Here is a 112,683-nt window from a genome sequence, read left to right on the forward strand (position 1 = left end):
CTGCTTGCCGTTGATGGTCAGGGCCTGAAGCCCGAGAACCACAGGGGACAGGAACTGTGCCGCTGCGGCGGCGACCGTCGGGTCACTGGCGGTGGTGGAGATGGTCTGTGCCTTGCTCATGTTTCTTCCTCCAGAACGGCGATTTCGAACCTGATGCAGACAACGCTACTCAGCCAGAAACATTCCGCAAGCAAGCTGAGGCTCGGCTTATCGTGCCCGAAAGCCGCGGAATCACGCGGAAGTGAGGATAGTCTCGCCTCATGAGCATCTCGTCGTCTGCATCCGTCCTCGCCCTCCAGAACAAGATTCCGCGGATCGCTGACGATGCCTTCATCGCCGACGGCGCACGAATCGTCGGTGCGGTCACCATCGAGCCCGGCGCGAGCGTCTGGTACAACGCGGTGCTGCGCGCGGACTCGGCCGAGATCACGGTCGGTACGGGCAGTAATGTGCAGGACAACGTCTCAGTGCACGTCGACAGCGGACATCCCGTCGTCATCGGTGAGAACGTGTCGATCGGGCACAACGCGGTCGTCCACGGCTGCACGATCGGAGACGGGTCGCTGATCGGCATGGGATCGGTGGTCCTCAGCGGCGCGGTGATCGGCAAGGGCTGCCTGATCGCCGGTGGGGCGGTCATCCTCGGCGGCACGGAGATCCCGGATGGGTCGCTCGTGGCCGGGGTCCCTGCGAAGGTGCGTCGCGAACTCAGCGAGGACGAACGTTCGGGGCTCATCGCGAACGCCGAGATCTACCACTCGCATCTGGAGACGCACCGGGGCGCCACGGCGCTCTGACACCGAGGAGCACCGCTAGGCTGTTAACCCTGCGGGGCGGTGGCCAAGTTGGTTAAGGCAGCGGGCTCATAACCCGACGATTCGTGGGTTCAAGTCCCACCCGCCCTACTCCCAGGACGACGGCGAGCGTGTGGCGAGGGCACGTGAGCAACGCGTAAATTGGCCCCATGAGTGAGAGCGCCCCGATTTCCGACTCCACACCGCTGTCCGACTGGCTTGCGGAGCTCGCACAGCCGACCGCAGCACCCGGTGGCGGCGCTGCATCGAGCGTGATGCTGGCGACCGCGGCGGCATTGCTGCGCATGGTCGCCGAGTACACCCCCGATGATCCGCAGGCGTCTGGATGCGCCGCGAGGCTCGTCAGCGGGCGAACAGAAGCGCTCGATGTCGCGAAGACCGACGGCCTCAGATCAGCGGATCTCGGGGCTGCGCTCAGCCTGTCTGCTGACGATCCGCAACGCGACGGCCGCGTGCGCGAGGCCGCGATCGCTGCCGCTCGTTCGTCCGCGTCGATCGGCGAAGTGGGTCGCAGTCTGATCCCTGAGCTGGAATTGCTCATTCAGATCTCGAATCCCCATCTCGTGGCAGACCTTGCGGTCGCCGCAACCGCACTGCACGCCGGCATGGCCGGCGCCTCCATCAACCTGCGTGCGAACCTGCAGATGGCGAGCAAGCATGGTGCGCCTCGAGCGGTGCTGACAGGATTACACGCCGAAGTGCGCCGTCTGAGCGTGGATCAGGCTGCCGTCGCGGATATCGCCGAGCAGGTTTCCGCGACCTTCGATCGCTGACGACGCCGTGATCGGTGTCACAGCGGACGCGCGGTGATCGCTTCGTTCCCGAGGTCCTTACGCGCAGTGCGAAGGCACTTCGTGCACAGCAGCTCCACGGTGCGCGGATGGTTCTCACCGCACGTGCAGTCGATCGTCACACGCCACTTGGCGCGGCGACCGCACGGGGCATATGCCTCTTCATCGCCGTGATCGCACTCGCACTCCAGCGGCACATCCTGGTCCCAGCCGAGCGAGATGTCCTCGAACACCTGGTCGAACGGGTCTGCAGCGGTCGGCGCGGCCGGCGCGTCTGTATGAGTCTTGTGTCGCATCACATCACGTTCCCGATGTAGGAGTATTTCACGAACACCTCGGCCGCGATACCCGATTCTTCCAGCACGCCCTGGAGTGCGCTCATCATGTAATTCGAGTCCCAGCCCATGTAGAGGAAGTTCTCTTCGTCCAGGGCGTCCCAGTGGCCCTTCCAGGCCATCTCGTCGTAGATGGGGCCGCCGTGCGACGCGCTGTACGCGATCGCTGACGGGCGAGCATCCGTCCATGCACGGCGGAACACCCGGTTGAAGAGCGCGCGGACGTCCTTCACCTCCCAATGCTCGCCCCGGTACTCGACGTAGTCGAACTCCCGGTCCCACCCCGCCGGCCAACCGCGCCGGCGTACCGCGTCCAGGACGGGGGTGAGTGCGTCGTCGTCGATCTCCGGCAGCGCAGGGCGAGCCCAGATGCGCATCAGTTCCGCGGTCAGGCGAACCGTGCGCTGCGAGATGGCGGCCGTACCCCACGACGGGGTCTCCACGAGCGCACGCGTCTCCGCGACGGCGCTGCGGGCGTACGCTTCCGTCCGTTTGTCTTCGTACGACGCGCCGAAGACCCGCTCGGTGAGCGACTGCTCCAGCAACGTCAGATTGCCGAGTGTCGGCGCGAGGGCCCTGTGGCTGTTGCGCTCGTCCTCCGAATAGTCGATCCACGGCCGAGTGCCGTCGCCGGACCACGCGTCGCTGGGCACGAGGGGGACGATGTGCTCGACATCGAAGTCCGCGATGTCATCGACCTGTTCGATGCGTCCGAGCACATACGCCGCATGGGGGAGCTCTGCGTACTTCAGCACCGCGCTGACTCGTTCGTCCGACGGTGTGATGCGCGCGAACGCCCTCATCAGCGCGTCGCGGCCTTCAGCGCGTGCGCGGCACAAGCGGGCGATCAGCCGCTCGGCCGGCAGCCCGACGAGTGCGCGGCGCAGATAGAGCGTCTGTATCCATTCGAGCGTCTCGATCAATTCCTCGCGTGCGATGAGGCCGCGAGAATGGTCGCTGTATGCGCTCATCGCGAGGGGATAGGCCGCTCGTCCGAACGTGTTCACGTACTCGAGTTGCCGGCGGATCTCTGCGTCCTCTTCCGCTGACGGGTCGAGCAGCAGTCCGTAGATCTCGGCGTAGTGGCGCCAGACGTCTGCGTCCGCCTGCAGGTGCTCCACGTCGACGCGGGGGAACGAATGCCGGAACGCGCTGTAGACGCCGTGCTCGCCGTTCGCGGCGATCTCCCGCCCCGTGGTCATGACCAGGTAATGGCGCCAGAACGCGCCGATGGTCTCACCTGTGTGGCGCTCGATCGGCAGCCAGTAGCGCTCCTCGACGTCGAGCTGCTCAGAATGGGTGAGACCCATCAGGATGTAGTTGTGGATGAGCTCGTGGTCACGCAGCGGCTCGCCCGTGGAGTTCAGGCTCTCGAAGATCTGCTGGGCATTCGCCGCGGGCCCCAGAGTGATCGAGACGTGTTCGATCCTCTGCAACCCGCGCCAGATGAGCGGTGCCTCATCCGCGTGCACCTGGCTGCGGAAGAATGCGTAGTTGTCGTCGAATCGCGATTCACGGTCGGCGTCATCGCGTCGATCGAGCACGACCGATTCATAGAGCTCCGCCCACGCGTGATGGGGTCGCAGCTTGGTGCGGGAGTGGTCATCAGCGCGAACGAGCACACGCTCGAGTTCAGCGGCCATGGCGGGGTCGGAATCGCGAACAGCGTGGTGCAGAGCGGCGACGAGAAGCATGAGAGTGGTGATGCGCTGCTGACCGTCGATGAGGATCAGATCGATCTCGGAAGCATCCTGCGCGGAGAGGATGGAGCCGATGAAGTGGCGGTGCGTCTCGCCCTCGCGGGCGACGGCGCGGATGTCGGAGAGCAGACGCTCGCATCCGCCGATGTCCCAGCGGTACTGGCGCTGATACACCGGCACGACGATCGTCGTGTCCGGAGCAGAGAGCCACTCGATCGTGTTGACGGCGGTCGCTTCGACATTCGTGGCGGTTGCCATGTTCTTCGCTGTTGCTCCTCACGGCGGCGAAATCCCACGCTCCGCCGTCAAAGAGTCTAGCCGCCGTCGATTCAGCGTCGGCGGGCCACGCTGGCGCCGCAGAACCCACTGTTAGGCTTGCCTTATCAGGGCCTGTTAAAACGTGCTGGCCCCCGATGAAAGGACATGACCTGAATCATGGGATACATCAAATCCGCTGCACTCGAGGAAAAGGGCTTCGTCGTTCTCGACAGCTACAACCAGGATCTCGATCCGAAGGAGTGGCTGGACATCGAGTACAACGACTGGAAGTCCTCGGGCGACACCCGCTTCGCTCCGCTCGCGAGCGCGTTCGGTGACATCGAGTGCAACGGCTTCTGGAACCACAAGCCGCCGCGCACGGACAAGGACGGCGTGTGGATCGATTCGCAGGTCGCCAAGGCTCCGAACCTCACGCGTCGCGCGCAGGAGCCGGGAGCCAACGTCGGTCGCTGCCGCGTGATCGAGTTGCAGCCGACGCCGTACGGCGACTGCCTGTACAACCTTCACCAGGACGACAACAACCGTCTGAACCCTGACGGCACCGGCTGGGTGGTGCGCGGGTTCTTCAACCTCACCGATGACAAGGACAGCTTCTTCGTCCTGCGCGAGAACCGCACGGACCCGGCGGGTGAGGTGCGGATCTCGCTCCCGGCCGGCGCGCAGCTCATCATCGACACGCAGCGTCTGTGGCACGCCGCGACCCACGTCGGCTCCGAGCCCCGCTACAACCTCATCACGTCGTGGACGTCAGGCCCGGAGCTCGACGCCTACATCGAGAAGTACCACGGCACGGACCAGGTCGAGAACCACCCCGTCCCGCAGGACGTGTTGGAGGCCGGCTACGCAGAGCAGGCACGTAAGGACGCTGCTCGCGCTGCCTACTACGCGGCCAAGGGGCAGCAGGTCAAGCAGGCGATGAGCGAGGCGTGACGCTCGTACATCGCTGACAACGGAAGCCCCGGTCGACAGGCCGGGGCTTCCGCCATAATGACACGCTTGTGATTTCGCTGAGTCTGGGCGATAATCAGCGTATAACCGCATATTCTCGCCACACTTCGTTGGCCCAGGTCGTTGGGGAAGACGCACCTGAAGAAACGGAGAGATCATGGCGACGGCTTACGCACGCGGAGTGGTGTACATCCATTCCGCACCTCGCGCGCTTTGCCCGCACCTGGAATGGGCGGTCGGACGCGCTATCGGTCGTGCAGTGAACTTCGAGTGGGCTGAACAGCCTGTGCTCGAAGGATCTCGCCGTGCCGAGTTCTACTGGGACGGCCCTGTCGGTACCGGCGCTGCTCTCGCGACCGCGATCCGCGGCTGGGAGCACCTCCGCTTCGAGGTGACAGAGGATCCGACGCCGCGCAGCGACGGCGGTCGTTGGCTGCACACTCCCGACCTCGGCATCCACTATGCGCAGACCGATGCCGCCGGGAACATCGTCATCGGCGAGGATCGGATCCGCTACGCCATGGAGATCGCTGCCGGAAGCGCTGTCGAACTGCAGCGTGAACTCGACGTCGCTCTGGGCTCGGCCTGGGATGAAGAGCTCGAGGCGTTCCGGCACGCCAGCGACGATGCCACCGTCGTGTGGCTTCACAAGGTCGGTTAGCGGCGGCGAAGGACCTGGAGTGCGGGAGGCCGAGTACCGGATGCCGGTGGTTCAACCTGGTCGCTGAGAAACGTATCCTCGCTCCATTTGACGAGACCCTCCTCTGATCGCAGAGGAGGGTTTCGTCGTCCAGAGCCGGTTCGTGTCATGCAAAAAGGTGATGTCAGATCACTGCGGAGTGCGCCGACTGGACAGTGCGGGTGGACGCACCGTCGCGCACGTCGTCCCATGCGAGCCGTAGTCGCTTCATCGCGTCGGCCGTGCGCTGCTGCGGGTGGGTGATGGGGATGCGGATGTAGCGCTCGAGCACCCCACCGGTGGAGAACCGCGGACCGGGTGGTGCGACCAACTGTCGATCGCGAGCTGCGAGGGAAAGGCGCGTCGAGTTCGGAGCGCCGAGGTCGATCCAGGCGGACAGGCCGCCAGGCGTGTGCGGCATCTGCAGGCCGCCGATCATCTCGAGGCCGTCGGCGACAGCCGCGCGCCCGGCATGCAGGCGGGAGCGCACATGAGCGGTGAGCGCCGGCATCTCCTCGAGGAGCTCGACCGCGATGCACTGCTCGAGCAGAGCGGTGCCGAGCTCGAACGACGGTCGCGCGGCGAGCAGCCGTGCCACGAGTGAGCGCCCTGCTCTGATCCATCCCAGCCGTAGCCCGCCCCATGCGATCTTGGACATCGAGCCGATGGTGATGACCTCGGGGCTGAAGGCGGCCATCGGTCGCGGCGACCACCCTCGATCGATATCGAGTTCGGTGGTCGTCTCATCGATGATCAGATGCGTGTTCGAGTTGCGCGCGGTGGTGGCGACTCGAGTGCGCTCCGCATCCGTCATGGTCGCACCCGTCGGGTTGTGGAAGTCGGGGATCAGGTAGGCGACGTGCGGGCGACTGCTCAGCATCAGATCGGTCAGGTGACGTACATCCCATCCGCCGACTGCGACAGGCGTCGGCATCGGTCGGTAGCCGTTTCGTTGCAGAGCATCGAGGGCGTGAGGAAAGGTCGGCTGTTCGACGACAGCGCGCTCACCACGTCGACCGATCGTCGCGAGGATGAGGTTGAGCGCGCTCATCGCGCCAGAGGTGATGATGATCTCATCGGCGACGGTCGCGACCCCGCGCTGAGTGAAGCGCTCGGCGACCGCATCGCGCAACTCGGGAAGACCTCGCAGCGAATATCCGCTCGTGCTGCGCAGCGCAGCAAGGCGAGGGAGTGAGCGCACCGTTGCGTCATAGAGCCCCGGCGTCGAGTCCATCGACGCTATCGAGAAGTCGATCGCGGAATCGTCTGCTGAGTCTCGCGGGAGGTGCCCGGCATGGGGGAGGGCGACGCGGGTGCTGCCACCATGCAGACGTGCGACGTAACCGTCGTGCTCCAGCAGGTTGTACATCCGAGTCATGGTGGAACGCGACCGACGCAGCTCCAGCGCGAGCGCACGTTCGCTTGGCAGACGCTCTCCGACTGTCAGACGGCCGTCGAGGATCAGTGCGCGGATCTGTCCGGCGAGCAGCGCGGCAGTGCATCCGGCCACATTCTTCGCGCCGAGCTGTTCAACCAGTCGAGAGGTCATTCGTCCAGCATGCCGCAAAGTGGACTCAGATATTCAGGCCACTTTTCGGAGAGTGGCCTCGATCTCCCTCTTCGGGCGGCCCCCACGATGGAATCATGCAGCTCCGCTCTGTTCTCCTCCCTCTCCCGGCCACGAGCCGACGCGACCTCATCGAGCGTCTCGTCCAGTTGCTCGTCGGGCTCGTCCTCTACGGCGTCGCGCTCGGCCTGATGGTGCGTGGTGGCATCGGGGTCTCTCCCTGGGACATGCTCGCGGTCGGTGTGTCAGGGCGTTCGGGTCTCGGATACGGGACGGTCACCAACCTCGTCGCCGTCGCCGTCCTGCTGCTCTGGATTCCGCTCCGGCAGCGTGTCGGTATCGGCACGCTGCTGAACGCACTGCTGGTCGGGCCCAGTGCTGATGCGACGCTCGCTCTGATCCCTGCGCCACCCTCGATCTGGGTCGGTGCGCCGATGTTCGTCGTCGGACTTGTTCTGCTGTCGTTCGCCACCGGCCTGTACATCGCGGCGAACTTCGGTCCCGGCCCGCGCGACGGCCTGATGACGGGTCTCGTGCGAGTCACAGGCTGGAAGGTGTGGATGGTCCGCACGCTGATCGAAGGCAGCGTGCTCGTGATCGGGTTCCTGCTGGGAGGTCCGCTCGGGGTGGGCACAGTGCTCTTCGCACTGGGGGTCGGCCCGCTCATCGGATGGTTCCTGCCGCGCATCACTCGAAGACGTGAGGAGCGCTCGCGCCGACTCGCCGATGTCGCGCGCTGACTCCGCAGCGCCAGCTCAGACTCGTCGTGTCGGGGTCGCAGTCTCCGCCTCATCCGACGTCTGAACGGCGGAAACTGCGCCCCGAACCGCGCTCAGTCTTCGTACGACGCGAACGCTGCGACGGCGTTGTGCCCGCCGAAGCCGAACGAGTTGCTGATCGCCAGCTGCGGTCCGTCGCCCAGGGGCTGTGCGTCGCCGGAGACGAGCAACGGGATCTCCGGGTCCTGCGTGGTGAGGTTGATGGTCGGAGGAGCGACGCGGTTCTGGATGGCGAGGATCGTGAAGATCGCCTCGAGTGCGCCGGTGCCGCCGAGCAGGTGGCCGGTGGATGCCTTGGTCGCCGACACCGGGATATCGTGCACACGGTCGCCGATGACACTCTTCAACGCGGCGTACTCGTTGGGATCTCCCACCGGGGTCGACGTCGCGTGCGCGTTGACGTGGGTGATCTCATCCGGTGTACGGCCGGCGGCTTCCAGCGCGAGCGTGACCGCACGCGCCGCACCCTCTGGCGCGTTGGCGGTGATGTGATAGGCGTCTGCCGTGACGCCGCCGCCGACGAGCTCGGCATAGATCTTGGCGCCACGAGCTTTGGCGTGCTCCTCGGTCTCGAGGATGAGCACAGCCGCTCCTTCGCCCATGACGAAGCCGTCGCGATCCTCCGAGTACGGGCGGGAGGCCGTGGCAGGGTCGTCGTTGCGACGCGACAGCGCCTGCATCGATGCGAACGACGCGATCGTGATCGGGTGGATGGCCGACTCGGTGCCGCCGGCGATGACGACATCCGCGAGCCCCGACTGCAGGTGCTCGTAGGCGTTCACGAGAGACTCTGTGCTCGACGCGCAGGCAGAGGCGACGGTTCGAGCGAAGGCCCGTGCGGTGAAGTGGAGGGAGAGGTTGCCGGCCGCCGAGTTCGGCATGAGCATCGGCACCGTCATCGGCATGACGCGGCGCGGACCCTTCTCGCGGAGGGTGTCCCAGGCGTCCAGCAGTGTCCACACGCCTCCGATGCCGGTGGCGAAATCGACGCCGAGGCGCTCAGGATCGACATCCGGAGAGCCGGCGTCCTCCCATGCCTCCATGGCAGCGATCAGGGCGAACTGGGAGGAAGGATCCAGACGTTTGGCGACCGGCCGAGCGAGAACCTCTTCAGGACGCACGATCGCTTCTGCGGCGAACGTGACCGGAAGCTCGAGTTCGGCGACCCACTCGTGTTCGAGGGTGCGTCCTCCGGACATGCCGGCCAGCAGGTTGGTCCAGTTCTCCGGAGCCGTGCCGCCGATGGCGGAGGTGGCACCGATACCGGTGACGACGATGCGCTTGGTCATTGGGTGTGGTTCCTGTCGAAAGGGACGAGAGCGGTCTCTGGAGAGGGAAGGCAGAGGATGCCACGCCCCGCGGAATGCGAGGGTGGCATCCGTCAGGTCTTACGCCTGGCCGGCGACGATGAAGTTCACTGCGTCGCCGACGGTCTTGAGGTTCTTGACCTCGTCGTCGGGGATGGTGACGCCGAACTTCTCCTCGGCGTTGACGACGATCGTCATCATCGAGATCGAGTCGATGTCGAGGTCGTCGGTGAAGGACTTCTCGAGCGCGACCTCTGAGCCGTCGATGCCGGTCTCGTCGGTGATCAGCTCGGAGAGGCCGGCGAGGACCTCATCGTTGGTGAAAGCCATGTGGTTTTCCTCTTTCTTGCGGGTTGTTTTCGGAACCGATGAACAGTTTAGGCAATCGGCGGACGTGATCAGGGGAGGACGACGACCTGCGCGGCGAACACGAGACCGGCGCCGAAGCCGATCTGCAGGGCGAGTCCGCCGGACAGCTCAGGATGCTCGGCCATCAGACGGTGGCTCGCGAGCGGGATCGATGCCGCCGAGGTGTTGCCCGTGGTCTCGATGTCTCGCGCGATCACGGTGGTCTCCGGCAGCTTCAGCTGCTTCGCGAATTCGTCGATGATGCGCATGTTGGCCTGGTGCGGGATGAAGGCGGCGAGGTCCGCCGCTTCGATTCCTGCGACTTCGAGGGCTTCGCGCGCGACCTTGGCCATCTCCCAGACCGCCCAGCGGAAGACCGTCGGTCCTTCCTGGCGGAGCGTCGGCCACGGCACCTCGCCGTCGCGGAACTGGGTGAGCGTGCCGTTGATGGCGACGACTTCGGACTTCGAACCGTCAGAGCCCCACACGGCCGGCGCGATGCCAGGAGTCTCGCTCGGCCCGACCACGGCGGCGCCTGCGCCGTCGCCGAGCAGGAACGAGATGCTGCGGTCTGTGGGGTCGATGACGTCGGACAGCTTCTCCGCACCGATCACGAGTGCGTAGTGCGCGGCGCCCGACCGGATCAGTGCGTCGGCCTGCGCGATCGCGTAGGAGTAGCCGGCGCACGCGGCGTTCATGTCGTATGCCGCTGCGGGATTGGCGCCGACGCGGTCGGCGACGATCGCCGAGACGGAAGGGGACTGCCGGGGGTTGCTGATTGTCGCGACGATGACCAGATCGATATCGGACGCCGGGATGCCCGACTTCTCGATCGCCTCGGCGCCGGCGATGGAGGCGAGATCGACAGCGTCGGTCTCCTTGTTCGCGCGCACCCGTGTGATGATCCCGGTGCGCTGGCGGATCCACTCGTCGCTGGAGTCGATCGGCCCGATGAGGTCGTCGTTCGGAACCGCGTTCTCGCCACGCGCGGCGCCGAACGACAGGATGCGGGTGTACTGCGGGCCGGTGGCCTGCTTCAGCGTGGCGGTCATGCGGCTGCTCCGTTCAGCAGCTCAACCGCTGCGTCGAGGTCTTCTGGTGTCTTGACGGCGACGACAGGCGTGCCGCGCAGGCCGCGCTTGGCGAGACCGGCGAGGGCCCCGGCGGGTGCGAGTTCGATGAGGCCGGTGATGCCGTTCTCGGCGAATGACGTCATGCAGAGGTCCCAGCGCACCGGCGAGGAGACCTGGTCGACGATCAGGTCGAGCGCCGTGGCCCCAGAGGTGACGATCGAACCGTCGCGGTTGGTCCAGAGTGTGATCTGCGGGACGCGGGGAACCACCTCTGCGATCGCGGCACGCAGCGCCTCGACCGCCGATGCCATGTATGAGGTGTGAAACGCGCCGGCGACCTGCAGCGGGATCACTCGCGTTCCCTTGAGCGGCTCTTCGGCGAGCGCGGCCAGGGCGGGAAGGGCGCCCGCGACCACGATCTGTCCGCCGCCGTTGTAGTTCGCCGGCGACAGTTCGAGCTCGGCCACGCGAGCGAGCACGGCCTGCTCGTCACCGCCGATCACCGCGCTCATCCCGGTCGGGGTCTGTGCCGCGGCATCCGCCATCGCGCGTCCTCGTACGCCGACGAGACGCATCGCCTGCTCTGCGGAGACGACACCGGCGCCGACCAGCGCGGCGAGTTCTCCCACGGAGTGCCCCGCGGTGCCGTCCGGAGCGCGCCCCGCGCGTTCAGCGAGCGCGGCAGACGCGATCAGCGAGGCCGCGACGATGAGCGGCTGCGCGATGCGCGTGTCACGGATCGTGTCTGCATCGGACTTCGTGCCATGAAGGATCAGATCGACTTCTGCCGCCTCGGAGTAGGCCGCGAGGCTGTCGGCGACGCCATCCAGTTCGAGCCAAGGGGAAAGGAAGCCGGGGGTCTGGGAGCCCTGTCCAGGGCAGGCGACGACAATCACCTACTCAGTCTGCCAACCTTCGCACCAGAACGGTGGATGAACCCTCACAAGATTCCGAGATTCCCTTGTGTGTGGCGCACAGCGTGCGCCGATGAGTCAGCGTGTGCGGCGGTTGCCTGGGCGGCGACGCACCGGATCGGTGGCGCCGATGGAGCCGATGATCAGTGCAGTCTGCAGAATGAGCGCCTCGCGCGGGCCGGTGGCATCCCACCCGATGACCTCACTGACGCGTTTGAGGCGGTAGCGGACGGTGTTCGGATGCACGAACAACTCTCGCGCCGTCGCCTCGAGGGAACGGCCGTTGTCGAGGTAGCTCCACAGCGTCGTGACCAGGTCTGTCGAGTGGGCCTGCAACGGGCGGTAGATCCGCTCGATGAGGGTCTGCTTCGCGAGTGGGTCGCCGGCGAGCGCGCGCTCCGGCAGCAGGTCATCGGCTTCGACGGGCCGTGGAGCGGTGCGCCAGGCGCGCGCGACGGCGAATCCCGCGAGCGCTGCGCGTGCGCTCTGTCCGGCATCGACGAGCGCAGCCACCGGCGGACCGAGTACGACATAACCGGGGCCGAACGACGGCTCGAGTCGTGCAGCGATGTCTTCGAAGGCGAGTTCATCGGCGACCTCTTCACGCCCGGCGACGCGCGCGCGGCCGAGCACCAGGACGAGCCGCGAGCCCTGGACTCCGATGAGCACATCGACGGAGAGCTTGCGCGCGGTGCGGCGCACATGATCGACATCGAACTGCGGGGGAGTCGTGCCCACGAGCACGCACACCTCGCCGTGACCGTGCCAGCCGAGGGCGGCGATGCGGCTGGGCAGCTCCTCGTCCGCCTCACCGGTGAGGATCGAGTCGACCACGAGGGCTTCGAGTCTCGCATCCCACAGTCCGCGTGCCTCGGCTGCGCGTGCGTACACGTCAGCGGCAGCGAAGGCGACCTCACGGGAGTAGAGGAGGATGGCTTCGCGGAGAGCCTCGCCCTTGCCCGCGACCCGCTCTTCTGTGACTTCGACGGTCACCCGGATGAGCTGCAGCGTCTGGGTGAGGCTGACACTGCGCAGAAGTTCTCGGGGAGCGGCGGCGAAGATGTCCGCCGCTATCCACGGAGTGGAGGTGGGATCGTCGAACCACTGGATGAACGAGGTGATTCCCGCCTGGGCCACCAGCCCGACCGCAGAGCGGCGGGCCGGTGGCATGTCGGCGTACCAGGGCAGCGTGTCGTCCAGGCGCTGGATGGTCGCCGTGGCGAGATCACCCGAAATTCTGCGCAACCAGGCGAGTGTCGCCTGCTTGTCCATCGATGCGGGAGACGATCCGGTCACACCGCGCTCAGCTCTCGCCGCCGGCGTTTCCGCTCGTGCCGGCGTTGACGTTGTGCAGGTCGTACTTCGAGATCGCCTGCGCGATCACCGAGCGCTCGACCTGCCCCTTGTCCGCGAGGCCCTGGAGTGCACGGACCACCATCGAAGGACCGTCGATCTTGAAGAAACGACGTGCCGCTGCGCGGGTGTCCGCGAAACCGAAGCCGTCGGCACCGAGCGTGTAGTAGTCGCCCGGAACCCACTGGCGGATCTGGTCCTGAACCGCGTGCATGTAGTCGCTGGTGGCGACGAACGGGCCTTCGGCCCCCTGCAGCTTCTGCGTGATGTACGCGACCTGCGGCGCTTCTTCCGGGTGCAGGAAGTTGTGCTCGTCGGCGGCGAGGCCGTCGCGGCGCAGCTCGGTCCAGCTGGTCACCGACCACACATCGGCGATGACGCCCCAGTCCTTGGCCAGCAGCTCCTGCGCCTCGAGCGCCCATGGCACACCGACGCCGGAGGCGAGCAGCTGGACGCGGGGGCCCTCGCCCTCGCCTTCGGAGACGCGGTGCAGACCCTTGAGGATGCCCTCGACGTCGACGTTCTCCGGCTCAGCGGGCTGCTTGAACGGCTCGTTGTACACGGTCAGGTAGTACATGACGTCGGGGTCGGGGTGCGATCCGCCGTACATGCGCTCGATACCGGCCTGAACGATGTGCGCGACCTCGTACCCGTAAGCGGGGTCGTACGTGACCGTCGCCGGGTTGGTCGACGCGAGCAGCGGGGAGTGGCCGTCAGCGTGCTGCGTGCCCTCTCCGGTCAGCGTCGTGCGGCCGGCCGTCGCACCGATCACGAAGCCGCGAGCCATCTGGTCGGCGGCCGCCCAGAACGCATCGCCGGTGCGCTGGTATCCGAACATCGAGTAGAAGATGTAGATCGGGATCAGCGGTTCGCCGTGCGTCGAGTACGACGTGCCGGTGGCGGTGAAGGCCGCCGTCGCGCCGGCCTCGTTGATGCCCACGTGCATGATCTGACCCTGCGGGCTCTCCTTGTACGCAAGGAGCAGTTCGCGATCGACCGCGGTGTAGTTCTGGCCGTTCGGGTTGTAGATCTTCGCCGTCGGGAAGTACGCGTCCATTCCGAACGTGCGAGCCTCGTCCGGGATGATCGGGACGACGCGCTCACCGAAGCCCTTGACCTTCATGAGGTCCTTGAGCATACGAACGAACGCCATCGTCGTGGCGACCTCCTGGTTGCCTGAGCCCTTCTTCGGGAACGCGTAGTCCTTGTCCTCCGGGAGTGTCAGTCCGACGTGGGTCGTGCGACGCTCCGGCAGGAATCCGCCGAGATCGTGACGGCGGTCCAGCATGTACTGGATCGTCTCGTCCTGCGCTCCGGGGTGGAAGTACGGCGGACGGTACGGGTCTTCCTCGAGCTGCGCATCCGTGATCGGGATCTGCATGGTGTCGCGGAAGAGCTTGAGGTCTTCCAGCGTCATCTTCTTCATCTGATGCGTCGCGTTGCGACCCTCGAAGTGCGGGCCGAGGCCATAGCCCTTGACCGTCTTCGCGAGGATGACCGTTGGCTGGCCCTTGTGCTCCGTCGCGGCCTTGTACGCGGCATACACCTTGCGGTAGTCGTGGCCACCGCGACGCAGCTTCCAGATCTGGTCGTCGGTGTAGTCCTTCACCAGCGCGGCGGTGCGCTCATCGCGACCGAAGAAGTTCTCGCGCACGAAGGCGCCGTTCTCGGCCTTGTAGGTCTGGTAATCACCATCGGGGGTGACGTTCATGAGGTTGAGCAGCGCGCCCTCGGTGTCGCGGGCGAGCAGTTCATCCCACTCGCGGCCCCAGACGACCTTGATGACGTTCCAGCCGGCGCCGCGGAAGTACGACTCCAGCTCCTGGATGATCTTGCCGTTGCCGCGCACCGGGCCATCGAGCCGCTGCAGGTTGCAGTTGATCACGAAAGTCAGATTGTCGAGGCCTTCGTTGGCAGCGACCTGGAGCTGGCCACGCGACTCGACCTCATCCATCTCGCCGTCACCGAGGAACGCCCACACGTGGGAGTCGGCGACGCTCTTGATGCCGCGGTTCTCGAGGTACTTGTTCGCCATCGCCTGGTAGACCGCGTTGATCGGGCCGAGACCCATCGAGACGGTCGGGAACTGCCAGAAGTCCCGCATCATGCGCGGGTGCGGGTACGACGGGATGCCGTTCGGTGCGCCGGACTTCTCCTGGCGGAAAGCATCGAGCTGCGACTCGCTCAGACGCCCTTCGAGGAAGCCGCGGGCGTACATCCCGGGGGAGGCGTGACCCTGGTAGAAGATCTGGTCTCCGCCGGACGAGTCGTCCTGACCGCGGAAGAAGTGGTTGTGGCCGACCTCATAGAGCGAGGCCGCCGAGGCGTAGGTCGAGATGTGCCCGCCGACGCCGATGCCGGGACGCTGCGCGCGGTGCACCGTGATCGCGGCATTCCAGCGGATCCAGTGCCGGTAGCGCCGCTCGAGCTCTTCGTCGCCGGGGAAGTCGGGCTCATTCTCGGAGGCGATGGTGTTGATGTAGTCCGTCGTCGGGACCATCGGCACGTTGAGGTGCAGCTCCTTCGAGCGCTTGAGCATGCTGAGCATGATCTCTCGGCCACGCCCCGGACCCTTGGCATCGACGAGTCCGTCAAGGGACTCCTGCCATTCGCCGGTCTCCTCCGGATCGCTGTCGAGGGGGCCCTGGGAGTACGGATCCTGGTCGTGAACGGTCACTAGGAGCCTTTCGTCAAGCTGGCAGGTCTTGCCAAGGAAACGGGAAGCGACGCGGGGAGCCTTGTCGGCTCGGCACAACGCGCGCCGCATTCAGCCTAGCCCTCTTAACAGACTGCGTCGCGCATCCGCGACATGGATAGACTGAACACACCAGGGCCTTTAGCTCAGCTGGTAGAGCGCCACGTTTACACCGTGGATGTCGTCGGTTCGATCCCGGCAGGGCCCACCGAGAAGGCAGTGCTGGCGCACGATCATGGTGTTCTGCCAGGATCGGCACGTGAGCGTCATCGTGAATTCCGACAACTTCGTCCGTGCCGAGAACGACCGCATGTTCCATGACCTGCAGCGCGACGCCGGAGGCATCAACACCTTCTTGCACAACCGCCAACCGGCAGCGATCGACAGACAGACCGTGATCCGTCTCAACCGCGATACGCTCTACAGCTTCGCGATCGTCGACATCTCCGAGGGCGCTTCGTTCACGATTCCCGACTACGGCGACCGCTACCTCTCGGCGATGATCGTCAACGCAGACCACTACATCAACCGGATCTTCCACGCGCCGGGCGAGCACCATCTGACAGTCGAAGAATTCGGATCCCCCTACGTCGCCGTCGCGATACGCATCCTCGTCGACTCCGCCGACCCGGACGACGTCGCGGCGGTCGGCAGACTGCAGGATCAGATTCAGATCCACAGCAACTCCGCTGTGGCTTTCCGAATGCCCGATTACGAACCGACGTCGTTCGACGACACCCGCAATGCGCTCCTCGCGCTCGCACGCAACCTCAGCGGGTTCGACCGCATGTTCGGCTCGATCGACGATGTCGACCCCGTACGGCATGTCATCGGTACCGCGGCTGGTTGGGGAGGTCTCCCCAGCAGCGAAGCCTCATACATCGGCGTCAACCCCAAGCTGTCCCACGGCAACCACGAACTGACCGTGAAAGATGTTCCCGTCGACGGATTCTGGTCGATCTCCGTCTACAACGCCGCAGGCTACTTCGAACCCAACGACGCTGACGCTTACACCGTCAACGACATCACCGCCGAGAAGAACGACGACGGCTCCGTCACCGTTCGCTTCGGCGACTACCCGGCCGGCACTCCGAACGCGATCCCGACGCCCGAGGGATGGAACTACCTCGTCCGCCTCTACCGGCCACGAACCGAGATCCTTGACGGCACCTGGCAGTTTCCCACCCTTGTGGACTGAGAGTCGAATAGCCGCCGCTCCGACACCTGTGAATGCGGTCCTGAGCACGGCCCCCGAGCTGCCTCCAGGTGCGCACTACGCTGTGAGGCGTGACGAACATGCGCGATATGGTCCGCATCCCTGCGGGAACGTTCCTGATGGGATCCGAAGACTTCTATCCCGATGAGCGGCCCGTCCATGAGCGGGAGGTCGCGTCGTTCTTCATCGACCGCTACGAGGTGACGAATGAGCAGTACGGCGAATTCGTCGATGCCACCGGGTATGTGACGGTCGCCGAGCGCCCGCTCGACAGCGCCGCCTTCGCCGGTGCCGACCCGGCCGACCTCGTCCCCGGATCAATGGTGTTCACCCCGACATCGGGGCCGACAGACCTGCGCAACTGGCGTAGTTGGTGGCGCTGGCAGCCGGGAGCATTCTGGCGTCGGCCATTCGGGCCCGATTCCTCGATCGAGGATCGGATGCAGCATCCCGTCGTGCACATCGCGTTCGAGGATGCGGTCGCGTACGCCGACTGGGTGGGGATGCGGCTGCCCACTGAGGCCGAGCACGAGTACGCCGCTCGCGGCGGGGTGGATGGCGCTCCCTACGCCTGGGGGGACGAGACCTATCCGGGCGGTGTCGCCCAGGCGAACTCGTGGCTGGGGCGCTTCCCGTACGACAACCAGGGAGTCGGTGGTACCGCGCCCGTCGGCTCATACCCGCCGAATGGATACGGCCTGTACGACATGATCGCCAACGTATGGGAGTGGACGACCGACTTCTACACCCCTCGACATCTGAGGTTGTCGGACACACCGGTCGATGCGGGCAAGAGGACGAACCTCTTGGCAGCCGCCAGCGCCCAGGAGGGCTTCCCCGACCTCCCGCGTCGCGTCCTCAAGGGCGGGTCGCACCTGTGCTCACCTGACTACTGCCTGCGGTTCCGGCCGGCCGCGCGGTCGCCACAGGCGGAGGACACCGGCATGTCGCACATCGGATTCCGGCTCACCCGCTCCGAATGAGTGACCCTGCGCTCAGGCGCAGACTCCTGCGTGGATCCCCAACGAAGGCAACCGTCGCATTTCGCTGGTCGACCCAAGGAGCATCATGGCTGGCAAGCCCAACATCGACCGGAAGCTCTTCAGTCGTCCTCCGCGACTCGGATGAGTACCTTTCCTATCGTCCCCTGCTGCACGGCGTCATGCGCGGCGGCCGTCTCCTCGAGGGGAAACCAGGTCAGAGGAAGTCCGGCTGCCTCCCCGACGGGAAGCGCATCGTCCTTCAGCGCGGCCGTGATGTCTTCGACGGCTGCAGCGAGAGCATCCTCGCCGACTGTGTACAGCAGTAACCCCTGCCAACGCGCGTTCTTCGCGAAGCTGGCGATGATGGGGACGGTGATCGTGTCGCCCTTGTCGTTCGCGTAGAACGCGATCGAGCCGTGATTGGCCACCACAGCGACATCCAGGGCGGCGTTCATCGCGGGTGAGACCTCGACGATGTGGTCGACGCCCGACGGTGCGACCTCGAGAATGCGTTCGGCCAGCCGGTCATCGGGATAGCGGAACACATGGTGCGCGCCCGCGGCGCGGGCGAGATGCTCCTTCTCGTCGCTGCTGACCGTGGTGAGGACCCGTGCGCCCGCCCACACGGCGAGCTGGATGGCCGCGTGGCCCACGGCGCCGGCGCCACCCTGAACGAGGACGGTCCGATCCGACAGTGCGCCGGGCGCGAGCCGTGACGGACCGTGTTCGTGCACGGTCAGCGCGCGATGCGCCGTCATGGCGGGCACACCGAGACTCGCAGCGACGTCGAAAGCGACCCCATCCGGAAGCCGGACGGCGCGCACGGCGGGCACGATCGTGACATCCTGGGCGGTTCCGGTCGGACGTTGGTGGGCCGCGAGGTACACCCACACACGATCTCCGACCTGCAGGTCGGAGACGCCGTCGCCGACCGCATCCACGATTCCGGCGCCGTCCTGGTTCGGGACGACCTGATCGAACGGCATCGGTGTCCCGGAGGAGGCGCGAGCCTTCCAGTCGGTGGGATTCACTCCCGATGCGTGGATGCGCACGCGCACCTCACCGGAGCCCGGCTGTCCCGTCTCCCGTTCGATCAACGTGAGCGTCTCGGAGCCGCCCTTGCCTGTGTACACGATTGCTCTCATGTCGGATGCAAGGCGCACGCGCGCGCGGGTATTCCGTGTGCGGGTCCTATGTGACGAGGCACGTCGTCAGCCAGTCGTCGGTGTCCCTGGTCGCCATCCGGCTTCTTCCCGAATGGCGCCGAGGATTCGTCGGCTGATCTCCTTCAGCTGCTTCATCTGTGATGCCGTGAGCGGGTCGATGACCAGCCGTCGGACGGTGCTCACATGCCCGGGGCCCGCCTGTTCGACCTTCGCCAGCCCGGCATCCGTGATGATCGCGAGCGTGAAACGACCGTCGGCGGGGTCGGGCGTTCGATGCATCAATCCACGTTTCTCCATGCGCGCGGCGGCACGAGACAACCTGGACAGTGAGCTGTTCGCGTAGCCGGCGAGCACGCTCATACGCAGCCGCGCCTCCGGTGCGGTGGCGAGGGCGTAGAGGACCCCGTACTCGAAATGCGTCAACTCCGAGTCGCTCAGCAGCTGTGCGTCCAGCGCGGCAGGAAGCCATTCCAGAACGGTGGCCAGTGACGACCAGGTCTCCAGGTCATCGCCATCGAGAGCGGGGGGAACAGAGAGATCGTTCATGCGAGCAGACTACGCGAACGACTTGCTCAGTCAAGTCAAGTGATACACTATGACTTGACTGAGCAAGTGAATGGAGCATGGTGGAACTGAATCTGAGTGGCAGAAGAGCATTCGTGAGCGGGTCTACGCAGGGGATCGGCTTCGCGATCGCGAGGGGTCTCGTTGCTGAGGGTGCCGCTGTGGTCCTCAACGGTCGAAGCCAGGACAAGGTCGACCGTGCGGTGAGCGGGTTGAAGGAGAGATATCCTGACGCGATCGTCTCGGGTATCGTCGCGGATTTCGAAGACCCAGGGCAGACCGCACAGTTGATCGACGCGCTCGGCGACATCGACATCCTGATCAACAACGTCGGACGCTTCGAGCTCAGCGCGTTCGGGGACATCGATGACGACGACTGGCAGCGCTACTTCGATGTCAATGTGATGAGCGGCGTGCGCTTGTCGCGGCACGCGTTGCCGGCGATGCTCGAGCGCGGCTGGGGACGCATCCTCTTCATCAGCAGCGAGTCGGGGGTGAACATCCCCGCAGACATGGTGCACTACGGGGTGACGAAGGCCGCGATGCTGGCTCTGGGCAACGGTCTCGCCAAACTCACTCGCGGCACCGAGGTGACAGTGAACACGATCCTCGGTGGTCCGACGTACTCGACCGGGGTCGCGGATACCGTGGGCGCGCTGTCTCACGCGCAGGACATCCCGACGGATGCGTTGAAAGCGGCCATCATCGGCGGGAACACGACCACTCTGCTTCAGCGGTTCATCGAACCTGAGGAGATCGCGAACCTCGCCGTCTATCTGGCGGGCCCGCTCTCCTCTGCGACGAACGGCGCGGCGCTGCGTGCGGACGGCGGCGTACTGACGACGATCCTCTGATCGTCCGGCGGTCCGGCTCAGGATTCCTCGTGCGTCCTCGGGTCGGCATCGAAAAGGCGACCGTCGGGGCGTCCCAGTGCGGTGATCGCCGCGACCTCGGCGTCGTCGAGAACGACGGATGCTGCTGCGAGGTTGGCGCGCTGGTGCTCCAGCGACGACGCCTTCGGGATCGCGACGCTTTCACGTGCGACATGCCACGCGAGAACTGCCTGCGCGGGTGAGATCTCGTGGGCCGCCGCGACCTCGACGATGACCGGCTCCTCCAGCAGCGCCTTCGCCCGGCCGATGGGGCTCCACGCCTCGGTGATGATGCCGTGCTCGCGGTGGTACGCGAGCTGCTCCTCCTGCGGGAAGTACGGATGCAGCTCGATCTGGTTCACGACCGGGCGCACACCCGTCTCGTGCTCCAGACGCTCGAGGTGCTCAGGCAGGAAGTTAGACACGCCGATCTGCCGCACCACACCGCGCCGCTGGGCATCGACGAGTTCTGCCCAGGCCTGCACGTATTCGTCCTGACTCGGATTCGGCCAGTGGATGAGGTGCAGATCGGTGGCATCGAGCCCGAGCCGGAATCGGCTCTCCTCGATGCTCGTGCGCGCTTTGTCCGCGGGGTGGTGACGGCCGGGCAGCTTCGTGGTGACGATGACCTCGGCACGATCCGTCGAGGCATCCGCCACCCCGCGTCCCACGGTTCCTTCGTTCTCGTAGTTGAACGCGGAATCGATCAGGCGATAGCCCGCATCGATGCCGGCCGCGATCGCGGCTGCACCCTCGGCGCCGTTGAGACGGTACGTCCCCAGGCCGATCGCGGGGAGAGTGAAGCCGTTGTGGGCGGTACGAGTGGGCTGAGCAGTCATCATGGTCTCCTTCGAGGTCTGGATTCAGGGTACGCGGCACAATGGACACATGCGATGTCCTTGTCTGTCCGGCGACACATACGACGCGTGCTGCGGTCCACTGCTCGCGGGAGACTCGTCAGCGCCGACGGCCGAGCGTCTCATGCGCTCGCGATTCACGGCGTTCGCGGTCGGAGATGCGGATCACCTGCTGCGTTCGTGGCATCCGTCGACCAGACCGAGCCATCTCGAACTCGATGACGCGGTCCGATGGACCAGGCTCGAGATATTCGAGACCGAGGCGGGTGGACCGTTCGACACGATCGGATTCGTGTCGTTCGAGGCGTTCTATCGTGAGGAGGGCACGCAGTCTTCCGTGAAGGAACGCAGCCGCTTCGTCCGCGAGGACAGAGTGTGGTCATACGTTGATGGCGCGCCCGAGCTGCCGAGCCGATAGTCGGTTGTCCGCGACCGCGGGTAGGTTGGAGTTGTGAACGCCAGCCCCGAGCATCAGCGCCTCCTTCTCGACGTCGCCGACCTGGATCGCCGCATCCAGCAGGCCGAGCGCGCGCGCACCACGCCGGCGCAGGGCCCGCGCATCAATGAGCTGGCCAAAGAGCGCCAGGAGCAGCTTCGCGAGCTGACCGCTCTCACCGGTGCTCGAGACGACGCTCGCACAGAGCTCGCACGTCTGGAATCAGATGTGAAGCTCGTCGAACAGCGTCGCACGCGCGATACAGAACGACTTGCCGCCAGTACCAACTCGAAGGATGCTCAGGCCTTCGAGCATGAGCTCGCCAGCCTCGCCAAGCGGGTCAGCGACCTGGAAGACATGGAACTCGAGGTCATGTCCCGGGTGGAGGACGCTGAGGCCGCGGTCGCGGCGCAGCAGGCTCTCATCGATGTGACCACGGCAGAGGGAACCGAGCTCACCACTCAGGCGAAGGCTGCGGTTGCAGCCGCGACGACCGAGGCCGAGCACCTGAAACGGGATCGCGCCGCGATCACCGCAGACATCCCCGCCGAGCTGCTCACCGACTACGAGCGCCGTGCATCCCGCGGCATCGGCGTCGGCCTGCTGCGTCGCGGCACCTGCGAGGGATGCCGCATGATGCTGTCTGGAACGCACCTGAACGAGGTCCGCCAGGCCGCACCCGACGCCGTGCTGTCCTGCCCCGAGTGCGGCGCCATCCTGGTGCGCACCGACGAATCAGGCCTGTGAAGCCGGCGTCCGCATCGGACGCGAGAATCCTGCTGGCCTCCGCCGGCAGCGGTGACTTCCTCGCCATCGAGCTCGACGCCGATGGCGCAGAACAGGACCGCACCCAGCTCGCAGACGCCGCCCTCGTCGACTGGGTGCGCGACGTCGAGCAGACAAGATCGCCGCGTTGGGTGATCCGCAGTGCGCGAGAACTCTACCCGCGGCTGCTGGCCGCCGGGGTGCTCATCACCCGCGCGCATGACCTTCTGCTGTGCCATGCGATCCTTCGAGACACAGACCGTGTGGCCCGTCCGCTCGCGCCTTCGGCGGACTGGCTACCACGCGAGCCGGACGCCGGGGCGCCGGCGCTGTTCGACCTGCTCGCCCGGCCGTCGGGCGACTCGGCCGACGATCTTCTCGAGCAGTACCGGGAGCAATGTCGTGTGATCGCCTCCGATCAGAAGGGGCGACTCGCGCTGCTGTGCGCTGCGGAGTCGGCCGGTGGTCTGATCGCTGAGGAGATGCGAGCTGCAGGCGTGCCCTGGGATGCCGAGGCGCACGACCGCATCCTCGTCGACGTACTCGGGGCGCGACCGGCCGGCGGAGGCGCGCCAGCCCGCATGGCGGAGCTTGCCGAGAGCGTGCGCTTCCACCTCGGCGACCCGCAGCTCCATCTGGACAGCCACGTGAAGCTGCTCCGTGCGCTGCACCGCGTCGGGGTGAACGTCGAATCGACGAGCCAGTGGGAGCTGAGCGAAGTCGCGCATCCGGTGATCGAACCGCTCCTGGCGTACAAGAAGCTCTCGCGTCTGCTGAGCGCGAACGGCTGGGCCTGGTTGTCCGAGTGGGTGCACGATGGTCGTTTCCGCCCGGTCTACATCCCGGGCGGTGTCGTCACGGGCCGTTGGGCGTCGTCAGGCGGGGGAGCCCTGCAGATCCCGCGCATCCTCCGCCCCGCGGTGCAGGCGGATGAGGGCTGGATGCTGATCGTCGCGGATGTCGCGCAGCTCGAGCCGCGCATGCTGGCGGCGATGGCGGCTGACAAGGCGATGGCAGAGGCTGCGCGCGGCCGTGATCTGTACGCCGGCGTCGTCGCATCCGGCGCAGTAGCCACCCGCGAAGAGGCGAAATATGCCGTCCTCGGAGCGATGTACGGGGCCACGACAGGCGACAGTGGGCGTCTGGTCCCACGGCTGCGCAAGGTGTATCCGCGTGCCATGCGTCTCGTCGACGATGCGGCGCGCACGGGGGAGGACGGCGGAGTCGTGTCGACGAACCTCGGCCGCTCCTCACCCCGCCCCGACACCGCGTGGCAAGCGCATCAGAGCGATGCGAGCGGCGCCGACGCCGACCCGGTCGACGTGAAACGTGCGCGGCAGAGTGCGCGCGAGCGCGGCAGGTTCACTCGCAATTTCGTGGTGCAGGGCACCGCCGCCGAATGGGCGTTGATCTGGTTGGCTGAGATCAGACACCGGCTGCGGGGGCTTCCGGAGGCCGTGACGCCGGCCGCGGCATCCGGTCCTTTCGCACGCAGTGCGCATCTCGCCTTCTTCCTCCACGATGAGGTGATCCTGCATGTGCCGGCTGAGTCGGCGGATGCCGCGGCGGAGGCGGTACGACAAGCGGCCGCGGTAGCGACCCGTCGTCTGTTCGGCGGCTTCCCGATCGATGTGCCGCTTGACCTGCGAATCGTGCAGACCGCGGAGAAGTAGACTGAGGACGCGAATGGGTCGGCTGGACGGCCGCGTTGCGGGAGACCGCACCGAGGAACGTCCGGGCTCCACAGGGCAGGATGGTGGGTAACACCCACCCGGAGCAATCCGCGAGAAAGTGCCACAGAGAGCAGACCGCCGGGGCTTGCCCCGGTAAGGGTGAAAGGGTGGTGTAAGAGACCACCGGGGGTCATGGTGACATGACCTGCCAGGTAAACCTCGTCCGGAGCAAGGTCAGACAGAGGATGTTGACGCGGCTCGCCGAGTCCTCGGGTAGACCGCTGGAGCGGCACGGCAACGTGTCGCCGAGAGAGATGGCCGTCGAAGGGATTCCTCGAGAGAGGCCCCGGAACAGAACCCGGCGTACAGGCCGGCCCATTCCACCACGTCGAAGGGCCCGGCGACCGTGACAGGTCGCCGGGCCCTTCGTGGGTTCAGAGGGTGGGATCAGTCGGCTGCCAGGGACGCGGCGCCGATGATTCCGGAAGAGTTCCGGTGAATAGCGGGAATGATCGGCGTGTTCAGCTCGAGCAGCGGGATGAACTTCTCGGGGTGCTTCGAGACGCCGCCGCCGACGACGAACAGATCGGGGCTGAACAGGAACTCGACGTGCGAGAAGAAGACCTGGAGGCGCGCCGACCACTCCTCCCACGAGAGCTTCTCGCGCTCCATCGCCGAGTACGCCGTCCACTTCTCTATGGATGCGTCCCCCACGGTCGTGCCGTTGTAGAGCAGATGGCCGAGTTCCGTGTTCGGCAGCAGCACTCCGTCGTAGAGGAACGCCGAGCCGATGCCGGTGCCGAGCGTCGCCAGGATCGTCAGGCCATCGACGTCACGGGCGGCTCCATGGCGCACCTCGGCGACGCCGGCGGCATCCGCATCGTTCACGAAGGTGATGTGACGACCGAGGCCGTCTTCGAAGAACTTCTCGGCCTCGAAACCGATCCAGGCCTCGGAGACGTTCGCCGCAGAGAGCGTCCTGCCGTTCTTCACGATCGCGGGGAATGCCACGCCGAGAGGCAGGGCCGACTCGCGGACTTCGAGCGTGTCGAGAACCTCGTTGACGGCCTTGAGGACGTCTTCAGGCGATGCGCCCTTGGGTGTGTCTACCCGGACGCGATCCGAATCGAGTGCGCCCTTCTTGAGGTCGACGATGCCTGCCTTGATGCCTGTGCCGCCGATGTCGACGCCGATCGCTAGTGCCATGAGCAATAGCCTAGCGAGCGCCCGAGACGACAGTAGGATCGTGACAGAAGCTTACGAAGGGAGCTGCCATGTCTGACGGCGAGAACAAGTACTGGTACAACACCACCACCAGCCAGGTGGAGTTCGGCTACGCGTCGCCATCCGTCGACAGGGTCGGCCCCTTCGACACCGAAGAAGCGGCCGCGAACGCCCTCAACACTCTTCGCGAGCGTTCGGAAGCGTGGGCGGCAGAGGAAGCCGTCGACGACGACTGGCGCAAGTCGACCGACGCTGACGGGAAGTAGCAGGCATATGGGAATGGACAAGCAGCGAGACTTCGTGCTGCGCACGATCGAGGAACGCGGCGTGAAGTTCGTCCGCCTCTGGTTCACCGACGTGATCGGCACGCTGAAATCCGTGGCCATCGCGCCGGCCGAGGTCGAGGGAGCCTTCGCCGAGGGCATCGGGTTCGACGGCTCTGCGATCGAGGGACTCACGCGCACGTACGAGTCGGACCTGCTCGCGCAGCCCGACCCGACGACATTCCAGACGCTCCCATGGCGGGGTGAGGTCGACCCGACCGCGCGCATGTTCTGCGATCTGACCACTCCTGACGGGCAGCCGGCCGTCGCCGATCCGCGGCACGTGCTCAAGCGCACGCTCGCAAAGGCCGCTGACGCCGGTTTCACCTTCTACACGCATCCGGAGATCGAGTTCTACCTGCTCAAGTCTTCCTTGATCGGGCCGGACGGTCCCGTCCCCGTCGATTCGGCAGGATACTTCGACAACGTCCCGGGCGGGACGGCACATGATTTCCGTCGACGCTCGGTGCGGATGCTGGAAGACCTCGGCATCTCGGTCGAGTACAGCCACCACGAGGGCGGCCCAGGTCAGAACGAGATCGACCTGCGCTACGCGGACGCGCTCACCATGGCCGACAACATCATGACGTTCCGCACGGTCGTCAAGGAGGTCGCGATCGAGCAGGGCGTGTACGCGACGTTCATGCCGAAGCCGATGAGCGACCAGCCGGGAAGCGGCATGCACACGCACATGTCGTTGTTCGAAGGCGACCAGAACGCGTTCTGGGAGGAGGGCGCCCAGTACCAGCTCTCCAAGACAGGGCGTCACTTCATCGCCGGTCTCCTCAAGCACGCCAACGAGATCGCGGCCGTCACGAATCAGTTCGTGAACTCGTACAAGCGGCTGTGGGGCGGTGACGAAGCGCCCAGTTTCGTCACATGGGGTCACACGAACCGCTCTGCTCTCATCCGCGTGCCGATGTACAAGCCGCACAAGAGCCAGTCCTCGCGCGTCGAGTATCGCGGTCTCGACTCGGCTGCCAACCCCTATCTCGCCTATGCGCTTCTGCTCGCGGCGGGTCTCAAGGGCATCGAGAACGAGTACGAGCTTCCCCCTGAGGCCGAGAACAACGTGTGGTCGTTGAGCGATGCGGAGCGCCGTGCGCTCGGATACTCCTCACTGCCCGCCAGCCTCGACCACGCTCTGGAGCACATGGAGTCATCTGAGCTCGTCGCCGAGACGCTCGGTGAGCAGGTCTTCAACTACGTGCTGCTCAACAAGCGCAAGGAGTGGGAGGCCTACCGTGGTCAGGTCACACCGTTCGAGCTGAAGAGCAACCTCGAGCTTCTCTGAGCCGATGGCTCGATCGGACGCGACCTTCTCACTGTCTTCGCTGGCGCGACTGGGCTTCACCGAGCTGAGTGACGGCGCGGACGCGCTGGACGAGCTGTCGACGCTGGTGGGGATCGATCGCTCGACACTCGTGGACGGCGCGGTCGCCGCGGACCCCGATGGGGCAGCCGCCGGCATGCTCCGGGTGGCGCGCCGCGACCCGATCGCGTTGCAGCGGGTGCTCCTCGATGAGGATGCGCGTCGCATCTGCTGGCGCGTGTTCGGAGCGTCGATGGGTCTGGCCGACTTCTTCCTCCGTCACCCGGACCAGCTCTCCGTGCTCACCGAGGTCGGTCCGCTGGTGCCGAGTGCGGCGACCCTGCGACAGCGCCTGCTCGATTCCGTCGGCGCGAAGGACGGATTCGCCGAGGTCGCCGACCATTCCGCCTCTGTCGCGCTGCGGATCGCATATCGTCGCTCGCTCGCGGAGATCGCGGCGGTCGACCTCTCGGCCCCTGAACCAGCGCTACGGATCGCGGCAGTGTCGGCTGCACTCGCGGACGCTGCCGGCGCAGCCCTTGAAGCATCGCTCGCTGTGGCCCGCACCAGGGTCGCCGGAACGCGTCCGCGCGACGAGGTCGCCCTCACCCAGCTGGCGATCATCGGGATGGGCAAGGCCGGTGCTCGCGAGCTCAACTACGTCAGCGACGTCGACGTGATCTTCGTCGGCGGCACCGCCGACGAAGAACGCCTCGAAGAGTCCCGCTCGATCGACATCGCCACGAAGCTCGCGATCGAGACGATGCGGGGGCTGTCCGGGATAGAGGTCGAACCTCCGCTCTGGGAGGTCGATGCGAATCTTCGCCCAGAAGGCAAACAGGGGGCGCTCGTGCGCTCTCTCGGATCGCACCTGGCGTATTACGACAGATGGGCGAAGAGCTGGGAGTTCCAGGCGCTGCTCAAAGCGTGCCCGCTCGCAGGAGACGCGGCGCTGGGCGAGGCGTACATCGAGGCGGTGCAGCCGAAGATCTGGTCGAGCGCCGCTCGCGAGAACTTCGTGGACAGCGTGCAGCGGATGCGCGAGCGCGTCACAGAGCACATCGACCCTGAGGATGCCGCGCACCAGATCAAGTTGGGCTCCGGCGGACTGCGCGATATCGAGTTCACCGTTCAGCTGCTGCAACTGGTGCATGGTCTCACTGATCCGAGTCTGCGCACGAAAGGGACTCTGGAGAGCCTGGATGCGCTCGTCGCAGGCGGCTACATCGGACGAGAGGATGCCGCGACGTTCGCATCCGACTACCGGACCCTCAGACTGCTGGAGCACCGCCTGCAACTGCGGGAGCTGTCCCGCACCCATCTCATGCCCAGGACTCCTGACGGACTGCGAGTGCTGGCAAGGGCCACGGGGCTGGCGGAGACCGGCGAGGGGATCTGGGGTCTCTGGGACAGCGTGCGCCGTGAAGTGCGCGACATCCACACCCGACTGTTCTATCGACCGCTGCTGAGCGCCGTAGCCGCGCTCCCGGAAGAGGAACGCACGCTCTCGACGGCACAGGCACACGACCGCCTCGCCGCCATCGGCTTCCGCGACGCTGCGGGCGCCCTGCGTCATATCGGCGCGCTCACCACCGGTATCAGCCGCAAGGTCACGATCCAACGTCACCTCATGCCGATCATGGTGCGCTGGTTCGCCGACGGCAGCGACCCCGATTACGCCCTCCTCGCCTTCCGGAGGATCAGCGAGCGGCTGGGGGACACCTCGTGGTTCCTCCGGATGCTGCGCGACTCATCCGGGGCTGCCGAGAGCCTCACACGTCTGCTGTCGGCGTCGCGCTACATCGGCGAGCTCATGGAGTGGATCCCGGAGTCGGTGGCATGGTTGGACAGCCCGGAACGGCTTCGTCCTCGCGCCGCGTCGCAGCTGTACGAGGAGGCGCGCGCGATCCAGACGCGCCACAAGTCTGTCGGGCCCGCGCTCAAGGCCGTCCGTGCGTTGAGACGACGCGAGCTGCTCCGCACAGCGATGGGCGCTGTGCTCGACGTGCTGACGATCGAAGAGATCGCGACATCTCTCACCGCGATCACCGACGCGACCATTCAAGCCGGGCTGCGCGCCGTGCGTCGCGAGGTGGTACCCGCAGAGGATGACGCCCTCGACTTCGCTGTGATCGGCATGGGTCGCTTCGGCGGGGCAGAGCTGGGCTTCGGATCGGATGCCGACATCCTGTACGTCTACGACGCCAACGGAATCGATCCGCAGCGCGCTCAAGCTCTCTCGACGCAGCTGGTCGCCGGACTCCGCGAGCACCTGACCGACCACCGTGTGCCGCTCGACCTCGACGCAGACCTGCGCCCTGAGGGCCGCCAGGGTCCGGTCGTGCGGTCCATCGCGGCGTACACGGAGTATTACCGGCGCTGGTCGGTGTCGTGGGAGGCGCAGGCGTTGCTGCGTGCGCGTGGCGTCGCCGGCAGCTCGCGGTTGATCGCGAAGTTCATCGAGCTGGCAGACAGCATCCGCTACCCGGAGCAGGTCGACGAGCAGGGGCTCCGGGAGATCAAGCGCATCAAAGCCCGGGTGGAGGGCGAACGGCTGCCTCAGGGGGCGGATCCGCGCCGACACCTCAAACTGGGACCAGGATCGCTCAGCGACGTCGAATGGTTGATCCAGCTCGTGCAGCTGCAGCACGCCCACGCCGTGCCGGCGCTGCGGACCACGTCGACGTTGGACGCATTGCAGGCGGCGGTGGACGCTGAGTTGGTACCGGCCGATGATGCGGAGAAGCTGCGGGAGGCGTGGCTGCTCGCCAGCAGGCTGCGTTCGGCGATCACGCTGCGCACCGGGCACACTGCCGACATGCTCCCTGCCGATCGTCGTGAACTCGATGCGCTCGGTCACCTGCTGGGCTACCCCGACCGATCGGCCACCGCGGTCGAAGAGGATTATCTCGGTGTCACCCGGCGCGCCCGTCGGGCATTCGAGAACCTGTTCTACGGCTGAGTTGCGCAATCGCGATCACTGGCTCAGGCTGAGCACATGACAGCGACGAAGATCGGCATCATCTGGAACCCCTCGAAGATCGAGGAGGACGTTCTACGCCCGGCAGTCGCTGAGGCGGTGCACGGTGAGGTGCAGTGGTGGGAGACGAGCGAAGACGATCCAGGGCTCGGCATGGCGAAAGAGGCCATTGCGGCCGGCTGCGGGACCGTGATCGCCGTCGGCGGCGACGGCACGGTGCGTGCGGTGGCTGAAGCGTTGGCCGGAACGGACGTCGTGCTCGGCATCGTGCCCCAAGGCACCGGAAATCTACTCGCCCGCAACCTCGAAGTGCCGTTGGATGACATCCCTGCGGCGCTGGCGCGGATCAGCGCAGAAGAGCCGCGGACCATCGACCTCGGTTGGGTGAGCGTGAACGGCGAGGAGCGAGCCTTCACGGTGATGGTCGGTTTCGGTATCGACGCGCAGATGCTGGTGGAGACTGACGATGATCTGAAGGATCGTGCCGGCTGGCTCGCTTACGTCGAGGCGATGGGGCGTGCCATGGCCGGCACAGAGATGACGGGCATCTCACTTGCTCTGGATGGGGGAGAAGCGCAGGAGGTGCGCGGTCACACCCTGCTGATCGGGAACTGCGGCATGGTCCAAGGTGGCGTGCGCCTGCTGCCGGACGCGAAACTCGACGACGGACTGCTCGACCTGCTGCTGGTGAGCGCCGACGGCGCACTGCAGTGGCTCGACACCGTGCGCTCAGTGGTCTGGGACAACGGCATCCGTCGTCTGCTGATGCGCGACGAGACAGCGGTGAGCACCGAGTCCACACGTCACCTGACTGCTGAGCGCATCAGCATCGAGCTCGAGCAGCCGCTGGCTTTCGAGGTCGACGGTGAGGAGCTCGGCGAGGTGTCATCGTTCGAGGTCCGCGTGCAGGCGGGCGCTCTGCGGGTGCACTGAACGATCGCTGTCAGGCGATCTCGACGCGAATGAGATCCTCGAGCAGCAGCTCGCCTGTGGCATTGGTCGCCTGCATCATCTCTTCCAACCGCTTCGCGTTGATCGAATGCGCGTCGGCGCTGTCGAACATGAAGACCAAAGGGACTGCGGGGTGGATCCAGGCACTCATTCGCCCGTTCGAACCGCCGTCGACAGGCAGCCACGTCATCATGAAGCTCTCCTGGCGGCGGAGCTTCGTCGCCACGACCACTTTCAGGTGCGCGAGTGTCTCGTCCTCGATGCCGATGGCCTCAGCGGTGTGGTCGTACTTGAGTCTGCCCATACTGCACCTTAACCTGCACCACCGGGTTCAGAAAGATGCCATTCCGCGAAGGGTGGAGCGGCGTGGTGCGAGAGAACCCGCCCCAGCGCGACGCTGAGGCGGGTTCTCGGAGCTGGCGGTGTCAGACCCCGTAGTAGAGCTCGAACTCGAACGGGTGCGGGCGCTGCGCCATCGGCAGGATCTCGTTCTCGATCTTGTAGGAGATCCAGGTCTCGATGAGCTCAGGCGTGAAGACGCCGCCCTCAAGCAGGAACTGGTGGTCGTCGCGGAGAGCGTCGAGCGAGTCCAGCAGGGAGTTCGGCACCTGCGGGATGTTCTTGGCCTCCTCGGGAGGAAGCTCGTAGAGGTCCTTGTCGACCGGCTCGTGCGGCTCGATGCGGTTCTTGATGCCGTCGAGGCCGGCCATCAGCTGCGCAGCGAACGCGAGGTACGGGTTGCCGGAAGCATCCGGAGCGCGGAACTCGATGCGCTTCGCCTTCGGGTTGGAGCCGGTGATCGGGATGCGGATGGCAGCCGAACGGTTTCCGGCCGAGTAGACCAGGTTGACCGGAGCCTCGAAGCCCTTGACCAGACGGTGGTAGCTGTTCAGCGTCGGGTTCGTGAAGGCGAGCAGTGCCGGTGCGTGCGCCAGGATGCCGCCGATGTACCAGCGTGCGATGTCGCTGAGCTGGCCATAGCCGGCCTCGTCGTAGAACAGCGGCTTGCCCTCGCTCCACAGCGACTGGTGCGTGTGCATGCCCGAGCCGTTGTCGCCGTAGAGCGGCTTCGGCATGAAGGTCGCCGACTTGCCCCACTCTTCCGCCGTGTTCTTGACGATGTACTTGAACTTGAGGATGTCGTCCGCCGCGTGCACCATCGTGTCGAAGCGGTAGTTGATCTCCTGCTGACCACCGGTGCCGACCTCGTGGTGCGAACGCTCCAGGATGAAACCCGCCTCGATGAGCTTGAGGGTGATGTCATCGCGGAGGTCGGCCGTCTTGTCGACGGGGCTGACGGGGAAGTAGCCGCCCTTGTACGGCGTCTTGTTGCCGAGGTTGCCGCCCTCTTCGTCGCGGCCGGTGTTCCACGCGCCCTCTTCGGAGTCGACGCTGTAGAAGCTCGAGTTCGCGGTCACGGAGTAGCGGACATCGTCGAAGATGTAGAACTCTGCCTCCGGGGCGAAGAATGCCGTGTCGGCGATGCCGGTGGAGACGAGGTACTTCTCCGCCTTCTTGGCGACCTGACGCGGATCCTTCGAGTAGATCTCGCCGGTGCGCGGGTTGTAGATGTCGAAGAGCATGACGAGGGTGCTCGCCTCGCGGAACGGGTCGACGTAGGCGGTCGTGACGTCCGGGATGAGCTGCATGTCGGACTCGTGGATGCTGGCGAATCCGCGGATGGACGAGCCGTCGAACAGCTGACCGTCGGTGAAGAACGCCTCGTCGACCGTCGACGCAGGGATGTTGAAGTGCTGCTGGACACCGGGCAGATCAGTGAAACGGATGTCAAGGAATTTGACGTCGTTCTCCTTGATATAGCTCAGAACCTCGGACGAATCGGTGAACATTTATCACTCCAGATGATGCGGATCGGGGCCGTGAAGGCTGCAAGCAGGTTATGGCCGGAGGGTTACCCGGCCATGTCCTCTATGTTTCCGCCATGTTACAGACCCTCGGTAGACTGGACGGGTGACGGATGCTGAGTACACGTACCCCGGTGAACGTCTCGGGCTTCCTGCAAGCGGACCGCGGAGCATCGCGAGGGTCGGCCGGCGCATCGGCGCTCTCGCCATCGACTGGGCCGCAGCCGTGGTCATCTCCATCGCGTTCTTCCAGTACGACTCGATCGCCACGCTGCTGATCTTCGCCGTCGTGCAGATCGTCTTCATTCCGACGATCGGCGGTAGTCCTGGGCATCGCATCCTCGGCATGCGTCTGGTCATGCTCGGCGGCGGGTGGGTAGGACTCTGGCGACCGATCGTGCGCACGCTGCTGCTGGTCGTGGTGATTCCTGCCGTGATCTGGGATCCCGATCAGCGTGGCCTGCATGACAAGCTCGTCGGCACCGTGCTGATCCGCGCCTGAGGATCGGTCCCTGAGCTGATCTCTCGAGCTCTGAGCCTGTCGAAGGGTCAGTCCCGCCCGCGATTTCGGCGACGCGTCTCCTTCGGCGCGCGACCGCCCAGGAACGAGCGTGCAGGGTCGACGATGAACCCGCGTCGCAGAGCCTCCCGACCGATCAGCATCCGAAAGCCCATCTCGTCACGATTGCTGAGCGTGACCTCCGATACGACCAGCTGATCGACGATTCGGATCGCCAGGAGAACGACGAGCCGTTGCTGGGCATGGCCGGACGAGCTGCGCACGGCACGCCTGTCATGGACGGGGCACTCCACGATCGTGGCATCCGCATTGGTGTGCTGCCAGGGATTCACGCGGAACCGCACCCAGGCCTCACCCTCGCGCTCGAACTCCTCGACGTCGAATGCGTGCAATGACGAGGTGCGTGCGCCGGTGTCGACCTTGGCTTTGATCCAGTCCACGCCGGCATCGGGCAGGCTCACCCATTCACGCCACCCCGTAAGAGTGTTTGAATGAGATGTCTTCGTCACTCGATACATCTTGGCAGGAAACATACGTGAAGCTCGCAGTTCTCTCCCGCGCTCCGCAGGCGTACTCGACCCAACGCCTCCGCGCGGCTGCTCTCCAGCGCGGACACAACGTCAAGGTGCTGAACACGCTGAAGTTCGCGATCGACCTGACTGCGGACGAGCCCGACCTGCATTACCGGGGTCGCCCGCTGAGCGACTATGACGCGATCCTGCCCCGTATCGGCAGCTCGATCACCTACTTCGGCACCGCCGTGGTGCGTCAGTTCGAGCAGATGGACGTCTACACGCCCAACACGGCGAACGGCATCTCCAGCGCCAGAGACAAGCTCCGCGCGAACCAGATCCTCTCGCGCCACAACATCGCCATGCCTGCGACGGCGTTCGTACGCAACCGCGCGGATGTACGGCCCGCCATCGAGCGCGTCGGAGGAGCACCGGTGGTCATCAAGCTGTTGGAGGGAACGCAGGGCATCGGCGTGATCCTCGCCCCACAAGTGAAGGTCGCCGAGGCGATCATCGAGACACTGCACTCCACGAAGCAGAACGTGCTGATTCAGAAGTTCATCGCCGAGAGCAGGGGGCGCGACATCCGAGCGCTCGTCGTGGGCGACCGTGTCGTCGCCGCCATGCGGCGCGTCGCTGCCGGCGACGAGTTCCGCTCCAACGTGCACCGTGGCGGCAGCGTCGAGCGGGTGCAGCTGGACCCTGCCTACGAGCAGGTTGCGGTACGGTCTGCGCAGATCATGGGTCTGCGGGTCGCTGGCGTCGACATGCTCGAGGGCGACGAGGGCCCACTGGTGATGGAGGTCAACTCCTCACCCGGGCTTCAGGGGATCGAGCAGGCGACGAATCTCGATGTGGCCGGAGCGATCATCGACCACATCGCGGGACAGGTGGCGTTCCCCGAGATCGACGTGCGCCAGCGTCTGACCGTGTCGACGGGCTACGGCGTGGCGGAGCTGCTCGTGCACAACGCCGCGGAGCTCGTCGGCAAGACCTTGGGCGAGTCCGGTCTGTGGGAGCGCGACATCACCGTTCTGACGCTGCACCGTGGCGTGAGTGTGATCCCCAACCCGCGCAAGCACGTCGTGCTCGAGGCAGACGATCGCCTCTTGTGCTTCGGCAAGCTCGAGGAGATGCGCGGAATGATCCCCGAGCGCCGTCGTCGCAGGGCGAAGGTGCGGCGTCTGCCGAAGGAACCGCTGAGCTGAGCCGCAGCTCGCTCCCGGAGCCTGTTGGATCCGATTCCTGAGCCTGTCGAAGGGTGAGGGCTCAGCGCGGGCGCTGCGCGCGGACCTTCGTCGGGTCGATGCCCTTCGGGATCGGAAGCGACGAGACCGACTGCGACACGGAGTCGATGCGGCGGATGACCGCGGCCATCGTCGTCTTGTTGATCGTCTTCGGCAGTTTCTTGATCGTCTTCGAGAGGTCGGCGATCGCGACTTCGTCGTCACCGTGGCCGACGTAGAACACGTTCACGGGCACACCGTTCGCGACGCGCTGCGCCTTGCTGCGCTCCTCGTTGACGAGCCGCGTGAGCCGGCCGCGGGCGCCTTCGCCGACGACGACGATGCCGCCTCGTCCGACCGCGCGGTACACGGCCTCCTGCGTCTTGGGGTTGATGCCGACAGGAGTGTCCGAGGCCTGCCAGTGACGGCCGAGGCTCGTGCTCAGCACGTGTCCTGAGGCGCCGGGCATGCCGTCGATCTTGGCGTACATCGCGTTGGTCGACAGACGAGTCATCAGGAACAGCGACCCGAGCACGCCGAGCATGAGGCCTGTGATCGCCCAGAGGACAAGGGTCCACACCTGGAACGGCGGGATGAGGTAGCCGACGAGAAGGCCGAGCAGGACACCGCCGACGAGGATGGCGATCTGCGCCCAGGGGAGCCAGCCGTAGACCTCACGCGTGAACCGGAACAGGGACTTGATCTGGGAGATGAACCCCGGACGCTTCTCGGGTTCTGGAGCACGCTTAGCCATGCATACAAGACTACCGAGTCCGTGGGCGCTCCACGTGCGCGTTCGCGGGCGGCGCACTCGCTCTGCACATGTGAGCAATTCGCGAATCCGTCCACATTCGACTGTCGACGGCGCCGTGCGCAGCCACGTTGCGCTGTGATGGATCGATGAATGAGACGGACGCCGCAGCCGATCGTGCCTCGCTGGTGCCGGGAGTGCACCGCCTGATCCGTGCGATCGACGGCAAGGACGGGCCCTTCTCCGGCACTCTGGTCGCATTCGACGAGACCGTCGCGGTCTGCGTCGACGCAGAGCAACTCGGAGGATGGGCTGGGTGGGCGTTCTCGGGCTCAGAGCACGTGTGCGGTGTGCTCGACATCAGGCGCCGTGCCGACGGACACGACGCACTGCTGCCGTGGTGCACTCAACACGTCGAAACTTTCCTCGGCCGACGAGATGCCTCTGATTCGCCTCTCGCACCGGGGGAGCTGGGGACGCTGGTCGCCAGTCTGCTGCGTGGAGTGCGTGAACTGGGCCCGGATGCCGACGTAGTCGGGGACTGGTGGCTGACGGGCGATGGGCGACCGATGTTCGTGCATGGCGAGGGCGGGAGCGCCAGTGCACGCACGGCAGCCCTCATCGAGCGTCTGGCGCGGCGGCAGGCCGATCGGGCAACGGTGCGCGTTCTCGAAGAGGCGTCCGCTGCGCTGCGCCAGCCACGCCATCCTGTCGGAGACGATCGACGGTGGGAGGAGCATCTGTTCGCACGCGCGGCTCCGCGCGCGCTGCAACTGGATGTGTTCGCACCTGAGCGCGCGAGTGACATCACTCCGCGACTTGTCGCGGCCGATGTGTCAGCGCAGGAATCCGAGAGCGGGCGACGTCGTCGTCGGGCAGGAGAGAACCGGACGACCGCGTTGAAGGGAACAGCATGGAGGAGTGACCGCGACCGCAGCCGGAGCAGGCGGCGGCAAGAGCGGACGCAGCAGGAGGAACGATCGAATCGGCGACGGATGCTCGACGGTCTGCGCAGACGCGAGCGCTCCGTGCCCGACACATCTGGCGTGCTGCGTGCTCTGGCAGATCGCGCACGTACGCGCCTGGAACGGCTTCGCGAAGGACCAGTCGTGCGTCGGCGGCCCGAGCACGACGCAGCGCGCGCGCAGCCGCCGAGACCGTCGCGTCGTCGATCGGTTCTGGTGGCGGGGTCGCTCGGAGCCGCTGTGCTGATCGGTGGACTGCTCTGGCCCAGCGATCCTGGTGAGACGCCGGCCGAGGCGTCGTCTCAGAAGGTGCAGGAACCCGATGGATCCGATGGCGGGGCGGCGAGCGGTGAGGATGCTGAGGTGCCACCGACATCGAATCCTGATCCCGTACCGTCAGAACCGCAATCCGAAAGCGGTGCAGCGCTGGATGCACTGCCTGCCTTGCTCGAGGCGGTCAGCGTGTGCGCCCGGGACGCCGTGGAGCATTGTGCGGATGCGGTCGCAGAAGGTGCGAGGACTCCGTCCGACGGCGTCGCGGTGCTCGGACCGTCTGGCAGCACCGCGACACTCGTGGACGACTATGGTGACGTCGCGGTGATCCGTCTGACGCCCATCGCTTCCGAGATCACCTACCCTTTGTTGGGCCGCGCGGGCCTAAACTAAATCGGGCGGGGGCGCGAGGTGTATGACGTCGCGCACCAGCCAGATGAGGTCGATCCGTGATCAGACTCCGAGGTTGCCCGCGAAGTTCGCTGCTTCGAGACGCGCCTTGATCGCTCCGAGGAAGCGTGCCGCGTCTGCACCGTCGATGATGCGGTGGTCGTACGACAGCGCGAGGTACACGTACGAACGCACGGCGATCGCGTCGACGCCGTCGACCTTGACCAGACCCGGGCGCTTGACGACCGTGCCGGTGCCGAGGATCGCGGACTGCGGCAGGAACACCACCGGGGTGTCGAAGAGCGCGCCGCGCGAGCCGGTGTTGGTCAGCGTGAACGTGCCGCCTGCGAGCTCGTCGGGCTTCAGCTTGTTGTCTCGCGTCCGCGCTGCCAGATCGGCGATCTCATGCGCGAACTGGGCGAGATTCTTCGACGCCGCGTCACGCAGCACCGGAGTCAGCAGACCGCGCTCGGTGTCAACGGCGATCGACACGTTCTCAGTGGCCGGGTAGACGATGTTCTCGCCGTCGACGGTGGAGTTGACGATCGGGAAAGCCTGCAACGCCTCAGCGGTCGCGAGAGCGAAGAACGGCAGGAAGGAGAGCTTGTCACCCGTCTTCTGCAGGAACTCAGCCTTGACGCTGTCACGGTAGTTCGCCACGCTCGTCACGTCGACCTCGACCACGGTGGTCAGCTGTGCAGTCTGCTGCATCGACTCGACGGCGCGCTTGGCGAGAACCTTGCGCAGTCGAGACATCGGCTGAGTCGTTCCACGCAGCGGCGAGACCTCGAGCGGCGCCGGTGCGGCGGTCGGGGCAGCAGCCGCCGCGGGTGCGGCTGTCTTGGATTCGGCTGCCTTGAGGACGTCCTCCTTGCGGATGCGTCCCCCTACGCCCGAGCCCTTGACCGTGGCCAGGTCGACGCCCTGCTGCGACGCGAGACGCCGCACGAGCGGTGTGACGTAGACGTTGTCGCCGTCGGTCGCTGCCGGAGCCGATTCAGCGGCCGCTGGAGCCGAACTGGGCTGCGCGGCGGCAGGTGCAGGTGCTGCGGCGGGAGCCGCGGCCTCTGCAGGCGCAGCTGCCGGTGCCGGTGCCGGTGCGGCTTCTGCGGGTGCGGCCGGAGCTTCAGCGGCTGGTGCCGCAGCTTCCGGTGCGGGAGCGGCCGGAGCCTCAGCGGCCGGAGCCGCGGCGGCTGCCGGAGCGCCGGAGCCGACGCGTGCGAGCACACTGCCGACCGCGATCGTCTCGTCTTCAGCGGCGAGGATCTCCTGCAGGACACCCGCGACAGGAGACGGAATCTCGGTGTCGACCTTGTCGGTGGAGATCTCCAGCAGCGGCTCGTCGACGGCGATGTCGTCGCCGACCTGCTTCAGCCAGCGCGTGACGGTGCCTTCTGTGACGCTCTCGCCGAGCTCGGGGAGCACGACGTCGGTGGCGTCGCCCGACGGAGCGGCGGCGGGTGCAGCCTCAGGCGCCGGTGCGGATTCGGCTGGCGCTGCCTCTGCAGCGGGTGCGGCTTCAGCGGCTGGTGCCGCCTCAGCGGCTGGTGCCGCTTCTGCAGCTGGTGCCGCCTCTGCCTCAGGCTCGGCGGCTGCCGGAGCATCCGCGGCGGGCGCCGAAGCGCTGCCGTCGCCGATCCTGGCGAGCAGAGCGCCCACCTCGACGGTCTCGTCCTCGGCGACCAGGATCTCCTCGATCACGCCGGCGACCGGCGAGGGGATCTCGGTGTCGACCTTGTCGGTCGAGATCTCGAGCAGGCCTTCATCCGCCTGGACGGTGTCTCCCACCTGCTTCAGCCAGCGGGTGACCGTACCCTCTGTGACGCTCTCACCGAGAGCGGGGAGGACCACGGATGTGCTCATGACGGAGTCTCCTTCAAGAATGTTTGTGACATGTTCAGCTTAGTGACCCTGACACCGGTTGGTGTTCAGAGGGCGTGCAGTGGTTTTCCGGCAAGTGCGAGGAAGGCCTCACCCAGAGCCTCGCTCTGCGTCGGGTGCGCGTGGATGAGCGGTGCGATGTCTTCGGGATGGGCTTCCCACGCGACGGCGAGCTGACCCTCTGTGATGAGTTCGCCGACTCGATCGCCGAGAAGGTGCACTCCCACCACCGGGCCGTCCTTCAGACGCACGACCTTGACGAGCCCGGATGTGCCGATGATCTCGCTCTTTCCGTTGCCGGCGAGGTTGTACTCGTAAGAGACGACAGCATCCGCGCCGTGTGCATCGATTGCGGTCTGCTCCGTCACGCCGACGGATGCGACCTCAGGGTTGCAGTACGTGATCTTCGGTATCTGCGACTCAGGGATCGGCGCGGGCGAGAGACCCGCGATCCGCTCTGCGACCGCGATGCCCTGCATGAACCCGCGGTGGGCCAGCTGCAGGCCAGGCACGATGTCGCCCACCGCCCAGAGCCCGGCGACGCCGGTGCGGAGCTCTTCATCGACCGACACGAATCCGCGGTCCAGTGTGACACCGGCCTCTTCGAACCCGAGATCTGCGGTGACGGGCCCTCGTCCGACGGCGACCAGCAGATAGTCGCCGGTGAAGGTCTTGCCGTCCTCCAGCGTGACGGTCACCCCCGAATCATCCTGCGTCGCCGTCTGGAACCGGGTCCCGAGCGAATACGCGATGCCTCGACGACGGAACGCGCGCTCAAGGCCCTTGCCGAGGGCGATGTCCTCGTTGGGGACCAGGTGCTCCAGTGCCTCGATGATCGTCACCTCCGCGCCGAACGAGCGCCACACGCTTGCGAACTCCACGCCGATGACTCCACCGCCGAGCACCAGCACACGCTCAGGGACGACATCGAGTGCGAGGGCCTGCTCGCTGGTGATGATGCGCCCGCCGATCTCGAGCCCGGGCAGCGAGCGGCTGTAGGAGCCTGTGGCGAGCACGACATCCGCACCGACGTAGACGTCGTCGCCTACGCTCACGCTGCGGTCGGCGTTCAGGCGTCCGTGGCCGGAGACCGAGGTGATGCCCCTTGCCTTGATGAGTCCTTCGAGACCCTTGTACTTCTTCGCGACGATGTTCTCGCGGTAGGTGCGCACCCCGGTGGGGTCGATGCCGTCGAACGACGCGGACACGCCCACCGAGGCCGCATCACGGACATGCTCTGCGACTTCGGCGGCATGCAGCAGCGCCTTGGTCGGGATGCAGCCACGGTGCAGGCAGGTTCCACCCACCTTGTCCTTCTCGATCAGTGCGACCGTCTTTCCCAGTTCAGCTGCGCGGAGCGCCGCGGCATAGCCGCCGCTGCCGCCACCGAGTACGACGATGTCGAACGTGTGCGTGGTCATCATGCCTCCTGTGCGCGAGCCTCGGCGAACGCGACGAGCGAACGTACCGTCGCGCCCGTCGGGCCCTTGTCTGTGAATCCGTACGGTGAACTGCCGTGCTCGGCCGAGCCGGCGACATCGAGATGCACCCAGGGGATGCGGGGCGCGTCTTCTGCGTCGCTCGTCCGCCCGATGAAACGCTGCAGGAAGAGTCCGGCGAACATCGTGCCGCCGGCGCGGTCACCCATGTTGGCGTTGACCATGTCGGCGATGGGGGAGTCCAGCGAATCCTGCATGTACTCCGGCAGCGGCAGCGGCCAGGCGAGCTCTCCCACCTGCTCCGACACGGTCAGATATTCGGCCACGGCCTCATCGTCGCCCATCACGCCGGTGTGGCGGTGTCCGAGAGCGACGAGCACGGCTCCCGTGAGAGTCGCCACGTCGAAGATCACGTCAGGGTGCTCGCGGCTCGCGGCGACAAGACCGTCAGCGAGAACGAGGCGCCCCTCGGCGTCCGTGTTCAGCACCTCGACGGTCGTGCCATCCAGCATCCGAAGAACATCTCCCGGGCGCGTCGCCTTGCCCGACGGCATGTTGTCGGTGATGCACATCCATGCCGTGACGCGCACCGACAGCTTCAGCGACGCGATCGCGCGCAGCGCGGCGAGCACCGTGGCAGATCCGGCCATGTCGAACTTCATCCCGACCATGCTCGCTGCGGGCTTCAGCGAGAGGCCGCCGGTGTCGAAGGTGATGCCCTTGCCGACGAGGGCGATGTGACCGTTGGCGTCGGCCGGAGCGTAGTCGAGGCGCACGACACGCGGTGGCCGATCAGAGCCCTGAGCGACGCCGAGCACTCCGCCGAAGCCCTGCTCTGAGAGGGCGGTCTCGTCGAGCACCTCGGCAGTGACGTCGAGATCGGCGACGGCATCGACCGCGCTCTGCGCGAGCTCGGCCGGGCTCTGCCACTCCGCGGGGACGGAGACGAGATCCTTCACGAGGGCGAGAGCGTCGCCGAGGATTCGGGCACGCGCGACATCGTCATCCGAGAGCGCCTCGCTGTGCACGGTCACTTCGTCCGCACGCGACTTGCCCGGCTTGGCGCGATATCCCTCGAAGCGGTATCCGCCGAAGACGGCACCCTCGGCCGCCGCCGACGCGAACTGGTCGAGGTCGCCTGCGAGTCCGATCGCGATGTGTTCGAACCCGGTCATGGTGCGCATCGCAGCGCCGGCCGCATCGCGCACCGCCGCCTCATCCGGTTTGCTTCCGGCGCCGACCACGGCGAGCGGCAGGGGGGTGAGCGCGGGAACGTGAATGCGAGCGAAAGCAGAGGCGGAACCGGTGAATCCGATGCCCGCGAGGACCTCAGCGAGCCCTGGATACTCCTCCAGTGCCTCCGGGAACGCCTCGGTGTCCGGGACTACGAGCACTGCTGCGTCGGCAGCGCTCCCGGGGAATCGGCTGGCGGTGTGCGAGAGCGCAGGAAGCGTCATGCTTCCATCCTAGGCTCGTCACGACCGTCGCTCCTCAGTTCTGTTCGCTGTGAGCATGACGCGGCCGCCCCTGCCGGCATCGGCTGCTCGTAGCATGGAAGCATGCCCGTCTCCGGAGAGCTGTACGAACGCGTCGCCAACGCCCCCGCCATCCCGCAAGGGCTGCCTCTCGTGATCCTCCTCACTGGATTCACGGATGCCGGAAACGCCGTGTCCGGTCTCATCGATCACCTTCGAGACGTGTCCGATCCGCAGCCCGTCATCGTGTTCGACAACGATCTGCTCCTCGACTACCGGGCTCGTCGACCGATCGTCGTCTTCGAGCAGGACCATCTCACAGAGTTCCGGCCGGCCCGTCTCGAGCTGTCGCTCGCGCACGACACCCTCGGCCAGCAGTTCCTTCTGCTCGCAGGGTACGAACCCGACTTCGCGTGGAATGCGTTCAGTGAGAAGGTGCTCGCCCTGGCCGAGGAATTCGCAGTGTCGGGCGTGAGCTGGGTCCACTCGATCGCGATGCCGGTGCCGCACACACGCCCGATAAGCACGACAGTCAGCGGCAATCGCAAAGAGATCACAGCGAGCCTCTCGGTCTGGCGTCCTCGCACGCAGGTTCCGGCGACAGCCGGCCATCTGCTCGAGTACCGCTTCGCCGAACGCGGCGACCGGATCGTCGGATTCGTGCTGCTCGTTCCCCATTACCTCGCCGAGACCGAGTATCCGGATGCGGTGATCGCCGCAGCCGACCGGGTGATGGGTTCGACGGGTATCGTGCTCGCGCTCGATGACCTGCGGGAGAGCCGCGAGGATTACCTCGCGAAGGTGAATGAGCAGGTCGCCGGCAACGATGAGCTCCGTCAGATGGTGCAGACGCTCGAGAACCGGTACGACGCGTATATGGCCGGTCGCGATCCTGAAGACCTGGATCGCTTCGACGAAGGCGGCTTCGACGAACGGGATCTGCCCAGCGCGGACGAGCTCGCGGCAGAGCTCGAGCGCTATCTCGCCACCCGTCCGCCAGGCGACGAGGACAAGCGCCCGCGAGCCTGAGCGGACGGCCTTCGGCCGGAGGGCACGGACAGATGGTGGTCAGGGTTGCGCGATGCGCTCGCATCCCCAATCGTGTGCGATACTGGTAATCCGACCCGTTGTCAATCGTCGGCCGCAAGGCTGCTGACTTGACAAGGGTCTTACTAGTGTCCGAAATGTCCCGGGGCGGGCGCGCTGCCCCGTGAAAGGCGAAACGTGACTCCTGCCGCGACCAAGAACTCCCGGACGACGAAGACCGCAGCCGAGGCTGCCTCGACCGACGACGTCGAGCCGGAAACGACCGCTGCCGCAAAGAAGCCGGCATCCAAGAAGGCTCCCGCCGCCAAGAAGGCACCGGCCGCCAAGAAGGCGCCGGTGCGGCGCAAGAAGGCCGACGACGTCGTCGAAGAGGACGCTCCCGATGGGGAAGCCGTCGCCGACGATGCTGAGGACGACGACAAGAAGCCTGCTTTCACAGAGCCGCTCCCGACGGGCGCGATCGTCCTGACGTCCAAGGACGAAGACGACGTCCCGGTCTACTCGACCCAGATCACCGGTGCCACCGCCGACCCCGTCAAGGACTACCTGAAGCAGATCGGAAAGGTCGCTCTGCTGAACGCGGCCGAAGAGGTCGAGCTCGCGATGCGCATCGAAGCCGGCCTGTTCGCCGAGGAGAAGCTGTCGAACATGACGGCTGCCGAGAAGACCAGCCAGCTCGGTCTCGACCTGCAGTGGGTGGCCCGTGACGGTCACCGCGCGAAGAGCCACCTGCTCGGCGCGAACCTGCGCCTGGTCGTCTCGCTCGCCAAGCGCTACACCGGCCGTGGCATGCAGTTCCTGGATCTCATCCAGGAGGGCAACCTCGGTCTCATCCGCGCGGTCGAGAAGTTCGACTACACCAAGGGCTTCAAGTTCTCCACGTACGCCACCTGGTGGATCCGTCAGGCGATCACCCGTGCGATGGCCGACCAGGCCCGCACGATTCGCATCCCGGTGCACATGGTCGAAGTCATCAACAAGCTCGCCCGCGTGCAGCGCCAGATGCTGCAGGATCTCGGTCGCGAGCCCACTCCGGAAGAGCTCAGCCGCGAGCTCGACATGACGCCGGAGAAGGTCGTCGAGGTGCAGAAGTACGGACGCGAGCCCATCTCGCTGCACACGCCTCTCGGCGAGGACGGTGACAGCGAGTTCGGTGACCTCATCGAGGACACCGAGGCGGTCGTTCCTGCCGACGCGGTGGGCTTCACGATGCTGCAGCGTCAGCTCGAGCAGCTGCTCGACTCGCTCTCCGAGCGCGAGGCGGGTGTGATCCGCATGCGCTTCGGCCTCGGCGACGGTCAGCCCAAGACCCTCGACCAGATCGGCGACACGTTCGGCGTCACGCGCGAGCGTATCCGTCAGATCGAGTCGAAGACGATGGCGAAGCTGCGCCACCCGAGCCGCTCGCAGTCGCTGCGGGATTACCTCGAATGACCCAGGCGAACGAGGGCAAGGCGCTCGAGACGAACGTCGACGGCAAGAATTACGCTCGAATCCCGCTGCGCACGCGAGTCGTCATGCCCGAGGACGACATCGACCAGATCGTCACCGAGTACGCGAAGGACGCTGTGCAGCCGGGGGACCTGCTGTTCGTGACCGAGAAGATCGTCGCGATCACTCAGGGTCGCTCCTACCGCCTCGACGAGATCCAGCCGCGCCGGCTGGCGCTGTTCCTGTCGAAGTACGTCACGCGCACGCCGTACGGCATCGGCCTCGGCATGCCTGAGACGATGGAGATGGCGCTTCGGGAGTGCGGTACGCCGCGCATCCTCCTGGCTGCCGCTGTCGCGGCCGTGACGAAGGCATTCGGACGCAAGGGCGACTTCTACCGCATCGCGGGCGACAAGGCTCGCGCGATCGACGGCCCCACCTCGCACACGATCCCGCCGTACAACGAGGCGGTCGTGCTCGGCCCGAAGAACCCGCGCCAGGTCGCCACGCATCTCAAGGCGCTCGTCGGCGGCACGGCCGATGTCGCAGTGGTCGACATCAATGACCTCGGCGGGAACATCCTGGGTTCCACTCTCGACAAGGCCGGCGAGCAGCGTCTCGTGCGTATCCTGAAGGACAACCCGCTCGGACAGGGACGCGAGTCCACGCCGATGGGCATCATCCGCACCGTCTGAGATCGCCCCGTCTGACGTTGATCGCTGACGACGGGCGCTGAGGGGAAACACCACGCATGGGACTCGGTCGCGCCAGCGCCATGATCGCGGCGGGTACGCTCGCCTCGCGGCTGACGGGACTGCTGCGTACAGTCGTGCTCGTCATCGCGATCAACTCGGTCGGTCGAGCACCTGACGCGTTCGCCGTCGCCAATGCACTGCCCAACAGCATCTATCAGGTGATCTCAGCAGGAGTGCTCACCGGCGTGATCGTGCCACAGGTGGTGCGTGCTGCCGCGCAGAAGGACAGCGGGCACGCGTTCCTCGCAAAGCTGCTGACGCTCGGTGCGCTGATAATGGGCTCCGTCACTGTTGTGGCGACGCTGTGCGCGCCGTTGCTGATCGACCTGTACTCGAACTTCGACTCGCCGCAGCAGCACGCCCTGGCGATACAGTTCGCGTACTGGTGCATTCCGCAACTCTTCTTCTACGGCATGTTCGCTCTGCTCGGCGAGATCCTCAACGCCAGAAAGATGTTCGCGCCCTATGCCTGGGCACCCATCGTCAACAACTTCGTCTCCATCGCGGGGTTCGTGGTGTTCATCGTGCTGTTCGGACAGAATCGCAGCGCACTTGACGGGTGGGATGACTCGATGGTGCTGGTGCTCGCCGGCACTGCGACGCTCGGTGTGATCGCGCAGACAGTCGTTCTGACATTGTTCTGGCGGCGCGCAGGCATCCCGTTGCGGCTCGACTTCCGTTGGCGGGGCATGGGGCTGGGCCACATGGGCAAGCTCGCGACGTGGACGTTGCTCACGACGTTGATCGGCCAGGCGGTCGGTATCGTGCAGTCGCTCACGATCACGACTGCTTCCGGCGAGCACGCCTCCACAGCGGCTTCGCAGTACGCCTGGCTGGTCTACATGCTGCCGTACTCGATGATCATCCTCGCGATCGGAACGCCCTACTTCACCCGCATCAGTGAGCATTCGGCGGCTGAGCGGCACAGCGAACTGCGGGCGGATGTCGGCCAATCGATCCGAGTCCTCGGACTCTTCACCGTCATCGCGGCTGCGGCAGTGATCGCGGCGGCAGTTCCGGCTTCTCGCGTCTTCAGCAACACCCCGGAGGACGCGAGTGCGATGGCGCCCGTGCTCATCGCCTACCTGGTGAGTCTCGTCCCCATGGGGGTGCTGTTCGTCATTCAGCGCACTTTCTACGCGTACGGCGATGCACGTACTCCCTTTATCTTCACGATCGTGCAAGGTTCGTTGGTCCTCGTGCTGACGCTCGTCGTCGCAGCGAGCGTTCCCGCAGAGCATCTGGCTGCCGCTGTCGCGCTCGCGCAGTCTGTTTCAGGGATCGTTCAGACGGTGATCGCGACGATTCTGCTGCGCCGCAAGATCGGGCCCCTGGGGCTCGGTGCGACATGGTGGGCATTGTGCCGCTTCGTCCTCATGGCCATCCCGGCCGGATTGGCGGGTTGGGGAGTGTTCCTGGTCGCCGGGGGTGCAGACGGCTGGATGCTTCAAGGGATGCTCTGGGGAGCGCTCGGTTCTGCGCTCATCGGTGCGACGAGCGTGCTGGTGTACATCGGACTGCTTGCCGTGTTCCGGGCGCCGGAACTGACGGTCGCCATCGACACCGTGCGTCGCCGTCGCGGCTGACCCAGTCTGAGGCTGGACGGTCTCAGCGCTTGTTGTCGACGACGTCCGCACCGATCGCGTCGCGGTAGCGATAGAGCAGTCCTGTGCGGATTCCTGACGCCGACGGCTTCATCTGGAAGACACTCGAGTTGTGGTTCGCCTCGATGAGCGCGGGTCCGGATGGCGTGATCGCGATGTCCCATCCGACATACGGCACCGTGGGAAGCCTCTTCGCGGCGTCGGCGATCATCGCCACCACCTGCGGGTAGTACGGCACCCGCAGCCCCTTGATGGTCGTGCCGGTGGCAGGATGCTCGTGGTAGATGTTCGACTGCTTGTCGACGCCCGGGTACAAGGCGACGCCGTCGTCATCGAGCATGGTGAACATTCCCCCGGAGGCGAAATTGTCGATCACCGCGCCGTTGCCGATGCGCAGCACGGACGCGATCACGTGCAGTTCGCCTGCCGGGTCGCGGTAGGTGATCATCCGCACAGTGTTCACGCTGTCGGGATACAGTGCGTTCAGGTCATCGTGCTGTGTCAGCACTTCCTCGAGCAGCGTCTGATCGCGCTCAATGAGCAGCGCACGCCAGGCGCGCACGTCGGCGACGTCTGCGGTGTCGTAGATGCCGATGCCGGCCCCGCCCTCACCTGCCGCGGGTTTTGCGATGATGCGGGGGTGCCGATCGATGAACGCGCGCAGTTCGTCGTCGGATGCCGCCGTCGCGTCGATCCACTCGCGCCCGGTCAGATCGGCGAAGTCGTAGAGGAACCGCATCTTGTCGCCGAGGATGATCTTGGAATCCGGACCGTTGAGGGTGCGGTTCAGGCGGAATGCCTTCGGATGCGTCATCCAGGTCGCCCGCTCGCGTGCGTTCAGGATGCGGATGTCCCACACGACGTAGTCGCGGAAGCCCATCTCATAGCGCACGGAGCACCACAGCATGTCGGCGATGATGACGGGGAGAGGTGCCTTCGACACCTTCTTCACCTGATGCGCCAGTTCGATCAGCTGCGTCGGATTGAGCCGCCGAGCCCGGTCGAAAAGATACCGGACACGCAACCGCTTCTGATCCACCGACCCAGGCTAACACGCGGCTGTCAACGTACCCCGGCAGGTGGAGCGAGTAGCATGAGACGTTCTGACATGCCCCCGCCGAAAGGTCTTCCTCTTGTCTCGAGACGTCGCACTCACTGCGCGCCTGAAGTACCTCCTGAGACGCCTCACCTCGTTCGATCCGCGACGAGTGTGGGCGTTTGCGACGCAGATCTCCAAGGAGCAGGGCAAGTGGGCACCGAAGGTCTTCGTCGACATGCTCGTGTGGGCGGCGCTGCACGACACGGCATACATCGACTACTACGAGGCCGACTTCGCTCTGCTGACCAAGAGCGAGCGCAAGACGTTCATGACGTCTCTCATCCAGCATCACCTGGCGCAGGCGCTCAACGACCGCACGGACGTGCTGCAGTTCGAGAACAAGATCACCTTCAACCACCGCTTCGCCGAGTACCTCGGCCGCGACTGGCTCGACCTCGATGAGGTGGACGCCGATGGCCTCCGCGCCTTCGCGGAGAAGAACCCGGTGTTCATCGCGAAGACACCGGTAGGCCGCGAGGGCAAGGGCGTCTTCCGGTACGACGCGTCAGAGGTCACCGACTGGAACGCGTTCCGCGACGAACTGCGCGACAAGGGCCAGCGGCTCATCGAACAGCGCATCGAGCAGCACCCGTATCTCGCCGAGTACTGCGAGGGCACAGTGAACACGACTCGTGTCGCGACGTTCTTCGACGGCTCGAAGGTGCACGTGCTGATGGCAGCGCAGAAGTTCGGCCGAGGTGCAGTGAGCGACCAGTTCACCTGGGGCGGCTTCTTCACGATGATCGACGAGAACGGCAAGTCCTTCGGGCCAGGCCACACCGGCAAGCACAAGTCGCGCTACGAGACGCACCCGGATTCGGGCAAGTCGATCGTCGACTTCGAGGTCCCGATGTGGGATCGCGTCGTCGACCTCGTCACCCGTGCGGCCAAGGAGGTGCCGACCGTTCCGTACATCGGGTGGGACGTCGCTGTCGGCCCCGACGGTCCGATGCTGATCGAAGGCAACTGGACGCCGGGGCTCTATGAGACCCGGGTGAGCGCCACCGGCATCCGCACCGGCAGCCGAGCGCGGCACCGTCCGGTGATCGAGGCCAGCAGGCGGTGACGCCGACCCAGAGTCTTCCGCGCGCACTCGTCTCAGCGGGGGCGCTGCGTGAAGGCGCGGCCGCGGCCGTCGCCTCCGGCGGCGAACTGGCCGACCTTCGCGGGGACGCCCTCGGACACGGAGTGCTCGAGGTCGCAGCCCTGGTGCGGGACGCCGGGGTGCACACGGTTCTCGTCGACGACGCGAACACAGCCGACATTGTTCGAGCCCAGGGGGTTCGCGCCATCACAGTCGGCGATGCGGACATCGACACCCGCATCCTCTACGGTCTGCCCGGCGCCCGCACGACGCCTGCGATGCGGTTGATGGGGCGAGTCGTCTCGACAAAGCCGCTGCGGGCAGGTGAGGCCGTCTCGTACGGGTACCTGCATCGAGCCGCAGCCGACACGACCGTGGCCCTGGTCACCGGCGGCTACGCGCAGGGAATCGTCCGCGCACTCGGCAACGCGGCCCATGTCGAGATCGACGGCATGCTGCGGCCGATCGTGGGCCGCGTGGCGATGGACGTCTGTGTTGTCGACCTTCAAGATGCCGTGGCGGACGTGACCGCGGGCGCTGATGTCGTCTACTTCGGCGGCACCGGCGTCGCCCGTGACGCATTGGCGGATTGGGCAGCGATCACCGAGCTCGGAGTCGCTGAACTCATCACCGTCGCAGGTTCCAAGGCGGTGCGCGAATGGACTCCCTGATGACTCCCACACTGGAGATCTCGCGAGGCCGCTTTCTGCAGAACCTCGCTGCGGTGCAGGAACGGATCGGTCCAGCGCGGCTGATGCTCGCCATGAAGGACGACGCGTACGGCCACGGTGTGGAATGGGCCGTCGCTGCCGCGATCGATGCAGCACGACCCGTCGAGATGTTCGGTGGCTACGACGTTCACACGTCGTTGCGCATCCGCGAGCGGGCGGAGCAGGCCACTGTGTTCGCCTGGGCGAGTTCGACCGACGAAGAGGTCGAACTCGCTCTGCACGCACGGATCGAATTGGGGGTCGGGGACGCGGACTACCTGAGCCGCGTCATCGACGTGTCGAGGCGCCTCGGACGCACGGCCCGGGTGCATCTCAAGATCGACACCGGGCTTCACCGCAACGGCATCCGCCCTGAGGACTGGTCGAGGGTGGTCGCCGACGCGATGACCGCGCAGCGCGCGGGCGCCATCGAAGTCGTCGGCGTGTGGAGTCACCTCGCCGAAGCGAGCGACGCGGAGGATGACGAGTCCGCCAGAGCATTCCGCGAGGCCGTCGACGTGGTGCGCGCCATGGGCGGCGCTCCTGCGTCGCTGCACCTGACCGCCTCGGCGGCGTCATGGTGGCGCCCAGAGCTGCGCGGTACGGTCTGCCGCATCGGCGCGTTCTGCTACGGCATCCGCTCCGCTGACGGTCCGGAGATTCCCGGCGTGGCACCGATCGCAGCGCTGCGTGCACGGGTGATCGAGGACCGCGGTGATGACGTCGTGATCGGCGTCGGTTCGTTCCACGGTCTACCGTCGATCCTCGCCGGTGCGAGTATCGGGACGCCGGGAGGCATGCGCGAGATCGTACGGATCGACCAGACGCGCACCCTCGTGCGGGGCTGGTCAGGAGCACGGGTCGGCGACATGACGACCGTGTTCGGGCCAGGAGACCAGGACGAACCGGATGCGACGACGCTCGCCGAACGGATCGGAACCGTCGGGGAAGAGATCATCACCCGCCTCACCGGGACGGTGCGACGGGTGATCGAGGACTGAAGAGAATCAGTCAGACGGCGAGTTGTGTCAGACGGCGTCGACGAGACGCGCGGTCTCATCGTGCCAGGACGTGGCCACGTCGCGGAGCTTCTCTTCGTACTTGCGACCGTGGTGGGCGCAGAAGAGCAGTTCGGAGCCGTTGACCTCGGCGGCGATGTAGGCCTGCGCGCCGCATGAGTCGCAGCGGTCCATCGCGGTCAGACGGTACTCGACGGTGGAGGTCTCACGTTCGGTTGTAGCGTTCATCTCGGTGCCTCCTCGGGTATCGGCATCTCCAGTGGGAATGTGCTCAATACAACCACGGCTGGCTGATAGTCATGCCCGATGGACGGCGTGTTTCGCTCAGCGCGTACCCGAGCGCGCCCGAGTGCGTCACCAGGGGAGTGTCTGCAGGGCTTCGATCGTCCACGCGAATAGGATTGAGGATTGTGACCGCTGAGTATTCCGCCCATCATCTTCAGGTTCTCGAAGGCCTTGAAGCGGTTCGCAAGCGCCCTGGCATGTACATCGGGTCGAACGGCTCACCCGGTCTCATGCACTGCCTGTGGGAGATCATCGACAACTCCGTCGACGAAGCAGTCGGAGGCAACGGCACCCGCATCGATGTCATCCTGCACGCAGACGGCAGCGTGGAGGTGCACGACAGGGGCCGTGGCATCCCTGTGGACATCGAGCCGCGCACCGGGCTGACCGGCGTCGAGGTCGTGTACACCAAGCTCCACGCAGGAGGAAAGTTCGGCGGCGGTTCGTACGCGGCCTCCGGCGGGCTGCACGGCGTCGGTGCTTCCGTGGTGAACGCGCTCTCGGAACGGCTCGACGTCGAAGTCGACCGTGGCGGCAAGACCTACGCGATGTCGTTCCACCGGGGTGAACCAGGCAACTTCAAGGACTCGGGCGAGAAGCGCCCCGATGCGCCGTTCTCCCCGTTCGAGAAGAGCAGTGAGCTCAGGATCGCCGGCAAGGCTCCACGTGGAGTGACCGGAACACGTGTGCGGTATTGGGCTGATCGTCAGATCTTCACGAAGGATGCCGCGTTCCAGCTCGCAGAGCTCGAGACCAGAGCGCGGCAGACGGCGTTCCTCGTGCCCGGTCTCGAGATCGTCGTTCGCGACGAGCGTGGTGAGGAGAGCTCAGAGACCTCTTACCGCTACGACGGTGGGATCGCGGAGTTCGTCGACTACCTGGCCGTGGACGCGCCGATCACGGACACCTGGCGTATTCAGGGCATGGGAACCTTCAAGGAGACCGTCCCCGTTCTGCAGGCGAACGGCCACATGTCCTCGCAGGAGGTCGAACGCGAATGCCGCGTCGACATCGCGATGCGCTGGGGCACCGGCTATGAGACGGTCACGCGATCGTTCGTGAACATCATCGCGACGCCGAAGGGCGGTACGCACCAGCAGGGATTCGAGCAGGAACTGCTCAAGGTGCTGCGCGCGCAGGTCGAGCAGAACGCCCGGCGGCTCAAGGTGGGTAACGACAAGGTAGAGAAGGACGATGTGCTCGCCGGTCTCACCGCCGTGCTCACCGTCGAGGTGCCGGAACCGCAGTTCGAGGGCCAGACCAAGGAAGTGCTCGGCACGCCCGCCGTTCGCCAGGTCGTCGCACAGGTGCTCCGCAAGGAACTCAGTGCGCGTTTCACCTCGACCAAGCGTGATGACAAGAACCAGGCCAGCCAGCTCCTGGACAAGGTCGTCGCAGAGATGAAGGCGCGCGTCTCGGCGCGGGCCCACAAGGAGACGCAGCGCCGCAAGAACGCTTTGGAGTCCTCGTCGCTTCCTGCCAAGCTCGTCGACTGCCGCTCGAACGACGTCTCGCGCAGTGAACTTTTCATCGTCGAGGGCGACTCGGCGCTGGGGACGGCACGTCGAGCCCGCGACAGCGAGATACAGGCGCTGCTGCCGATCCGCGGCAAGATCCTCAATGTACAGCGGGCTTCCATCGGCGACATGCTGTCGAACGCCGAGTGCGCCTCGATCATCCAGGTCATCGGCGCCGGTTCGGGCCGCACGTTCGACATCGACGCAGCGCGGTACGGAAAGATCATCCTGATGAGCGACGCCGACGTGGACGGTGCGCACATCCGCACGCTGCTTCTCACGCTCTTCTTCCGCTACATGCGTCCGCTGATCGAGGAAGGTCGGGTGTTCGCCGCAGTGCCACCGCTGCACCGGGTCATCGTGATGAACCCCGGCTCGAAACCCAACGAGACGATCTACACCTACACCGAGCAGGAGCTGCACGCCCTGTTGGCGAAGCTGCGCAAGGGGAACAAGCGCTGGCACGAGCCGATCCAGCGTTACAAGGGCCTCGGCGAGATGGACGCCGATCAGCTGGCGAACACGACGATGGACCGTGGTGGGCGCCTGCTGCGCCGCGTGCGCATGGAGGACGCCGAGGCCGCAGGCCGGGTGTTCGAGCTGCTGATGGGCAACGAGGTCGCGCCTCGTCGTGAGTTCATCATCGACTCGTCCGACCAGCTCTCCCGGGAGTCGATCGACGCGTGAGGCTGAAGCGCGAGCGGATGGCGACACGGGGCAGGCAGTCACCGTGATCGCATTGATCTCTGCTCCGTCGAATCTCGGCCTCAGGCCCCCGCAGCCCGGCGCGGTACCGGGCACGGCCAAGGCGCCGGAGGCGCTGCGTGAGGCAGGTCTGCATGAGGCGCTGCTCGGTCGAGGCGCCGTCGACTGGGGCGTGGTGCTGCCAGGCCGCTACGTGGATGATGGCGGCCACCGCGTGGCCGGCACCGTGCGCAATCAGGGCGCGATCATCTACCACGCACGCCTGCTCGCACGTCGCATCGTCGAGGCCCGCACCGCGGGCTTGGCGCCGCTCGTGCTGGGCGGCGACTGCAGCCTGCTCGTCGCCGCCGGAATGGCATCCAAGGTGTCAGGCGGCGGAGGGCTCGTTCATGTCGACGGACACACCGATTTCCGTCATCCCGGCAACAGCGACGCATACGGGAGCCTGGCCGGAGAGGACCTCGCGGCCGCCATCGGGCATCACCTTCCGGAACTCGCCGATATCGACGGGCTGGGCCCCTACTTCGAGGCGGGGGCGACGGCGCACGTCGGGGCCCGGCGCGAGGATGAGCACGTCTCCGAGGTGGCGGATCTGATCGGTCTGACGATCCCGGCCGCTCGGGTGATCCTGCACGGAGGTGTGCGCGCAGCGGCGCAGATCATCGCCGCGCCAGGTCTGGAGCGCGGATTCTGGCTTCAGGTCGACGTGGATGTGCTCGATCCGGAGCACATGCCCGCCGTCGACAGCCCGGACCCCGGCGGACTCGCGCCGGACGAACTGATCGCCCTGCTCCGCGGACTTGCTCCCCGCGCCTGGGGCGCTTCGGTCACGGTCTTCGATCCGGACCTGGATCCGGAAGGCGCGTACGCCGAGACGGTGGCGCGAATCGTCGAGGACGGCCTCGGTGAGCTCGGAACGGATGCCGTCGAGAACGAATGACGCCGGCCGGTCGGCCGGACGTGCACTCGATCTCAGATGACGGGGCGACCGATCGAGCCGATCACGCCGTCGATGAGCTGCCCGGAGGCGTCGCGCTTGGCCAGAACCTCGGGGAGCTTGCGAACCGCACCGTCTGCACCCACCGCGTAGGCAGGCGCAGCACCGGCCCATGCGACGGTGAGGCGATCCTCGCCCCGGAGGAACGAATGCGCGCGGACGCCGCCGGTCCCGCGACCCTTCGCGGGGAACTCGGCGAAGGCGGAGACCTTGGCGCGTCCGGCATCCGTGCCGGGGATCACGCCCTCGGCACCCGACACCGTGGCGACCGTCACGTCATCGGTTGCAGGCGTGGCGCCGAAGAAGAGCACTGCGGCGCCCGAGCCGAGCTTGATGCCCGCCATTCCACCGGCCGCCGCTCCCTGTGGACGAACCGCTGATGCGGCGAAGTGGAGCAACTGCGCGTCGGTGGTGATGAAGACCAATTCGGAGTCGTCTGCAGCCGTCGCTGCGCCGACCACAGTGTCTCCTGGCTTGAGGGCGATGACCTCGATCTCCGGGCGCAGCGGCAGGCTGGACGGCACGATGCGTTTGACCGTTCCCTGCGCGGTACCCAATGCGACGGGCACGTCAGAGGCCAGATCGACCAGTGCGAGCACCTTCTCCGAGCGTGATGTGATGCCCAGGTAGTCTCGCAGCGGCGTGCCGGCGGCGAGCTGCACCGACGTGCCGGGCACGGACGGGAGGTCGACGGGGGAGAAGCGCAGCAGACGCCCTGTGGTGGTGATGGCACCGGCCTCACCACGCACGGTGGTGGTCGTCGTCGAGAGGATCGCGTCGTGCTTGCTGCGGCGTGACGGACGACTCAACTCCTGCCCTTCGGCGAGGTCGACGCGAACCGCGCGTCCCGTCGTGGACAGCGCGAGTACCGTCGGCGCGTCGGCGATCTGCAGATCAGCCTCACCGGGCTTCGCACGGCGCGGGGCTGCCGGCTTGCCGTTCATCAGCAGTGTGCGCCGTGGAGTGCCGTACGCCTCGGCCGCGGCATCCAGCTCTTTGGCGACCTGGCCGCGCAGCAGCACCTCGCTGCCCAACAGCTCGCGAAGCTGGGCGATCTCGGCCTGCAGCGCATCGCGCTCGGTCTCCAACTCGACGCGCGAGAACTTCGTCAGTCGGCGGAGGCGAAGTTCGAGGATGTACTCGGCCTGTGCTTCGGAAAGATCGAAAACCGTCCGCAGCCGTGCGCGCGCCTGCTCGGAGTCGTCCGAGGAGCGGATGACCTGGATGACCTCGTCGATGTCGAGGATCGCGACGAGCAGACCCTCGACGAGATGAAGCCGCTCTTCCCGACGGGCGAGCCGATACCGGCTGCGGCGGGTGATGACCTCGAGTCGGTGCCCGACGTAGACGCTGAGCATCTCCTTGAGCCCGAGCGTGCGCGGCTGCCCCTCGACGAGGGCGACGTTGTTGATGTTGAACGAGTCTTCCAGCGGCGTCAGCCGGTACAGCTGCTCGAGCACGGCGTTCGGATCGAAGCCGGTCTTGATGCCGATGGCGACGCGCAGACCGTGCTGGCGGTCTGTGAGGTCGTTGACGTCGCTGATGCCCTGCAGCTTCTTTGCCTGAACGGCATCGCGGATCTTCTCGATCAGGCGCTCTGGGCCGACCATGTACGGCAGCTCTGTGACGATGATGCCGGTGCGGCGGGGGCCGATCGACTCGACCGAGACCTTGCCGCGCACCTTGAAGGCGCCGCGGCCGTTGGAATACGCGTCCTTGATTCCGTCCAGCCCCATGATGATGCCGCCGGAGGGGAAATCGGGGCCAGGCACGAACTCCATCAGCTCGTCCAGCGTCGCTTCCGGGTTCTCCAGCAGATGAATGGCTGCGGCGACGACCTCGATGAGGTTGTGCGGCGCCATGTTCGTCGCCATGCCGACGGCGATGCCGCTGGCACCGTTTACGAGCAGATTCGGGAACGCGGCGGGGAGCACTGCGGGCTGCTGGAACTGTCCGTCGTAGTTCGGCACGAAATCGACGACGTCCTCGTCGAGGTTCTCCGTGAGTGCGAGCGAGGCTGGTGCGAGTCGCGCCTCGGTGTACCTCGATGCGGCGGGGCCGTCGTCAAGCGAGCCGAAGTTGCCGTGCCCGTCGACGAGCGGAACACGAAGGGCGAAATCCTGCGAGAGGCGCACGAGCGCGTCGTAGATGGCGGAGTCACCGTGAGGGTGCAGCTTTCCCATCACCTCGCCGACGACGCGAGCGCTCTTGACGTGGCCACGATCGGGCCGCAGCCCCATCTCTGCCATCTGATACAGAATGCGACGTTGTACGGGCTTGAGTCCGTCTCGCGCATCCGGGAGCGCGCGGGAGTAGATCACCGAGTAGGCGTACTCGAGGAATGATCCCTGCATCTCGGTGGACAGATCGATGTCCTGGATGCGCTCCTCGACGGGCTCGGCGGATTCAGTGCGGGGCATGGACTTCCTGGGGACGATGCTGGGCCTGTGAAAGACTGGCTCGGATGTCTCTGATTCTACCGTCAGCACCGACCGCTGCCCGGAGCCTGACCGGGGTGGCGAGCGACTTGCTCGCGGCGCTGGAAGGTGCTGACGGGCAGCTCAGGCCTGCCCGTTCCGTCGTCCTGGTCATCGTCGACGGGCTCGGGGCGATCCAGCTGCGAGGACATGCAGGACATGCGCGCCACCTCACTGCCGGCGTGGGCAGGAAGGACGTCGCCTATTCGGTGTTCCCGACGACGACTGCGGCCGCGCTCACCAGCATCCTGACCGGACGGGAGCCGGGATCTCATGGGCTGGTCGGATACCAGGTGCTGGATCGGGAGCGCGACAGGCTGGTGAACCAACTCTCCGGATGGGAGAGCGACGGCATCGATCCGCTCGTCTGGCAACCGACGCCGACTGTGTTCGAGAGGGCCGTCGCGGCCGACCATGCAGCGTTCGCCGTCGGCATCGCCGCGTACGCTCGCAGCGGTTTCACCAGGGCGACTCTGCGCGGTGCCACCTTCGTCGCAGCGAAGACACCCTCAGAACGCGTGGCGGTCGCGTACCAGCTCGCAGCCGACCACCCCGGCTCGCTCGTGTACTGCTATCTTCCCGAAGTCGACAAGGCAGGGCATAAGCACGGCGTCGCGTCAGCCGAATGGGTCGCGGCGCTCGAAGAGATCGACGGCGCGCTCTCCTTGGCTCCGCCGCGCCAGGTGGGCGTGCTCGTGACGGCTGATCACGGAATGATCGACGTGCCGGCGCATAGACACGTCGTGCTCGACGAGGGCGACTCCCGCTTCGACGGGGTGCGGCACATCGGGGGAGAGCCGCGGATGCTGCACGTCTACCTTGAGCCGGATGTCGATGCGGAGGCCGTCGTTCAACGATGGCGAGTCGCAAGTGAAGGCGAAGCCGACGTTCTCAGCGGGACGGATGCCATCGCGACCGGGCTGTTCGGAGCATCGGTGACGCCGGATGCAACCTCCCGCATCGGCGACCTGGTCGTGATCGCCCGAGGGAACAAAGCGTTCTACGACGGAACCGCCGACGATCAGCGGGCGCGCGGCATGATCGGCCAGCACGGAGCGATCGCACCGGAGGAACGCCAGGTTCCCTACATCAGACGCGGGGCGTTCGCCGTCTGACTGACCGCCTGCTCGCCTGACGGTCAGTCGTCGGTGCGTGCGCCGAAGACGATCTCGTCCCAGGACGGCATGGCGTTGCGACGGCGACGGCGGCCGGACGCATCGGCGTTCGAGTCCTGCGGCGCGGCGGGCTCGGACGTGCGGGCAGGTTTCTGCTCCACATACTCCGGCTCGAGGGATTCGAACAGCGCGATGGGGCCGGATTCATCCGTCCGCCCCGACTGCGGTGACGACTCGCTGTCCAGCAGCGGAGCGCTCTCACGCTGGCCACGACGGCGACGAAGCGCCTCCAGCAGGTCTGCGGTCTCCGCGTTGGTCACCGACTCGTCCGGCGCGCGCTTGATCGCGGCTGCCTGCGCGGCAGCGTTGGAACGCTCTGGCGCCGACGGCTCGTCGACTTCGGCATCGGGTGCGGGGAGCAGACGCGGTCCGAACGCACCGGAATCGAAGCGGCTGTCGTCCTTGTAAGGAGATTCGGTGCGGTCGCTGTCGACAGCACGCAGACGGGGGATGAGTCCCTCCGGCAGAGAACCCTGGCGCGAGAGCTGCGTGGCATCCGCGTTCAGCGGAGACAGCGCGCTGCGTCGGGGGTCGAACGACCAGCGCGCGTCGTGCGAGACGTCGTTGGCGTCGAACTCGAGCTTGACGATCCAGCCGGAGTCGTCCTTCCAGCTCGCCCAGCGCTCTGCTGATGCCTGAAGTTCTGCAAGCTTGGCGTGGATCGCGACCCCGAAGGTCGGCTGCGCATCGGGCTCGACCTCGCTGCCGATGAGCACCGGTACGGCGAGTGCCTGTCCGATGATGTGCTCACGCTCCGCGAGCACCGGTCCCTCGAAACGGGCGACCTCGTCGACGCCGATGCCGAGAAGCTCGGCGACCTCGGCTGCGGAGAGCCCGGACCGGACGTGAGCCTGGATCTCACGAGGGCTCGCGCTGACCTTCGGCGCGTCGTCCTGGTCGCGGCGACGAGCGCGACGGATCTCGCGCTGCAGGACGTCGTCGATGGCGAGCGCGAATCTCTCGCCGGAACCGGTGGCGAGGATCAGCAGGTCGTCTTCGGTGCCGACGATAGTGACGTTTTCCATGCGAATGCCCCTCTGATGGGTGTTCGATCATGGTGTCACGGAGACACCGTGTGAGCCGGGAATACCCTGGGCGTGCCGTGAGTTTGATCTGTCGCACGTGGCGGCATTTGCTAAATGCCTCCAGGTCGTGCAAACTATGCCCGCCGCGTACCCGACGGCGCACCGCCCACTAGCACCATGAAAGTGGAGATCTACCGCATGGCAACCGACTACGACGCCCCCCGAAAGAGCGAAGACGACTCCGAGTCGATCGAAGCCCTCAAGGAGCGTGTGCCGGACAAACTGTCTGGCACGACCGGCGACGAGGACTCCGACAACCCGTCGAGTTTCGACCTCCCGGGTGCCGACCTCTCCGACCTCGAACTCGATGTCGTCGTGCTGCCCGCGCAGCAGGACGAGTTCACCTGCATGAGCTGCTTCCTCGTGAAGCACCGCTCGCAGCTCGATCACGAAGGCGCAGAAGGTCCGATCTGCAAGGAGTGCGCTGCCTGACCGCAGACGCACCGCGTTCACGCGCCCCAGCCGTATGGCTTGGGGCGCGTTGTCGTTCCCGGACTTCTCGGTCAGCGGTGCGGCGCCGCATGGACGATGATCGGGCGCTCTCCGGGATCAGGCGTGCGCGGATGCCGCCATCTGCGCATCGCGGATCGCGGCGAGCAGGCGATCCGGAGTGCGCGTCGAGATGGTCCAACTGGTCACAGGATCGTTCGGGTCGGTGTTCTGCACGACCACCACGCCGTCGATCCCGCCCCGGATCAGGTGCCAGCCGCGGGCAGGCAGCGCCGTGCCTCGCGCTTCACGTGCGTCGTCGCCGACCAAGGCCACACCAGTGCCGAGCCAGCGCGCGTCGATGTGCGCCTTGCCGGCGCGCAGCACTGTGCCGGTCACTCGAACGGCGGGTGACGCGGCGATGAGGGCCGCGATCAGCAGGACCGCGGCTCCTGCGCCGGTGAGGAGGGCGGGCAGCGAACCCAGCGGGGTGAAGGTGAGCGCCACCATGGGCCCGGCGACGGCGGCGGTCACGAGAAGCCACAGGCTCGGCGAAAGACGTTCGCGATAGCGAACGAGCGTGTCAGGGGTGGGGTTCTGCATTAGCCTCGTGGGGTGAGCGATTCCGTTGATCTCCCCATTATCGCGTCTGTGCCGCCGCACTATGCCCACCCGGGTGACGCCGGCGCCGATCTGGTGGCGGCCGAGGCGGTGCGCCTCGAGCCGGGGGAGCGTGCCCTGGTGCCGACCGGCGTGAGGATCGCGCTGCCGGACGGATACGCCGCATTCGTCGTGCCACGCAGCGGCCTCGCAGCCAAGCACGGGATCACGATCGTCAACTCGCCAGGCACTGTGGATGCCGGTTACCGCGGGGAGATCAAGGTGAGCCTGCTCAACACGGACAGATCGAGCGCGTACGATGTGGCGGTCGGGGACAGGATCGCCCAGCTGATCATCATGCCGGTGACGCGTGCGAACTTCATCCCGGTCGACGAGCTTCCGGAGAGCGTGCGCGGTGCGGGCGGATTCGGATCCACTGGATATCAGGCGCCGACCCAGGGCGCCGAACAGGCAGGACACAGCAGATGACTGAAGAGATCACCCAGCCGACTTCGAAGTCGGCTCCATCGAATCGCTCCACCGAGGGTCCGTTCGATGAATCAGAGGCGAACCCGATCCGCCCTTACATCGACCTCGGCGGAATCAAGATCCTTCCGCGTGACGGACTGAACCTTCGACTCGAGGTCGAGGAGCAGACCAAACGCATCGTCGCCGTCGGACTCGACTACGCGGACTCCTCTCTCCAGGTGCAGCCGTTCGCTGCCCCGCGGACGCTCGGCCTCTGGCACGAGACCCGGATGCAGCTGGTCGACCAGGTGCGACAGCAGGGCGGCCGCGTCGAAGAGCGGGAAGGACCGCTCGGCAAGGAACTGCTCGCCGAGGTTCCCAGTCCCGCAACCGAGGGGTCGGAGTTGCGCCTCGCACGATTCGTCGGCGTCGACGGCCCTCGATGGTTCCTTCGCGGGGTGATCGGCGGAGCTGCGGCTTCGGATCCGGATGCAGCCTCCAAGATCGAGGAGCTGTTCCGCTCGATCGTCGTGGTCCGCGGGGGAGCCCCCATGCCGCCGCGCGACCTGATCCCTCTGAAGATGCCGGCCACGCCTGGGTCCGCGTGAGCAGCGAGAACCTCGACCGCGACGAGGAGCGTGAGCCGAGCACGTCAGACATGCTCGGCGCCGCGCTCGGTGGAGCAGCACGCCGAGCGGGCCTGGATCCCAAACATGATGCCAGTACGCAGAAGGTCGTCTGGTCGGCGATGGGCGGATGGCGCGGTGTTCTGGAGTCCGTATTGCCGAGCCTCGCGTTCGTCGTCCTCTTCACGTTCCGCCCCGAGCCGCTGATCCTCTCCCTGGGCGTCTCTGTCGGTCTGGCAGCGGTGTTCACGGTCGTACGACTGGTGCAGAAATCCCCGCCCTCGGCAGCGTTGGGAGGCCTGATCGCCGTCAGCGCAGCAGCAGCCCTCGCGCTGTGGACCGGTCGTGGCGCCGACAACTTCGTGCCGGGCCTCATCACCAACGCGGTGTACGGCACCGTCTTCCTCGTGTCCGCTCTGGTCGGCTGGTCGCTGATCGGCATCGCCGTCGGATTTCTCATGGGAGAAGCCACAGCCTGGCGCGAGGACAAGCGCAAACGCCGCGCGTTCCGTCTGCTCGGCATCGCATGGGCCGTGCTGTTCTTCGCGCGGCTGGCGGTTCAACTGCCTCTGTACCTGACCGACCAGGTGACGGCGCTGGGTACGCTCAAGCTCATCATGGGGCTTCCGCTGTTCGCACCGTTGATCGCCGTCACCTGGCTCGTGGTCCGGGCACTCTATCCGCGCGAGTCACCGCAGACGACGGCATCCCGTTCGTGATAGATTTATCTTGACATCAAGATAAATTGTGGGCTTTCGCCAGGCGGCTTTCACGGCGCACACTGTTAGGTGTGCCTTGCTAGCCGAGAGGACCCGCACGCGAGCAAGATGGAGACGCCTGTCGCTTCCATCAGACAAGAAGGAGACGGATTCGTGTCCACGGTGAACAGCTTCGGTGCCAAGAGCACCCTGACGGTCGGCAGTACCGACTATGAGATCTTCCGAGTTGACGCGGTTCCCGGCTTCGAGAAGCTTCCGTTCAGCCTGAAGGTGCTCCTCGAGAACCTGCTTCGTACCGAAGACGGTGCGAACGTGACGAAGGCGCAGATCGAGGCGCTCGGCTCGTGGGATGCTGCGGCTGAGCCCAGCACGGAGATCCAGTTCTCTCCGGCGCGCGTGGTGATGCAGGACTTCACCGGCGTGCCCTGCATCGTCGATCTCGCGACCATGCGCGAGGCCGTCACCGCCCTCGGCGGCGACCCGAACAAGATCAACCCGCTCTCGCCGGCTGAGATGGTCATCGACCACTCGGTCATCGCCGACCTGTTCGGGACGGACAACGCCCTCGAGCGCAACGTCGAGATCGAGTACGAGCGCAACGGCGAGCGCTACCAGTTCCTGCGTTGGGGCCAGACGGCGTTCAACGACTTCAAGGTCGTTCCTCCCGGCACCGGCATCGTGCACCAGGTGAACATCGAGCACCTGGCGAAGGTCATCTACGACCGCACGAACGGCGGCGTGCTCCAGGCGTACCCCGACACCTGCGTCGGAACCGACTCGCACACCACGATGGTCAACGGCCTCGGGGTGCTCGGCTGGGGCGTCGGCGGCATCGAGGCAGAGGCCGCGATGCTCGGCCAGCCCGTGTCGATGCTCATCCCGCGCGTCGTGGGCTTCAAGCTCACAGGCCAGATCCCGGCCGCGGTGACGGCGACGGATGTCGTGCTCACTATCACCGAGATGCTGCGCCAGCACGGCGTGGTCGGAAAGTTCGTCGAGTTCTACGGTGAAGGCGTGGCATCGGTGCCGCTCGCGAACCGCGCGACGATCGGAAACATGAGCCCCGAGTTCGGCTCCACGGCTGCCATCTTCCCGATCGACGAGGTCACCACCGAGTACCTGCGTCTCACCGGTCGCGACGAGCAGGCTGTGACGCTCGTCGAGACCTACGCGAAGGAGCAGCGTCTCTGGCACGATCCGGCCAGCGAACCGGTGTTCAGCGAGTACCTCGAGCTCGATCTCGGCACCGTCGTGCCGTCGATCGCCGGCCCGAAGCGTCCGCAGGACCGCATCCTGCTCTCGGAGTCGAAGTCGCAGTTCGAGAAGGACATCGTCAGCTACGCCGTGCCGAGCACATCGGATTCACTCGTGGATCTCGAGTCGAAGCATTCCTTCCCCGCTTCCGACCCCGGTGCCGGCCCCGGCGACGAAGACCACGACACGCGTCCGGTGCACATCTCCAGCGGAGTCAACGGATCGTCGAAGCCCGTGCCGGTGACGACGCCTACCGGCGAGAAGTACATCCTCGACCACGGTGCGGTGACGCTCGCTGCGATCACCTCCTGCACCAACACGTCCAACCCGTCGGTGATGATCGCCGCGGGCCTGCTCGCACGCAAGGCGCGCGAGCGCGGCCTCAAGCAGAAGCCTTGGGTCAAGACCACGCTCGGCCCCGGCTCGAAGGTCGTCACCGACTACTACGAGAAGTCCGGTCTCGACAAGGATCTCGAAGGACTCGGGTTCTACACCGTCGGCTACGGCTGCACGATCTGCATCGGCAACTCCGGACCGCTGATCGAAGAGGTCTCCGCAGCGATCAACGAGAACGATCTCGCGGTCACCGCAGTGCTCTCCGGCAACCGCAACTTCGAGGGTCGCATCAGCCCCGACGTGAAGATGAACTACCTGGCCTCGCCGCCGCTGGTGGTCGCCTACGCTCTCGCCGGCTCGATGCACTTCGACTTCGAGACCGACGCCCTCGGCAAGGACGAGCAGGGCAATGACGTCTTCCTCAAGGACATCTGGCCCGCGCCGGATGAGGTGCAGGAGATCATCGACTCGTCGATCTCGCGCGAGCAGTTCATCAAGCAGTACGCCACCGTCTTCGACGGTGACGAGCGCTGGACGAGCCTGCCCACACCGACCGGACCGATCTTCGAGTGGGATGACCAGTCCACTTACGTGCGCCGTCCTCCGTACTTCGAGGGCATGACGATGGAACTGACACCGGTCAGCGACATCACCGGTGCGCGCGTGCTGGCCACCCTTGGTGACTCGGTCACGACCGACCACATCAGCCCGGCAGGCAACATCAAGGCCGCCACGCCGGCCGCGAAGTACCTCGAGGAGCACGGTGTGCGCCAGAAGGACTTCAACTCCTTCGGGTCGCGTCGCGGAAACCACGAGGTCATGATCCGTGGCACCTTCGCGAACATCCGCCTGAAGAACCAGCTGGTGCGCGCCGTCAACGACGGTGCAGAGGTCGAGGGCGGATACACCCGTGACTTCACCCAGCCGGACGCTCCTCAGTCGTTCATCTACGACGCCAGCCAGAAGTACCAGGAAGCCGGCACCCCGCTGGTGATCTTCGGAGGCAAGGAGTACGGCTCAGGCTCCTCGCGTGACTGGGCGGCAAAGGGCACGAGCCTGCTGGGCGTCAAGGCCGTCATCACCGAGAGCTTCGAGCGCATCCACCGCTCGAACCTGATCGGGATGGGCGTCGTTCCGCTGCAGTTCCCCGCGGGTGAGAGCTGGGAGACGCTGGGTCTTGACGGCACAGAGGTCGTCTCGATCGCGGGCCTGGAAGAGCTCAACAACGGCACCACGCCGAAGACCGTCAAGGTCACCGCCGCACCGAGCGAGCACTCGCCGGAGGGCAAGCAGGTCGTGGAGTTCGACGCGGTGGTCCGTATCGACACGCCGGGTGAGGCTGACTACTACCGCAACGGCGGAATCCTGCAGTACGTGCTGCGGTCACTGGTCTGACCGACGCTGTGAGAGGGGCCCGGGCGTACAGCGCCCGGGCCCCTCTGCATACCCGGACACAGGCCGCGGCGCAACCGGGTTAACCGTAAGTTCTCGGGCAGCGAGGATAGAATCGACGGGCGGGACCGAGTGGGTCACCAACCCGGATCCCCGAACCAGGAGGAGGGCGGATGTCGATTCTGCAGCGCATCAGCGGACCACGAGATCTCGACGAACTCACCCCGGAGCAACTCGTCGAACTCGCGGCGGAGACCAGAGAGTTCCTCGTCCAGAACGTCTCTCGCACCGGCGGACATCTCGGTCCTAACCTCGGCGTCGTGGAACTCACCATCGCTCTGCACCGAGTCTTCGAATCCCCCGATGACCCGATCATCTTCGACACGGGGCATCAGTCCTACGTCCACAAGCTGCTCACCGGCAGACAGGACTTCTCCGCACTGCGCGTGCGCGGTGGCCTGGCCGGCTACCCGCAGCGCAGCGAGAGCCCGCATGACGTGGTCGAGTCATCTCACGCGTCGAGCTCGCTGAGCTGGGCTGACGGCGTCTCACGAGCCCTGACGGCCACCGGCCGCTCGGATCGCCACGTGGTGGCCGTCGTAGGCGACGGCGCCCTCACCGGCGGGATGACGTGGGAGGCGCTGAACAACATCACCGACGACAACGACCGCAACCTGGTGATCGTCGTCAACGACAACGGCCGCTCCTACGCCCCGACCATCGGCGGAATGTCCCGCTATCTCAACCGTGTGCGCACAGCAGGGGCGTACAAGGATCTGCACCGCAAGTCCGACCGTCTCTTCCGCGTGTTCGGTCCGGTCGGACGCGCGATGTTCCGCGGTATCCGCGGTGGAACCCACGGATTCCTCTCCCGCTTCACGAACAATGAAGCGCTGTATTCCAATCTCGACATCAAATACCTCGGTCCCGTCGACGGGCATGACATCCCGGCGCTCATCGAGACACTGGAGCTCGCCAAGTCCTATGGCGCTCCCGTGCTGGTGCACGCGATCACCGAGAAGGGCCGCGGATATCAGCCGGCTCGCGACGACGAGGCCGACCAGTTCCATGCCGTCAACCGCATGGATCCGGCGACGGGCGAGCCGCTTTCGAGCAGCGGTCAGAGCTGGACCGATGTGTTCTCCGATTCTCTGGTGCGGGTGGGGGAGCGCGACCCGAAGGTCATCGCGATGACCGCGGCGATGCTCCGCCCCACCGGCCTCGCCCCGTTCGCTGAGCGCTTCCCCGACCGCGTGTACGACGTCGGGATCGCCGAGCAGCACGCCGTGGCGTCCGCTGCAGGGCTCGCGTTCGGCGGGCTGCATCCGGTGGTCGCCCTCTACGCCACATTCATGGGACGCGCGTTCGACCAGGTGTTGATGGATGTCGCGCTGCACAGAGCCGGAGTGACCTTCGTCCTCGACCGTGCGGGGGTCACAGGCCCCGATGGGCCGAGCCACCACGGTATGTGGGATCTTGCGATGCTGCAGATCGTTCCGCACATCCGCATCGCGGCGCCCAGAGACGGCGCGAGACTGCGGGAAGCTCTGGACGAGGCTGTGGCTGTCGACGACGCGCCGACGGTGATCCGATTCCCGAAGGGCGAGGTCGCGGCAGAGGTTCCCGCCGTCGAACGCCTGGATGACGGAGTCGACGTGCTTTCGCGTGGCGAGAGCGAGGACGTGCTGATCGTCGCGATCGGTCCGTTCGCCTCGATGGCGATGGATGTCGCGGCTCGACTGCGCGCACAGGGCATCGGCGCGACGGTCATCGACCCTCGCTGGGCGATTCCGGTGCAGCGGTCACTCATCGATCTCGCGCGTACGCATCGCCTCGTGATCACGCTGGAGGACGGCATCCGTGTCGGCGGCATCGGCACTCGCGTGCGTCAGGTGCTCCGCGAAGCCGGAATCGACACCGCGGTGGATGAGCTCGGACTGCCCGACGAGTTCATCGACCACGCTTCTCGTGATCAGATCCTCGCGGATGCCGGTCTCACCGCACCCAAGATCGCCCAGGACATCGTCGCGCAGGTGCTCGGCACCCGCATCCCGGTCGCGCGCAACGCCGGCGAGACCGGAGCGATCGATCTGCCGCTGCACGATCGGCGCTGATTTTACGATTCCCGCCTACTCGTGCGCGGTGGCGGTTGCTGAACGCGCACGCCAGGCATCGTCTCGTAGTGCGCGCCGTGATGTCAGCCACCAACCGACTGGGGCGGCGGGAACCGCGGCCAGCACGACGGCCACGGAGATCGCGGAGCCGAGGTCGCCGAGCCCTTCCAGGAGCGGAACGGTGATGAAGGCGCCAAGAGCTGCCGTGGCGATGCTGAGTAGGCCATAACTCAGTAGGTGCAGCGCAGGACCGGCCGTGCGCCGCAGAGCGTGTCCGATCGGCAAGGCGATCAGCGTTCTCAGCACCATCGCGAACAACGACACCGGCCACCGATGAGCGCGCATCCGATCAGCGCGGCGAGCAGGGTGAACCACAAGCCCGAAAGCGGCCCTGAGTCGGGCCGCAGTGCGTAATTCGCGCTGAGGACGATCATCACGCCGACGGCCGTCAGGGCGATGAAGGTCAGCCAGGTGTACGAGACGCCGCGGGTGAGTTCATCGCGATCGCACCCCCGCGCAGATCTCCGGTGCAAGGCGCATCTTGGAATGGTAGCAACGCGGCAACTCAGACGCGCTGCGGTGACGACGCCTCAGTTGAGAGCGTGCAGCGCGGCGACGGCCGCCGGGCCTCGGTCGGTGTCGCGCAGCGCCTGCGAGAGCAGGTAGCCGTCGGTGAGTGCGTCACCCGTGATCATGACGGAGAGGATCTCGATCCCGCCGGCCGACAGAGCTCGCTCCGCGCACTGTGAGAGCACCATGACGTTGACGTCTTCGTTGCGGGGGAGGACCGCCCCGTCGGTCGCGTGGATGACATCGCGCAGCGCGGCACCGACGATGTTCGCTGCGCGCTCCTTCACGTTGACGACATCGAGCTCGAACACCCGCAGATCCCGTCCTGAGGGCACGGGCCGCCACTCGAACGACGCGTGGATGAGGTGCTGATGTCCCGTTGCTCCCGTGAGATGACGGGCGGGCAGATCTGTCGACCGCACGCGGACGTCGATGAGCTTGTACCAGTAGAAGAGCGGGAACGCGCCGTGCGATCCCGAATGCAGAACCACGACCTCGCCTGCCGTGCCCTTACCGGTGCGGACGCTCCGAGACGCGGGCTTTCGGATGATCGGTTTCCCGTTGCGTGTGCGGATGGCGGCCCAGCCCTCGTCGACTGTCACGATGAACAGCTTCAGAAGTGCGGGAACCACGAGCAGTGTCGTGAGGACGGCGGTCCCGGATTTGACGAGAGTGCTCATCGTCCCGGTGCCCAGTGCGCTGAATATCGCATCCACACTCACACTCTGCCCCTGTATGTGCGCGCAGCGCCGTGACATCTGGGTTCAGCACGCGATGTTCACCCGGATTTCGTGATGGGTTGGCCGGGTGGACGCAGAGAAGGGGCCGTGTCCGAGGACACGACCCCTTCAGAGGGGCAGCGCAGCGTCAGCTGCGCGCGATTCCGCGGATCGGCGGAGTGTGGAACGTACTGCCGAACACCCGCTCGGCCGCGCCCTCTCGATCGAGGTAGACCGAGGCGCCACCGTCGATGAACGGCCAGCCCGCGCCGAGGATCAGGCACAGGTCGATGTCTTCGACCTCGGGCACCACACCCTCGTCGAGCATGAGCTTGATCTCCTGCGTGAGACCGTCCTGCACGCGGCGTAGGATCGTCTCCGCCGAAGCCGGCTTCGAGCCCACAGCGCCCTTGAGTGCCTTCTCGGCGGCCTTCGTCCAACCGGTGACGCGTCCGCCCTTGTCCTTCTCGACGACCTGATCGAGCTCTGCGAGCGCGTGGAAGTTCTCGTTCGCGTAGAAGCGCTCCGGGAAGTGCCGCACCATCGTGTCCTGAACGTGCGCCGCGACCTTCCACCCCACCAGGTCGATGAGCTGGAACGGGCCCATCGGCAGACCGAGCGGTCCGAACGCCTTCTCGACGTCGGCGACCGGCGTCCCCTCGTAGACCGCGCGCGCGGCCTCGCCCATGACTTTCGCTAGCAGGCGGTTCACGACGAAGCCGGGGGCGTCGGCTGTGAGGACGGCGTTCTTGCCGAGACCCTTAGCGACGACGAATGCCGTCGAGAGCGTCTGCTCGTTCGTGCCTGGCGTCTTCACGACCTCGATGAGCGGCATGACCGCGACCGGGTTGAAGAAATGGAAGCCGACGAGACGCTCAGGGTGGGCGAGCTTCGCGCCGATCTCCTCGACGGACAGCGACGATGTGTTGGTCGCAAGGATCGCGTCCTCGGCGATGAACTTCTCGATCTCACCGAACACCTGCTGCTTGACGCCGACCTCTTCGAAGACCGCTTCGATGACGAAGTCGCAGTCGGCATACTCGCTCTTGTCGACTGTGCCGTGGATGAGTCCGCGCAGCTGGTTGGCGCCGTCGGCGTCCAGACGCCCCTTCGCCTCGAGTTTTCCGATCTCATCGTTGATGTAGGCCACGCCCTTGTCGACGCGTGCCTGGTCGATGTCGGTGATGAGCACCGGCACCCGCAGCTTGCGCACGAACAGCAGTGCGAACTGGCTGGCCATGAGGCCTGCACCGATGATCCCGACCTTCGTGACCTTCTTCGCCAACGCCTTGTCCGGCGCCCCGACCGGACGCTTCGCCCGTTTCTGCACCAGGTCGAATGCGTACATCGACGCCGCGAACTGATCGCCCGCGACGAGCTCGCTGAGCGCCTCGTCTTCGCGTGCGAATCCTTCCGCCTTCGTGCCGCTCTTCGCCTTGTCCAGCAGATCGAGCGCCACATACGGCGACTTCGGAACGGTGCCGATCTTCGACTCGAGCATCCCGCGCGCCATCTTGATCGCGATGGGCCACTTCGTCAGACGCTCCAGTTTGCCAGGCTCGTTCTTGCGCTCCACTTTCTTGCCGCCGAGCACGGCGTCGGCCCAGGCCAGCGAGTTCTCCAGATAGTTCGCCGCAGGGAAGATCGCGTCGAAGATGCCGAGGTCGAACGCCTGCTGCGGCTTGAGCATGCGGTTCTGCTTCAACGGGTTGGAGATCACGACCTCTAGTGCGTTCTCGATGCCGATGAGATTCGGCAACAGGTAGGCGCCGCCCCACCCTGGGATGATGCCGAGGAACACCTCAGGCAGTGCGACAGCGGCCGCGGACGCGTCGACCGTGCGGTAGGTCGAGTTCAGTGCGATCTCGAGGCCACCTCCGAGCGCGAGGCCGTTCACGAAGGCGAACGACGGCACGCCGAGGTCGCTGAGCGAACCGATGACCTTATGACCCAGCTGCGCGATGAGACGGGCGTGATCCTTCGACTCGACCTTCGAGATGTCGGAGAGGTCCGCGCCGGCGGCGAGGATGTACTGCTTGCCGGTGATGCCGACCGCCTGGATCTCTCCGGCGGCTGCGCGGGCCTTGACGCTTGCGAGCGTCTCACCGAGCTCGGTGAGAGTCACCGGACCGAGCGTGTTCGGCCGATTGTGATCGCGCCCGTTGTCGAGAGTGATGAGCGCCATCATCTTCCCGGACGGCAGCCGGACGTCGCGCACGACGGAGTGGGTGACGACCTCGTCGTCACCGGCCAGCGCCACGACGGGGGAGAAGTCGATCTTTTCGTAGTCAGTCACGTCGCCGCTCACTTCCGCTTCTTGCCGTCGTAGAAGGGGTTCTCCCAGATGACGGAGCCACCCTGGCCGAGGCCGACGCACATCGCGGTGAGCCCGTATCGCACGTCAGGACGCTCAGCGAACTGCGCCGCGAGCTGGATCATCAGTCGCACACCGGATGCCGCGAGCGGGTGCCCGATCGCGATCGCGCCGCCCCACTGATTGACACGCGGATCGTCGTCAGCGATGCCGAAGTGGTCGAGCAGGGAGATCACCTGGATCGCAAAGGCCTCGTTCAGCTCGAACAGGCCGATGTCGGAGATCGTCAGACCGGCCTTCTTGAGCGCCTTCTCCGTCGACGGGATCGGGCCGATGCCCATGATCTCGGGCTGTACGCCGGCGAACGCGAACGAGACCATCTTCATCTTCGGCTTCAGGCCGAGCTCCTTCACGGCACCGCCACCGGCGAGCAGCGACATGGTGGCGCCGTCCGTCAGAGGCGACGACGTGCCCGCGGTCACGCGGCCGTGTGGACGGAACGGCGTCTTGAGCGAGGCGAGGTCCTCCATCGTCGTCTGCGGGCGACGACCCTCGTCCTCGGTCGCGAGACCCCAGGCTCCGTCGGCGCCCTTGATCGCCACCGGCACGAGATCGGGCTGGATCTTTCCGGCGTCGTACGCTGCCTGCACCTTGTGCTGGCTCAGCATGCCGTAGCGATCGGAGCGCTCCTTGGTGAGGTGGGGGAAGCGGTCGAAGATGCGCTCCGCCGTGACACCCATGTTCAGCGCGCCGGGGTCGACCATCTTCTCCGCGACGAAGCGCGGGTTGGGGTCGGCATTGGCGCCGATCGGGTGGTGCCCCATGTGCTCGACGCCACCGGCGAGGGCGACGTCGTACATCCCGATACCGATGGACGCGCCCATGGTGGTGACACTGGTCATCGCACCGGCGCACATGCGCTCGACGGCCAGACCGGGAACGGTGTTCGGCAGTCCGGCGAGGATCGCGACCGAGCGGCCGAGGGTCAGCCCCTGATCCCCCGTCTGAGAGGTCGCGGCGATGGCGACATCGTCGATGCGGTCGGCCGGAACGCCGGCGTTGCGCTCCAACAGCCCGATCGTCGCCTTAACAGCGAGATCGTCTGCGCGGGTGTTCCAATACATGCCTTTTTCGCCGGCGCGCCCGAACGGGGTGCGTACGCCATCAACGAAGTAGACGTCCGAGATCTCGGCCACTCTGCCTCCAAGGTTAGGTTTGACCTCAGACTACGAGTCACCCGATACCGCGAGGAATCGGTTGGATCGAACCTACGACTCGGGTACGGCGGGCTGATCGGCCGATTGACCGGCTTCTACAAAGGCATCCACGATCTTCTGTGCAGTCTGCTCAATCTGCCATGGCCTGGCACCGAGTTGCGCGAGGGCTGCGCCGACGGCATCCGTCGTCAGCTCGGGTGGGGCCCACGCGACGCGTCGGAGTGTCTCCGGCTTCAAGAGGTTCTCGGTGGGCATGCCCAGTTCTTCTGCATGGGCTTCGACCGCTGGGCGAGCGAGCTTCAACCGCGCGTCCGCCTCAGGGTTGCGCTCGATCCACGCTCGGGCGGGCGGGAGGGCGTCGCTGTGACCGCGCTCACGAGGCACCGGAGCCGCTTCGCGACCGCGAACGATCGCCTGCCACCAGCGGTCCAACTGTGACCGGCTCGCGCGTCCGTTGAAGGCCTGCACCCCCGCGAGTGCCTGCTTGCTCTGCGGATTGGCGAGCACTGCTGCGACCAGGGAACGATCCGGAACCAGGCGCCCGGGCGAAGTGTCCTGCTGCTGCGCGAACTCCTCGCGTGCTTCCCACAGCGATCGGGCCACGGCGAGGCCGCGCGCGCCCTTCACCTGATGCAGACCGCTCAGCCGGCGCCACGGGTCCTCTCGCGGGGGACGGGGCGGTTGGGAGAGCGTGGCGGCGAACTCCTGCGCGGCGAACTCGGTCTTGCCCTGCTCCTCGAGTTCGGCGGCGAGCACGTCACGCACGTCGACCAGGTGCAGCACGTCGAGAGCTGCGTAATCCAGCCACGAGTCCGGCAGCGGTCGCGTCGACCAGTCGGCGGCGGCGTGCTCCTTCTTCAGCGTGATGCCCAGGGTGTCCTCGACGACCGCCGCGAGGCCGACGCGTTCGTGACCGAGCAGTCGAGAAGCGAGCTCGGTGTCGAAGATCGTCGCGGGCTCGAGCCCGAGTTCTCGAAGCGAAGGAAGATCCTGGCTCGCGGCATGGAAGACCCATTCGACGTCGCCGATCGCTGCCTGCAGAGGTGCGAAGTCGCCGATCGCCGGCGGGTCGAAGAGGAAGACGCCCGCGTCGCGGCGAAACACCTGCACGAGATAGGCGCGCTGCGAGTATCGGAACCCGGAGGCGCGCTCGACGTCGACGGCGACCGGTCCGGTGCCTGCGGCGAGCACTCGACAGGCCGCTTCGAACTCGATCGGATCGTCGATGACGGTGAACTCAGTCACGCACTGCCTTTCGTGCGCCGAATACGGCGATGTTCTCTGAGCCGGGTGGGAGACCGGCAAGCATGCCGACCAATTCGGCCCATGCTTCCACGTGCGGTCGGAACGGTTCTTCCGGCGTCCAAGAAGATCGTAGTTCGATCTGCGCGCCGTCGCCTTCGCTCGTCAGCGCACCGAACCCCTTCGAGAGTGTCTTGGTCGATGTTCCGGACGCGGAGTGATACACCGCATTCCGTGACTCCAGAGCGTCTACGAGCCACGACCATGTCACGTCGGCGAGCAGGGGGTCGGTGCCGATCTCGGGTTCAAGGGGTGCCTGCGCGAACGTCACGATCCGCCATGCCCCACCCCACGCCGGGGGCGCGTCAGGGTCGTGCAGCAGCACGAAGCGCCCTGTGCCGTAGATCGAGTCGCCGTGGTCATCAGGGCGGACGTCTGCGGCGAGCGCTAAGGAGAAGGGCGCGAGGCCCTGTGGAGAAGGGATCTCGCGGATCACGATGTCGTCTCGGAACACCGTGTCGCGCAGCTCGGCTGCGGCACGTTCGAAATGCGCTCCGGCATCGGGATGTGCGCTCACGGTGACAGGCTAGAGTCAGGAAGCGATGAAGAGTCTCAGGCACGCCGTTGCACTGCTGGTCCCCGCGCTGATCGCGATGCTGGGCGCCGCAGCTGCGTTTCTCGTGTTCGCGGTCGCCCGCAGGGTGGTCACACCCTCTGTCCGCGCCGCCGACACCGACATCCTCGCGGTCGACACGGGCGCGCAGACGATCGAACTCTCACGCACACCGGACACCGAGCTGCCCGGCCGTTACGGCTTGTTCACGACCGGGACGCATGGCTACGTCAAGCTCGGCGCAGTGCTGAGCGCCGACGCCAAACGCGTGCGCAGAAAACTGCTGACCCAGATCGAGACCGGCGCCAAGATCGACCGTGCTGCCGGGTTCAGCGGCTGGTACTACTCGACCCCGAGCGAGCTGCATCTGCCCTGGGAGAGCGTACTGATCGGTTCGCCCGCCGGCCCCTGCCCTGCGTGGCTGTTCCCTGCCGAGTCATCCACGTGGGTGATCCAGGTGCACGGCCGAGGGGTGACCCGCGCAGAATGCCTGCGCGCGGTGCCGGTGTTTCACTCGCTGGGGTTGCCGAACCTCGTGGTGTCGTACCGGAACGACGGCGAAGCGCCGCGGAGCAAGGGCGGCTCATACGCTCTCGGTGCTTCGGAGTGGCGCGATGTGGATGCTGCGATCTCGTACGCACTGCGTCATGGAGCGACGCGAGTGCTGCTGATGGGATGGTCGATGGGCGGTGCGATCGCACTGCAGACCGCCGTGTCATCGGCACACCGGGAGGCGATCGCAGGTCTCGTACTCGAATCGCCCGTGGTCGATTGGCGCACCGTTCTGCGTTTCCAGGCTCGTGAAGAAGGCATTCGGGATCCTTTCCCCGCATTGGCGATGAACGCGCTGTCGTCGCCGTTGACCGCACGGCTGTCAGGTTCGGAGTTCGTGATCCCCTTCGACAAGCTCGACATGGTCGCGCGTGCAGACGAGCTCACGGTCCCGATCCTGGTTCTTCACAGCGAGGATGACGGCTTCGTCCCGGTCGATGCATCGCATGCACTCGCCAAGGCTCGGCCCGACCTGGTCACGATGCCCAGATTCACCGGGGCACGTCACACCAAGATATGGAACTACGACCAGATCGGCTGGACCGCGGCGATCTCCGACTGGATGGCGGCGAACGGCTTCAGCGCAGCGGAGTGATCAGCGCTTCTGCGTGACCTGTCGCTTCACTCGCATCAGCATCCCGGTCATGCCGCCGATCCGCAGTGGTGAGACCGCGCGGGTGAGGCCGATCGTCTGGGGGAAGTCATCGGGGATCGCGAGAACCTCGTCGGCCGTCAACCCGGTGATGCCCTGTACCAGGATGCTCGCGAATCCGCGCGTCGTTGGCGCCTCCGGCGGCGCCGTCGCGTGCATCGTGACGATGTCGTCGTCGACGTCGACGAAGATGTACACCGGCGACTGGCATTCTGCGACCCGCTCGCACATCTCGGGATGGTTCGCGACCTCCTCGGAGACCTCGGGAAGCTCGTTGGAGAACTCCAGGAGCAGCTGAAGGCGCTCGGCCTCGGGAAGCGCGAGGAAGTCGTCGCGGATCTCCGCAAGCGTGTCAGGAACGTGCGTGGTGCTCATCCCAGTCATTGTCACACGTTCAGAGTGCACCTGGCTCGCTGCCGGTGACGATCGGCACGCGCACAGCGCTGCCCCACTCCGTCCAGGAACCGTCGTAGTTGCGCACGTTCTCGAAGCCCAGCAGGTGCTTCAGTACGAACCAGGTGTGGCTGGAACGTTCGCCGATGCGGCAGTACGCCACGACGTCATCGCCGTCCTTGAGGCCGGCACCGTCGCGGTAGACGGCGTCGAGCTCGGCGCGATTGCGGAAGCCGCCGTCCTCTGCGACGGCCTTGGCCCACGGCACACTCTGCGCGGTGGGGATGTGCCCGGCGCGCAGTGCGCCCTCCTCCGGGTAGGCCGGAGCAGTGGTGCGCTCTCCGCTGTACTCCTCCGGCGAGCGGACATCGATCAGGGGGCCCTTGCCGATGAATGCGACGACGTCGTCCTTGTACGCCCGTAGGACGGAGTCGTCGCGCTCGACGACCGGGTACTGCGTCGGGGTGACCGCGGTTGCGTCGGTGGTGATCTCGCGCCCCTCGTTGATCCAGCGATCGCGGCCGCCGTCGAGAAGGCGCACGTCCTCGTGTCCGAAGAGGGAGAAGACCCAGAGTGCGTACGCCGCCCACCAGTTGTTCTTGTCCCCGTAGATGACGATGGTGTCGTCGCGTGAGATGCCCTTGCGGCTGAGCAGCGCGGCGAAGCCCTCGCCGTCCACGTAATCGCGCACGACCGGGTCGTTGAGTTCGGTGTGCCAGTCGACCTTCACTGCCCCGGGGATGTGTCCGGTCTCGTAGAGGAGCACGTCCTCGTCGGATTCGACGACGACCAGGCCAGGCTCGCCGAGATGCGCTGCGAGCCATTCGGTGGTGACGAGTCGCCCGGGCTCTGCGTACTCGGCGAACTTCTCAGATGAGGAATCGAACTCGATGGTCACGTGGCGCTCCTGGGTGGGATGCGAGCGAAGGCTCTGGCTGCGACGGCGTAGTGTGGAGCCGTCCCTTCGACGATAGAGCCGTTCGGTGCGCCTGGCACCCGTTCCGTAAGACTTCGACACAGGAAACGAATGACCGACACCGAGAATCCGAACGTCGCGCACCTCACGGAGCGTCAGCCCGTGGTCACCGGACCCGAGATGCTCGCGAGCCTGATTCCGCCGCCGCAGTTCGACGATGCCACGTTCGAAAGCTACCGCTCGGATGCCGCGTATCCGTCTCAGGCCGAGTCGAAAGCGCTCTTGGAGAAGTTCGCCGGGCGTGGTGCTCCTGCCAAGCGCGGTGGATTCTTCAGCCGCGCGAAGAAGGAGCCGGAGCTCAAGCCGGGTGTCTACCTCGACGGCGGCTTCGGAGTCGGCAAGACGCACCTGCTCGCGTCGATCTACCACGCCATGCCCGCACGACGTAAGTACTTCGGCTCGTTCATCGAGTACACGGCGCTGGTCGGAGCGCTCGGGTATCGGAACACGGTCGATCTGCTGCGCGGCGCGGATCTGATCTGCATCGACGAGTTCGAACTCGACGACCCGGGTGACACCATGGTGATGACGCGGTTGCTGGGCGAGCTGGTGAGCACAGGCACTCGCCTCGCCGCCACGTCCAACACGCCGCCGAACGCGCTGGGAGAAGGCCGGTTCGCAGCTCAGGACTTCCTCCGCGAGATCCATGCGATGTCGGACAGCTTCGAGACCATCCGCATCGACGGCGTCGATTTCCGCCAGCGCGCGCTCGACGGTCACGCCGTCGCACTGGACGATGCCGACTACGCTCAGCGCATCGCCGACACGGCGGGCACGGCATCCGACGACGTGTTCGGTGACGTCATCCGTCATCTGGCCAAGGTGCATCCGTCGCGCTACATCCGGTTGATCGACGGACTCGCACTCGTCGGACTCCGCGAAGTGCATGTGCTGACGGATCAGTCCGAAGCGCTGCGCTTCGTCGCGTTCGTCGACCGTGTCTACGACGCACAGGTCCCGATCGTCGCGACAGGCGTGAGTCTCGATCAGGTCTTCGCCGAGGAGATGCTGGGCGGTGGATACCGCAAGAAGTATCTTCGCGCCATCTCCAGGCTGAACGCGCTCACACATTCTGCGGAGCAACCCAGCGTCGCGTAACGCGATGGTTACACGCGACTGTCGGGTGTAACCGTCCGGAAACACTCACTGCGCTTCCCGGAAACCGGGCCTCGCCACACTGAAGCTCTCAACTACTTCGGATGTGAGGTTTTCCTATGGATGCTCCCGGCAACATCTCGTGGGCGATCACCGCGACAGCGCTGGTCTTGCTGATGACGCCAGGCGTCGCGTTCTTCTACGGCGGTCTCGTCAAGGCGAAGAGCGTCGTCAGCATGATGATGATGAGCTTCGGCTCCATCGGTCTTGTCGCGGTGCTCTGGATCCTGTTCGGCTTCTCGATGAGCGCGGTGGAGAGCCCGACGCAGTTCGCCGGCAACCCGTTCGCCGACTTCGGCCTCAGCGGCCTCGCTGCCGGCGAAGGGTCGAACGTCGCACTTCTCGGTGTCGCATACGGCGCGACGTTCGCGATCATCACGATCGCGCTGATCTCGGGTGCGATCGCGGATCGTGCCAAGTTCGGCAGCTGGCTGATCTTCGCCGGGATCTTCGCCACGGTGGGCTACTTCCCGATCGCCGCCTGGGTCTGGGGCGGGGGCTGGATCATGAACCTCGGCACCACGCTGTTCGGCGAAGACAGCGGTATCGCTGTGATCGACTACGCCGGCGGGACGGCCGTGCACATCAACGCCGGCGCGGCTGCGCTGGCGCTCGCTCTCGTACTCGGCAAGCGCATCGGGTTCCAGAAGGGCATTCTCAAGCCTCACAACGTGCCGCTGACGCTGCTGGGTGCGGCGCTGCTGTGGTTCGGCTGGTTCGGCTTCAACGCCGGCGCGGAATGGCTGTCTGAGGACATGGGCGGTGTCGGCCTGATCGGTCTGAACACGCTCGGCGCGACCGCCGCGGCCATCCTCGGATGGATCCTCATCGAGCGCATCAAGGACGGCAAGGCCACCTCGGTCGGGGCAGCCTCCGGCGCCGTCGCCGGCCTCGTCGCCATCACTCCGGCCTGCGCGAACCTCACCCCCGGGTGGTCGCTGCTGCTCGGCGCAGTCGCCGGAATCGTGTGCGCCCTCGCCGTCGAGCTGAAGTTCCGCCTCGGTTTCGATGACTCGCTCGACGTCGTCGGCATCCACCTCGTCGGCGGCCTGCTCGGCACGATCTACCTCGGTCTGTTCGCCACCGGCACGGGCCTGTTCGTCGGTGGCGACGCTCGTCAGCTCGCCGTTCAGGTGATCGCAGCCCTCGGCGTGCTGATCTACGCCTTCGTCGTCGCATTCATCATCGGCTTCGCGATTCAGAAGACGATCGGTTTCCGCATCACGAACGAGGACGAGATCGCCGGCGTCGACTCCGTCGTCCACGGTGAAGAGGGCTACGCGCTGGTCGACGCCTGATCCGCCCGGGGTCGCCGGTAGTGTGACCGGGTGACCTCTTCGAAGAGCATCCTGGCTCAGCTCGCCGACATCATTCTGAAGGCGTTGACCTCTCGAACGTCCCGATCTCCCGAGAAGGGGTCGGGACGTTCGAGTGCGTCCCGCATCCCACCGGAGCAGGATGATGCCGGTCAGGCGCAGGGGCGTGCGACGCAGCGCATCGACCCTGATCGCATCGATGGCCTTCGAATCGCATACACCCCGTCCAAGGACGGCGCTCCCGACTCCGGCGAGATCATCTGGACCTGGGTTCCGTATGAGGAGAACGACGGTCGCGGTAAGGACCGCCCTGTGCTCGTGATCGGCCGGCAATCCGCGGACCGCGTGTACGCAGTTCGGATGACCAGCAAGGCGCATGATCGGGACCGTGACTACCTGTCGATCGGGAGTGGCGCGTGGGACTCGCGGGGCCGGGAATCGTGGGTGGACATCGAACAGCTCTACAGCGTGCACGAAGACGGCATGCGGCGCGAGGCCGCAGTGCTGGACCGCTCGCTCTACGACCGGGTCGCGGCGGCACTGACCGCTCGTTACGGATGGGGTCGCTGACCGGGCCGCGCCCTGTCAGGACTGCAGCGCCTCGCTGAGCCAACGCGCGTGTAGCTGCCAGGGATCGCCTTCAGCCCGGAGCGCCTTGACATGAGCGCGGAGTTCCCGAGTGAGGGTGAACCACTCGCCGCCCTCGCGGGCGTCCGCGAACTGACGATGGCGTTGCTGCTCGATCGTTCTGCCACCGCGCTCGAAGGCCAGAAGCTCTTCGTGACGGATGCTGGCGAGCCGCTGCCGTGGCCGCATGCTCGTGCCGATCTTCACCCTGCGATCGAATCGCAGGTAGTAGACGACGTCGACGCGGGGGAGCGGAAGGTCGGGATCCGGAACGTCGCCGTAGCGCCAGCCGCATGCGGCGCAGAACCACGAGCCCGCGACTCGGCGTCCGCGACCGTTTCCGCACAGAGTGCACGGCCCGGGCAGTGCACTGTTCTTGACCATCAGACGATGACCTTACCCCTGGCCGCGGACGTTCGGCCGAGCATCACTGCGGTGCGCTTCACTCTTCAACGATCGTCTATCCGGGCGCGGGCGGTGTGAACCGAAGCGCGTTCGTTTCACGCCGCACGAATCCAACGGATTCATAGAGCCGTAACGCGGACTCACGTGATGGCCTCGACGTGAGATCGAGAGTGGCAGTCCGCGATCGATTGCCAGTTCCGTCATCCGCGGTGGCGTCGTGATCGACGATCGACGCCAATCTGTCCTGATCGAAAGTCGCCGTCGTCGACAGTGGTGCGAGCAGACGGGCGATATCGGCCGCGTCGGCATCTGAGACGGACGACAGGACTTCGACGTGGGGCGGTAGATCGCTCATCACGACAACCTGCCGACCGCCGGAGCGACGGCGCCACGCCGACGCGGGCACCGATGATGCTCGGGCGTCGCAACGGACACGCCGGCGATCGATCTCGGATTCCAGAGCGATACTTGACTCTCACACTGTGGGAGGGACGAGAACTGAGACATGTTGTCCATCGGAGCGTTCGCGCAGATCGGCCAGGTGACCCACAGGATGCTGCGGCATTGGGACACTGCCGGCCTGCTCGTACCGGCTCATGTGGACGAGTTCAGCGGATATCGATCTTACGATCCTTCGCAACTCGAGCGTCTGCACCGGATCGTCGCGTTGCGGCAGCTCGGGTTCGGTCTTGACGACATCTCGTCGATTCTCGACCGGGGCGTCGATGCGGAGCGCATCGCAGCGCTGCTGCGCATTCGTCACGCGGAAGTCGAGCAAGAACACCGGATCGCCGCAGGCAGACTCGTCGACGTGGAACGGCGCCTCCAACTCATCGAGAAAGAGAATCACATGTCCCAGATCGAGATCATCGAGAAGGCTCTGCCTGCCGTCCGTCTCGCGGCGCGCCGCACGGTCGTCGCCCATCAACCCGAGGTCGCAGGTGTCGTCGGCCCCGCCTTCGATGCCATCGCGGAGATCATCGGCGATGAGTGCGGCTCTCTGGCCACGCCCATCGCACAATACGAAGCGATCGAGGACGGCCTTCAGATCGTCGCGGGCTACGCCTATGGCGGCCCAGCTCGGGACGGATTCGAGATCGTCGAGCTTCCCGCCACTGAGGCCGCTGTCTGCGGCATCCATCTCGGCTCGATGGAGCACATCGCAGAGACCTGGCAGGCGATCCACGCTGAGATCTTCGCCCGGGGCCTCGTTCACTCAGGTCCGTGCCGTGAACTTTACGTCCGGGCGATCTCGGATGACCAGTCGGACTGGGTGACCGAACTGCAGCAACCCGTGACGCGCAGCTGACGCGTCGGGGGCCGGTGCCTCCTCAGGCGGGGTGCTGCGTCAGGGACTTCGAGAGTTCGGGGAATGCCTGCAGCACCATGTCGACCAGGTTGCTCAATGGGCGTGTCAGAGGGTCTGTCGCCGGAACGCCGAGATCGAGCTCGATCTCATCGATGGCGGCGGTGATCTGCGCATCCGTCAGGTTCTCGTGATTGACGGTCACGCCGATCACCCTGGTGTCGGCGAATGCCTCGATCAAGGCGACCTCGCTCGCGACCTCGGGCATCGGCATCATCGGGAAGTCACCGAGCACCTGCCTGCCCGGTGCGTGCTGCACGATGACACCTGCGGGGCGGCTGCCGCGCAGAATGTGCGCGGAGGTCAGATACGCGGGGTGGCTGAGCGCGCCCTGGCCCTCGACGATGATGATGTCCGGATTCTCGCCCTCGAAGGCCGCGACGACCTGGTTCTCGACCTCGCCAGAGCAGAACTGCGGAACCAGGGCGTCGAGCGCGACTCCGTATCGTCCGCCCTGGATGATCGTGGTCTGTCCGGTGCCGACCATGACAGCGCGGATTCCGCGGTCGTTGAGCGCCTGGACGAGCAGTGTGGCGGTGGTGCGCTTTCCGATGGCGCCGTCAGTGCCGAGAACGGCGATCCGCGGGCAGGTGACATCGAAGATGCGCCCCGAGAACAGGTGGAGATCCTTCTTGTCCTTCGGACGACGCACGTCAGTGATCGTCACGCCGGAGAGGAGCGCTGCAGCGACGAACTCCGCGTCATCGTTCAGGAACTCATGCAGACCGTTGATGATGTGCATGCCATGGGCGATGCCGTCCAACAGCACGATGCGCTGTGCGTCGGAGAGAAGGCCGTCGGCCGGCGCGACGCCGCAGATGAGGTAGTCGGGCATTCTGCCTGCGTGGGCGATGGCCTCTGTGAGGCTCGAGAGGATCGGGATGCCGTTCGCACTGCCGTCGAGTAGGGCACCGGCGTCCGCGCCGGCATGGCGGCTGTCGATGACGCTGAGGATCTCGTACTTCTCGGAGTGGCGGACCAGGCCGTTGGCCGTCTTGCCGTCCTGCTCGCCGAACTGGGCTTCGCAATAGACGATCGCCGTCGAACCGACCGGAAGCATCGGAATAGGTACCGACGAATCGTTCGACTGCGAATCAGCGGAATGGGTATACGGGTGCACGGAAATCGGGTCTCCTCGAAGTGATCCAGAGGAGGCGACGGAGAACGAAATGGCCCGTAACGGCCCGTTGGTCGACAAGAAGTCTTCCCTGACGCCGGCAAGATGCCGACTCCGCTCACCGTACCAGTCAAACCTGCAGGTCAGGCGTGAATAGAAACCGCGCAGCTGTTCGCGTAGCGGCGTCGATGACGAACATCAAGCCCCTGATCTCCTGGCCCACCCGCGGCTACCTTGGGAAGCTCGACGAAAGGATGCACCATGTCGCACGAAGAGATGACGCCAGAGCAGAAGCGCCACGATCAGCTCACGACGGCGCCGAACGCCACTGAGGCGGACGCGGCGCCGCGCGTGGATGTGACTGAGCGCGACGGAGTGACACGGGTCGACGTCGCCGAGGGCGCAGCCGTGCGACCTGGGCCCGGCCCTGGGATGCCGGAAGCAGATGGAGAATCCGACTCCGAGTGAGATCAGCTTCGTCTGCGTCCCATCCGATTTCCCTGTTGCCACGAACCTCCTGTGACAACCGCGATATCGCGGTCATACTCAAGGAGGAATCATGCGCTTCATCCCCACCAAGGTTCACGGCGTTCTCGACTACCTCGTCGGCATCGCGCTCATCGCGGCGCCGTGGCTGTTCGGGTTCGCTGGAGTCGGCGGGCCCGCCGTCGTCATCCCGATCGTGCTCGGTGTCGGGCTGATCGTCTACAGTCTGTTCACGAAGTACGAGTGGGGCCCCTTCGGCTTCATTCCTATGCCGGTTCATCTCGTGTTCGACATCGTGGCGAGCCTGTTCCTCGCACTGTCGCCCTGGATCTTCGGGTTCGCGGGCGAAGCGCTCAACGTGTGGCTCCCGCACGTCGTCGTCGGCGTCACAGTGATCATCGTCGTGCTGTTCTCCAAGCCGCAGCCTGGACAGACGGCGAACCGAAACCGCTGATCCGCGACCGAGTCTCGAACAGCTTGCGCGTGCGCCGCGTCTAATCGACCCGGCGCACGCGCAGCACTGTGTCGACGAGGACGACGTCCTCTTCCCCACGCCACTTCGTCGTCCGCTCCATCGACGCGTTCGTCTCGACCAACCAGCCGTCGGGCAGGTCGAGGGACGTCAACACTTCTTCAGGGGACGGGAATGTCGGGATCTCAACGTCATGCACGTGCTCGGACATGGGCGGAAACCCACCGTGTCCGATGACGAGCAGTCTTCCGCCCGGTGCGACTGCAGACACCGCACGTCGGAGAATGGCTTCTCTTGGGAAATCGACGGGGGAGTGCAGGAACGCTGACGTCACGAGGTCGTACTGCGCAGACGGTCGCCACGTCGTCAGGTCGGTCTGCACCCACTCGATGCGTTCGGAGAGTCCCGCCTTCGCTGCTTCTCCTGCACCGACCTCCAGAGCGATCGACGAGATGTCGAGCGCTGTGACGTCCCAGCCTCGTGCGGCCAGCCAGAGCGCATCCGCGCCCTCTCCCGACCCGAGCTCCAGCGCGGTGCCCGGAACGAGCTCCGACACCTGCTGCGCCACGGCCGCGTTCACGCGTCCGCTCCACATCCGGCCGTGCTCGGTGCGCCGGCTGACGTACCGCTCGTCCCAGAACCGAGTCGCGTCGGCGGTGGCAGCATCCGGTTCATGAGTCATCGCACTCCTGCTTCCTGTTCGGTGTTCACCGCGTGCGTGGCAACCGCGACCTCTTCAGCGACGAACTCTCCGTTCAACGCCAGAGCGGCAGTCGCGCCCGATCCCATCGCTATCGGGACCAGCGCCGCCGGATTCGCCGTGTTGCCGACTGCCCAGACGCCCTGGATGCTCGTTCGTCCGAACTCGTCCACAGCCGACCATGAGCCGAATGGGGTGTCCGTACGTGCGGCACCGAGCTGTTGCAGCGGTACATCGAGCGAGACGGGTCGTGGTTCGGCGAAGAGCGCATCGACCCGTGCGACCGTGCCGTCGGCGAGGGTGACGCCGGTCAGCAGGCCTGCCTCGGAGACGATGTTCGTGACGCTCTGGTCTTCCAAGCGGATGCCGCGTTGCTCAAGGACGCGTCGATCGACATCGGGGATGGGGTCCGTGAGCGCCGTGAACACGGTGATGTCGCTGGAGTATGAGCGCAGCATATGCGCCTTGTGGATGCCGGCGACAGAGCCGAGCAGTACGCCGATGCGGCGTCCTGCAGCTTCGTAGCCGTCGCAGTACGGGCACGCCACGACGCCGCGGCCCCACTGCTCTGCCAGCCCGTCGATGTCCGGGAGGACGTCGAGTGTTCCTGTCGCGACGATGAGACGACGCGCGGTGACACGAGCACCCGCTTCCGTGGTGACTTCGAAGCCGCCGGACACCGCGCGAGTCTCGGTCACGTGTGCGGTCTCGATGACTCCGTCCGCGGCCAGTACCTCGCGGCGGCCGTCGGCGACGAGGTCGAGGGGCGAGTAGCCGTCACGGCTCAGCACGCCGTGCATGTGGGGAGCGAACCGGTTGCGGGGAGCCTGCGCATCGAGGACCAAGACGCGTCGTCTGGCCCTGGAGAGGATGAGGGCGGCGCTCAGCCCTGCGGCGCCGCCTCCGATGATCACGACATCCCAATGCTCACCATCGAGGTGCGGCACAACGGATGCGGACGTGGGTGCTGTGGAGATTCGATCGTCGCGTGTCATGTGCTCAGCCTGAGTGACTGATACGGTGTTAGCAAGTATCCATGCCGAAACAGCAAGGGAATGAGAATGCCGGACGACTCGCTCGCGCTCATCGGGCCACGACTCAAGAGCTGGCGCGAGAAGCGCAGCATGACCCTTGTCGACCTCTCGGAGGTGACCGGAATCTCGCCGAGCACGCTTTCGCGTCTTGAAGCAGGCAAGCGCGCGCCGAACCTCGAGCTCGTCGTGCCGATCGCGAGAGCGCTGCGGCTGGAGCTCGATGACATCGTTCCGCGCAGGGCACCGGATCCGCGGGTGGCACGCACCAAGAAGCGCATGGGAGACACCTGGTACGAGTCGCTGTCGCCGGAGGCGAGTCCGGTCCAGACCTACAAGGTCACGTTCCCGGCAGATCCGGCAGGCATCTCCGCCGTGCCGGAGCCGAAGGTGCATGACGGGCAGGAATGGCTGTACGTGCTCTCGGGCCGCCTGCGTCTGGTCCTCGGTGAGCAGGATGTCATCCTCGGTCCAGGCGAGGCCGCCGAGTTCGACACGCGCATCCCGCACTGGTTGTCAGGCGTCGGCACTCGTCCGACCGAACTGCTGTCGATCTTCAGCAAAGAGGGCAAGCGCATCCATCTACGTGCGCGTCCAGCGGGACCATCTGCCGGGAGTGCGACTCCGCCTCGGTGACCACGATTTCTCTGTCAGCCCGCGCGCCTGTAGTGCATGGCGACCACGCCGTCGCGGAGCGGCTTCGTCGAGACCAACTCGAGCCGCCGCGTGCTGGGCAGTCCGCTCTGGTACAGGGTCGGGCCGTGGCCGGCGATACGAGGATGGACGAGGAACCTGTACTTGTCAATCAGATCCAACCGGTCCAGCGCAGTCGCGAGCGCGCCGCTGCCGAGCAGCACGCCGGCCGGAGTCGCTTCCTTGAGTTTCTGCACGCCTGTGCGCAGGTCGCCCGCGATCGCGTGGCTGTTAGTCCACGGGAAGTCGCTGCGCGTGGACGACACCACGTACTTCGGCTTGGCGTCCAGCTTGACCGCCCACTCGCGTAGCGCTGGCGGGGCGTCCTCGTCGCCGCGAGCGACGGCGGGCCAGGCGCTCTCCATCATCTCGTAGGTGACGCGGCCCCACAGCATCGCCCCGGACTCGTCCATGAGGCGGGTGAAGTAGGCGTGAGTCTCGTCATTGGCGATCCCCACCTGATGGTCGACGCACCCGTCCAGGGTGACGTTGATGCTGAAGGTCAACAGTCCCATGCGGGGAGTATAGATCTGACCGTGTGGTGGGCGATACCGGACTCGAACCGATGACCTCTTCCGTGTGAAGGAAGCGCGCTACCAACTGCGCCAATCGCCCATGACCCAGGGGGTCGAGAAACGATATTACCTGAACGTTCGGCACGCTCACGACCAAACCGTGTGACACGCGCGAGATCGCGTTTCGGTTTTGCGGGATCGAAATGATCGGCTAATGTTTTACAAGTGCCCGGTCAGCCGGAACACAACGCGGATGTAGCGCAGTGGTAGCGCATCACCTTGCCAAGGTGAGGGTCGCGAGTTCGAATCTCGTCATCCGCTCGAGTGCAGGAGTCTCTTTCTGAGAGGCTCACGGCACGTGGGGTCAATCCACACGGTGGCGTGGCCGAGCGGCTAGGCACCGGCCTGCAAAGCCGTTTACACGGGTTCGAATCCCGTCGCCACCTCGTCGCTTTCAACTTAATAGCCTGTATAGGCGCGATTGGCGCAGCGGTAGCGCGCTTCCCTGACACGGAAGAGGTCACTGGTTCGATCCCAGTATCGCGCACACTGAAACCCCCGGAATTCCGGGGGTTTTTTCGTCCTACGGCCCGTGCGCGATGCCGGCCGCCCTCGTCATACACATGCCCTTCGCTGTGAGATAATGGAAGAGTTCACGCGTCGTCCCTTCTAGACGAACGTGATCGCCGCTCCCGTGGACTTCCACTCCACGGGAGCACTTTTCGTTAACGGGGAGTCGCGATCTCCCCTGGCGCCTGGAGCGCGCAGACGATGCCGTGAGGCGAGTAGCCTAGAGGCGACCCAAATGGAGTGATCAGTGCCTGAAAACGCCCAGCCGACAGACGGCTTCGCCTTGTTCTCTGCCCGATCCGTCGTCGCGATGCGCGTCAACGGCGACCTGAAGGATCTCGCGACCACAGTGGCGACGACCGACGAGGTCGAGCCCGTCACGATCGACAGTGAAGACGGTCTCGCGATCCTGCGGCACTCGACGGCGCACGTCCTCGCTCAGGCGGTGCAGCGCATCAACCCCCAGGCGAACCTCGGCATCGGCCCGCCGATCACCGACGGCTTCTACTACGACTTCGGCGTCGAGACCCCGTTCACCCCCGAGGACATCAAGGCGATCTCGAAGGAGATGCAGCGCATCGTCCGCGAGGGACAGCGCTTCGTGCGCCGCGTGGTCACCGAGGACGAGGCCCGTGCCGAGCTCGCGAACGAGCCGTTCAAGCTCGAGCTGATCGGGCTCAAAGGTGGGAACAAGGAAGCAGCCGAGGGCGCATCCGTCGAGGTGGGCGCCGGCGAGCTGACCATCTACGACAACACGACCAAGGACGGCGAGGTGGTCTGGAAAGACCTCTGCCGCGGCCCGCACCTGCCCAGCACCCGCATGATCGGCAACGGCTGGGACCTGACCCGCATCGCCGCCGCCTATTGGCGCGGCAGCGAGAAGAACCCGCAGCTGCAGCGCATCTACGGCACGGCATGGCCGACCAAGGACGAGCTCCGCGCCTACCAGCACCGCCTCGAAGAGGCCGCCAAGCGCGACCACCGCCGCCTCGGCAAGGAACTCGACCTGTTCTCGTTCCCCGAGGAGATCGGATCGGGCCTGTCGGTGTGGCACCCTCGCGGCGGCATGATCCGCGGCGAGATGGAGCAGCACGCTCGCAAACGCCACATCGAGGGCGGCTACACCTACGTGTACACGCCGCACATCTCGAAGGAAGACCTCTTCCTCACGTCGAACCACCTCGTCACGTACAAGGAGGGCATGTTCCCTCCCATCGTGATGGACGAGGAGCGCGACGAGAACGGCGAGATCACCAAGCAGGGCCAGGACTACTACCTGAAGCCCATGAACTGCCCGATGCACATCCTGATCTACAAGGAGCGTGCTCGCAGCTACCGCGATCTGCCGTTGCGATTGGCGGAGAACGGCACCGTGTACCGCAACGAGCTCTCCGGAGCCCTGCACGGCCTCACCCGCGTTCGGGGCTTCACTCAGGACGACTCGCACCTCTTCGTCACGCCCGACCAGCTGGAGGGCGAGGTCGCGAAGGTCCTCGAGTTCATCCTGTCGATGCTGCGCGATTTCGGGCTCACCGATTTCGAACTCGAACTGTCGATGAAGGACGACGAGAAGTCCAAGTGGATCGGCTCCGACGAGTTCTGGGAGTCGTCCACCGACGCGCTGCGGCGGGTCGCCGTGGCATCCGGTCTCAAGCTCACCGAGGTACCGGGCGAGGCGGCGTTCTACGGCCCCAAGATCGACCTGAAGACGCGCGATGCGATCGGCCGCACCTGGCAGCTGTCCACGGTGCAGGTCGATCCGAACCTGCCAGAGCGCTTCGACCTCGAGTTCATGGACAAGGACGGCCAGAAGAAGCGCCCGATCATGATCCACCGCGCGCTGTTCGGCTCGATCGAACGCTTCTTCGCCATCCTGCTCGAGCACTATGCCGGAGACTTCCCTGTGTGGCTCTCGCCGGTGCAGGTCGTCGGCATCCCGGTGGCGGAGGACTTCGCCGACTACCTCGGTGACGTCATCACGACGCTTCGTGACAGCGGCGTGCGCGCCGAACTCGATGTCTCGGATGACCGGATGCAGAAGAAGATCCGTACCCACACCACCGGCAAGGTGCCGCTGCTGCTGATCGCGGGGGAGAAGGATCGCGATGCCGGCACCGTCTCGTTCCGGTTCCGTGACGGCACGCAGGAGAACGGCGTGCCGATCGCGGATGCCGTCGCCCGCATCCGCGCCGCGATCGACTCGCACGCGCTCGTGCACACCGTGGGGGATCTGGCGTGACCTCGACGCCGGACGCATCGGTTCCGGGCCCTTCGACCGCTGAGCCTGTCGAAGCGTCAGGGCCCGGTGCCTCCGGCGACGGCGCGGAGGATGCCGGGCATCTGGCCGGCATTCCCGACGAGTTCCAGCGGCTGTGGACTCCGCACCGGATGGCCTACATCCAGGCCGGCCCCGAGCCGCTGCGAGACGAGTGCCCGTTCTGCGAGGCCCCCAAGCATCCCGATGCCGAGCGACTGATCGTCGCGCGCGGCACGACGGCCTACGTGCTGCTGAACCTGTTCCCGTACAACTCGGGACACCTGTTGGTGTGCCCATACCGTCACATCGCGACGTACGACCAGGCGACGCCCGAGGAGGTCGCTGAGATCGGTGCGCTGACGCAGACGGGCATGCGCGTGCTCCGCGACGTGTCGAACTGCGACGGCTTCAACCTCGGCATGAATCAGGGGGCGGTCGCCGGAGCCGGCGTCGACGGCCACCTGCACCAGCACATCGTGCCGCGGTGGAAATCAGACGCGAACTTCTTCCCGATCATCGCCAAGACCAAAGCGTTGCCGCAGCTGCTCGGTCAGGTGCGGGAAGCCGTGGCGCACGCCTGGCCGCAGGCCTGACAGTCGGCGCGTTCAGCGCACCTGACGCGCGGCGAACTGCATCTTCGGGTGCGCGTACGACTCCTGCGCCTCAATGAGCTGCAGTTCACGCGCGCCGGAGTCGAGCGTCAACTGCAGCAGGTCGAACACACTGGACGCCGTGCGCTCCAGCGCGATCTTCGCGCTACCGGTTTCCACGTAGTGCGCGGTGAACAACGCGGCAGTGACGTCACCGGAGCCGTTGGCCTTCATCGGCAGATACGGTGTCTGCACGATCCAGGCGCCGTCGTCGTCCGCCGCGAGCATCTCGATCGTTCCCTCTTCGCGGTCTGGGCGCTCGACGCTCGTGACGAGCACCGTCGACGGGCCCATCGCCCGAGCAGCGTCCACCGACGCGAGCGTCGACTCCAAGGTGTCAGGGTCAGTGCCCGTGAGGAAGCCCAGCTCGAACTGATTCGGGGTGATGATGTCGGCGACCGGCACCACGCGCTCGCGCAGCAGCTCGGGGATCGCGGGCGCGACGAAGCATCCCGACTTCGCGTTGCCCATCACGGGATCGCACGCATACAGCGCCTTCGGATTCGCCGCCTTGACTCGGGCCACAGCGTCGATGATGACATCGCCGATGCCCTCACCGCCCTGATAACCCGACAGGATCGCATCGACATGACCGAATGCACCTCGTTCTTCAATACCCGTGATGACGTCTGCGACGTCGCTCGGGTCGATCAGCGGTCCGCGCCAGGCGCCGTAGCCGGTGTGGTTCGAGAAGTTGACCGTGTTCACCGGAAGCACGTCGACGCCGATGCGCTGCAGGGGGAACACCGCGGCGGAATTGCCGACGTGACCGTAGGCGACAGCTGACTGGATCGAGAGGATCTTCATCCTTCGATCTTCTCACTGCTCAGGCTCGCGCTGCGCACGTCACCGCACCGCACCGGCGATGTCCGCCACGAGCTGCTCTGCGTCGACGGGCGTCAGATCATGCACAGTGAGCCGCAGGTGACGCGACGGGGATTCTGCGTTCGTGAGCGAGAAGCCATCGCCGGTGCGCACGAGCCAGCCGCGGCGCATCAGGCGCTCCGACACCGTCTGAGCGGGGACAGGCAGCTCCACCCAGAGGTTCATGCCGTCCACGTAGTGGGTCTCGATGCCGTGCGCGCGAAGCTGACCGGCGAACGCCTCGTTGCGCTCGGCGTAGTGGGCTCCTGCCGCGCCGATCGCGGCGCGCACTTCGCCGTCCTCGAGCAGCCCCAACGTGAGACGCTGCAGCAGATGACTCACCCACGTCGTGCCAGGACTCAGACGCATGGCAAGTCGTTCCGCGGTCTCCGGGTCGGTCGCAGCGACCGCGAGGCACATGTCAGGACCCAGGAACTTCGAGACGGAACGCAACAGAGCGAAGCGCTTGTGATCGGGGCCGATCAGACTCTCGTACCCGCGCGACGAGAGCATCGAGAAGTGGTCGTCCTCGATGATCAGGACATAGGGATGCTCTGCCAGCAGAGCCCGCAGCGCGGCAGCACGTTCGGGGGAGAGACTGACGCCGGTCGGATTCTGCGCGCGCGGAGTGCAGATGATCGCTCGCACTCCTGCATCCAGCGCAGCACGGAGGCCGTCGACTGTCATTCCCTCGTCATCGACCGGGACCGGCACCGCGCGATAGCCGCCGAGGCGGACGGTGTGGATGCTGGCGAGGAAGCACGGATCCTCCAGGGCTACAGCGTCGTCGCGCATCAACGCCTGCGCGAGCAGGCGCTCGACGGCATCCACGGCCCCGCTGGTGACGGTTATGCGGAACTCGGACGCGGGCAGGTCGGGGGAGATCCACTCTCGCGCCCACGCCTCGAGACCGGTGTCGATCACCGGCTCGCCATAGAGCACCGGTCGACCGGTGACCGTCGCGAGCACGGGCGAGGGATCGGGAATGAGTCGCGGATCTGGATTGCCCGTGCCGACATCGCGCAAGACCGTGTCTGCGGCGTAGCCCTCCTGCGCGACCGCGTCGTGCTCGACCAGCGTCGTTCCCGCGCGCCCACGGCTGACCACGAGCCCGGCCTGCGCGAGCTGTCGGTAGGCGGCGACGGTGGTGTTGCGGTTCACTCCCAGACGGGCTGCGAGTTCACGCACCGGGGGGAGTGCGGCACCGGGTCGCAGTACGCCCCGGTCGCGCAGTTCGCGCACGCTCGTCGCGATGTCGGCCGCTGTGGTTCCTGTGATCTGGTCGCTCATGTCACCCCTCGACATGTGAGTCTACGGGGCATGCCGACAGTGGTATCTTTTGGCATAGATCAATGTGCTCGTTTGGATACCCGGAAGGAACAGCTCATGGCTGCAGACCAGAATCCCACCACCGGCCAGAACCCCACCACGGGATCCTCGCGCGTCAAGCGCGGTCTCGCCGAGATGCTCAAGGGCGGCGTCATCATGGACGTGGTCACAGCCGAGCAGGCGAAGATCGCCGAAGATGCCGGAGCCGTCGCCGTCATGGCGCTCGAGCGCGTACCGGCCGACATCCGTGCCCAGGGCGGCGTCTCGCGCATGAGCGACCCGGACATGATCGACAGCATCATCGACACCGTCTCGATCCCTGTCATGGCGAAGGCGCGCATCGGGCACTTCGTCGAGGCGCAGGTTCTGCAGGAGCTCGGCGTCGACTACATCGACGAGTCCGAGGTGCTCTCACCCGCCGACTATGTGAACCACATCGACAAGTTCGGCTTCACTGTGCCGTTCGTGTGCGGCGCCACCAACCTGGGAGAGGCGCTGCGGCGCATCAACGAGGGTGCGGCGATGATCCGCTCCAAGGGCGAGGCCGGTACTGGCGACATCTCGGAGGCGATGAAGCACATCCGCAAGATCCGTGGTGAGATCGCGGCGCTGACCGCACTTCCCAAGGATGAGTTGTTCGTCGCCGCGAAGGAGCTGCAGGCCCCGTACGAGCTCGTCGCCGAGATCGCCGAGACCGGAAAGCTGCCGGTCGTGCTGTTCGTCGCGGGCGGCGTCGCCACCCCTGCGGATGCCGCGATGATGATGCAGCTCGGCGCGGATGGCGTGTTCGTCGGCTCCGGCATCTTCAAGTCGGGCAATCCGGCAGAACGCGCCGCCGCGATCGTGAAGGCCACGACGTTCTACGACGACGCCAAGGTCGTCGCCGAAGTCTCACGCGGGCTGGGTGAGGCCATGGTCGGCATCAACGTCTCCGACCTGCCCGCTCCGCACCGGCTCGCCGAGCGTGGCTGGTAACACGACTCGGCCGCGCGTCGGCGTACTGGCCCTGCAGGGCGACGTACGTGAGCACGAGCGAGTTCTGCAGGATCTCGGGGCGGATGTGGTGCGCGTGCGCCGCCCAGAGGAACTCTCTCAGGTGGCCGGCCTCGTGATCCCCGGCGGCGAGTCGACCGTGATCGACAAGCTGTCGCGGATGTTCGGGTTGCAGCAGCCGATCCGGGATGCGATCCGCGATGAGATGCCGGTGCTCGGCACGTGCGCCGGTCTCATCATGCTCGCCGACAGCCTGGTGGATGCGATCGTGGGGCAGGAATCGTTCGGTGGACTGGATGTCGTCGTGCGTCGCAATGCGTTCGGACGACAGGTCGAATCGTTCGAAGCCGAGCTCGACGTCCCAGCGCTCGGCGCATCGCCCGTGCGCGCTGCGTTCATCCGCGGGCCCGTCATCGAGAGCGTCGGAGCAGAAGCGACCACTCTGGCGACATTGGACGACGGTCGCGTTGTCGCCGTCGAGCAGGGCGCGCTGATGGGCGTCAGTTTCCACCCGGAGATCACCGGGGAGACGCGTTTTCACCGGCGCTTCCTCGACAGGGTCGCTGCGCCGGCCAGGGTCGGGGCCTCGCACGGCTAGTGCTCCACGAGTCTTCGGATCGCCGCCACCGTGCGGTCGATGTCGGCGCGCGTGGTGGCCCAGGACGACATCGAGCAACGCAGCGTCGCCCGTCCCCTCCACTCCGCGCCAGTGACGGCCGCGGTCCCGTCCAACAGGATCGCCTCACCCAACGCCCGCGTGGCATCGTCTGAGTCCAGGCAGAACATCACCTGCGTGTAGTCGACGTCATTGAGAACCTCGACGGCTCCGATCGCGGACAGTCCTGCGGCCATCGCAACGGCGTTCGCATGCAATCCGTCCAGAAGCCTGGTGATGCCGGCCCGTCCCAGACTGCGCATCGCTGCCCACGCCGGTACGCCGCGTGCGCGTCGGGAGAGCTCAGGCGTCACGTCCCACGGGTCCAGACCCGAGTAGATCAGGTAGTCGCCACCGGTGCGGAACGCGGCGATCGAGTCAGACGGGTCCCTCACGATCGCCATGCCGCAGTCGTACGGCACGTTCAGGGTCTTGTGCGCATCCGTCGCCCACGAATCAGCGCGTTCGATCCCCTTCGTGAGAGACCGTAGCGATTCGGACGCCGCAGCCCACAGTCCGAACGCGCCGTCGACGTGCACCCAGGCGTCGTGACGCTGTGCGATCGGGATCAGCGTCTCGAAATCATCGAACGCGCCGGTGTGCACCTCCCCGGCCTGCAGACACACGATCAACGGACCCTGTTCTGCCGCGAGAGTTCGCTCCAGCGCTCCCGCCCTCATCCGGCCCTGATCGTCCGACTCGACGACGGTGACCTCAGCGCGACCGATGCCGAGAAACCGGGACGCCCGGTCGATGGAGCCATGACGATCCGCTCCGACGACGAAACGCACGCGAGGGGCTGACCGCAGGCCTCGCTCGGCCAAGTCCCACCCGACCTTTCCCAGCACGGCGTTGCGGGCAGTTGCGAGGCACGTGAAATTGGCGAGCTGGCCGCCGGTGACGAAGCCGACACTCGCCGATTCGGGGAGCCCGAACAGATCCAGCATCCACTGTCCTGCGACGCGTTCCATCGCCACTGTCGCGGGGGTCAGAGTCGACGAACCCGAGTTCTGATCCCAGGCGGAGACGAGCCAGTCCGCAGCGAGGGCGGCCGGATGGGTCCCGCCGATCACGAAGCCGAAGAATCGCCCGCCGGGAATGGCGACGAGTCCTGGCTCGGCCTTCGACGCGATCTCGTCGACCACGGCCGCAGGATCGATGCCGTGCTCGCCCAGCGGGCCGCCGAAAGCCGCCAGCATCTCATCCAGGCCGGCACGTGGCCACACCGGTCGGTCATCCAGCGTTGTCAGGAACTCGGTCGCACGGCGGTGTGCGGTGTCGAGAGCACTCTCGCGAGCGTCCATGAGCACAAGTCTCGCACCGCGACGCCGCGCGAACAAGATGCTCGCACGTCATGCGGACGGAGCATTTCGTTAGAATGGACGACGCGCTGCGATGTCAGCAGGGCGGATACGACGAGCGGAGACATATGTCCGGGCATTCCAAGTGGGCGACGACCAAGCACAAGAAGGCGGTCATCGATTCCAGACGTGCGAAGTCGTGGGCCAAGCTCATCAAGAACATCGAGGTCGCAGCGAAGCTCGGCGGAGCAGACATGGCGGGTAACCCGACCCTGTTCGACGCCGTCTTCAAGGCGAAGAAGATGTCCGTCCCGAAGGACAACATCGACCGTGCCGTCAAGCGCGGCGCCGGCATCGGCGGCGAGAGCGTCGAGTACACCTCGATCATGTACGAGGGATACGGCGCAAATGGCGTGGCGCTGATGATCGAGTGCCTCACGGACAACAAGAACCGCGCGGCTGCGGAGGTTCGCACGACTCTCAGCCGCAACGGCGGCACGCTCGCCGACCCCGGCAGCGTCGCCTACAACTTCACCCGCAAGGGCGTCATCGTCGTCGGCTCGGAAGGCACGACCGAGGACGACGTCATGATGGCTGCGCTGGAGGCCGGTGCTGAGGAGATCGAACCGCACGCCGAGGGCTTCGAGGTCATCACCGATGCATCCGACCTGGTCGCAGTGCGCACCGCGCTCCAGGACGCCGGCATCGACTACGAGTCAGCGGATGTCGAGTTCGTGCCGAACCTGAAGGTGGAGATCGACGCCGACACCGCCCGCAAGATCTTCCGACTCATCGACGCACTCGAAGACAGCGAGGACGTGCAGAACGTCTACAGCAACTTCGACCTGACGGCAGAGGTGCAGGCCGAACTCGAGAACGACGAGTAAGGCGCGCCCTCGAAGCCGCCGCTCTCCTTGCGCATAACCTGGAGGAGTGGCGGCTTCTTCTCTGCGCGTGCTCGGCATCGACCCCGGTCTCACCCGGTGCGGTGTCGGCATCGTCGACGTCGATCGCTCGCGACGCGGAACTCTCGTGCACGTCGGGGTGATCCGAACTCCACCGGAGATGCCGATCGGCGAACGTCTCGCCGCCGTCGCTGCCGGGATCAGGACTGTCCTCGAGCAGCATCGCCCTGACGCCGTCGCCGTCGAGCGCGTGTTCGCACAGCACAACAGCCACACGGTGATGGGCACCGCACAGGCGAGCGGGGTGGCCCTTCTGCTCGCCGCTGAAGCAGGTCTGCCCGCTGCGACCCACACGCCGAGCGAGGTGAAGGCCGCAGTCACCGGCTACGGATCCGCGGACAAGAAGCAGGTGCAGGCGATGATCGCCCGCATCCTGCGCCTCGACGCGCCCCCGCAGCCCGCTGACGCCGCTGACGCTCTCGCGATCGCCCTCTGCCATGCGTGGCGCAGAGACGGAGCGGCACCCGGCGCGTCCGAATCGCTGACCCCGGCGCAGCGAGCGTGGGCGGATGCCGAGCGTGTCGCTCGAACATACATACGATCCGGCTCGTAGGCTGGGGAGATGATCTCCTCGCTGCACGGGACCGTGCTCTCCACAGGTGCCGACCATGTCGTGATCGAGGTCGGCGGCGTCGGGTTCTTCGTCTTCGTCCCCGGCGATGTGGCGCACACGAGCCGTGTCGGCGAGCAGCTGCGATTGCACACGAGTCTGATCGTGCGCGAGGACGCACTGACGCTCTTCGGCTTCGCGGAGCCTGTCGAGCTGGAGGTGTTCGGCCACCTGCTGAGCGTCACCGGAGTCGGACCGAAGTCGGCGCTGGGCGTGCTCGGACATCTCACGGTCGACCAGATCGCCACCGCCGTCGCCGATGACGACGATGCCCCGTTCCGGCGGGTGTCGGGGATCGGTCCGAAGACGGCGAAGCTCATCGTCGTGCAGCTCGCCGGCAAACTCAAAGCGCCGTCGCCACGCGCGGCCGACAGTCGCACCGGCAGCACGACCGACGTCGTCACGCAGCTGACCGCGGCTCTGGTCGGGCTCGGCTGGTCCGAGAAGGTCGCGAACGAGGCAGCGACGGAGACGGCTGATGCGGCGAGCGACGCCGATAGGCAATCCGTGTCTGCGCTGCTGCGCCAGGCACTCGCCGCTCTCGGTCCCGCCAACGCAGGGGCATCACGTGGTTGACGAAGACGCTTTCGAGGGCAGGAGCGCCGAGCCGATCGATGAAGCCGAGCTCGCGATCGAAGGCGCGCTGCGTCCAGGCAGCCTCGGCGAGTTCGTCGGTCAGCCGAAGGTGCGCGGTCAGCTGCAGTTGCTGCTCGATGCCGCGCGGATTCAGAACCGCTCGCCCGACCACATTCTTCTCGCCGGCCCTCCAGGACTCGGCAAGACGACGCTCGCCATGATCGTCGCGCATGAGAGTGAACGACCGCTCCGTCTCTCGAGCGGCCCCGCGATCCAGCACGCGGGCGATCTCGCGGCGCTGCTGTCCAGTCTGGTGCCCGGCGAGGTGCTGTTCATCGACGAGATCCATCGGATGGCCCGCTCCGCGGAGGAGATGCTCTACCTCGCGATGGAGGACTTCCGCATCGACATCATGGTCGGAAAGGGCGCCGGTGCCACCAGCATCCCTCTCGATCTGGCGCCCTTCACGCTCGTCGGCGCGACGACGCGCTCCGGGCTGCTTCCCAATCCGCTGCGCGACAGGTTCGGCTTCACCGGTCACCTCGAGTTCTACGACGACAGCGACCTCGAGAAGGTCATCGCCCGATCGTCGAGTGTGCTGGGCGTCTCGATGCCACCCGATGCGCGTTCGGAGATCGCCCGCAGGTCGCGGGGGACACCTCGCATCGCCAACCGGCTGCTGCGACGGGTGCGCGACTACGCACTCGTCCACGGCGTCCACGGAACGGCCTCGATCGCAGAGGTTCGGGCGGCGCTCGAGCTCTACGACGTCGATCCGATCGGCCTGGACCGCCTCGATCGTGCCGTGCTCGACACGCTCGTGCGACGATTCCGCGGCGGGCCGGTCGGACTCAGCACCCTCGCTGTCGCCGTCGGTGAGGAAGCCGAGACGGTGGAGAGCGTCGTCGAGCCCTTCCTCGTGCGGATCGGCTTCCTCGGCCGCACACCGCGGGGACGAGTCGCGATGCCGGAGGCCTACGAACACCTCGGACTCCAGCATCCGGAAACCGCCGCATTGTTCGATGACCTATAATCGCTGAAGGCTTCCCCCACCCCTCTGCGCGTCCATCGATGGCGCGCGCACTTTGAAAGGCTTCGCCTGATGGAAATCGTCCTCTTCGGACTCCTCGCAGTTCTCCTCGTCTTCATGTTCGTCAACACGCGCAAGCGGCAGAAGCAGATGAAGGCCGAGCAGGAGGAGAAGGCCACCAAGACGGTCCCCGGCGTCAAGGTGCTGATGCAGGGCGGGCTCTACGGCACGATCGTCGCGTACGACGCCGATGACCTCGACTCGCCCGCGCTCGTGGAGATCGCCCCCGGCACCATCATCGAGGTGCACAGCCAGGCGATCCTCCGCATCGTCGAGCCCAAGGACGCTGTGCCGGAGACCACCGACGCGGACGTCGTCGTCGCAGATGCCGACGAGGTCGTGGAAGAGCCGAACACACCTCTCGAGCCGCCCGTCGACCCCGCACTCGAGACCCCTGAGGAGACTCGCGCTCGCCTGGATCGCGACTCCGACGACAAGTAGTCATCCGCCTCGACCGCCCGGCATCGTAGAAAGCTGAACGTACGTGGCATCTTCTTCTCCAGTCCGTCACGCCTGGAAGGTTCTTCTCAGCCTTCTCATCGTGACGGCCGCATTGTTCGGCATCAATGCTGTCGGCGTGGGACTCGGGCAGAGCTCGTGGACACCCGAACTCGCCCTCGACCTGCAGGGTGGTACCCAAATCGTCCTCGGCGCCGTCACGGAAGACGGTGCCGACCCGACGCAGGAGCAGCTCGACCAGGCGGCTGCGATCATCCGCCAGCGCGTCGATGCCGCGGGCGTCGCCGAGGCCGACGTCACGACAGAGGGCGGCCGCAACATCGTCGTCCAGATCCCCGGTACGGCCGATGAGGAGACACGCGAGCGGATCCAGGCGAGCGCACAGCTCGAGTTCCGCTCAGTGCTCTACGTGGGCGACCCTGCGACCGAGTTCGTCGGTGAGGACGGCAACGCCACGCCGTATCCGACACCGGACCCCAGTGCCAACGCCGTACCGACCGCCGAGCCGACCGACGGCAGCGACATGTCGTGGATCACGGAGAAGCTGCAGTCGGAGTTCCTCGCATTCGACTGCGCAGACCCTGAGAACACGGCGGCGAACGCCCCGGAGGACGAACCGCTGATCACCTGTGATGAGACAGGCACGGTGAAGTACATCCTCGGCCCGATGGAGCTCTCCGGAGACGCCATCGACGACGCGACCAGCGGTCGTGATCAGACGTCGGGTGCATGGACCGTCAACCTCGTGCTCGACGGCAACGGCACCGAGGTCTTCGGCAAGATCAGCCAGCGGCTCTACCAGAACCAGATCGACGGCCTCAGCCCTCGCGATCAGTTCGCCTTCGTGCTCGACGGCAAGGTGATCTCCGCTCCGCAGATGAACGCCCAGATCCTCAACGGCAAGCCCAGCATCTCGGGCTCGTTCACTCAGGAGACGGCGGAGAGCCTCGCCGACCAGCTCAAGTACGGCGCACTGCCGCTGAGCTTCACGACCGAGAGTTCCGACACCGTCTCCGCGACACTCGGTACGCAGCAACTGCAGATCGGTCTGATCGCCGGCCTCATCGGCCTCGCCCTCGTCGCGGTGTACTCGCTGTTGAGCTACCGTGCGCTCGGGTCGGTGATCATCGCATCGATCGCCGTGATGGGCGTGCTGACCTACATCATCGTGTGCATCCTGGCGTGGCGCCTCGGCTTCCGCCTGTCGCTCGCGGGCGTCGCGGGTCTGATCGTGTCGATCGGCTTCACCGCCGACTCGTTCATCGTGTACTTCGAGCGCATCCGAGATGAACTGCGCGACGGGAAATCGATCACCAGCGCGGTGGAGGACGGATGGGGTCGCGCGAAGCGCACGATCTACATCTCGAAGTCGATCAACATCCTCGCGGCCGTCGTGCTGTACGTCCTGGCCGACTCCACGGTGAAGGGCTTCGCCTTCACGCTGGGGCTCACGACGCTGATCGACGTCTTCATCTTCGTGATCTTCACGCATCCCGTGATGCAGCTGCTCGCGCGAACCCGGTTCTTCGGAGGCGGGCACAAGCTGTCGGGTCTCGATCCCGAGGCTCTCGGTGCGGTCTACCGCACTCGTACGCAGTACCGCCAGGTGACTCCGGCGACCGCAGGACGCGCTGCCAAGAACAGCCGCTCGCGCGCGGAAGCAGAACGCCGACAGACCATCGCCGAACGCAAACGCGCTGAGGCGCTGGCCGGCGACAGAACCACAGATGCCGGAAGCGAGGGAGAGCGCTGATGGCCTCCATGAATGAGTTCGGCAACAACCTCTACAGCGGGAAGACCTCATTCCCGTTCGTCGGCAGGCGCCGCCTGTGGTTCGTGATCGCGATCGCCCTTGTCGTGGCGTCGGCTCTCGTCCCGCTGCTGCGCCCTGTGCAATTCTCGATCGAGTTCACCGGCGGTTCGCAGTTCACGGTGCTCGCGCCGGAGGACACGGATCAGTCGATCGCGACGGAGGCCGTTCAGTCCGTCGTTCCCGAGGCCGCCGCCAAGGTCGCGATCGTCAACGGCACCGACGTGCGCGTGCAGACCTCTCAGATGAGCCCCGAGGAGACGCAGAGCGTCGCCGGTGCGCTGGCCGAGGCATACGAGGTGCCCGCTGAAGAGGTCGCATCATCGTTCATCGGTCCGGTCTGGGGTGAGAGCGTCACGAGGCAGTCGCTGTGGGGCCTGGCGATCTTCCTCGCACTGACGTTCCTCATCCTCGCGATCTACTTCCGCACCTGGAAGATGTCTGCGGCGGCCATCATCGGCCTGCTCGACGTGCTGGTGATCACGGTCGGCGTCTACGCCCTGGCCGGCTTCGAGATCTCACCGGCGGCGGTGATCGGTTTCCTCACGATCCTCGCGTATTCCTTGTACGACACGACGGTGGTGTTCGACAAGATCAGGGAGAACACCACGGAGGACGGTGAGAACTCGTCTCGGACGTTCGGCGAGTCCGTCAACCTGGCGGTGAACCAGACGCTGATCCGATCGATCAACACCTCAGTCGTCGCTGCGCTTCCCGTCGGAGCGATCCTGTTCATCGGTTCGTTCTGGCTCGGAGCCGAGACCCTCACCGACATCTCGCTGTCGATCTTCGTCGGCATCCTCGTCGCCACGTATTCGACGCTGTTCGTGGCCGCTCCGCTGTACTCGCTCTTCCGCGAGAAGGAGCCGCAGATCATCGCTCGGGACAACCGCGTGCTCGAGCTGCGCGAACGCGCACGCGCGGACGTGTAGCACCTTCGGCTGCGAAGCCGTGCCTGCTCTGCACGCGTAGGATGTTCTGACCCGGAGGTGTAGTGATGGCGGAGGCGAACACGTCGACGCAGGGATCCAGTCTGAGAAGGCTGGTGCCCCGCATCTTCTCGCGCGCGCCCCGCATCAACGATCTCGACAACCTCGTTCGCACGGTGCGGGTCAACCACCCCAAGGGCGACCTCGCGATCATCGAACGCGCCTACCGCGTCGCCCATGAGAAGCACGAGGGGCAGAAGCGTCAGAGCGGCGAGCCCTACATCACTCATCCGCTCGCCGTCGCGCAGATCCTCGCAGAGATGGGGCTCGGACCGCGGGCCATCGCCGCTGCGTTGCTGCACGACACCGTGGAGGACACCGGGTACGCGCTCTCGGAGCTGACTGAGGTCTTCGGCGACGAGGTCGCCATGCTCGTCGACGGCGTCACCAAGCTCGACAAGGTCAAGTACGGCGAGAGTGCGCAGGCCGAGACCGTCCGCAAGATGATCGTGGCGATGTCGAAGGACATCCGCGTACTGCTCATCAAGCTCGCCGATCGCCTGCACAATGCGCGCACCTGGGGCTTCGTCCCGCCGGAGAAGGCGGAGAAGAAGGCCAGGGAGACGCTGGAGATCTATGCTCCGCTCGCCAACCGTCTCGGCATCCAGGCGATCAAGTCCGAACTCGAGGATCTCTCGTTCGCGGTGCTGCACCCGAAGATCTACGCCGAGATCAACAGCCTGATCGCGCAGCGCACCCCGCAGCGCGAGAAGTATCTCGCCCAGGTCATCGAGTCCATCAACGAGGACCTCCATGACCTGAGGATCCGCGGCAAGGTCGGCGGCCGGCCCAAGCAGCTGTACTCGGTCTACCAGAAGATGGTGATCCGCGGACGCGAGTTCGACGACATCTACGACCTCATCGGCATCCGCGTCCTGGTGAACTCCGTGCGGGACTGCTATGCGGTGCTCGGCGCGATCCACGCGCGTTGGACGCCTCTTCCCGGCCGGTTCAAGGACTACATCGCCACCCCGAAGTTCAACCTCTACCAGTCGTTGCACACCACCGTCATCGGGCCGAGCGGCCGCACGGTCGAGATTCAGATCCGCACGCACGAGATGCATCAGCAGGCGGAGTTCGGCGTCGCCGCGCACTGGATGTACAAAGAGCGGATGAACGGCGGCAGGCCGATCGGCGGTCCGACCGACACGGACATGACGTGGTTGGCCCACATCTCCGACTGGCAGGCCGAGACCGCAGATCCGAGCGAGTTCCTCGACTCGCTCCGCTTCGAGATCGGAGCGAAAGAGGTCTACGTCTTCACGCCGAAGGGGCGCGTGATCGGGCTTCCCGCCGGCGCCACACCGGTCGACTTCGCCTATGCCGTGCACACCGAGATCGGTCACCGCACGATGGGTGCGAAGGTGAACGGTCGCCTCGTGCCCCTGGAGACGGCGGTCAAGAGCGGCGATGTCGTCGAGGTCTTCACATCGAAGAACCCGGATGCCGGACCCAGCCAGGACTGGCTCAGCTTCGTCAAGAGCACCCGTGCGCGCAACAAGATCCGCGGCTGGTTCACGAAGGAGCGGCGCGAGGAAGCCATCGAGCAGGGGAAGGAATCCATCGCCCGCGCGATGCGCCGGCAGAACCTGCCGCTGCAGAAGCTGATGAGTCAGGATTCCTTCGCCGAGGTGGCCCACCAGCTGCACTACGAAGACGTCTCCGCGCTGTACGCCGCGGTAGGCGAAGGCCACGTCTCCACGCAGTCGGTGCTCGAGAAGGTCACCGCACTCATCGCGGCGAATGACACGACGACCGGTGCGATCGAGATCCCAGGCAAGCCGCGCTCTCGTGAGCCGCGGACGGGCGACTCGGGCATACTCGTGCGTGGCGCCGACGACATCCTCGTCAAGCTCGCCAAGTGCTGCACTCCTGTGCCGGGTGACCCGATCGTCGGTTTCGTCACTCGCGGCAGCGGCGTGTCAGTGCATCGAGCGGACTGCGTCAACGTCAAGGCACTCAGCTCCGAGGAGCAGCGCTTCGTCGAGGTCGAGTGGGCCCCGACGACCAAGAGCGTGTTCCGCGTGCAGATCCAGGTCGAAGCGCTGGACCGCGCGGGTCTCCTCTCCGATGTCACACGCGTGCTCAGCGAGCACCACGTGAACATCCTCTCCGCGACCGTGAACACGAATGACGAGCGGCTGGCCATCAGCAGGTTCGTGTTCGAGATGGGCGACTCCGTGCACCTGGACCGCGTGCTCAACGCCGTCCGCCGCATCGACGCCGTCTACGACGTGTACCGCGTCACCTCGTCCTGAGCGGGCTCGGCCTGAGCGACCTCGTCCTGAGCGCGCTCGTTCAGGAGCGCGCTCACGGCGGCCAGGGCAGCACGCTTGCCCGGCATCCGTGAGCGAGCTGTGAGCAGCGTCTGCACGCGCGGCACCAGTGAGGGGAACGCTTCAGCCATACCCCGCATCCACACGGCGCACTCGCTGAACCGGCTCGACGTGAGCACGAGGTCGGTCATCGTCCGCAGCCGCGTCGTCACCGGTGCCCCGGCGAGGAAGATCAGATCGCTCAACGGGACCTGCCCCTCGTGCACGATCACGTTCGTGCGCAGCGGCACGCGAGGGCGACGATCGACAGCGCGCTGGATGTGATGGTGCAGCGGCGGCGCATCACCGATGCCGTGCACCCAGGCCGCGGTCGGGCCGCTCGCGGCGTAACCGGGGGAGAGCACCGGGCCGAGAGCCGCAGCTCTGGCACCGTCATCCTCCGGCAGGTCGGCGGGCATGTAGCCTTCACCCACCTCGACGAGCACTCCGTCCAGACGTGCTGCGCTCAGCTCCGCCTCAGACAGCAGCGCCCCGGGTCGGTAGAACAGTGACGGATCCACACGTTCAGTGTGACTCGCTGCTCTCCTCGCCGGGGCGGGCTGTGGATAAGGTCAGGCGTCGAGCGCGTTCAACCAGGCCCGGCGGGCCTCGAGAGCGTCGGCTGCCTCCTTGGCGGCCTTCTTGTCGCCGGCCTTCTCGGCTGCGGCCTTCTCACCCTCGAGCTTCTCGATCGCGTCGAGGAGCTGCTGGCTCATGTCGTTGGCGCGCGCCTTGGTCTCGGGGTTGTTGCGCTTCCAGTCCACCTCTTCGCGGGACTTGAGCGACTGCTCGATGACGCGCAGCTTGTCGTCCAAGGCACGCTCGCGGTCGCGCGGGAAGATGCGGCCCACGTCGTCCCATTGGCGCTGGATGCGGGTGAGAAGGGCGCGTGCCTGCTTGATGTTGGGCTCGTCGGCTACTGCCTTGGCCTCCTCGAGCAGAGCTTCGCGGGCCTCGATCTTCGGGGCCGATTCCGCCTCTTCCGCAGCGGACTGCTCAGCTCGCGCAGCGTACAGCGCGTCGCCCGCGGCTTTGAAGCGCGCCCACAGCGCGTCATCGGCCTTGCGTCCTGCACGACCGGATGCCTTCCACTCATCCAGCAGCGTGCGATACGCGGGGATCCCGTCCACGCCCTTGGGCGCCAGGGCTTCCGCTCGCTCGATCAGCTGGGACTTGCGCTCACGCGCCGCCTTGTGCGTCTCATCGAGGTCGGAGTAGAAGGCCCGGCGACTCTTGTCGACGACGGAGCGTGCGTCACGGAATCGCTTCCAGAGCTGCTGGGAGATGCCCTTTGGCAGGCGAGGACCGCTCTGCTGCTGTGCCTGCCACGCGTCGAAGAGCGCGGTCACCTCTTCGGTGACCTGCTTCCATTGCACCTTCGACAGATCGCGAGCGGCGATCTGTTCGATGCTCTCGACAAGGACGGTACGCTCGGCGATCGCCGCGTCCACGAGTTCCTTCGCCTGCTGCGCCTCGGCAGCGCTGGCCTCTGACAGAGCAGAGGTGAGCGTCTCCAGACGCGCGCGCAGCGATGCGAGATCGCCGACGGCAGCGGCGCCTGTGATCTCGTCCACGAGGTGCTTGGCCTGCGTCGTCAGGTCGCCGGCTGACGCGCCGCCGGCCTGATGACGCTGCTCGAGCGTGTGCACCTTGAATGCGAGATCGTCGAACTTGCGCACGTAGTAGGCGAGAGCCTCGTCGGTCGTGCCGTCAGGGTACTGGCCGACGACGCGCCACTCCTCGCCCTCTCGCACCTCGACGGTTCCGTCTTCGGTGACGCGACCCCAGTCAGCCGAGTCGGCTGCCGCGACAGGCGACACCGGTGCCGCAGCCGCAACGGGTGCGGGAGTGCGCGGCGGCATCGGGATGCGCGGGGGCGCGGGGACGGGGGGAGTCGGCTTCGAAGGCTCGGTGGCAGACACGATGTGCTCCTTGCGCGGTCAGCCCGCGGGAGGGGGAAAGGACGTTGATCAGCCTAGTACGAGCCGGGCACTGTGCGAGGGGGCTCGGATCTCACAGAGTCGTTACCGTTTTGTGAGGAGAACGTTCGACGCGCGTAACGGGAGGCGCCGGGTCCGCGAAACACCGCGCTCATAGTGTCTGGTCATCCCCGACGTGTTGGAGGCGCAGTGAACGAGAACATCGAATCGGTGACGCGGGTCGTCGTGGTCGGCGCCGGTATGGTGGCGCACCGCTTCGTGGAGAGTGTGCTGAGCCGTGCCGATGGCGAGGTGCTCGTCACAGTGATAGGCGATGAAGCGCGGTATCCGTACGATCGCGTCGGGCTCACCGGGTACTTCTCCGGAGCGACTCCGGCTGAGCTGACACTCGATCGTGACGTCTTCGACGACGAGCGCGTCACTCTGATCCCCGATGACCGGGTCATCCGCATCGACCGGCGCGCCCACACCGTGCTTACTCGAACGCGACGCGTGATCGGATACGACGCACTGGTTCTCGCGACGGGTTCGTACGCGGCGCGTGTCGCAGTCGACGGCGCCGACCTGCCCGGATGCTTCGTCTACCGCACCCTCGACGACGTGCAGGAGCTGCGCCGGTTCGTGCAGCACCGCAGCGGCGAACTCGGACGACCGCTGCGCGGCGCAGTCATCGGAGGCGGACTGCTCGGCCTGGAGGCAGCGGGCGCGCTGCAGGGCCTCGACGTCGACTGCACGGTGGTGCAGTCATCCGATCGTCTGATGTCCGCACAGCTCGACCTCGCCGGCGGTGGCATGCTGCGTCGTCTCATCGAGGCGAGGGGCATCGCTGTGCGCACGGAGTCGCGCACGACCAGGCTCGATCCGGACGACTCCGGTGCCGTGACCGCACTGGAGTTCCAGGACGGCAGCTTCCAGCGCGCAGATGTCGTGATCTTCACGGTCGGCGTCCGTCCGCGCGACGAGCTCGCCAGGAACGCGCAGCTCGATGTGCACCCTCGCGGTGGGGTGGTGATCGATGACCGCTGCCGCACGAGCGACCCGGCGATCCTCGCGATCGGTGAGGTGGCGAACTTCGACGATCGCACAGTCGGGCTGGTCGCACCAGGCTACGCGATGGCGGAGGTCGCCGCGACACGGCTGCTCGGCGGCGATGCGACCTTCCCCGGATACGACGAATCCGCCAAGCTCAAGCTCTCCGGCGTCGACGTCGCGAGCTTCGGTGACGCATTCGCGCAGACACCGAACGCACTCGACGTCGTGTACGCCGACCCCGTGGCCGGTGTCTACAAGAAGCTCGTGCTCTCGGACGATGCGCAGACCCTGCTGGGCGGCATCCTCGTCGGCGACGCAGCGGCATACGGTTCCTTGCGTCCTCTGGTCGGTGCTCGTCTCGGCGCGGATCCGGTCGCCTACCTGATGCCGGAGGGAGGCGTGGAGGCGCCGGGAGGTGCGCTGGCGGACGAGGCGGTCGTGTGCTCATGCTCGAACGTGACCGCCGGACGGATTCGTCAGGCGGTGCACGAGGAGGGTTGCATGGACGCCGGTGCGGTCAAGGCCTGCACAAAGGCGGGGGCGACCTGCGGATCGTGCGTTCTCATGGTGAAGAAGGTCGTGGGTCAAGAGCTCACGAAGCTCGGTCAGACGGTCTCGAATGCGCTCTGCGAGCACTTCGACATGTCGCGTCGTCAGCTCTTCGATGCGGTGCGGGTGTCGGAGCTCACCACGTTCAGCGCAGTGATCGAGCGGTTCGGGCGCGGACGCGGATGCGACATCTGCAAGCCGGCTCTCGCAAGCATCCTCTCCGTTCTGGTGGGGGCTCACGTGCTCGACGGCGAGAACGCGACCCTGCAGGACACCAACGATCACGTCATGGCCAACATGCAGAAGGACGGCACCTACTCGGTGGTGCCGCGGATGCCGGGGGGCGAGGTCACGCCTGCCGGTCTGGTGGTCATCGGGCAGGTGGCCGAGGACTTCGGTCTGTACACGAAGCTCACCGGGGGACAGCGCATCGACATGTTCGGCGCTCGCCTCGAGCAGTTGCCGCTGATCTGGCAACGGCTGGTGGACGCCGGCTTCGAATCGGGACAGGCATATGGCAAGTCGCTCCGGACGGTGAAATCGTGCGTGGGCTCGACCTGGTGCCGCTACGGCGTGCTCGACTCGGTCGGCATGGCGGTGCGCCTGGAACTGCGTTATCGCGGACTCAGGGCTCCGCACAAGCTCAAGATCGGCGTCTCGGGGTGTGCACGCGAGTGCGCAGAGGCACGAGGAAAGGACGTCGGCGTGATCGCCACCGAGACCGGCTGGAACATGTACGTCGGCGGCAACGGCGGGTTCACGCCGCGCCACGCCGAACTGCTCGCGTCAGACCTCTCCGACGATGAGCTGATCCGCGCGATCGACCGATTCTTCATGTACTACATCCGCACGGCCGACCGGCTGCAGCGCACAGCGCCCTGGTGCGAAGAGCTCGAAGGCGGTCTCGCCGGTCTCAAGGAGGTCATCTTCGACGACTCCCTCGGCATCTGCGACGATCTCGACGCAGCGATGGCCAGGCACGTCGACAATTACGAGGACGAATGGGCGGCGACGCTGCGGGATCCGCAGAAGCTGAAGCGCTTCGAGTCGTTCGTGAATGCGGCTGAGACGCCCGATCCATCACTGGCGTATGTCGCGACGCGTGGCCAACTCCGGCCGGCCACCGCCGAGGAGCGCGAGGCAGGCGGCGTGATGATCGCCGGCACGACCCTGGAGGTGCGTCGATGACTCTTCCGACTGACGCGGGCGATGCGATTCGCGTGTGCAGCATCCGGGATCTCGAGGTCGAACGGGGACGCGCTGCGCTCATCGGCGCAGAGCAGGTCGCGTTGTTCCTGCTGCCGGACGGCGCCGTGCACGCGGTGTCGAACCTCGATCCGTACAGCGGAGCGAATGTGATCTCCCGAGGCATCGTCGGCACGAGGGGCGATGCACCGACTGTCGCCTCCCCCATGCACAAGCAGGTGTTCGATCTGCGCACGGGGGAGTGCCTGGAGACACAGGGCAAGCCCACTCGGCGCCTTGCTGTATGGGTCGCGCAGACGGTGGGCGATGACGTCTATCTGCTGCCGCAACCAGCACGAGCGTCCGCCAGTGACGCGTTGCAGGAGGTGCGTTGAGATGACGACGATGCTGGGACTCTCGCTGAACGGGCGCCGCGTCGTGCTCGTCGGCGGCGGCGCAGTCGCAGCGCGTCGGGTCGAGCGATTCCTCGCCGATGGGGCGCTGGTTCGAATCGTCGCCCCCGATCTCGCCCCACGGCTGCGCGCGCTGGTCGGCGAAGACGGGACAGGCACGGGGCCGGAGCGCATCGAGTGGGTTCCGCGCCGTTTCGTCGCCGACGACCTGGACGATGCGTGGCTCGTGCACTGCGCCACCGGCGACAGCGCGGTCGATCGAGAGATCGCCGCGCTCTGCGACCAGCGACGGGTGTTCTGCATCAATGCGTCAGACGGCGCACACACCAGCGCCAGGATGACGGCGCAGACGATGTCGGGCGATGTGGTCGTCGGCGTATCGAGCGAGGTCGGCGTCGACCCGCGTCGTGCCGCAGGGGTGCGCGACGCGATCGAGGGGATGCTGGATTCCGGTCGGCTTCCGCTCCGGCGACGCCGTACGGGCGGCGCCGGACGCGTCGACCTCATCGGTGGAGGTCCGGGTCCGCTCGATCTCATGACGGTGCGTGCGCGACGGCTGCTGGCGGAGGCCGATGTCGTCGTCGCCGATCGCCTGGGGCCGACGGCGGACGTGATCGCAGAACTCGATCCTGACGTCCTCGTGATCGACGTGGGCAAACGCCCGCACCATCACCCAGTGCCCCAGCATGAGATCAATGCGCTTCTCGTCGAGCACGCCACGGCAGGCAAGCGCGTCGTCCGGCTCAAAGGCGGAGATCCGTTCGTGTACGGCCGCGGCGGCGAGGAGGTCATCGCTTGTCAGCAGGCCGGCATCCCGGTCGAGGTCACCCCCGGCGTCTCCAGCGCGATATCAGTGCCGCAGGCCGCCGGCATCCCCGTCACGCATCGAGGCACGGCATCCGCCCTGCACGTCGTGAACGGGCAGGGTGATGTCTCGGCCACGACCCTCCGGTCTCTCGCCGATTCCGAAGTGACGACCGCGATGCTGATGGGCGTCGCGGCTCTGCCGCAGGTCGTGCGAACGGCGCTGGATCATGGGATCAGCGAGGATCTGCCGGTCGCGATCATCGAGAACGGGCACACACCAAGGCAGCGCACGACGCGCAGCACTCTCGGCGCCGTCGTCGCACGTGCAGCGGAGGTCGGGGTGCACAACCCCGCGGTGATCGTGTTCGGTGACGTCGCGCGGGCAGGACTGCTCATGCCGGAGGCCGTTCGAAGCGGGGAGTCCCATAGGTGAGCTCGCGGAGCGTTCTGGATGCCGCACTCGCGGGCTGCACGATCGTCATCGCCGCAGATCGCCGAGCCGGCGATCTGGCGAGCGCCCTGGAGCGACGTGGCGCGCAGGTGTGCCGTGCTCCGGCGTTGAGCATCGTGCCCAACGCGGACGACGAGGAGCTCATCCGTCGCACGCACGAACTCGTCGAGCGCCCGCCGGACATCGTGGTCGTCACGACCGGAGTGGGCTTTCGCGGCTGGATGGATGCCGCCCACGAGCACGATCTCGCGGAAGGGCTTGCCGGTGCGCTCGGCGGTTCGCAATTCATCGCGAGAGGGCCCAAGGCGCACGGAGCCATCCAGCAGGCCGGGTTCGTCGCGGACTGGGTGGCGGAATCGGAAACGGCCGCCGAAGTGGCCGAGTACCTGTTGTCGTCGCCCCTGGTCGGCAAGCGCATCGCCGTGCAGCACCACGGCGCGGGTTCGGACGGGCTGGACGACCTGCTCTCGGATGCGGGTGCTGAGATCGTCAGTCTCACGGTCTACCGCTGGGGGCCACCGGAGGATCCCGCACTCGTGGAACGCTCCGTCACCCAAGCCGCGGGAGGCGAGGTCGATGCTGTGCTGTTCACCTCTGCCCCTGGCGCTGCGGAATGGATCCGCTCAGCGATCCGGCTGGACGCGCTCGACAGGATCCGAGACCGTGCGGCATCCGGCAGGCTGCTGCTCGCTGCCGTCGGGCCGATCACAGCCGCGCCGCTGCGCGAACACCGACTCCGTGACACGATCGCCGATCGAGGCCGGCTCGGCTCCCTCGCGCGGTGCGTGATCGGGTACTTCGGCAGTGGAGGGTCGGCACCGACATTGACCACATCAGCAGGACGCGTGTCGATGCGCAGCGGCGGCGTCGTCGTCGACGGTGAGTTCATCGCCCTCTCTCGGGCGGGTGCCGGACTGCTCGGTGCTCTTTTCGACGCCGGCGGCCGGGTGCTCACACGAGATGAGATCGCCGTGGCACTTCCGCGCACCGGACCGAACGCGCATGCCGTCGAGATGGCCGTCGCACGCGTACGCGAGGCCCTCGGGCCGGTCGACATCGTCAGGACCGTCGTGAAGCGCGGCTACCGACTCGCTGTGGAGGACACCGCGTGACCACGCTCATCGCCTGCTCGCACGGCACGAACGATCCTGCGGGGCAGGAAGCTGTCCGTCGTCTGATCGGCGACGTCCGCGCGCTGCTGCCTGCGGTCAGGGTCGTGGCGGCAGTGGTCGATGTGGAGCAGCCGCAGATCGATGAGGTCATCGCTCAGGAGGCGCCTCGAGACGACGTGATCGTCGTACCGCTGCTGCTCTCAGTCGGCTACCACACCGCGGTCGACATCACACGGGCTGTGGGCAGGCACACGAATGCCCGCCAGTCGGAGCCGCTCGGTACGCACCCGCTCATCGCCGATGTTCTGGCCGATCGCCTTTCTGACGCCCTGCCCATGGGCTGGGTGCGCGGAGACCATGTCGTGCTCGCCGCTGCCGGGTCGAGCAATCCCGCAGCTCTGGTCGATGTGGAAGCGGTCGCCGCGAGGCTGCGCCCGCTGCTTCCGGCTCCTGTCACGGTGGGCTACGCCTCGGCATCCGTCCCACGGATCGGTACGGCCGTCGCGGAGGCACGTGCGGGTGGCGCTGCGCGCGTCATCGCCGCGAGTCACGTGCTGGCTCCCGGGTTCTTCGCCGGTCTCGTCTCCTCGGGAGGTGCAGATGTCGTCAGCCTGCCGCTCGCACCGGATCCGCGCATCGCCCAGGTCGTCGTCGATCGGTTCCTCGCGGCCCGCTGACGGGCCGCGAGGACAACAGAACACCCCGGCGAGCTTCGGTCTCACCGGGGTGTTCTGAGTCGAAGGTCAGGAGATGCCGACGGGTTCGCGCTCCGATGAGGTGCCGACGGCGAAGACCGGCTGGACGATCGGCTTCGCGACGGGAGGCGCGGCGTTGGCTGGCACCTCCACGTCGTCCGACTGCTTCACGCTCGGTGCGACGACGCGAACGCGACGAGTCGCCGTGCGGCCGTACGTGATGAACAGCGGGAGTCCGACGAAGAGAAGTCCTCCTACGAGGTTTCCGAAGACGGTGGGGATCTCGTTCCAGATCAGGTAGTCCATGATCGTGAAGTCCGCGCCGAGGAGCAGGCCGGAGGGGAACAGGAACATGTTCACGATCGAGTGCTCGAAGCCCATGTAGAAGAACAGCATGATGGGCAGCCACATGGCGAGGATCTTCGCCACGACGTTGTCCGACACCATCGACAGCACGACTCCCGTGGAGACCATCCAGTTGCAGAGCACGCCGCGGATGAACAGCGTCAGCATGCCGGCGGCGCCATGATCGGCGTACCCGACCGTGCGGCCGTGGCCGATATCGCTGATCGCCTCGCCGACCGCGCTGGGTGCGGTCGAGAATCCGTAGGTGAAGTACACCGCCATCAGGACCGCGACCATGAAGGCGCCACCGAAGTTCCCGAGGAACACGAGGCCCCAGTTGCGGAACATCGCACCGACCGTCGCACCGGGGCGCTTGTCGAGCACAGCCAGCGGTGTGAGCGTGAAGACGCCGGTGAGCAGATCGAAGCCGAAGAGGTAGAGGATGACGAAGCCGACGGGG

General features: G+C 66.1%; 104 protein-coding genes, 6 tRNA genes and 1 other RNA gene (2 of these 111 running past the window's edge). 65 read left to right on the forward strand and 46 right to left on the reverse strand.

Annotation, left to right across the window (positions count from 1 at the left end):
• A protein-coding gene (locus ACP7AR_RS03710; RefSeq protein WP_426182915.1) for a Dps family protein crosses the window boundary here: on the reverse strand, positions 1–120 show its 5' portion. Its footprint begins 366 nt before the window's first position; 120 of the gene's 486 nt are visible here — the first part of the coding sequence; its start codon is at positions 118–120; its stop codon lies off the left edge, out of view.
• 140 nt (positions 121–260) lie between these two features.
• On the opposite strand from ACP7AR_RS03710, the gene ACP7AR_RS03715 reads away from it, so the two are divergent.
• The 3 genes from ACP7AR_RS03715 to ACP7AR_RS03725 all read left to right on the forward strand — a co-directional run bounded on the left by ACP7AR_RS03715 (position 261) and on the right by ACP7AR_RS03725 (position 1,588).
• Entirely contained in the window at positions 261–797 is a 537-nt protein-coding gene (locus tag ACP7AR_RS03715; protein ID WP_426182918.1) for a gamma carbonic anhydrase family protein, read from the forward strand.
• A gap of 33 nt (positions 798–830) precedes the next feature.
• Positions 831–905: transfer RNA gene (locus ACP7AR_RS03720), tRNA-Ile, on the forward strand.
• Between the two features lie 59 nt (positions 906–964).
• Positions 965–1,588, forward strand: a complete 624-nt coding sequence (locus ACP7AR_RS03725; protein ID WP_426182920.1) for a cyclodeaminase/cyclohydrolase family protein — start codon at positions 965–967, stop codon at positions 1,586–1,588.
• Between the two features lie 17 nt (positions 1,589–1,605).
• Here ACP7AR_RS03725 and ACP7AR_RS03730 read toward each other — a convergent pair whose 3' ends face one another.
• Both ACP7AR_RS03730 and ACP7AR_RS03735 read right to left on the reverse strand, forming a co-directional pair.
• The gene (locus ACP7AR_RS03730; protein WP_426182922.1) at positions 1,606–1,902 is read right to left on the reverse strand and encodes a hypothetical protein; all 297 of its coding nucleotides are present in this window, start codon (positions 1,900–1,902) and stop codon (positions 1,606–1,608) included.
• A complete protein-coding gene (locus tag ACP7AR_RS03735; protein ID WP_426182924.1) occupies positions 1,902–3,899 on the reverse strand; it encodes a DUF262 domain-containing protein in 1,998 nt (665 codons plus the stop codon). The genes ACP7AR_RS03730 and ACP7AR_RS03735 overlap by 1 nt, the downstream gene beginning before the upstream one ends.
• Positions 3,900–4,076: 177 nt before the next feature.
• Between ACP7AR_RS03735 and ACP7AR_RS03740 the strand changes: the two genes are divergently transcribed.
• The gene (locus ACP7AR_RS03740; protein WP_426182927.1) at positions 4,077–4,850 is read left to right on the forward strand and encodes a hypothetical protein; all 774 of its coding nucleotides are present in this window, start codon (positions 4,077–4,079) and stop codon (positions 4,848–4,850) included.
• A 175-nt stretch (positions 4,851–5,025) separates the two neighbouring features.
• The gene (locus ACP7AR_RS03745; protein WP_426182929.1) at positions 5,026–5,529 is read left to right on the forward strand and encodes a DUF3145 domain-containing protein; all 504 of its coding nucleotides are present in this window, start codon (positions 5,026–5,028) and stop codon (positions 5,527–5,529) included.
• 163 nt (positions 5,530–5,692) lie between these two features.
• Here ACP7AR_RS03745 and ACP7AR_RS03750 read toward each other — a convergent pair whose 3' ends face one another.
• Positions 5,693–7,096, reverse strand: a complete 1,404-nt coding sequence (locus ACP7AR_RS03750; protein ID WP_426182932.1) for a PLP-dependent aminotransferase family protein — start codon at positions 7,094–7,096, stop codon at positions 5,693–5,695.
• A gap of 95 nt (positions 7,097–7,191) precedes the next feature.
• On the opposite strand from ACP7AR_RS03750, the gene ACP7AR_RS03755 reads away from it, so the two are divergent.
• The gene (locus tag ACP7AR_RS03755) at positions 7,192–7,854 is read left to right on the forward strand and encodes a YczE/YyaS/YitT family protein (protein ID WP_426182934.1); all 663 of its coding nucleotides are present in this window, start codon (positions 7,192–7,194) and stop codon (positions 7,852–7,854) included.
• Positions 7,855–7,946: 92 nt separating this feature from the next.
• Here ACP7AR_RS03755 and ACP7AR_RS03760 read toward each other — a convergent pair whose 3' ends face one another.
• From ACP7AR_RS03760 to aceE, 6 genes are all read right to left on the reverse strand, one after another.
• Positions 7,947–9,182 carry a beta-ketoacyl-[acyl-carrier-protein] synthase family protein gene (locus ACP7AR_RS03760; RefSeq protein ID WP_426182937.1) on the reverse strand — a complete coding sequence of 412 codons (1,236 nt, stop codon included), beginning with the start codon at positions 9,180–9,182 and terminating at the stop codon, positions 7,947–7,949.
• Between the two features lie 99 nt (positions 9,183–9,281).
• Entirely contained in the window at positions 9,282–9,530 is a 249-nt protein-coding gene (locus ACP7AR_RS03765) for an acyl carrier protein (protein WP_259062007.1), read from the reverse strand.
• Positions 9,531–9,598: 68 nt separating this feature from the next.
• Entirely contained in the window at positions 9,599–10,600 is a 1,002-nt protein-coding gene (locus tag ACP7AR_RS03770) for a beta-ketoacyl-ACP synthase III (protein ID WP_426182940.1), read from the reverse strand.
• Positions 10,597–11,517, reverse strand: a complete 921-nt coding sequence (locus ACP7AR_RS03775) for an ACP S-malonyltransferase (protein ID WP_426182942.1) — start codon at positions 11,515–11,517, stop codon at positions 10,597–10,599. The genes ACP7AR_RS03770 and ACP7AR_RS03775 overlap by 4 nt, the downstream gene beginning before the upstream one ends.
• A 96-nt stretch (positions 11,518–11,613) precedes the next feature.
• Positions 11,614–12,807, reverse strand: coding sequence for a PucR family transcriptional regulator (locus tag ACP7AR_RS03780; protein ID WP_426187615.1), 1,194 nt, complete (start codon positions 12,805–12,807; stop codon positions 11,614–11,616).
• A 31-nt stretch (positions 12,808–12,838) separates the two neighbouring features.
• Positions 12,839–15,565 carry a pyruvate dehydrogenase (acetyl-transferring), homodimeric type gene (aceE, locus tag ACP7AR_RS03785; protein ID WP_426182945.1) on the reverse strand — a complete coding sequence of 909 codons (2,727 nt, stop codon included), beginning with the start codon at positions 15,563–15,565 and terminating at the stop codon, positions 12,839–12,841.
• Between the two features lie 153 nt (positions 15,566–15,718).
• Here aceE and ACP7AR_RS03790 point away from each other — a divergent pair.
• The 3 genes from ACP7AR_RS03790 (at position 15,719) to ACP7AR_RS03800 (ending at position 17,782) form a co-directional block, all read left to right on the forward strand.
• Positions 15,719–15,791: transfer RNA gene (locus ACP7AR_RS03790), tRNA-Val, on the forward strand.
• Positions 15,792–15,842: 51 nt separating this feature from the next.
• Positions 15,843–16,781, forward strand: a complete 939-nt coding sequence (locus tag ACP7AR_RS03795; protein WP_426182947.1) for a DUF1214 domain-containing protein — start codon at positions 15,843–15,845, stop codon at positions 16,779–16,781.
• Positions 16,782–16,888: 107 nt separating this feature from the next.
• The gene (locus ACP7AR_RS03800; protein WP_426187617.1) at positions 16,889–17,782 is read left to right on the forward strand and encodes a formylglycine-generating enzyme family protein; all 894 of its coding nucleotides are present in this window, start codon (positions 16,889–16,891) and stop codon (positions 17,780–17,782) included.
• 119 nt (positions 17,783–17,901) lie between these two features.
• On the opposite strand, the gene ACP7AR_RS03805 is transcribed toward ACP7AR_RS03800, so the two are convergent.
• Together ACP7AR_RS03805 and ACP7AR_RS03810 are read right to left on the reverse strand one after the other, a co-directional pair.
• The gene (locus ACP7AR_RS03805) at positions 17,902–18,927 is read right to left on the reverse strand and encodes an NADPH:quinone reductase (RefSeq protein WP_426182950.1); all 1,026 of its coding nucleotides are present in this window, start codon (positions 18,925–18,927) and stop codon (positions 17,902–17,904) included.
• 66 nt (positions 18,928–18,993) lie between these two features.
• Complete coding sequence (locus ACP7AR_RS03810; protein WP_426182951.1) at positions 18,994–19,494, reverse strand: MarR family winged helix-turn-helix transcriptional regulator; 501 nt, start codon at positions 19,492–19,494, stop codon at positions 18,994–18,996.
• Positions 19,495–19,607: 113 nt separating this feature from the next.
• Here ACP7AR_RS03810 and ACP7AR_RS03815 point away from each other — a divergent pair, with 113 nt between their 5' ends.
• Positions 19,608–20,366, forward strand: coding sequence for an SDR family NAD(P)-dependent oxidoreductase (locus ACP7AR_RS03815; RefSeq protein WP_426182954.1), 759 nt, complete (start codon positions 19,608–19,610; stop codon positions 20,364–20,366).
• A 17-nt stretch (positions 20,367–20,383) separates the two neighbouring features.
• Here the strand turns inward: ACP7AR_RS03815 and ACP7AR_RS03820 are convergent, their stop codons facing one another.
• Positions 20,384–21,226, reverse strand: coding sequence for an aldo/keto reductase (locus ACP7AR_RS03820; protein ID WP_426182956.1), 843 nt, complete (start codon positions 21,224–21,226; stop codon positions 20,384–20,386).
• 46 nt (positions 21,227–21,272) lie between these two features.
• On the opposite strand from ACP7AR_RS03820, the gene ACP7AR_RS03825 reads away from it, so the two are divergent.
• From ACP7AR_RS03825 to rnpB, 4 genes are all read left to right on the forward strand, one after another.
• Positions 21,273–21,659: a YchJ family protein gene (locus tag ACP7AR_RS03825; RefSeq protein ID WP_426182958.1), complete on the forward strand. Its 387-nt coding sequence runs from the start codon at positions 21,273–21,275 to the stop codon at positions 21,657–21,659.
• 33 nt (positions 21,660–21,692) lie between these two features.
• A complete protein-coding gene (locus ACP7AR_RS03830; RefSeq protein WP_426182960.1) occupies positions 21,693–22,424 on the forward strand; it encodes a zinc ribbon domain-containing protein in 732 nt (243 codons plus the stop codon).
• Entirely contained in the window at positions 22,421–24,115 is a 1,695-nt protein-coding gene (locus ACP7AR_RS03835) for a bifunctional 3'-5' exonuclease/DNA polymerase (protein WP_426182962.1), read from the forward strand. Before ACP7AR_RS03830 ends, ACP7AR_RS03835 begins: the two co-directional genes overlap by 4 nt.
• Before the next feature lie 14 nt (positions 24,116–24,129).
• An RNA gene (gene rnpB / locus ACP7AR_RS03840) (RNase P RNA component class A) lies at positions 24,130–24,497 on the forward strand.
• Between the two features lie 65 nt (positions 24,498–24,562).
• On the opposite strand, the gene ppgK is transcribed toward rnpB, so the two are convergent.
• Complete coding sequence (gene ppgK, locus ACP7AR_RS03845; RefSeq protein WP_426182964.1) at positions 24,563–25,321, reverse strand: polyphosphate--glucose phosphotransferase; 759 nt, start codon at positions 25,319–25,321, stop codon at positions 24,563–24,565.
• A 68-nt stretch (positions 25,322–25,389) separates the two neighbouring features.
• Between ppgK and ACP7AR_RS03850 the strand changes: the two genes are divergently transcribed.
• From ACP7AR_RS03850 to ACP7AR_RS03865, 4 genes are read left to right on the forward strand one after another with little or no spacing between them, the layout of a single operon-like run.
• Positions 25,390–25,605: an SPOR domain-containing protein gene (locus ACP7AR_RS03850; protein ID WP_426182966.1), complete on the forward strand. Its 216-nt coding sequence runs from the start codon at positions 25,390–25,392 to the stop codon at positions 25,603–25,605.
• A gap of 13 nt (positions 25,606–25,618) precedes the next feature.
• Complete coding sequence (locus ACP7AR_RS03855) at positions 25,619–26,956, forward strand: glutamine synthetase family protein (RefSeq protein ID WP_426182968.1); 1,338 nt, start codon at positions 25,619–25,621, stop codon at positions 26,954–26,956.
• A gap of 4 nt (positions 26,957–26,960) precedes the next feature.
• Complete coding sequence (locus ACP7AR_RS03860) at positions 26,961–29,936, forward strand: bifunctional [glutamine synthetase] adenylyltransferase/[glutamine synthetase]-adenylyl-L-tyrosine phosphorylase (protein WP_426182970.1); 2,976 nt, start codon at positions 26,961–26,963, stop codon at positions 29,934–29,936.
• A gap of 36 nt (positions 29,937–29,972) precedes the next feature.
• The gene (locus tag ACP7AR_RS03865; RefSeq protein WP_426182972.1) at positions 29,973–30,887 is read left to right on the forward strand and encodes a diacylglycerol/lipid kinase family protein; all 915 of its coding nucleotides are present in this window, start codon (positions 29,973–29,975) and stop codon (positions 30,885–30,887) included.
• 10 nt (positions 30,888–30,897) lie between these two features.
• On the opposite strand, the gene ACP7AR_RS03870 is transcribed toward ACP7AR_RS03865, so the two are convergent.
• Together ACP7AR_RS03870 and glnA are read right to left on the reverse strand one after the other, a co-directional pair.
• The gene (locus tag ACP7AR_RS03870) at positions 30,898–31,209 is read right to left on the reverse strand and encodes a hypothetical protein (protein ID WP_426182974.1); all 312 of its coding nucleotides are present in this window, start codon (positions 31,207–31,209) and stop codon (positions 30,898–30,900) included.
• 121 nt (positions 31,210–31,330) lie between these two features.
• Positions 31,331–32,755 carry a type I glutamate--ammonia ligase gene (glnA, locus tag ACP7AR_RS03875; protein WP_426182976.1) on the reverse strand — a complete coding sequence of 475 codons (1,425 nt, stop codon included), beginning with the start codon at positions 32,753–32,755 and terminating at the stop codon, positions 31,331–31,333.
• A gap of 121 nt (positions 32,756–32,876) precedes the next feature.
• On the opposite strand from glnA, the gene ACP7AR_RS03880 reads away from it, so the two are divergent.
• A complete protein-coding gene (locus tag ACP7AR_RS03880) occupies positions 32,877–33,272 on the forward strand; it encodes an RDD family protein (protein WP_426182978.1) in 396 nt (131 codons plus the stop codon).
• Between the two features lie 47 nt (positions 33,273–33,319).
• Here ACP7AR_RS03880 and ACP7AR_RS03885 read toward each other — a convergent pair whose 3' ends face one another.
• Positions 33,320–33,808 (reverse strand): ATP-dependent zinc protease, encoded by a 489-nt coding sequence (locus ACP7AR_RS03885; RefSeq protein ID WP_426182980.1) that lies wholly within the window; start codon positions 33,806–33,808, stop codon positions 33,320–33,322.
• A 17-nt stretch (positions 33,809–33,825) separates the two neighbouring features.
• Here ACP7AR_RS03885 and ACP7AR_RS03890 point away from each other — a divergent pair, with 17 nt between their 5' ends.
• Complete coding sequence (locus ACP7AR_RS03890; protein ID WP_426182982.1) at positions 33,826–35,010, forward strand: RimK family alpha-L-glutamate ligase; 1,185 nt, start codon at positions 33,826–33,828, stop codon at positions 35,008–35,010.
• 61 nt (positions 35,011–35,071) lie between these two features.
• Here ACP7AR_RS03890 and ACP7AR_RS03895 read toward each other — a convergent pair whose 3' ends face one another.
• On the reverse strand, positions 35,072–35,782 hold the full coding sequence (locus tag ACP7AR_RS03895) for a DUF4191 family protein (protein ID WP_426182984.1): 711 nt from the start codon (positions 35,780–35,782) through the stop codon (positions 35,072–35,074).
• 146 nt (positions 35,783–35,928) lie between these two features.
• Between ACP7AR_RS03895 and ACP7AR_RS03900 the strand changes: the two genes are divergently transcribed.
• A complete protein-coding gene (locus ACP7AR_RS03900; protein WP_426182986.1) occupies positions 35,929–37,410 on the forward strand; it encodes a hypothetical protein in 1,482 nt (493 codons plus the stop codon).
• Between the two features lie 60 nt (positions 37,411–37,470).
• On the opposite strand, the gene sucB is transcribed toward ACP7AR_RS03900, so the two are convergent.
• The 3 genes from sucB to ACP7AR_RS03915 all read right to left on the reverse strand — a co-directional run bounded on the left by sucB (position 37,471) and on the right by ACP7AR_RS03915 (position 42,184).
• A complete protein-coding gene (gene sucB, locus ACP7AR_RS03905) occupies positions 37,471–39,270 on the reverse strand; it encodes a 2-oxoglutarate dehydrogenase, E2 component, dihydrolipoamide succinyltransferase (RefSeq protein WP_426182988.1) in 1,800 nt (599 codons plus the stop codon).
• Between the two features lie 65 nt (positions 39,271–39,335).
• On the reverse strand, positions 39,336–40,709 hold the full coding sequence (gene lpdA / locus ACP7AR_RS03910) for a dihydrolipoyl dehydrogenase (protein ID WP_426182990.1): 1,374 nt from the start codon (positions 40,707–40,709) through the stop codon (positions 39,336–39,338).
• A complete protein-coding gene (locus ACP7AR_RS03915) occupies positions 40,709–42,184 on the reverse strand; it encodes a leucyl aminopeptidase (protein WP_426182992.1) in 1,476 nt (491 codons plus the stop codon). Before ACP7AR_RS03915 ends, lpdA begins: the two co-directional genes overlap by 1 nt.
• Positions 42,185–42,286: 102 nt before the next feature.
• On the opposite strand from ACP7AR_RS03915, the gene ACP7AR_RS03920 reads away from it, so the two are divergent.
• The 4 genes from ACP7AR_RS03920 (at position 42,287) to murJ (ending at position 47,021) form a co-directional block, all read left to right on the forward strand.
• Entirely contained in the window at positions 42,287–43,231 is a 945-nt protein-coding gene (locus ACP7AR_RS03920; RefSeq protein WP_426182994.1) for a proteasome assembly chaperone family protein, read from the forward strand.
• A 195-nt stretch (positions 43,232–43,426) separates the two neighbouring features.
• A complete protein-coding gene (locus ACP7AR_RS03925) occupies positions 43,427–44,683 on the forward strand; it encodes an RNA polymerase sigma factor (RefSeq protein WP_426182996.1) in 1,257 nt (418 codons plus the stop codon).
• A complete protein-coding gene (locus ACP7AR_RS03930) occupies positions 44,680–45,375 on the forward strand; it encodes a coenzyme F420-0:L-glutamate ligase (RefSeq protein ID WP_426182998.1) in 696 nt (231 codons plus the stop codon). The genes ACP7AR_RS03925 and ACP7AR_RS03930 overlap by 4 nt, the downstream gene beginning before the upstream one ends.
• Before the next feature lie 56 nt (positions 45,376–45,431).
• A complete protein-coding gene (gene murJ / locus ACP7AR_RS03935; RefSeq protein WP_426183000.1) occupies positions 45,432–47,021 on the forward strand; it encodes a murein biosynthesis integral membrane protein MurJ in 1,590 nt (529 codons plus the stop codon).
• 22 nt (positions 47,022–47,043) lie between these two features.
• Here murJ and ACP7AR_RS03940 read toward each other — a convergent pair whose 3' ends face one another.
• On the reverse strand, positions 47,044–48,078 hold the full coding sequence (locus ACP7AR_RS03940; protein WP_426183002.1) for a sugar-transfer associated ATP-grasp domain-containing protein: 1,035 nt from the start codon (positions 48,076–48,078) through the stop codon (positions 47,044–47,046).
• Between the two features lie 94 nt (positions 48,079–48,172).
• Between ACP7AR_RS03940 and ACP7AR_RS03945 the strand changes: the two genes are divergently transcribed.
• The 3 genes from ACP7AR_RS03945 to ACP7AR_RS03955 are packed head-to-tail and all read left to right on the forward strand — an operon-like array spanning position 48,173 to position 50,933.
• Complete coding sequence (locus ACP7AR_RS03945; protein ID WP_426183004.1) at positions 48,173–49,204, forward strand: sugar-transfer associated ATP-grasp domain-containing protein; 1,032 nt, start codon at positions 48,173–48,175, stop codon at positions 49,202–49,204.
• Positions 49,201–49,893, forward strand: a complete 693-nt coding sequence (locus tag ACP7AR_RS03950) for an alanine racemase C-terminal domain-containing protein (protein WP_426183006.1) — start codon at positions 49,201–49,203, stop codon at positions 49,891–49,893. Before ACP7AR_RS03945 ends, ACP7AR_RS03950 begins: the two co-directional genes overlap by 4 nt.
• Entirely contained in the window at positions 49,893–50,933 is a 1,041-nt protein-coding gene (locus ACP7AR_RS03955) for an alanine racemase (RefSeq protein WP_426183008.1), read from the forward strand. Before ACP7AR_RS03950 ends, ACP7AR_RS03955 begins: the two co-directional genes overlap by 1 nt.
• Positions 50,934–50,960: 27 nt before the next feature.
• Here the strand turns inward: ACP7AR_RS03955 and ACP7AR_RS03960 are convergent, their stop codons facing one another.
• Positions 50,961–51,179, reverse strand: coding sequence for a DUF7455 domain-containing protein (locus ACP7AR_RS03960; RefSeq protein WP_033107139.1), 219 nt, complete (start codon positions 51,177–51,179; stop codon positions 50,961–50,963).
• A 182-nt stretch (positions 51,180–51,361) separates the two neighbouring features.
• On the opposite strand from ACP7AR_RS03960, the gene ACP7AR_RS03965 reads away from it, so the two are divergent.
• Together ACP7AR_RS03965 and ACP7AR_RS03970 are read left to right on the forward strand one after the other, a co-directional pair.
• On the forward strand, positions 51,362–53,440 hold the full coding sequence (locus ACP7AR_RS03965; RefSeq protein WP_426183011.1) for a DNA gyrase/topoisomerase IV subunit B: 2,079 nt from the start codon (positions 51,362–51,364) through the stop codon (positions 53,438–53,440).
• A 43-nt stretch (positions 53,441–53,483) separates the two neighbouring features.
• Complete coding sequence (locus tag ACP7AR_RS03970; protein WP_426183013.1) at positions 53,484–54,398, forward strand: arginase family protein; 915 nt, start codon at positions 53,484–53,486, stop codon at positions 54,396–54,398.
• A 32-nt stretch (positions 54,399–54,430) separates the two neighbouring features.
• On the opposite strand, the gene ACP7AR_RS03975 is transcribed toward ACP7AR_RS03970, so the two are convergent.
• The gene (locus tag ACP7AR_RS03975; RefSeq protein WP_426183015.1) at positions 54,431–56,875 is read right to left on the reverse strand and encodes a DNA gyrase/topoisomerase IV subunit A; all 2,445 of its coding nucleotides are present in this window, start codon (positions 56,873–56,875) and stop codon (positions 54,431–54,433) included.
• Between the two features lie 44 nt (positions 56,876–56,919).
• Here ACP7AR_RS03975 and ACP7AR_RS03980 point away from each other — a divergent pair, with 44 nt between their 5' ends.
• Positions 56,920–58,047 (forward strand): alkaline phosphatase family protein, encoded by a 1,128-nt coding sequence (locus ACP7AR_RS03980; RefSeq protein WP_426183017.1) that lies wholly within the window; start codon positions 56,920–56,922, stop codon positions 58,045–58,047.
• 23 nt (positions 58,048–58,070) lie between these two features.
• Here the strand turns inward: ACP7AR_RS03980 and sepH are convergent, their stop codons facing one another.
• On the reverse strand, positions 58,071–59,132 hold the full coding sequence (gene sepH / locus ACP7AR_RS03985; protein WP_426183019.1) for a septation protein SepH: 1,062 nt from the start codon (positions 59,130–59,132) through the stop codon (positions 58,071–58,073).
• A 198-nt stretch (positions 59,133–59,330) separates the two neighbouring features.
• On the opposite strand from sepH, the gene ACP7AR_RS03990 reads away from it, so the two are divergent.
• Positions 59,331–59,624 (forward strand): DUF4193 domain-containing protein, encoded by a 294-nt coding sequence (locus ACP7AR_RS03990; protein WP_033107339.1) that lies wholly within the window; start codon positions 59,331–59,333, stop codon positions 59,622–59,624.
• Between the two features lie 117 nt (positions 59,625–59,741).
• Here the strand turns inward: ACP7AR_RS03990 and ACP7AR_RS03995 are convergent, their stop codons facing one another.
• Entirely contained in the window at positions 59,742–60,224 is a 483-nt protein-coding gene (locus tag ACP7AR_RS03995) for a DUF3093 domain-containing protein (protein ID WP_426183021.1), read from the reverse strand.
• A gap of 12 nt (positions 60,225–60,236) precedes the next feature.
• Between ACP7AR_RS03995 and dut the strand changes: the two genes are divergently transcribed.
• The 5 genes from dut (at position 60,237) to dxs (ending at position 67,130) form a co-directional block, all read left to right on the forward strand.
• Complete coding sequence (dut, locus tag ACP7AR_RS04000) at positions 60,237–60,710, forward strand: dUTP diphosphatase (RefSeq protein ID WP_426183023.1); 474 nt, start codon at positions 60,237–60,239, stop codon at positions 60,708–60,710.
• A complete protein-coding gene (locus ACP7AR_RS04005) occupies positions 60,707–61,297 on the forward strand; it encodes a DUF3710 domain-containing protein (RefSeq protein WP_426183025.1) in 591 nt (196 codons plus the stop codon). The genes dut and ACP7AR_RS04005 overlap by 4 nt, the downstream gene beginning before the upstream one ends.
• A gap of 50 nt (positions 61,298–61,347) precedes the next feature.
• Entirely contained in the window at positions 61,348–62,034 is a 687-nt protein-coding gene (locus tag ACP7AR_RS04010; protein ID WP_426187620.1) for a DUF3159 domain-containing protein, read from the forward strand.
• 153 nt (positions 62,035–62,187) lie between these two features.
• Entirely contained in the window at positions 62,188–65,019 is a 2,832-nt protein-coding gene (locus ACP7AR_RS04015) for an aconitate hydratase (protein WP_426183027.1), read from the forward strand.
• A gap of 170 nt (positions 65,020–65,189) precedes the next feature.
• Complete coding sequence (gene dxs / locus ACP7AR_RS04020; RefSeq protein WP_426183029.1) at positions 65,190–67,130, forward strand: 1-deoxy-D-xylulose-5-phosphate synthase; 1,941 nt, start codon at positions 65,190–65,192, stop codon at positions 67,128–67,130.
• A 15-nt stretch (positions 67,131–67,145) separates the two neighbouring features.
• Here dxs and ACP7AR_RS04025 read toward each other — a convergent pair whose 3' ends face one another.
• The 6 genes from ACP7AR_RS04025 to ACP7AR_RS04050 form a co-directional block, all read right to left on the reverse strand.
• Positions 67,146–67,475 (reverse strand): hypothetical protein, encoded by a 330-nt coding sequence (locus ACP7AR_RS04025; protein ID WP_426183031.1) that lies wholly within the window; start codon positions 67,473–67,475, stop codon positions 67,146–67,148.
• A gap of 245 nt (positions 67,476–67,720) precedes the next feature.
• Positions 67,721–68,416 carry an SPFH domain-containing protein gene (locus ACP7AR_RS04030; protein WP_426183033.1) on the reverse strand — a complete coding sequence of 232 codons (696 nt, stop codon included), beginning with the start codon at positions 68,414–68,416 and terminating at the stop codon, positions 67,721–67,723.
• A gap of 151 nt (positions 68,417–68,567) precedes the next feature.
• Positions 68,568–70,715, reverse strand: coding sequence for a 3-hydroxyacyl-CoA dehydrogenase NAD-binding domain-containing protein (locus ACP7AR_RS04035; RefSeq protein WP_426183035.1), 2,148 nt, complete (start codon positions 70,713–70,715; stop codon positions 68,568–68,570).
• 8 nt (positions 70,716–70,723) lie between these two features.
• Entirely contained in the window at positions 70,724–71,929 is a 1,206-nt protein-coding gene (locus tag ACP7AR_RS04040) for a thiolase family protein (RefSeq protein WP_426183037.1), read from the reverse strand.
• 72 nt (positions 71,930–72,001) lie between these two features.
• Positions 72,002–73,195: a ribonuclease D gene (locus ACP7AR_RS04045; RefSeq protein ID WP_426183039.1), complete on the reverse strand. Its 1,194-nt coding sequence runs from the start codon at positions 73,193–73,195 to the stop codon at positions 72,002–72,004.
• Positions 73,188–73,769 carry a DUF3000 domain-containing protein gene (locus tag ACP7AR_RS04050; RefSeq protein WP_426183041.1) on the reverse strand — a complete coding sequence of 194 codons (582 nt, stop codon included), beginning with the start codon at positions 73,767–73,769 and terminating at the stop codon, positions 73,188–73,190. The genes ACP7AR_RS04045 and ACP7AR_RS04050 overlap by 8 nt, the downstream gene beginning before the upstream one ends.
• 25 nt (positions 73,770–73,794) lie before the next feature.
• Here ACP7AR_RS04050 and ACP7AR_RS04055 point away from each other — a divergent pair, with 25 nt between their 5' ends.
• Positions 73,795–74,952 (forward strand): alpha/beta hydrolase family protein, encoded by a 1,158-nt coding sequence (locus tag ACP7AR_RS04055; RefSeq protein ID WP_426183043.1) that lies wholly within the window; start codon positions 73,795–73,797, stop codon positions 74,950–74,952.
• On the opposite strand, the gene ACP7AR_RS04060 is transcribed toward ACP7AR_RS04055, so the two are convergent.
• Together ACP7AR_RS04060 and ACP7AR_RS04065 are read right to left on the reverse strand one after the other, a co-directional pair.
• Positions 74,953–75,384 (reverse strand): SufE family protein, encoded by a 432-nt coding sequence (locus ACP7AR_RS04060; protein ID WP_426183045.1) that lies wholly within the window; start codon positions 75,382–75,384, stop codon positions 74,953–74,955.
• A 19-nt stretch (positions 75,385–75,403) separates the two neighbouring features.
• On the reverse strand, positions 75,404–76,300 hold the full coding sequence (locus ACP7AR_RS04065) for a sulfurtransferase (RefSeq protein WP_426183047.1): 897 nt from the start codon (positions 76,298–76,300) through the stop codon (positions 75,404–75,406).
• Between the two features lie 129 nt (positions 76,301–76,429).
• Between ACP7AR_RS04065 and zapE the strand changes: the two genes are divergently transcribed.
• The 3 genes from zapE to ACP7AR_RS04080 all read left to right on the forward strand — a co-directional run bounded on the left by zapE (position 76,430) and on the right by ACP7AR_RS04080 (position 79,419).
• Positions 76,430–77,476, forward strand: coding sequence for a cell division protein ZapE (gene zapE / locus ACP7AR_RS04070; protein ID WP_426183049.1), 1,047 nt, complete (start codon positions 76,430–76,432; stop codon positions 77,474–77,476).
• A gap of 116 nt (positions 77,477–77,592) precedes the next feature.
• Positions 77,593–78,831, forward strand: coding sequence for an ammonium transporter (locus ACP7AR_RS04075; RefSeq protein WP_426183051.1), 1,239 nt, complete (start codon positions 77,593–77,595; stop codon positions 78,829–78,831).
• A gap of 30 nt (positions 78,832–78,861) precedes the next feature.
• The gene (locus ACP7AR_RS04080) at positions 78,862–79,419 is read left to right on the forward strand and encodes a type II toxin-antitoxin system PemK/MazF family toxin (protein ID WP_426183053.1); all 558 of its coding nucleotides are present in this window, start codon (positions 78,862–78,864) and stop codon (positions 79,417–79,419) included.
• A gap of 15 nt (positions 79,420–79,434) precedes the next feature.
• Here ACP7AR_RS04080 and ACP7AR_RS04085 read toward each other — a convergent pair whose 3' ends face one another.
• Complete coding sequence (locus tag ACP7AR_RS04085) at positions 79,435–79,860, reverse strand: GIY-YIG nuclease family protein (protein ID WP_426183055.1); 426 nt, start codon at positions 79,858–79,860, stop codon at positions 79,435–79,437.
• Positions 79,861–80,386: 526 nt separating this feature from the next.
• Here ACP7AR_RS04085 and ACP7AR_RS04090 point away from each other — a divergent pair.
• Positions 80,387–81,190, forward strand: coding sequence for a MerR family transcriptional regulator (locus tag ACP7AR_RS04090; protein ID WP_426183057.1), 804 nt, complete (start codon positions 80,387–80,389; stop codon positions 81,188–81,190).
• Between the two features lie 22 nt (positions 81,191–81,212).
• Here ACP7AR_RS04090 and ACP7AR_RS04095 read toward each other — a convergent pair whose 3' ends face one another.
• On the reverse strand, positions 81,213–82,307 hold the full coding sequence (locus ACP7AR_RS04095; RefSeq protein ID WP_426183059.1) for a DUF1611 domain-containing protein: 1,095 nt from the start codon (positions 82,305–82,307) through the stop codon (positions 81,213–81,215).
• Between the two features lie 318 nt (positions 82,308–82,625).
• Between ACP7AR_RS04095 and ACP7AR_RS04100 the strand changes: the two genes are divergently transcribed.
• Complete coding sequence (locus tag ACP7AR_RS04100) at positions 82,626–82,832, forward strand: multidrug transporter (RefSeq protein WP_426183061.1); 207 nt, start codon at positions 82,626–82,628, stop codon at positions 82,830–82,832.
• A gap of 91 nt (positions 82,833–82,923) precedes the next feature.
• On the forward strand, positions 82,924–83,304 hold the full coding sequence (locus ACP7AR_RS04105) for an SPW repeat domain-containing protein (RefSeq protein ID WP_426183063.1): 381 nt from the start codon (positions 82,924–82,926) through the stop codon (positions 83,302–83,304).
• Between the two features lie 40 nt (positions 83,305–83,344).
• Here the strand turns inward: ACP7AR_RS04105 and ACP7AR_RS04110 are convergent, their stop codons facing one another.
• On the reverse strand, positions 83,345–84,004 hold the full coding sequence (locus ACP7AR_RS04110; RefSeq protein WP_426183065.1) for a class I SAM-dependent methyltransferase: 660 nt from the start codon (positions 84,002–84,004) through the stop codon (positions 83,345–83,347).
• On the reverse strand, positions 84,001–85,017 hold the full coding sequence (locus ACP7AR_RS04115) for an NAD(P)/FAD-dependent oxidoreductase (RefSeq protein ID WP_426183067.1): 1,017 nt from the start codon (positions 85,015–85,017) through the stop codon (positions 84,001–84,003). Before ACP7AR_RS04115 ends, ACP7AR_RS04110 begins: the two co-directional genes overlap by 4 nt.
• 66 nt (positions 85,018–85,083) lie before the next feature.
• On the opposite strand from ACP7AR_RS04115, the gene ACP7AR_RS04120 reads away from it, so the two are divergent.
• Positions 85,084–85,689 carry a helix-turn-helix domain-containing protein gene (locus ACP7AR_RS04120; protein ID WP_426183069.1) on the forward strand — a complete coding sequence of 202 codons (606 nt, stop codon included), beginning with the start codon at positions 85,084–85,086 and terminating at the stop codon, positions 85,687–85,689.
• Positions 85,690–85,703: 14 nt separating this feature from the next.
• On the opposite strand, the gene ACP7AR_RS04125 is transcribed toward ACP7AR_RS04120, so the two are convergent.
• Together ACP7AR_RS04125 and ACP7AR_RS04130 are read right to left on the reverse strand one after the other, a co-directional pair.
• Positions 85,704–86,261, reverse strand: coding sequence for a dihydrofolate reductase family protein (locus ACP7AR_RS04125; RefSeq protein ID WP_426183071.1), 558 nt, complete (start codon positions 86,259–86,261; stop codon positions 85,704–85,706).
• Positions 86,262–86,285: 24 nt separating this feature from the next.
• Positions 86,286–86,361 (reverse strand) — tRNA-Val (locus ACP7AR_RS04130).
• 149 nt (positions 86,362–86,510) lie between these two features.
• Between ACP7AR_RS04130 and ACP7AR_RS04135 the strand changes: the two genes are divergently transcribed.
• The 5 genes from ACP7AR_RS04135 (at position 86,511) to ACP7AR_RS04155 (ending at position 89,681) form a co-directional block, all read left to right on the forward strand.
• Positions 86,511–86,582: transfer RNA gene (locus tag ACP7AR_RS04135), tRNA-Gly, on the forward strand.
• A gap of 54 nt (positions 86,583–86,636) precedes the next feature.
• A tRNA-Cys gene (locus ACP7AR_RS04140) sits at positions 86,637–86,707 on the forward strand.
• Between the two features lie 29 nt (positions 86,708–86,736).
• A tRNA-Val gene (locus tag ACP7AR_RS04145) sits at positions 86,737–86,808 on the forward strand.
• A gap of 333 nt (positions 86,809–87,141) precedes the next feature.
• Positions 87,142–89,070 carry a threonine--tRNA ligase gene (thrS, locus tag ACP7AR_RS04150; RefSeq protein WP_426187622.1) on the forward strand — a complete coding sequence of 643 codons (1,929 nt, stop codon included), beginning with the start codon at positions 87,142–87,144 and terminating at the stop codon, positions 89,068–89,070.
• Between the two features lie 101 nt (positions 89,071–89,171).
• Positions 89,172–89,681 (forward strand): HIT family protein, encoded by a 510-nt coding sequence (locus ACP7AR_RS04155; RefSeq protein WP_426187624.1) that lies wholly within the window; start codon positions 89,172–89,174, stop codon positions 89,679–89,681.
• 12 nt (positions 89,682–89,693) lie between these two features.
• Here ACP7AR_RS04155 and pdxY read toward each other — a convergent pair whose 3' ends face one another.
• On the reverse strand, positions 89,694–90,545 hold the full coding sequence (gene pdxY / locus ACP7AR_RS04160) for a pyridoxal kinase PdxY (protein WP_426183073.1): 852 nt from the start codon (positions 90,543–90,545) through the stop codon (positions 89,694–89,696).
• Between the two features lie 39 nt (positions 90,546–90,584).
• Positions 90,585–91,892, reverse strand: coding sequence for an aminotransferase class I/II-fold pyridoxal phosphate-dependent enzyme (locus tag ACP7AR_RS04165; protein ID WP_426183075.1), 1,308 nt, complete (start codon positions 91,890–91,892; stop codon positions 90,585–90,587).
• 96 nt (positions 91,893–91,988) lie between these two features.
• Here ACP7AR_RS04165 and pdxS point away from each other — a divergent pair, with 96 nt between their 5' ends.
• Positions 91,989–92,906 (forward strand): pyridoxal 5'-phosphate synthase lyase subunit PdxS, encoded by a 918-nt coding sequence (pdxS, locus tag ACP7AR_RS04170; protein ID WP_426183077.1) that lies wholly within the window; start codon positions 91,989–91,991, stop codon positions 92,904–92,906.
• The gene (gene pdxT / locus ACP7AR_RS04175) at positions 92,896–93,522 is read left to right on the forward strand and encodes a pyridoxal 5'-phosphate synthase glutaminase subunit PdxT (RefSeq protein ID WP_426183079.1); all 627 of its coding nucleotides are present in this window, start codon (positions 92,896–92,898) and stop codon (positions 93,520–93,522) included. Before pdxS ends, pdxT begins: the two co-directional genes overlap by 11 nt.
• Here the strand turns inward: pdxT and ACP7AR_RS04180 are convergent.
• Positions 93,519–94,883 carry a pyridoxal phosphate-dependent decarboxylase family protein gene (locus ACP7AR_RS04180; RefSeq protein ID WP_426183081.1) on the reverse strand — a complete coding sequence of 455 codons (1,365 nt, stop codon included), beginning with the start codon at positions 94,881–94,883 and terminating at the stop codon, positions 93,519–93,521. The two genes, pdxT and ACP7AR_RS04180, sit on opposite strands and share 4 nt — an antisense overlap.
• Before the next feature lie 125 nt (positions 94,884–95,008).
• Here ACP7AR_RS04180 and ACP7AR_RS04185 point away from each other — a divergent pair, with 125 nt between their 5' ends.
• From ACP7AR_RS04185 to ACP7AR_RS04220, 8 genes are all read left to right on the forward strand, one after another.
• A complete protein-coding gene (locus ACP7AR_RS04185) occupies positions 95,009–95,767 on the forward strand; it encodes a YebC/PmpR family DNA-binding transcriptional regulator (protein WP_426183083.1) in 759 nt (252 codons plus the stop codon).
• A 46-nt stretch (positions 95,768–95,813) separates the two neighbouring features.
• Positions 95,814–96,398 (forward strand): crossover junction endodeoxyribonuclease RuvC, encoded by a 585-nt coding sequence (gene ruvC / locus ACP7AR_RS04190; protein ID WP_426183085.1) that lies wholly within the window; start codon positions 95,814–95,816, stop codon positions 96,396–96,398.
• Positions 96,399–96,407: 9 nt separating this feature from the next.
• Positions 96,408–97,031: a Holliday junction branch migration protein RuvA gene (gene ruvA, locus ACP7AR_RS04195; RefSeq protein WP_426183087.1), complete on the forward strand. Its 624-nt coding sequence runs from the start codon at positions 96,408–96,410 to the stop codon at positions 97,029–97,031.
• Positions 97,024–98,064 carry a Holliday junction branch migration DNA helicase RuvB gene (ruvB, locus tag ACP7AR_RS04200; RefSeq protein WP_426183089.1) on the forward strand — a complete coding sequence of 347 codons (1,041 nt, stop codon included), beginning with the start codon at positions 97,024–97,026 and terminating at the stop codon, positions 98,062–98,064. Before ruvA ends, ruvB begins: the two co-directional genes overlap by 8 nt.
• Before the next feature lie 69 nt (positions 98,065–98,133).
• Complete coding sequence (locus tag ACP7AR_RS04205; RefSeq protein ID WP_426183091.1) at positions 98,134–98,562, forward strand: preprotein translocase subunit YajC; 429 nt, start codon at positions 98,134–98,136, stop codon at positions 98,560–98,562.
• Positions 98,563–98,605: 43 nt separating this feature from the next.
• A complete protein-coding gene (gene secD, locus ACP7AR_RS04210) occupies positions 98,606–100,333 on the forward strand; it encodes a protein translocase subunit SecD (protein ID WP_426183093.1) in 1,728 nt (575 codons plus the stop codon).
• On the forward strand, positions 100,333–101,322 hold the full coding sequence (gene secF / locus ACP7AR_RS04215; protein WP_426183095.1) for a protein translocase subunit SecF: 990 nt from the start codon (positions 100,333–100,335) through the stop codon (positions 101,320–101,322). Before secD ends, secF begins: the two co-directional genes overlap by 1 nt.
• A gap of 65 nt (positions 101,323–101,387) precedes the next feature.
• Positions 101,388–103,637: a RelA/SpoT family protein gene (locus ACP7AR_RS04220; RefSeq protein WP_426183097.1), complete on the forward strand. Its 2,250-nt coding sequence runs from the start codon at positions 101,388–101,390 to the stop codon at positions 103,635–103,637.
• Here ACP7AR_RS04220 and ACP7AR_RS04225 read toward each other — a convergent pair.
• Together ACP7AR_RS04225 and ACP7AR_RS04230 are read right to left on the reverse strand one after the other, a co-directional pair.
• Positions 103,607–104,215 carry a hypothetical protein gene (locus ACP7AR_RS04225; RefSeq protein WP_426183099.1) on the reverse strand — a complete coding sequence of 203 codons (609 nt, stop codon included), beginning with the start codon at positions 104,213–104,215 and terminating at the stop codon, positions 103,607–103,609. The two genes, ACP7AR_RS04220 and ACP7AR_RS04225, sit on opposite strands and share 31 nt — an antisense overlap.
• A 51-nt stretch (positions 104,216–104,266) precedes the next feature.
• On the reverse strand, positions 104,267–105,616 hold the full coding sequence (locus tag ACP7AR_RS04230) for a DUF349 domain-containing protein (RefSeq protein WP_426183101.1): 1,350 nt from the start codon (positions 105,614–105,616) through the stop codon (positions 104,267–104,269).
• Positions 105,617–105,823: 207 nt separating this feature from the next.
• On the opposite strand from ACP7AR_RS04230, the gene nirB reads away from it, so the two are divergent.
• Genes nirB through ACP7AR_RS04255 form a run of 5 tightly spaced genes read left to right on the forward strand, consistent with a single transcriptional unit; the run spans position 105,824 to position 111,860 of the window.
• A complete protein-coding gene (gene nirB / locus ACP7AR_RS04235) occupies positions 105,824–108,403 on the forward strand; it encodes a nitrite reductase large subunit NirB (protein WP_426183103.1) in 2,580 nt (859 codons plus the stop codon).
• Positions 108,400–108,795 (forward strand): nitrite reductase small subunit NirD, encoded by a 396-nt coding sequence (gene nirD, locus ACP7AR_RS04240; RefSeq protein ID WP_426183105.1) that lies wholly within the window; start codon positions 108,400–108,402, stop codon positions 108,793–108,795. The genes nirB and nirD overlap by 4 nt, the downstream gene beginning before the upstream one ends.
• Position 108,796: 1 nt before the next feature.
• Positions 108,797–110,053: a uroporphyrinogen-III C-methyltransferase gene (cobA, locus tag ACP7AR_RS04245; RefSeq protein WP_426183107.1), complete on the forward strand. Its 1,257-nt coding sequence runs from the start codon at positions 108,797–108,799 to the stop codon at positions 110,051–110,053.
• A complete protein-coding gene (locus tag ACP7AR_RS04250; protein ID WP_426183109.1) occupies positions 110,050–111,183 on the forward strand; it encodes a uroporphyrinogen-III synthase in 1,134 nt (377 codons plus the stop codon). The genes cobA and ACP7AR_RS04250 overlap by 4 nt, the downstream gene beginning before the upstream one ends.
• Positions 111,180–111,860, forward strand: coding sequence for a sirohydrochlorin chelatase (locus ACP7AR_RS04255; RefSeq protein ID WP_426183111.1), 681 nt, complete (start codon positions 111,180–111,182; stop codon positions 111,858–111,860). The genes ACP7AR_RS04250 and ACP7AR_RS04255 overlap by 4 nt, the downstream gene beginning before the upstream one ends.
• Positions 111,861–111,926: 66 nt before the next feature.
• Here ACP7AR_RS04255 and ACP7AR_RS04260 read toward each other — a convergent pair whose 3' ends face one another.
• On the reverse strand, positions 111,927–112,683 hold the 3' portion of the coding sequence (locus ACP7AR_RS04260; protein ID WP_426183113.1) for a formate/nitrite transporter family protein. The gene runs 188 nt beyond the window's last position; the window shows 757 of its 945 coding nt (coding positions 189–945); its start codon lies off the right edge, out of view; the stop codon is at positions 111,927–111,929.

The organism is Microbacterium sp. TWP3-1-2b2 (genome assembly GCF_049896145.1).
In the GTDB taxonomy this organism is placed as follows: domain Bacteria; phylum Actinomycetota; class Actinomycetes; order Actinomycetales; family Microbacteriaceae; genus Microbacterium.

What these genes read in the sequence shown, in the direction of transcription:
- ACP7AR_RS03715 (WP_426182918.1), top strand. Translation starts at nt 261, where the DNA reads ATGAGCATCTCGTCGTCTGCATCCGTCCTCGCCCTCCAGAACAAGATT.
- ACP7AR_RS03725 (WP_426182920.1), top strand. Translation starts at nt 965, where the DNA reads ATGAGTGAGAGCGCCCCGATTTCCGACTCCACACCGCTGTCCGACTGG.
- ACP7AR_RS03730 (WP_426182922.1), bottom strand. Translation starts at nt 1,902, where the DNA reads ATGCGACACAAGACTCATACAGACGCGCCGGCCGCGCCGACCGCTGCA.
- ACP7AR_RS03735 (WP_426182924.1), bottom strand. Translation starts at nt 3,899, where the DNA reads ATGGCAACCGCCACGAATGTCGAAGCGACCGCCGTCAACACGATCGAG.
- ACP7AR_RS03740 (WP_426182927.1), top strand. Translation starts at nt 4,077, where the DNA reads ATGGGATACATCAAATCCGCTGCACTCGAGGAAAAGGGCTTCGTCGTT.
- ACP7AR_RS03745 (WP_426182929.1), top strand. Translation starts at nt 5,026, where the DNA reads ATGGCGACGGCTTACGCACGCGGAGTGGTGTACATCCATTCCGCACCT.
- ACP7AR_RS03750 (WP_426182932.1), bottom strand. Translation starts at nt 7,096, where the DNA reads ATGACCTCTCGACTGGTTGAACAGCTCGGCGCGAAGAATGTGGCCGGA.
- ACP7AR_RS03755 (WP_426182934.1), top strand. Translation starts at nt 7,192, where the DNA reads ATGCAGCTCCGCTCTGTTCTCCTCCCTCTCCCGGCCACGAGCCGACGC.
- ACP7AR_RS03760 (WP_426182937.1), bottom strand. Translation starts at nt 9,182, where the DNA reads ATGACCAAGCGCATCGTCGTCACCGGTATCGGTGCCACCTCCGCCATC.
- ACP7AR_RS03765 (WP_259062007.1), bottom strand. Translation starts at nt 9,530, where the DNA reads ATGGCTTTCACCAACGATGAGGTCCTCGCCGGCCTCTCCGAGCTGATC.
- ACP7AR_RS03770 (WP_426182940.1), bottom strand. Translation starts at nt 10,600, where the DNA reads ATGACCGCCACGCTGAAGCAGGCCACCGGCCCGCAGTACACCCGCATC.
- ACP7AR_RS03780 (WP_426187615.1), bottom strand. Translation starts at nt 12,807, where the DNA reads ATGGACAAGCAGGCGACACTCGCCTGGTTGCGCAGAATTTCGGGTGAT.
- ACP7AR_RS03800 (WP_426187617.1), top strand. Translation starts at nt 16,889, where the DNA reads ATGGTCCGCATCCCTGCGGGAACGTTCCTGATGGGATCCGAAGACTTC.
- ACP7AR_RS03805 (WP_426182950.1), bottom strand. Translation starts at nt 18,927, where the DNA reads ATGAGAGCAATCGTGTACACAGGCAAGGGCGGCTCCGAGACGCTCACG.
- ACP7AR_RS03810 (WP_426182951.1), bottom strand. Translation starts at nt 19,494, where the DNA reads ATGAACGATCTCTCTGTTCCCCCCGCTCTCGATGGCGATGACCTGGAG.
- ACP7AR_RS03820 (WP_426182956.1), bottom strand. Translation starts at nt 21,226, where the DNA reads ATGATGACTGCTCAGCCCACTCGTACCGCCCACAACGGCTTCACTCTC.
- ACP7AR_RS03825 (WP_426182958.1), top strand. Translation starts at nt 21,273, where the DNA reads ATGCGATGTCCTTGTCTGTCCGGCGACACATACGACGCGTGCTGCGGT.
- ppgK (WP_426182964.1), bottom strand. Translation starts at nt 25,321, where the DNA reads ATGGCACTAGCGATCGGCGTCGACATCGGCGGCACAGGCATCAAGGCA.
- ACP7AR_RS03850 (WP_426182966.1), top strand. Translation starts at nt 25,390, where the DNA reads ATGTCTGACGGCGAGAACAAGTACTGGTACAACACCACCACCAGCCAG.
- ACP7AR_RS03855 (WP_426182968.1), top strand. Translation starts at nt 25,619, where the DNA reads ATGGACAAGCAGCGAGACTTCGTGCTGCGCACGATCGAGGAACGCGGC.
- ACP7AR_RS03860 (WP_426182970.1), top strand. Translation starts at nt 26,961, where the DNA reads ATGGCTCGATCGGACGCGACCTTCTCACTGTCTTCGCTGGCGCGACTG.
- ACP7AR_RS03865 (WP_426182972.1), top strand. Translation starts at nt 29,973, where the DNA reads ATGACAGCGACGAAGATCGGCATCATCTGGAACCCCTCGAAGATCGAG.
- ACP7AR_RS03870 (WP_426182974.1), bottom strand. Translation starts at nt 31,209, where the DNA reads ATGGGCAGACTCAAGTACGACCACACCGCTGAGGCCATCGGCATCGAG.
- glnA (WP_426182976.1), bottom strand. Translation starts at nt 32,755, where the DNA reads ATGTTCACCGATTCGTCCGAGGTTCTGAGCTATATCAAGGAGAACGAC.
- ACP7AR_RS03885 (WP_426182980.1), bottom strand. Translation starts at nt 33,808, where the DNA reads ATGTATCGAGTGACGAAGACATCTCATTCAAACACTCTTACGGGGTGG.
- ACP7AR_RS03895 (WP_426182984.1), bottom strand. Translation starts at nt 35,782, where the DNA reads ATGGCTAAGCGTGCTCCAGAACCCGAGAAGCGTCCGGGGTTCATCTCC.
- ACP7AR_RS03900 (WP_426182986.1), top strand. Translation starts at nt 35,929, where the DNA reads ATGAATGAGACGGACGCCGCAGCCGATCGTGCCTCGCTGGTGCCGGGA.
- sucB (WP_426182988.1), bottom strand. Translation starts at nt 39,270, where the DNA reads ATGAGCACATCCGTGGTCCTCCCCGCTCTCGGTGAGAGCGTCACAGAG.
- lpdA (WP_426182990.1), bottom strand. Translation starts at nt 40,709, where the DNA reads ATGACCACGCACACGTTCGACATCGTCGTACTCGGTGGCGGCAGCGGC.
- ACP7AR_RS03915 (WP_426182992.1), bottom strand. Translation starts at nt 42,184, where the DNA reads ATGACGCTTCCTGCGCTCTCGCACACCGCCAGCCGATTCCCCGGGAGC.
- ACP7AR_RS03920 (WP_426182994.1), top strand. Translation starts at nt 42,287, where the DNA reads ATGCCCGTCTCCGGAGAGCTGTACGAACGCGTCGCCAACGCCCCCGCC.
- ACP7AR_RS03930 (WP_426182998.1), top strand. Translation starts at nt 44,680, where the DNA reads ATGACCCAGGCGAACGAGGGCAAGGCGCTCGAGACGAACGTCGACGGC.
- murJ (WP_426183000.1), top strand. Translation starts at nt 45,432, where the DNA reads ATGGGACTCGGTCGCGCCAGCGCCATGATCGCGGCGGGTACGCTCGCC.
- ACP7AR_RS03955 (WP_426183008.1), top strand. Translation starts at nt 49,893, where the DNA reads ATGACTCCCACACTGGAGATCTCGCGAGGCCGCTTTCTGCAGAACCTC.
- ACP7AR_RS03960 (WP_033107139.1), bottom strand. Translation starts at nt 51,179, where the DNA reads ATGAACGCTACAACCGAACGTGAGACCTCCACCGTCGAGTACCGTCTG.
- ACP7AR_RS03975 (WP_426183015.1), bottom strand. Translation starts at nt 56,875, where the DNA reads ATGCCCCGCACTGAATCCGCCGAGCCCGTCGAGGAGCGCATCCAGGAC.
- ACP7AR_RS03980 (WP_426183017.1), top strand. Translation starts at nt 56,920, where the DNA reads ATGTCTCTGATTCTACCGTCAGCACCGACCGCTGCCCGGAGCCTGACC.
- sepH (WP_426183019.1), bottom strand. Translation starts at nt 59,132, where the DNA reads ATGGAAAACGTCACTATCGTCGGCACCGAAGACGACCTGCTGATCCTC.
- ACP7AR_RS03990 (WP_033107339.1), top strand. Translation starts at nt 59,331, where the DNA reads ATGGCAACCGACTACGACGCCCCCCGAAAGAGCGAAGACGACTCCGAG.
- ACP7AR_RS03995 (WP_426183021.1), bottom strand. Translation starts at nt 60,224, where the DNA reads ATGCAGAACCCCACCCCTGACACGCTCGTTCGCTATCGCGAACGTCTT.
- ACP7AR_RS04005 (WP_426183025.1), top strand. Translation starts at nt 60,707, where the DNA reads ATGACTGAAGAGATCACCCAGCCGACTTCGAAGTCGGCTCCATCGAAT.
- ACP7AR_RS04010 (WP_426187620.1), top strand. Translation starts at nt 61,348, where the DNA reads ATGCTCGGCGCCGCGCTCGGTGGAGCAGCACGCCGAGCGGGCCTGGAT.
- dxs (WP_426183029.1), top strand. Translation starts at nt 65,190, where the DNA reads ATGTCGATTCTGCAGCGCATCAGCGGACCACGAGATCTCGACGAACTC.
- ACP7AR_RS04025 (WP_426183031.1), bottom strand. Translation starts at nt 67,475, where the DNA reads ATGCGCGCTCATCGGTGGCCGGTGTCGTTGTTCGCGATGGTGCTGAGA.
- ACP7AR_RS04055 (WP_426183043.1), top strand. Translation starts at nt 73,795, where the DNA reads ATGAAGAGTCTCAGGCACGCCGTTGCACTGCTGGTCCCCGCGCTGATC.
- ACP7AR_RS04060 (WP_426183045.1), bottom strand. Translation starts at nt 75,384, where the DNA reads ATGAGCACCACGCACGTTCCTGACACGCTTGCGGAGATCCGCGACGAC.
- zapE (WP_426183049.1), top strand. Translation starts at nt 76,430, where the DNA reads ATGACCGACACCGAGAATCCGAACGTCGCGCACCTCACGGAGCGTCAG.
- ACP7AR_RS04075 (WP_426183051.1), top strand. Translation starts at nt 77,593, where the DNA reads ATGGATGCTCCCGGCAACATCTCGTGGGCGATCACCGCGACAGCGCTG.
- ACP7AR_RS04085 (WP_426183055.1), bottom strand. Translation starts at nt 79,860, where the DNA reads ATGGTCAAGAACAGTGCACTGCCCGGGCCGTGCACTCTGTGCGGAAAC.
- ACP7AR_RS04090 (WP_426183057.1), top strand. Translation starts at nt 80,387, where the DNA reads ATGTTGTCCATCGGAGCGTTCGCGCAGATCGGCCAGGTGACCCACAGG.
- ACP7AR_RS04095 (WP_426183059.1), bottom strand. Translation starts at nt 82,307, where the DNA reads ATGCTTCCGGTCGGTTCGACGGCGATCGTCTATTGCGAAGCCCAGTTC.
- ACP7AR_RS04100 (WP_426183061.1), top strand. Translation starts at nt 82,626, where the DNA reads ATGTCGCACGAAGAGATGACGCCAGAGCAGAAGCGCCACGATCAGCTC.
- ACP7AR_RS04105 (WP_426183063.1), top strand. Translation starts at nt 82,924, where the DNA reads ATGCGCTTCATCCCCACCAAGGTTCACGGCGTTCTCGACTACCTCGTC.
- ACP7AR_RS04110 (WP_426183065.1), bottom strand. Translation starts at nt 84,004, where the DNA reads ATGACTCATGAACCGGATGCTGCCACCGCCGACGCGACTCGGTTCTGG.
- ACP7AR_RS04115 (WP_426183067.1), bottom strand. Translation starts at nt 85,017, where the DNA reads ATGACACGCGACGATCGAATCTCCACAGCACCCACGTCCGCATCCGTT.
- ACP7AR_RS04120 (WP_426183069.1), top strand. Translation starts at nt 85,084, where the DNA reads ATGCCGGACGACTCGCTCGCGCTCATCGGGCCACGACTCAAGAGCTGG.
- ACP7AR_RS04125 (WP_426183071.1), bottom strand. Translation starts at nt 86,261, where the DNA reads ATGGGACTGTTGACCTTCAGCATCAACGTCACCCTGGACGGGTGCGTC.
- thrS (WP_426187622.1), top strand. Translation starts at nt 87,142, where the DNA reads ATGCGCGTCAACGGCGACCTGAAGGATCTCGCGACCACAGTGGCGACG.
- pdxY (WP_426183073.1), bottom strand. Translation starts at nt 90,545, where the DNA reads ATGAAGATCCTCTCGATCCAGTCAGCTGTCGCCTACGGTCACGTCGGC.
- ACP7AR_RS04165 (WP_426183075.1), bottom strand. Translation starts at nt 91,892, where the DNA reads ATGAGCGACCAGATCACAGGAACCACAGCGGCCGACATCGCGACGAGC.
- pdxS (WP_426183077.1), top strand. Translation starts at nt 91,989, where the DNA reads ATGGCTGCAGACCAGAATCCCACCACCGGCCAGAACCCCACCACGGGA.
- ACP7AR_RS04180 (WP_426183081.1), bottom strand. Translation starts at nt 94,883, where the DNA reads ATGGACGCTCGCGAGAGTGCTCTCGACACCGCACACCGCCGTGCGACC.
- ACP7AR_RS04185 (WP_426183083.1), top strand. Translation starts at nt 95,009, where the DNA reads ATGTCCGGGCATTCCAAGTGGGCGACGACCAAGCACAAGAAGGCGGTC.
- ruvA (WP_426183087.1), top strand. Translation starts at nt 96,408, where the DNA reads ATGATCTCCTCGCTGCACGGGACCGTGCTCTCCACAGGTGCCGACCAT.
- ACP7AR_RS04205 (WP_426183091.1), top strand. Translation starts at nt 98,134, where the DNA reads ATGGAAATCGTCCTCTTCGGACTCCTCGCAGTTCTCCTCGTCTTCATG.
- secF (WP_426183095.1), top strand. Translation starts at nt 100,333, where the DNA reads ATGGCCTCCATGAATGAGTTCGGCAACAACCTCTACAGCGGGAAGACC.
- ACP7AR_RS04220 (WP_426183097.1), top strand. Translation starts at nt 101,388, where the DNA reads ATGGCGGAGGCGAACACGTCGACGCAGGGATCCAGTCTGAGAAGGCTG.
- nirD (WP_426183105.1), top strand. Translation starts at nt 108,400, where the DNA reads ATGACTCTTCCGACTGACGCGGGCGATGCGATTCGCGTGTGCAGCATC.
- cobA (WP_426183107.1), top strand. Translation starts at nt 108,797, where the DNA reads ATGACGACGATGCTGGGACTCTCGCTGAACGGGCGCCGCGTCGTGCTC.